The sequence below is a fragment of the Paraburkholderia sp. UYCP14C genome, assembly GCF_004197395.1.
In the GTDB taxonomy this organism is placed as follows: Bacteria; Pseudomonadota; Gammaproteobacteria; order Burkholderiales; family Burkholderiaceae; genus Paraburkholderia.
Genome location: NZ_SELS01000022.1, coordinates 1 through 113848, shown reverse-complemented (window position 1 = coordinate 113848; position 113848 = coordinate 1). Strand labels below are relative to the sequence as shown.

Genomic DNA, 113848 nt, shown 5'->3' with positions numbered 1-113848 from the left:
GCTATTTTAGCGTCTTTTGCACACACAACGGGCATTTGGGCGCACCCCGGACGCTATAATCCAGCGCACGCATAAATCAAATCCGGATGCGCCAGCGGGTGGTTTTACAGCCTGGCGCCGACCTGGCCTTCTTGACGGGGCTTCTTGCACCCGCACCTTTCGCCCGATGCTCGCTCGACTGTCCGATACCGATCGCCGCGCTTTCCGTGAAGGCGCGCGTGCCTATGCGCCCACGCTGATGGCGATTTTTTCCTGGGGCCTCGTGACCGGCATCGCGATGAGCAAGTCCGTGCTGACGCTGCCGCAGGCGCTGACGATGTCGCTGCTGTGCTACGCCGGTTCGTCCCAGCTCGCGGTGCTGCCGCTGCTCGCCGCCAAGCTGCCGGTGTGGACCGTGCTGCTGACCGCGGCGATGGTCAACACCCGCTTCGTGATCTTCAGCGTAGGCCTCGCGCCGCACTTCTCGTATCTGTCGATGTGGCGGCGCATCGTGCTCGGCTATTTCAACGGCGACGTGATCTATCTGCTGTTCGTCAAGAAGAACTTTCCGACCGGCTACGTGCCGGGCAAGGAGGCGTATTTCTGGGGCATGGCGGTGTCGAGCTGGCTGTCGTGGCAGGTGTCGTCGATCATCGGCATCCTGCTCGCGAGCCTGATTCCCGACAACTGGGGGCTCGCGCTCGCCGGCACGCTCGCGCTGTTGCCCATCATGGTGTCGGCGGTCGCGACGCGCTCCACGCTGGCCGCGGTCAGCGTGGCCGCCGTCGTGGCGCTGCTCGCGCTGGATCTGCCGTACCGTCTCGCGCTGCCGCTCGCGGTGATCGCGGCGATCGTCGCCGGCAGCGCGGCCGACCTGATGATCGAGCGCGCCGATCTGCGCCGCATCCGTGGCGTGAACGATCGCGCCGGAGATTCCCGATGACTTCCACGCAAATCTGGCTCGCCATCTTCGGCATGACCTTCGTCACCGCGCTCACGCGCGCGATGTTCCTGATCGGCGGCGAGCGCACGGTGGTGCCGGCGCGCGTGCAGAAGATGCTGCGCTACGCGCCGGCAGCCGCGCTCGCCGCCGTGGTGGTGCCCGACGTGCTGACGACGCCCGACGGGCTGTCGTTCGCGGCGTCCAATCATGAGCTTTATGCGACGCTCGCCGGCCTCGGCTGGTTTATGTGGCGCCGCACCATGCTCGGCACGATCGTGACCGGAATGGTCGTGTTTACACTGATGCGCGTGTTCCTGTGACGGTCTGGCGCGGGTCTGACAGTCAATGCTGCGCCGCAGTATCGGTGGCCTCGCGGTCAAATACGTGACATTCGCGCCGTCGCGGGTCAGTAGGCCGTTGGGATCAGTTAAAATGCCTTTTTCCGGGTTGAGCGCGCCGCAGCATGGCGCCTAGTGCCGCGGCCGGCCGCCGGCGCCCGATCCCGCGGAGCCGTTGGGCCGAAGCGCTGGAGTTCGCTGCGCGTCGTCCCCGCGCGCAGTCCGCCACCGCCTTCTCATCAACTCGCATACTCAAGCCCATGAACAAGGTATTGCGTCTCTCCGACCTGATCACCGAAGGCAAGCTGTCCGGCAAACGCGTGTTCATCCGCGCCGATCTGAACGTGCCGCAGGACGATCAAGGCAACATCACCGAAGACACCCGCATCCGCGCCTCCGTGCCGGCCATCAAGGCCGCGCTCGACGCCGGCGCCGCCGTGATGGTCACGTCGCACCTTGGCCGTCCGACCGAAGGCGACTTCAAGCCGGAAGACTCGCTCGCGCCGGTGGCCAAGCGTCTTGCGGAGCTGCTCGGCCGCGACGTGCCGCTCGTCGCGAACTGGGTCGAAAACGGCGTGAACGTCGCGCCGGGCTCGGTCGTGCTGCTCGAAAACTGCCGGGTCAACAAGGGCGAAAAGAAAGATTCCGACGAGCTCGCGCAGAAAATGGCCAAGCTCTGCGACGTCTACGTGAACGACGCGTTCGGCACCGCGCACCGCGCCGAAGCGACCACCCACGGCATCGCGAAGTACGCGCCGGTGGCCTGCGCGGGACCGCTGCTCGCCGCCGAGCTCGAAGCGCTCGGCAAGGCGCTCGGCGCGCCGAAGCGTCCGCTCGTGGCGATCGTCGCGGGCTCGAAGGTGTCGACCAAGCTGACCATCCTGAAGTCGCTCGCCGAGAAGGTCGACCAGTTGATCGTCGGCGGCGGCATCGCCAATACGTTCATGCTCGCGGCCGGCCTGAAGATCGGCAAGTCGCTCGCCGAAGCCGATCTCGTCGCCGAAGCGAAGGCGATCATCGACGCGGCCAAGGCTCGAGGCGCTTCGGTGCCGATCCCGACCGACGTGGTCACGGCCAAGGAGTTCTCGCCGAGCGCGAAGGCCGAAGTGAAGGCCGTCGCCGACGTGCAGGACGACGACATGATCCTCGACATCGGCCCGGAAACGGCGAAGGTGCTCGCCGCTCAGCTCGAGAAGGCCGGCACGGTCGTGTGGAACGGCCCGGTCGGCGTGTTCGAGTTCGACCAGTTCGGCAACGGCACGAAGACGCTCGCGGACGCGATCGCGCGCTCGGCGGCGTTCTCGATCGCAGGCGGGGGCGACACGCTCGCGGCAATCGCCAAGTACGGCATCCACGACCAGGTCAGCTACATTTCGACGGGCGGCGGCGCGTTCCTCGAGTTCCTCGAGGGCAAGAAGCTGCCGGCGGTCGAAGTTCTGGAATCGCGGGCTTAACGTGGCGACGCGCTCCCTAGCGGCGAAGTCGACCAAGGCGCGTGGCGCGAAAGCGCCGCGCGGTAACGCGGCAACGCCGGCAGAGGAGCGCGCGACAGGCGCGGCCGCTGCGTCGGCAACGGCCGAACAGGACGTGGCTGCCGAGGCGCTGGTAGTGCCCGCGGCAGCCGACCCGGCGCCAGCCGCCGGAGCGCCCGCGGAGCCGGTTGCGGAGCATGCTCCGAGCGGTGACGCACAGCAGCCGCCAACGACACATAACGAATCCGCCGAAGCCGATTCGGCGCAGCCGGAACAGCCTTCCGGCAAGCAGGACAGCAACTCTCCGGCGCACGCGGCGCCGGTCTCGAATACCGCATCACTCCACAAAGCGACACCGGCCACAACCGGCGCGCGACCCCAGCCAGCATCCTTCGATGCGCAGACTCCGCAGCAGCCCCGCAGCGCTCTTTCCAGCGATCCTATCCAGACGAGGAGACTCATGCATCGCGCCACCAAGATTGTCGCTACTATCGGTCCGGCTTCCAGCACGCCGGAAATCCTGCTGCAAATGATTCAGGCGGGATTGGATGTGGTGCGGCTCAATTTCTCACACGGCACCGCCGACGATCATCGTCAGCGCGCCGAATTCGTACGCGAGGCGGCCCGCCAGGCCGGCCGCGAAGTCGCCATCATGGCCGATCTGCAAGGCCCGAAGATTCGCGTCGGCAAGTTCGAGAACGGCCGCACGACGCTCGTCGTCGGCAATCCGTTCATCCTCGATGCGGAATGCGAGCTCGGCAACGACGAGCGCGTCGGCCTCGACTACAAGGATCTGCCGCGCGACCTGAAGCCGGGCGACGTGCTGTTGCTCAACGACGGCCTGATCGTGCTGAGCGTACAGCGCGTGATCGGCCACGAGATCCACACGGTCGTGAAGATCGGCGGCGAGCTGTCGAACAACAAGGGCATCAACCGCCAGGGCGGCGGTCTGTCGGCGCCCGCGCTGACCGCGAAGGACATGGAGGACATCCGCACGGCGATGTCGCTCAGCGTCGATTTCATCGCGGTGTCGTTCCCGAAGAACGCGACCGACATGGAAATGGCCCGCCAGCTCGCGAACATCGCCGGCGCGCCGTACGGCATCAAGCCGAAGATGATCGCGAAGATCGAGCGTGCGGAAGCGATTCCGGCGCTGCAGGGCATCCTCGACGCATCGGACGGCATCATGGTCGCGCGTGGCGACCTGGCCGTGGAAGTGGGCAACGCCGCGGTGCCGGCGCTGCAAAAGCGCATGATCCGCATGGCGCGCGAATCGAACAAGTTCGTGATCACCGCGACCCAGATGATGGAGTCGATGATCCACGCGCCGGTGCCGACCCGCGCGGAAGTGTCGGACGTTGCGAACGCGGTGCTCGACGGCACGGACGCGGTGATGCTGTCGGCGGAATCGGCGGCGGGCAAGTACCCGGTGCAAACCATCGAGACGATGGCCGCGATCTGCGTCGAAGCGGAAAAATCCGAGCAGTCGGAGCTCGACAAGGACTTCCTCGACCGCACCTTCACGCGGATCGACCAGTCGATCGCGATGGGGGCGCTCTTCACCGCTTATCACCTCGGCGCGAAGGCGATCGTCGCGCTGACCGAATCGGGCTCGACCGCGCTGTGGATGTCGCGTCACTGGACCCACGTGCCGATCTTCGCGCTGACGCCGCGTGTCGGCAGCGAGCGGGCGATGGCGCTGTATCGCAACGTGACGTCGCTGCATCTGGACACCAACACCGACCGTGACACCGCGCTTCAGCATGCGCTCGAAGCCGTGGTCGGCAAGGGCTATGCGTCGCACGGCGACATGGTCGTGCTGACGGTCGGCGAGCCGATGGGTCAGGCAGGCGGCACCAACACGTTGAAGATCGTGCGGGTCGGTGAACCGTACTGATCAGGCGGCACTGCTCGATCGGCACAGGCTCGATTGAGCGAAGCAGGGCGGCGCGCCCGCACGGTCCATGTGCGTCGGCGCACCAAAGCGCCCGTGTCACGGCGGGAGCGCCGCCTGCTTCGCGATAGAATCGCCGCAAAAGATGCCGACGGCAAAAGAATTCGTTTCAATCTAAGGAGTTTCAGCATGCCTCTCGTATCAATGCGTCAACTGCTGGACCATGCCGCGGAAAACGGCTACGGCCTTCCGGCATTCAACGTGAACAACCTGGAGCAGGTGCAGGCGATCATGGCCGCGGCCGACAAGGTCAATGCCCCGGTCATCATGCAGGCGTCGGCCGGTGCGCGTAAGTACGCGGGCGAAGCGTTCCTGCGTCATCTGATCGAAGCGGCGGTCGAGTCGTATCCGCATATTCCGGTCGTGATGCACCAGGATCACGGCCAGTCGCCGGCAGTGTGTATGGCGGCGATTCGCAGCGGCTTCACGAGCGTGATGATGGACGGTTCGCTCGAAGCCGACGGCAAGTCGGTCGCATCGTACGAGTACAACGTCGAAGTGTCGCGCAAGGTCGTCGAAGCGGCGCACTCGATCGGCGTCACGGTCGAAGCGGAGCTGGGCGTGCTCGGTTCGCTCGAAACGATGAAGGGCGACAAGGAAGACGGCCACGGCGCCGAAGGCACGATGACGCGCGAGCAGCTGCTGACCGATCCGGAGCAGGCCGCCGACTTCGTCAAGCTGACCCAGTGCGACGCGCTGGCCATCGCGATCGGCACCTCGCACGGCGCCTACAAGTTCAGCAAGAAGCCCACGGGCGACATTCTGTCGATCCAGCGCATCAAGGAAATCCATCAACGCATTCCGAACACGCACCTGGTGATGCACGGTTCGTCGTCGGTGCCGCAGGAGCTGCTCGCGGAAATCCGCGAATTCGGCGGCGACATGAAGGAAACCTACGGCGTGCCGGTCGAGGAAATCCAGGAAGGCATCCGTCACGGCGTGCGCAAGGTCAACATCGACACCGACCTGCGTCTGGCGATCACGGGCGCGATCCGCCGCTACATGGCGACCAACCCGGGCAAGTTCGATCCGCGCGATTACCTGAAGCCGGCGCGCGAAGCGGCGATGAAGATCTGTATCGATCGTTACACGCAATTCGGCTGCGAAGGCCAGGCTGGCAAGATCAAGCCGGTTTCGCTTGATAAAATTGCGGAGAAGTACAAGTCGGGCGAGCTCGCGCAAGTCGTCCGCTAAGCTGTAGTTTTGGCTCCGCGCCTGGCCGTTTGGCCAGGTTGTCGTCCGATCGCCGTTCCCGCATCATCGGGGGAACGGCGTTTCCCTTTTGTTCCGGTCACATTTTTTGCCCCATTTTTAGCGAACCACGACGATGTCTACCCTCTACGAATCCACGCTCCGCTCGCTGCCGCTGCTCGGCCGCGGTAAAGTCCGCGACAACTATGCGGTGGGCAACGACCAGTTGCTGATCGTCACGACCGACCGTCTGTCGGCGTTCGACGTGATCATGGGCGAGCCGATTCCGAACAAGGGCCGCGTGCTCAACGCGATGGCGAACTTCTGGTTCGAGAAGCTGCAGCACGTGGTGCCGAACCACCTGACGGGCGTCGCGCCCGAGTCGGTGGTCGCGGCTGACGAAGTCGAGCAGGTGAAGGGGCGTGCGGTGGTCGTCAAGCGCCTCGAGCCGATCCTCGTCGAAGCGGTGGTGCGCGGCTATCTGGCCGGCAGCGGCTGGAAGGATTACCAGGCCACCGGTTCGGTCTGCGGCGTGCAATTGCCGGCGGGTCTGCAGAACGCGCAGAAGCTGCCCGAGCCGATCTTCACGCCGGCCGCTAAGGCCGAGATGGGCCACCACGACGAAAACATCACCTACGACGAGATGGAGCGCCGCATCGGCACCGAGCTGTCGGCCACGATCCGCGACATCTCGATCCGCCTGTACAAGGAAGCCGCAGATTACGCGGCGACGCGCGGCATCATCATCGCGGACACGAAGTTCGAATTCGGTCTGGACAACCACGGCAAGCTGTACCTGATGGACGAGGCGCTCACGGCGGATTCGTCGCGCTTCTGGCCGGCGGACCAGTACCAGGTCGGCACCAACCCGCCGTCGTTCGACAAGCAGTTCGTGCGCGACTGGCTCGAAACCCAGCCGTGGAAGAAAGAGCCGCCCGCACCGAAGCTGCCGGACGACGTGGTCGTGAAGACGGGCGAGAAGTACCAGGAAGCGCTCGAGCGCCTGACCGGGCACAAGCTCGACTGATCTGATCGCGCGCGCCGTGTCAGGCGCGCATCGCCCGGGAAACAAGGAAGCCGTAAAGATGAGTGAAGCACAAACCGCCCATATGCATGATGCGCCGGTCGTCGGCGTATTGATGGGCTCCAGTTCCGACTGGGAAGTGATGAAAAACGCCGTCGCAGTTCTGCAGGAATTCGGCGTGCCGTACGAAGCGAAGGTCGTGTCCGCGCACCGCATGCCCGACGAAATGTTCGCCTATGCTGAAAGCGCGCGCGAGCGCGGCATTCGCGCGATCATCGCGGGCGCCGGCGGCGCCGCGCATCTGCCTGGCATGCTGGCCGCGAAGACCACGGTGCCGGTGCTCGGCGTGCCGGTCGCGAGCAAGTATCTGAAGGGCGTCGATTCGCTGCATTCGATCGTGCAGATGCCCAAGGGCGTGCCGGTCGCGACGTTTGCGATCGGCGAGGCGGGCGCCGCGAACGCGGCGCTGTTCGCGGTGTCGCTGCTGTCCGGCACCAGCGCCGAATACGCGGACAAGCTCGCAGCATTCCGCGTGCGCCAGAACGAAGCGGCTCACGCGATGGTATTGCCGGCGCTGTAAGCGCGCCGGTCGCTTTTTTAAAGACGTCTCCTGTCCGACCCCCGGCCGGATGCCCGCCGCTCTGTATGCGAGCGCGACGCGTATCCGGCCGCGACCGACCACCAAGATGAACCCTGACAACACACCGGTTTCACCGATTCTGCCCGGCGCATGGCTTGGCATGGTCGGTGGCGGCCAGCTCGGCCGCATGTTCTGCTTTGCCGCCCAGGCGATGGGCTATCGCGTCGCCGTGCTCGACCCGGACGAAACCAGCCCGGCCGGCGCGGTCGCCGACCGCCACCTGCGCGCGGCCTACGACGACGAAGCGGCGTTGACCGAACTCGCCCGTCTGTGCGCGGCGGTGTCGACCGAATTCGAGAACGTGCCGGCCGCGAGCCTCGACTTTCTCGGCAAAACCACGTTCGTGAGCCCGGCGGGGCGGTGTGTCGCCGTCGCGCAGGACCGGATCGCCGAGAAGCGCTTTATCGCGTCGTCGGGCGTGACGGTTGCGCCGCACGTCGTGATTGAGTCGTCGGATGCGCTTGCGGCGCTTGGCGATGCCGAGCTCGAAGGGGTGCTGCCCGGCATCCTGAAAACGGCGCGCATGGGTTACGACGGCAAAGGCCAGGTTCGCGTGCGCAATGCCGAGGAAGTGCGCGAAGCGCATGCGTCGCTCGGCGGCGTGCCGTGCGTGCTCGAGAAGCGCCTGCCGCTGAAGTTCGAGGTGTCGGCGTTGATCGCGCGTGCGGCGAGCGGGGCGTCGGTTGTCTATCCCCTCGCGCAGAACACCCATCGCGACGGCGTGCTGTCGCACACCATCGTCCCCGCGCCGGATGCGTCGCCCACGCTCGTGCAGCAGGCTCAACAGGCCGCGTTGCAGATCGCCGAGAAGCTCGGCTATGTCGGCGTGCTGTGCGTCGAGTTCTTCATTCTCGAAGACGGCTCGCTCGTCGCCAACGAAATGGCGCCGCGCCCGCACAACTCCGGCCACTACACGGTCGACGCGTGCGCGACGAGTCAGTTCGAGCAGCAGGTGCGCGCGATGACCAGCATGCCGCTCGGCGACACGCGTCAGCATTCGCCGGCGGTGATGCTGAACATCCTCGGCGACGTGTGGTTCCCGGACGGTTCCAAGCGCCCGGCGGTCACGCCGCCGTGGCAGGAGGTCGCCGCGATGCCGGCTGCGCGCCTGCATCTGTACGGCAAGGAAGAGGCGCGTTGCGGCCGCAAGATGGGTCACGTGAACTTCACCGCACCGACGCTCGAAGAAGCCCGCACCGCGGCGCGCGATTGCGCGCGGCTGCTGCACATCGCTACCAGCTGACGCGCGCGCCATGCCGGATCAACAGAAACCCGCCGAGGACGCGACCGATGCGTTGCCGGTCAGCGCCGCGCAGATCGAGCACGCGGCGGCCTTGCTGGACGCGGGCGGGCTGGTCGCGTTTCCGACGGAGACCGTCTACGGCCTTGGCGGCGATGCCGAGAACCCTGACGCGGTCGCGCGCATTTACGCGGCCAAGGGGCGGCCGGCCAATCATCCGGTGATCGTGCATCTCGCGCCGCATGGCGATCCGCACTACTGGGTCGAGCATTTACCCGCGGACGCGCAGCGCCTGATCGACGCGTTCTGGCCGGGGCCGCTCACGCTGATTCTCAAGCGCGCCGCGCGCATTCCCGCGGCGGTCAGCGGCGGGCAGGATTCGGTGGGGCTGCGCTGCCCCTCGCATCCGGTTGCGCAGGCGTTGCTCGAAGCGTTCAGCGCGTTGCGCGGCGGGCATGGCGGCGTCGCCGCGCCGTCGGCGAACCGTTTCGGGCATGTGAGTCCGACCACCGCGCAGCATGTGCGCGACGAGTTCGGCAGCGCGATTCATGTGCTCGATGGCGGGGCATCGGATGTCGGCATCGAATCGACGATTCTGGATCTGTCGCGCGGCTTTCCGGCGTTGCTGCGGCCCGGTCGCGTGACGCCGCAGGATATCGCCGACGTGCTCGGCGAGGCGCCGCGTTTGCCCGATGGGTCGGATGCGACCGCGCCGCGCGCGTCGGGCACGTTGAAGGCACATTACGCGCCGCGCACGCCGCTCGCGCTGCTGCCGTTCGGCGAGCTCGAGCCGCTGCTCGCGGTGCGCGAGCCGGGCGAGCGCGTCGCGCTGGTCGCGCGTGCGTCGCGTGCGGGACAGTGGGCCGATGCCGACGGCGTGCATTTCGTCGCCGCGCCGGAAGATCCGCACGTCTATGCACGCGAGCTTTACGGCTTGCTGCGCGCGCTCGATCGCGCGAACGTCACGCGGATTCTGATCGAGAAGCTGCCGGACACGATCGAATGGATCGCGGTCAACGATCGGCTCGGACGCGCGGCGGCGGCATTCGAGGCGCAGCACTGACGCAAGCGGCTCGCCGCGCTGCATCGCGTGGCCAGCGGAAATGACAAAGGCCCGGCTCGTTCAACGAGCCGGGCCTTTTGCCATTCAAGCACCCTTGACGCGTTGTTACTTCCCAAGCCCGCTAGCGGCGATCTGCTTCTCGACCTGCTGCGCGATCAGCGCGCCCGTATGCGTGCTCGGATGCACGAGGTCGGCGAAGACGTAGGTCTGATCCGCGCCGGCCACCGTGTAGGTCTGCGGCGAGCAGAACAGCGACGACGCGAGCGCGGTGCCGAAGTCCGCCGCCGTCTGGCCGGGTGCGAGCGCGCTCGGGTTCTTCGTCGCATATGCGGTCGCGGATGCGGCCATTGCCGTCAGGTTACACGCGGTGCCCGTATTCGACACGGTGAAGCCGAGCGCCTGGTAGTTGGCCAAGGTCTGGTCCAGCAACGCGAACGCATCCAGGTAGATGACCTGCGAAGTCGACGCGAGCCCTTGCTTCAGCACGCCGTTGTAGGTCTGAACCAGTGCGTTGATGAGTGCCTGGCCTTGTGCGCCCGCGGCGAGACCTTGCGGCGTCTGCGCGATGTCCGGCACGTTGGACACGACAACATGCGTCGCGCCCGAGGCGACGATCTTTTGCACCGTGCCGACGAACGTGATCGCTGCGGTCTGGATTGCCTGCAATTCGGTCAGCGTGGCCGCCTGCGATGCGGCGGCGGCCGCCGCCTGCGCGGCGGCCGCGGTGCCGCCGTTCAGGAGCGTCTGCGTCGCCGCTGCGGTGCCGGCGGCCGAGACCGCTTGCACCGCCATGAAGATGTCGTTCGCGCCGCCGTTGATCAGCACGAGCTGGTTCGAATTGAAGCTGTTGTGTGCGGAGAGATACTCGCTGACCTGCGTCGTGACCGGCACCGTCGTCGCGGCCATGTTGTTCGGCGCGAAGCCTTCGCCCGGTTGCAGATCGACACGCGCGCCGCCCTGCCCATAACCGAGACCGCCCGCTGCGGTAAGCGGGTTGCCGAAGCCGCCGACGAATGCGGGGGTGAGCGTGCCGCCGTAGTACTCGGCGACCTTCTGCGTCCAGATTTCGCCCGGGTTGGTCGTGAAGCGGCCGCCGCCCGTGCCGACGTTTGCCTGAACCGCCGCCTGGTACGTGCCGACATCCGACAGGCTGTCGCCGAACGACACGACCTGCAGCGTGACGCCCCCCGGCGGCGTGTTGCTGCTGCTCGAACTATTGTTGTCGCTGCCACCGCCGCACGCCGCCAACGCGGCGAACGCTGCGCTCGCCACGGCGATCTGCGTGACGCGCAACCATTGCTGTTTTTTCGAAGCGGTTTGATTCATGTTGACTGCATCTCCTCGTTTGTATGGCCCTTGATGCCATGTGTTGCAGACGGCGTCCACCGCGTCGGCGGCGTGACGACAGCTTACAGAATCTTCTACGGTCTGCGGGACGTCCGCAGCGCGACCGTATGGTTCGGGTTCAAGCCGGGCAACTCGGCGGTGGTGGGTTTGCTCACGGTGTCGTTGGTACTCGAATGCGGATGCGCGTTCGATCCCGCGTCGAGGCCGCTATCGCCGCGAAACTCTGCCGCGCGCTGCGCGTGATAAGCAGCGGCCCATGCGGGCGGCGCGAACAGCGCGCGCCATTTGTTGCGCCAGCCGTGCACGCTCGCGAAGTCCGCGGCCATCGACGCCCATTCGTGAAACGTCGCCTTCAGCGGGTTGTACGTATGCAGCGGCTCGACGATGCCGTATTGCGGCGCCTCTTGCGGATCTTCGTCGACATAGCTGCCGAACAGGCGATCCCAGATCACCAGTACACCTGCGTAATTGCGATCGATGTAGCGATCGTTGCGCGCGTGATGCACGCGATGGATCGACGGCGTATTGAACACGTACTCGAGCCAGCCGAGCTTGCCGATCACCTGCGTATGCACGAAGAACTGGAAGCCGAGATTGATCAGCACGATCGCGACGATCTGCTTCGGAGCAAAGCCGAGGATCGCGAGCGGAATCCAGAACACCCACATGCCGGCGATCGGGTACATCAGACTCTGGCGGAACGCGGTCGAAAAATTCATCCGCTCCGACGAGTGATGCACGACGTGCGCGGCCCACAGCCAGCGCACGCGATGACTGCAGCGATGAAACACGTAGTAGAGCAGGTCCTGCGCGACGAACAGCACGACGAACGACAGCCACGTCGCCGGCCATGTATGGATGCGGTAGTGCTCGTAGAAAAACGCGTAGACAGGAATGATCGCGAGCCACGCGAGCTTGTCGGCGGCCTGCTGCATTAGCGCGAGCGCGGCGTTGCACAGCGTGTCGCGCCAGCTGTAGAGCTGCTCGGCCGGGCGCGTGCGGCTCACGTGCCACGCCTCCCAGCCGATGCAGGCAAGAAAGACGGGCCCCATCGCGAGCAGCAGCAATTCGGCATCGAATTGCATCGTGTCTCCCTTCCTGGTCCCTGACCGCCGCGCGGTACGCGGCGGGTGGTGTCGTTATCGTTCGTGAGGGTCGCGCGGTCTGACCGATCGGGCGCCCTGCGCGGCAAGCGCGTGATGTCGCGCACCGCATGCTGCCCGACAGCGTACACGGTTAGGCGCTTGCCGCGCGCGGCATCGCTAGAAGGAATACTCAGTGGGCGCCGCGCTTGCGCGGGTTTTTCCTGGGCTTCTCGCGCGCTTCCTCGATGGGCGCGGAGACCTTCGTGAAGCCTTGCGACGGGCCTTCGTACACCCATTCGAGCAGCGCATCGTGCGCGGCGCGCGCCGCTTCCGAATGCGGATCGTTGATCAGGCTGACGACGATGTAGCTGTTGCCATCTGCCGACGCCACATAGCCGGCGATCGCGCGCACGTCGCGCAGCGTGCCGGTCTTGATGTGCGCGTTGCCGCCCGCGCCCTGGCTGGTTAGGCGGTTGCGCATCGTGCCGTCGACACCCGCGATCGGCAGCGAGTCGACGAACACCTGCGCGACCGGGCTCGCGTTCGCGCGCTGCAGGACGTCGGCGAGCGCGAGCGCGGTGATGTGCTCGTCGCGCGACAGGCCCGAGCCGTTTTCGAGCGACAGGTACTCGGTGTTCAGGCTGTCGCGCGTCAGGAACGCTTCGACCGCGCGCGCGGCTTTCGCGGGTGTGGCGGGCGCCCGTTCCTCGGCGGCGCCGATCGTCAGGAACAGGTTGCGCGCCATCGTGTTGTTGCTGTACTTGTTGATGTCGCGAACGATGTCCGACAGCATCGGCCCCTCGTGCGTCGCAACCAGCTTCGCGCCGGCCGGCACCGCGCCTTCGCGGGTCGCGCCGGTGAAGGTGCCGCGGGTTTGCTGCCACAGCGCGAGGAAGCCGCGCGCGAAGAACGACGAGTGATCGAGCACGGCGATGTTGACCGTGTGCTCGTCGCAGCGCATCGAATAGTCGCCGGTGAACGATGCGACGATCGTGCCGTCGGGCTGCGGCGTGACGGTCGGCGTCGGCGCTTCGCCGCGGCACGGGCCGTTGGTCGCGCGCAGCTGGTTGTCGATGCGCAGGTGCGCGAGCGCGGGCAGCACGTCGATCGCGACCGTGCCGTCCGGCGCTGGCGTCAGCGTAAACGACAGCGATTTGAACGCGTACAGCAGCGGATCGGGGCCGACGTTGTACGGCGCGCTCACGTCGTCGTCGAACGCGGGCAGGTCACGCGTAGACGGATCGAAGTAGCGCTTGTCGAGCACCAGCGCGCCGTCGATGCCGTTGATGCCCGCCTTGTGAATCTTCTGCACGAGGTCGATCAGTTCTTCGGGCACGAGCTTCGGGTCGCCGGTGCCCTGGATGTACAGATTGCCGTGCAGCACGCCGTTCGCGTCGAGCGGGCCGTCCGCGTATGCGCTGGTGCGCCAGCGGTAGCCGGGGCCGAGGATCGACAGACCCGAATAGGTGGTGACGAGCTTCATCGTCGAGGCGGGCATCATCGGCTTGCCGGCGTTCAGCGCGAGGATCGGCGTGCGATCGCCGACCTTTTCGACCACCACGCTGATCGACGACAACGGCACGTGGGCGCGCTGCAAGCCGACCATCACCGGCTGCGGCAGCACCGTCGTGACATTGACGCTCGGATGCGCGGCCTTGATGCGTGCCTGCGCGGCCAGCGGCAGCAGCGTGCCTGCGCCGAGCGCGGCGGCGCAGAGCCAGACGGCCGCGCGCGGCATGACGCGAGGTGGCATGGAGGCTGCGCGATTGAACATACGGCGCGAGCGCAGCGCCAGACGGCGTGCGACGGAAGACAGGAAAGCGTGCGTCATGAACGGGTGAACGGGCAAACGGACCAGCAGGATTTCAAGGTGCGCGGCGTGCGGTGTGCGCGGGACGACGGAACGGCAAGCTGGGCGGTTCGACGGCGCGATAACGCGCTGTGGTGCTGCCCGACGGACGTCGCGCGACGCAAAGCGCCCATTGTAGTGACATGCCGCGACACTGCGGTGAAAAAAGCGCCACACGCCGCGCAGGGCGGAGGCGGGCGCTAGAATGCGGCATCATCGAACGTTTTGGAACGGACAACCATGCGCATCCTGCTAGTCGAAGATGACCGGATGATCGCCGAAGGCGTGCGCAAGGCGCTGCGCGGCGAAGGCTTTGCCGTCGATTGGGTCGAGGACGGCGAAGCGGCGCTGCGCGCGGCGGCCGCCCAGCCTTACGATCTCGCGTTGCTCGACCTCGGGCTGCCCAAGCGCGACGGTCTCGAGGTGCTGCGCGCTCTGCGCACGCGCGGCCATGCGCTGCCGGTGCTGATCGTCACCGCGCGCGACGCGGTCGCCGATCGGGTCAAGGGCCTCGACGCCGGCGCTGACGATTACCTTGTCAAACCTTTCGATCTCGACGAACTCGGTGCACGGATGCGCGCGCTGATCCGGCGCCAGTCCGGTCGCAGCGATTCGACGATCCGCCACGGCAACGTGACCCTCGATCCCGCGTCGCATCAGGTGACGCTCGATGGCGCGCCGGTCGCGCTATCCGCGCGCGAATTCGCGCTGCTCGAAGCGCTGATTGCGCGGCCTGGCGCGGTGCTGTCCAAGAGCCAGCTCGAGGAGAAGATGTATGGCTGGGGCGAGGAGATCGGCAGTAATACCGTCGAGGTCTATATTCACGCGCTGCGCAAGAAGCTCGGCGCCGATCTGATCCGCAACGTGCGCGGGCTGGGCTACATGATCGCGAAGGACGCCTGAGCCGATGCGCTCGATTCGCCGACAACTGTTGTTCTGGCTGCTGGCGCTCGTTCTGCTCGGCGTCGGCATCGCGGGCTGGCTGATCTACCGGCAGGCGCTCGCCGAAGCGAACGAACTGTTCGACTACCAGCTCGAGCAGATCGCCGCCGCGCTGCCGGCGGAACCGTTCTCACAGGTGCTCGGCCGCGATACCGGCGACGAGGGCATCGTGCTGCAGATCTGGAACCGCAACGGCATGCTGATGTACTACTCGCGGCCGCGCGCGCCGCTCGCACCGCGTGCCGAACTCGGTTTTTCGACCGAGCATACCGACCGCGGCGAGTGGCGCGTGTATGGCGCGATCGTCGGTGATAACGTCGTGCAGCTCGCGCAGCCGCTGTCGGTGCGCAACCGGCTTGCGGCCAACGTCGCGTTGCGCACGCTGTGGCCGCTGATCGTGCTGCTGCCGCTGCTCGGGCTCGCTGTGTGGGTCATCGTCGGCCGCGGGCTGCAGCCGCTGCGACGCGTGACGAGCGCGCTCGACGCGCGTCATCCCGAGGCGCTCGATCCGTTGCCTGATCAGCGCTTGCCGCTCGAAGTCCGGCCGCTCGTGCGCGCGCTGAACGGGCTGCTGCAGCGGCTCGCGACCGCGCTCGATATCCAGAAAGCGTTCGTCGCCGATGCCGCGCACGAATTGCGCACGCCGCTTGCCGCGGTACAGATTCAGGCGCAACTGGTCGCCCGCGCGCAGGACGACGCGGCCCGCAGCGAAGCGCTCGCCGATCTGCAGGCGGGTGTCACGCGCGCGACGCGCCTCGCCGAGCAACTGCTCGCGCTCGCGCGCGCCGAGCCGGACAGCGCCGGCGTCGCCGGGACGCTGGATCTGCGCGAGCTACTGCGGGAGTGCGTTGCAACCTACGCGCCGCTCGCGGTGAATCGCGGCGTCGACCTCGGCATCGAGGCGAGTGAGGCCGCCAGCGTGACCGGCGACGCCGAAGCGTTGCGCGTGATGTTCAACAACCTCGTCGATAACGCGACCAAGTACACGCCGCATGGCGGCCGCGTCGACGTGAGCCTGCGCGTCGAGGACGGCCATCCGGTCGTGCGGATCGCCGATAGCGGTCCGGGAATCGACCCGGCCGATCGCGAACGCGTGTTCGACCGCTTCTATCGCGCGGGTGCGGGCGCGACTCGCGCGCGCACCGACGTGGCGGGCAGCGGCCTCGGTCTCGCGATTGTGCGCCGGATTGCCATGCAACATCATGCGCAAGTGTCGCTCGACGAGTCGCCGGCCGGTGGTTTGCAGGTCATCGTTCGCTTCTGAGCATGGGTGGTTTGCGCGTCGGCCAGACCCGGCGTTCATGCTGGCGCGAGGGCCTCGTAACTGCCTGGCCGAGAAGGTTCCCATGATCTGGCGCTGCTTAAGACTCTTTTAAGTGACGCCCCTTACGCTCCTCGACATCCAAAGTCACTTTCTCCAGTCAGGAGCTCATGATGAACGCGAAAACCTTGTCCCGCGGCGCCGTTGCGGTAGCTGTCGCCGCTGCGCTTTCAGCCGGCTATGTGGCGGGCCATCGCGATGTGCCCGCACCGCAGATCATCTCGCCGGCGGAAGCCGCCGCGATGATGCCAGCCGAAGCAGCCGCTAAAACCGGTATTCCCGATTTCTCCGGTCTCGTCGAGACCTACGGGCCGGCCGTCGTGAACATCAGCGCGAAGCACGTGGTCAAGCAGACCGCGATGCGCGGTAATGGCGGCAACCTCAACGGCAACCAGCTGCCGATCGATCCGAACGATCCGTTCTATCAGTTCTACAAACGTTTCTTCGGCGGCGTGCCGGGCATGCAAGGCGGCGGCGATGGCGGTGACGCGCCCGACCAGCCGAGCGCGAGCCTCGGCTCCGGCTTCATCATCAGCAATGACGGCTACATTCTGACGAACGCGCACGTGGTCGATGGCGCGAACGTCGTCACCGTGAAGCTCACCGACAAGCGAGAGTTCAAGGCGAAGGTGGTCGGCGCCGACAAGCAGTCCGACGTCGCCGTGCTGAAGATCAACGCGAGCGATCTGCCGACTGTGAAGATCGGTGATCCGCGCCAGAGCAAGGTGGGTCAGTGGGTCGTCGCGATCGGCTCGCCGTACGGCTTCGACAACACCGTGACCTCGGGCATCATCAGCGCGAAGTCGCGTTCGCTGCCCAACGAAAACTACACGCCGTTCATCCAGACCGACGTGCCGGTGAATCCGGGCAACTCGGGCGGTCCGCTCTTTAATCTGCAAGGCGAAGTGATCGGCATCAACTCGATGATCTACTCGCAGACGGGCGGCTTCCAGGGCCTGTCGTTCGCGATCCCCATCAGTGAGGCGATCAAGGTCAAGGACGATCTCGTCAAGACCGGTCACGTGAGCCGTGGCCGCCTCGGCGTCGCGGTGCAGGGCTTGAACCAGACGCTCGCCGATTCGTTCGGCATGCAGAAGCCGCAAGGCGCGCTGGTCAGCTCGGTCGACGCCAGCGGTCCGGCGGCCAAGGCTGGCTTGCAGCCGGGTGACGTGATCCTGTCGGTGAATGGCGACGAAGTCAGCGATTCGACCGATCTGCCGGCAAAGATCGCAGGTCTCGCGCCGGGCAGCTCGGCGACGCTGAAGGTGTGGCGCGATAAGACCAGCAAGGACGTGAAGGTGACGATCGGCTCGTTCTCGGACGTGAAGGTCACGTCGGCGAACAAGACCGATCAACAGACCCAGTTGCAGGGCCGTCTCGGCGTCGCGGTGCGGCCGCTGACGCCGGAAGAGAAGAGCGGGGCGTCGGTGTCGCACGGTCTGCTGGTGCAGCAGGCGGGCGGCGCGGCGGCGAGCGCCGGGATCCAGCCGGGCGACGTGATTCTCGCGGTCAACGGCCGTCCGGTCACGAACATCGATCAATTGAAGCAGATGATTTCGGGCGCAGGCAACAGCATTGCGCTGCTGATCCAGCGGGACAACGCGCAGATTTTTGTGCCCGTTGATCTCGGCTGATCCAGTATCCGGGCGGTTCGAAAGGATCGCCCAACCCGGTTTGAGCTGTAGTAGCGATTGCCGGTCCTTTGCATTTACTGCAAGGACCGGCTTTTTTTCGCCTGTCCGAACCGTGCTGCTGCGAGCAGCGCCGACAGGCGGAAGCGCGCCACGCGGATTGGTGCCGCGAAGGTCGCGCGTGTTCCGTCGACGCAACCGGGCGGTTGGCACACAGGTTGCTTCGTCCTTGATTCGGGCCCGTTCGGGGACTGGCCAAGGACTTCAACAAGGAGAGCGAACCGATGAAGACCCAACGCAATCAGCAAAGGATCGTAGCCGCCGCGCTGTGCGCGGCGCTCACGCTCGGACTGGCGGGCGGCGCAAACGCGCAGCAGGCGGGCGTGACCGGCGGCTCGACCACCGACAACACCAGCGCGGGCAACACCAACGGCGGCGGTCTGCCGCAAGTCCAGCAGCAGGGCGACGTTTCGTATGTGTCAGGTGGTGTCGGCCTTGACGAATCGCGGGCGCTGCAACAAGCGCAAAGCCAGTGGCCATTGACGCTGCGCTTCACCGGACCCAATGCCGAGTTTCTCGCCGACGTGCACGTGCGCATCGTCGATGCCCATAACGGCGAAGTGCTGAACACGACGTCGCGCGGACCGTTCATGCTGGTACGCCTGAGCCCCGGCCGTTACATGGTGCACGCGAAATACAACGACAGCGAGCAAACCCGCTCGGTGAGCGTGCCGGCACACGGCAACGTCAAATCCGCATTCATCTGGAGCGTGAAGTAACGGGTCGAGCCGCCCGCGGCCGCGCAGGAAGCTCGCGCAATCGGCCGAAGTTTGGCCGATAATGAAGCCACGGGCGTGTCCCGTGGCTTTGCCGTTCCTGCGGCAACAGCCGGCAGTGCAGCGCCCACCCCATCATGGAGCCTGGACATGAGCGATGCGTCGACATCTGCGGGACGGCCGGACGGCCATACCATCGTGATCCGCGACAACGGCCACCGTGTGCGCGTGATTCACGGCGGCGTGACGATGGCCGACACCCAGGCCGCGCTGACGCTCTCGGAGACCGGCCTCGCCGACGTGTTCTATTTCCCGCGCGAGCACGTGAACATGGCCCGGCTCGAACGCTCGGCGCACACCTCGCATTGCCCGTTCAAGGGCGACGCGTCGTACTTCCATCTGCACACCGAAGATGGCGTGATCGAGAACGCGGTGTGGAGCTACGAAGCCCCGTTCGAGCAGGCCAGTCGCATCAAGGGCTATCTCGCTTTTTACGCATCGCGGGTCGACCGCATCGATCAGACGTCCTGATCCCGCAGTCGGCGCGCTCAATCGGGGAGGTTGTCATGGAACTGAACGACGCGTTACGGATTCCGCTGGCGCCGTCCGAGGTCTGGGACGCGTTGCAGGATCTCGCGCTGTTGCGTGCCAGCCTCGACAACTGCGAGTCTTTCGAGCGTCTCGCCCACGGCGAATACGCGCTGACGATGACCGTGCCGCTCGGCCCGTTGCGTGCGCATTATCATGCGCGCGCGCACGTCGCCGGCCAGGATTCCGGCCCGGCGGACGCGCAGCGCCGTACCATCAACTTCAAGGCACGGGCCGAGGGCATCGGTGCGTTGCGCGGGCAGATCGAAGTCCGGCTGCGCGCGGACGAGGGGCGCGAGCGCGGCACGCGCATCGACTACACGTTGTGGGCGACGTCGTCGGGACCGCTCGCCGAGTTGCCGACGCGCCAGCTCGAGAACGCCCTGCGTCAGATCGCCGACGACTTTTTCGCCGAGTTCGACGCCGTCGTGCGCGCCAAGCACGGCAAAGGGCCGAACCGCGCGCGTGGCACAGCGCCGCGTCGTCAGTACGTGTTCTTGCGGCCGATCACGCTCGGCGGCATCACGCGGCGCGCGCGCGACGAGCACAACCATGCGCTGCCGGGGCGCGCGGCAAGCGCGTCGCATAGCTGGTCGCATGGCGTGACGCATCACGAACCCGGGCATCATGTCGTGCCGTACTGGGCGTGGGCCGGGATGATCTTTCTGGTCGCGCTGTTGTTGTATGTCGCGCGCTGGTTCAGCGACCATTGATGCCGAGGGTTGCGCGCAACCCCTGATGAAACGCGTGCCGGACATCCTCGCGCGACTACGAAATCCCGGTGACGCACTACGAAATAGCGGTGCTCCCACCGCCTTCATCTAATCCCCTCGAAACTCCCGCCGCCACGCGGTCGGCGACGTCCGGAACGCGTCCGCGAAATGCTGCCGCAGCGATGCGGCCGAGCCGAACCCGGCGCTCGCCGCGATCGCTTCGACCGACTCGTCGGTGCTTTCCAACAGCTGTTGCGCACGCGCAAGCCGCTGCGCGAGCAGCCACGCGCCGACGGTGCTCCCGGTCGCGAGCCGGAAGCGTCGCGTGAAGGTGCGGCGGCTCATCAACGCGCGCGCGGCGAGCGTGTCGAGCGTATGCGGCGCGGCCAGGTTGCCGCTCACCCAGTCGAGCAGGCCGGACAGCCGATCGCCGCGCGGCTTCGGCGGCATCGGCTGCTGCACGTATTGCGCCTGGCCGCCCTGGCGGTGCGGCGACACGACGAGCCGGCGCGCGACGTGGTTCGCGACCTGCGCGCCGCAGATCTTGCGCAGTACGTGCAGGCAGCAGTCGAGGCCGGCGGCTGTGCCGGCCGAGGTCAGCACGTTGCCGTCGTCGACGTACAGCACGTCGGGGTCGAGCCGCACGCGCGGGTAGCGTCGCGCGAAGTCGTCGGCCCACGCCCAGTGCGTCGAAGCGGGCCGCCCGTCGAGGATGCCCGCCGCCGCCAGCACGAAAGCGCCAAGGCACAGGCCTACCAGCAGCGCGCCGCGCGCATGCGCGGCCCTCAGCGCGTCGAGAAGCGCGGCGGGCGGCATTTCGTCGGGGTCGCGCCAGCTCGGCACGATGATCGTCTGCGCGTCGGCAAGCGCTTCGAGTCCGTGCGTGACCGCGATCGAGAAGCCCGCGGTCGTCGCGAGCGCGCCCGTCTCCGCGGCGCACACGCGGAAGTCGAAGGCGGGAACGCCGCCGCCGCGACGGTCCTCGCCGAACACGACGCACGGCACCGACAGGTGGAACGGGCTGATGCGGTCGAACGCGACGACGGCGACCACATGGCGTGGCGACTGACCGGAGACTTCATCGGACGATGCGAAGGTGGTCATGGCGGGTCCCTTGTGAATGCCTGAAGTATGGCCCGATTCTAGCGAAGCTTGTCATTCGGGCCGCTATCGGCGGCCGGGCGGCAGAGCAACAATGCCGTCATTGCCGTCATTGCCGTCATTGCCGTCGCGCCGCGGCCGTCGCGCCGGGCGCGCGCCAGCGATCGTTTTCACTGACAAGGAGCCTTCCCATGAGCACAACCGCGCCGCGCCGTGCGCTGATCGTCATCGACGTGCAGAACGAATACGTGAGCGGCGATCTGCCGATCGAATTTCCGGACGTGCGCACGTCGCTCGCCAACATCGGTCGCGCGATCGATGCGGCGCGCGCCGCCGACGTGCCGGTCGTGGTCGTGCAGAACGTCGCGCCCGCCACCTCGCCGCTGTTCGCGCGCGGCAGCGCGGGCGCGGAATTGCACACAGTGGTCAGCTCGCGCGCGCATGACCATTTCGTCGAGAAGTCGCTGCCGAGCGCTTTTGCCGGCACCGACCTGGCCGACTGGCTCGCCGCCCGGCAGATCGATACGCTGAGCGTCACCGGTTACATGACCCACAACTGCGATGCGTCGACGATCAACCACGCGGTGCATGCCGGCCTCGCCGTCGAGTTCCTGCACGACGCGACCGGCTCGGTGCCGTATGAAAACAGCGCGGGCTTCGCGAGCGCGGAGGAGATTCATCGCGTCTTCAGCGTGGTCTTGCAGTCGCGCTTCGCGGCGGTCGCGAGCACCGATCAGTGGATCGCGGCGCTAAAGAGCGGCGCGCCGCTCGAGCGCGGCAACATCTATGCGTCGAATCAGGCGGCGCGAGCGCGCCGGGCAGTGGCCTGAACCCGGCGCGGGGACGGGCGGTCCGCTCCGCCAATAGAAACGGGCGGTTCATCGAACCGCCCGCCTTCCCAACCGCAACCCCTGCGCGCCTTCTACTGCGCCTTCCTGCGCAATGCCGGACTCAGGCGCAAGGCGTCGAACATCCCTTCCACCATCTGCTGCGCGTGCGCGCCGAAGTCGGTCGCATCGGGCAAAAACAGCATGTCGCGCAACGAGCCGCCGACGAACGCGTGCACCATCGCCGCGGCGAGCTTCGTGTCGAGGTCGGCGGGCATCTGGCCTTTGGAGATCGCGTTGCGCAGACCGCCCTCAATCTTCGCGAGCCCTTCGCGCATATTGGTTTGATACCGTTCCATCACCGGCCCCATCTCTTCGACCAGTTCGCACTTCAGGAACAGGATGTCGAACACGCGGCGGCGGCGGGGATCGGTGGCGGTGTCGCGCAGGCAGACCATGCAGACTTCCATGATGCGCCCGAGCGGATCGATTTCGTTGGGATCGAGCGATGCCGCCTTCAGTTCGTCGAGCGGCAGCAGCACACGGTCGAACATTTCGGTGAAGAGCTCGCTCTTGTGCGCGAAGTGCCAATAAATGGCGCCGCGCGTGACGCCGGCGGCCTGGGCGATATCGGCCAGCGACGTGCGCGATACGCCTTTCTCGTAGAAGACCTGTTCGGCTGCATCCAGAATCCGGTTGCGCGTCTCCAGCGCCTCTTCTTTGGTTCTTCTGACCATATTGGTATGACCTGCGCTGATCCTGGGGTTTCTGCGAGCGGTTTTAAGTCGGCCTGATGACAATTTGACTATTTCCGGAGCGAATTGCGACGCGAACTTGCGAGCCGCGACCCCAGAAAGATATAAATGCACTTTTACATGCATTCGTGAATGTATATATAATAGCATCCCACGATCGGATAGCCCAAGCCGTGACGACCGGTTAATATCCGTCACTGTTGCCTTTCAAAAACGCTATTGCAGCCGCCAAACGGCGGCGCCATGCGGCATTCCCCGGTATGGCGCATTCGTAGCAGGGTGCCCTGCAGGCGCAGGCATGCATCCGCGGGCTTCCGATTGGTTGAGCGTCGAGAGACGCCTGTGTGCGCTGTCGTCCCCGGGGTAGGGATGCGCGCACTTTTTCATTCTCAGTCTTTGACAGAGGTCGCTCCATGCGCGTCGAACGGGTTCCATTCCGCTTAATTAGTGCCGCGACGGCTGCCATCTTGCTGGCGGCGTGCGGACCAAAACAATCTGCCCCGCCGCCACAGACGCCCGAAGTCGGCGTCGTCACCCTCCAGCCGACGACGGTGCCCGTGGTCACCGAACTGCCCGGCCGTACCAACGCTTTCCTCGTCGCGCAGGTGCGCGCGCGGGTCGACGGCATCGTGCTGCGCCGCGAGTTCACCGAGGGTAGCGAGGTCAAGGCCGGCCAGCGTCTGTACAAGATCGATCCGGCGCCGTACATCGCGTCGTTGAACAACGCAAAGGCAGCGCTCGCGAAGGCCCAGGCGAACCTCGTCACGACCACCGCGCAAGCCAGTCGCTACAAGGTGCTGGTCGCGGCGAACGCGGTCAGCAAGCAGGACTACGACAACGCGGTCGCCGCCGAAGGCCAGGCCGCCGCCGACGTCGCCGCGGGCAAAGCCGCGGTCGATACCGCGCAGATCAACCTCGGCTATACCGACGTGACCTCGCCCGTGACCGGCCAGATCGGCGTGTCGCAGGTGACGCCGGGCGCCTTCGTGCAGCAGAGCGCGGCCACGCTGATGGCCACGGTCCAGCAGCTCGATCCGGTCTACGTCGACCTCACGCAATCGAGCCTCGATGGTCTGAAGCTGCGCCGCGACATGCAGGAAGGGCGTCTGAAGACGACCGGCCCGGGCGCCGCGCAGGTCACGCTGGTGCTGGAGGACGGCCGCGTCTACGACGAGAAGGGCAAGCTGCAGTTCACCGACGTCACCGTCGACCAGGGCACCGGCTCGGTCACGGTGCGCGCGATCTTCAAGAACCCGAACCACGTGCTGCTGCCGGGCATGTTCGTGCGCGCGAAGATCGACGAGGGCGTCAACCAGAACGCGCTGATCGTGCCGCAAGTCGGCGTCACGCACGACCAGAAGGGCACGCCCACCGCGCTCGTCGTCGGCAACGACAACAAGGTCGAACTGCGTCAGCTCGTCACCACGGGCACCTTCGGTTCGTACTGGGTGGTATCGAACGGCCTGAAGCCGGGTGACCGCGTGATCGTCCAGGGCACCGACAAGGGGCGTCCCGGCCAGCAGGTCAAGCCCGTGCCGGCGCAGCTGCCCGGCATGGCGGCTTCCGACGCGGCCGCGGGCGGCGCCCCGACAGGTCAACCCGCGGCTCAACCCGCGGCGCAGCCTGCCTCCGCTGCCTCGGGCGCGTAATAACAGGGAGCCCGCCTCATGGCAAAGTTCTTTATTGATCGCCCGATTTTTGCATGGGTGATCGCCATCATCCTGATGCTCGCGGGTCTTGCGTCGGTGTTCACGCTGCCGATCGCGCAATACCCGACCATCGCGCCGCCGTCCATCCAGATCAGCGCAACGTATCCGGGTGCTTCGGCGAAGACGGTGGAAAACACCGTCACGCAGGTGATCGAGCAACAGATGAGTGGTCTCGACCACCTGCTGTACCTCGCGTCGACCTCGGACGACTCGGGCACGGCCACCATCACGCTGACGTTCGCGGCCGGCACCAACCCCGACATCGCGCAGGTGCAGGTGCAGAACAAGCTGCAGCTCGCCACGCCGCTGCTTCCGCAGGCGGTGCAGCAGCTCGGCACCAAGGTCACGAAGTCGAGCAGCAGCTTCCTGCTGGTGATGGCGTTCGTGTCGACCGACGGCAGCATGAGCAAGTACGACCTGGCGAACTACGTCGCGTCGAACATTCAGGATCCGATCAGCCGTATCGACGGCGTGGGCACGGTGACGTTGTTCGGCTCGCAGTACGCGATGCGGATCTGGCTCGACGCGAACAAGCTGAATAACTTCGGCCTCACGCCGCTCGACGTCGAAACCGCGCTGCAGGCGCAGAACGTGCAGGTCGCGGGCGGCTCGCTCGGCGGCACGCCGTCGGTGCCGGGCCAGGTGCTGCAGGCCACGATCACGCAGGCCACGCTGCTCAACACGCCCGAGCAGTTCGGCAGCATCCTGCTGAAGGTGAACCAGGACGGCTCGCAGGTGCGTCTGCGCGACGTGTCGCGCATCGAGCTCGGCGGCGAAAACTACAACTTCGACACCAAGTACAACGGCCAGCCGACGGCAGGCTTCGGTATCCAGCTTGCCACCGGCGCGAACGCGCTCGCCACCGCGAAGGCGGTGCGCACGAAGATCGCCGAACTGTCGAAGTACTTCCCGCACGGTCTGGTGGTGCAGTACCCGTACGACACGACGCCGTTCGTGCGCCTGTCGATCGAGGAAGTGGTCAAGACGCTGCTCGAAGGTATTGTGCTGGTGTTCCTCGTCATGTACCTGTTCCTGCAGAACCTGCGCGCCACGCTGATCCCGACGATCGCGGTGCCGGTGGTGCTGCTCGGTACGTTCGCGATCATGAGCGTGGTCGGCTTCTCGATCAACGTGCTGTCGATGTTCGGTCTCGTGCTCGCTATCGGCCTGCTGGTGGACGACGCGATCGTGGTGGTGGAAAACGTCGAGCGGGTGATGCAGGAAGAGGGTTTGTCGCCTCGCGAGGCAACCCGCAAGGCGATGGACCAGATCACCGGTGCGCTCGTCGGCGTGGCGCTCGTGCTGTCGGCGGTGTTCGTGCCGGTGGCGTTCTCGGGCGGCTCGGTCGGGGCGATTTACCGGCAGTTCTCGCTGACCATCGTCGCGGCGATGGTGCTGTCCGTGCTCGTCGCGTTGATTCTGACGCCGGCGCTGTGCGCGACGATCCTCAAGCCGATTCCGAAGGGTCATCACGAAAAGGCCACCGGTTTCTTCGGCTGGTTCAACCGCACCTTCAACACGAGCCGCGACAAATATCACTCGGGCGTGCACCACGTGATCAAGCGCTCGGGCCGCTGGCTCATCATCTACATGGTGGTGATCTTCGCGGTGGGGCTGCTGTTCGTGCGTCTGCCGAAGTCGTTCCTACCTGATGAAGACCAGGGCACGATGTTCGTGCTGGTACAAACGCCGTCGGGCTCCACGCAGGAAACCACCGCGCGCGCGCTGAAGGACGTGTCGGACTACCTGCTGAACGATGAGAAGGCGATCGTCGAATCGACCTTCACGGTGAACGGCTTCAGCTTCGCGGGTCGTGGCCAGAACGCGGGTCTCGTGTTCGTGCGGATGAAGGACTACGCGCAGCGTCAGCATGCGGACCAGAAGGTGCAGGCACTGGTCGGGCGTCTGTTCATGCACTTCAGCGGCTACAAGAACGCGCTCGTGTATCCGGTCAATCCGCCGTCGATCCCTGAGCTCGGCACCGCGGCGGGCTTCGACTTCCAGCTGCAGGACCGCGCGGGTATCGGTCACGCGAAGCTGATGGAAGCGCGCAACATGCTGCTCGGTCTGGCGGCGAAAGATCCGACCCTCGCGCAGGTGCGTCCGAACGGCCTGAACGATACGCCGCAGTTCAAGGTGAGCATCGACCACGAGAAGGCTTCGGCGCTCGGCGTGTCGCTCGCCTCGATCGACCAGACGTTCTCGATCGCGTGGGCTTCGGCGTATGTGAACAACTTCCTCGACACCGACGGCCGGATCAAGAAGGTGTACCTGCAGGGCGACGCGCCGTTCCGGATGAAGCCGGAAGACGTGAATGCCTGGTTCGTGCGCAACAGCGCGGGCGCGATGGTGCCGTTCTCGGCCTTCGCCAGCACCGAGTGGACGTACGGTTCGCCGAAGCTCGAGCGCTACAACGGTATCTCGTCGGTGGAAATCCAGGGGGCGGCCGCACCGGGCAAGTCGACCGGTCAGGCGATGGCGGCGATGGAACAGATCGTCACGAAGCTGCCGGCAGGTGTCGGCTACGAGTGGACGGGTCTGTCGCTGCAGGAGCGTCAGTCGGGTTCGCAGGCGCCGATTCTGTACGGCATCTCGATCCTCGTGGTGTTCCTGTGTCTCGCGGCGCTGTATGAAAGCTGGTCGATCCCGTTCTCGGTGATCATGGTGGTGCCGCTCGGCGTGATCGGCGCACTGCTGGCCGCAACGCTGCGCGGCCTCGAGAACGACGTATTCTTCCAGGTGGGTCTGCTGACCACGGTCGGTCTGTCGGCGAAGAACGCGATTCTGATCGTGGAATTCGCGCGCGAACTGCAGCAGGGTCAAGGCATGGGGCCGATCGAGGCCGCGCTCGAAGCGGCGCGTCTGCGCTTGCGTCCTATTCTGATGACCTCGCTCGCGTTCATTCTCGGCGTGTTGCCGCTCGCGATCAGTAACGGCGCGGGCTCGGCCAGCCAGCACGCGATCGGTACCGGCGTGATCGGCGGCATGTTGACGGCGACCTTCCTCGCGATCTTCATGATCCCGATGTTCTTCGTGGTGATTCGCGCGAAGTTCGGCGGTGAGAAGGAAGACCCGGATGAGGCGCTGCGCCACTACGAACAGCACCATCCGCACGATCCGCAAGGCGGCGCGGCGGGTGGCACGACCGACGGGTCCGCCGGTGGGTCGAATGGCAATGGCTCGGGCAAGGATGGGCATTGAGATGCAAAAACACTCTTTGATTGCAGTGGCGGTCGCGCTGCTCGCCACGGGTTGCACGCTGGCGCCGCACTACCAGCGGCCCGCGGCGCCCGTGACGGCGACCTTCCCGACGGGCGGCGTGTACGACCAGCAGCCGGGCGCGCAAGGCGCGCGCAGCGCGAACGGCCAGGCCGCCGTCGACATCGGCTGGCGCAACTTCTTCGTCGATCCGCGTCTGCAGCAGCTGATCGAAATCGCGCTGAAGAACAACCGCGATCTGCGCGTGTCGGTGCTGAACATGCAGGCGTCGGCGGCGCAGTACCGCATCGTGCGTGCGGGTCTGTTCCCGACGCTCGATGCCGCGGCCTCGCAAAGCAAATCGCGCACGCCGAAAGACCTGACGTTCACCGGCGTGACGATTTCCAACACGTATTCGGTGGGCTTGAACGCGTCGTGGGAAATCGACTTCTTCGGGCGCGTGCAGAGCCTGAAGGATCAGGCGTTGGCCACGTACCTCGGCACCGCGCAGGCGCGCAAGGCGGCGGAAATCTCGCTGGTGTCGCAGGTGGCGAACCAGTACATGACGGTGCTCGAACTGGACGATCTGCTGAAGGTCACAGAGAACACGCTGAAGACGGCGCAGGAGTCGTATCGGATCACCAAGCTGCAGTTCGACAACGGCACCGGTTCGGAACTCGATCTGCGCCAGGCGCAAACGGTCGTCGAGACCGCGAGCGCGGACCTGCAGGCGCAGACGCGTTTGCGGGCCCAGGCTGACAATGCGCTGGTGCTGCTGATCGGCGAGCCCTTGCCGGCCGATCTGCCGAACGGGCTGCCGCTGAACGACCAGAGCCTGCTGACGGATATTCCGGCGGGTCTGCCGGCCGATCTGCTGACACGCCGTCCCGACATCATGGAGGCCGAGGAGAATCTGCTCGCGGCCAACGCGAACATCGGCGCGGCGCGCGCGGCATTCTTCCCGAAAGTCACGCTGACCGGCAGCGCCGGCACGCTGAGCCCAACGCTCGGTGGGCTGTTCAAACCGGGGTCGGCGGCGTGGAGCTTTGCGCCGTCGATCACGCTGCCGATCTTCGAGGGCGGCCAGAACATGGCCAACCTCGATCTCGCCAACATCGAGAAGAACGTGCAGATCGCCACGTATGAAAAGGCGATCCAGACGGCCTTCCGTGAAGTGGCGGACGGCCTGGCCGCGCGCGGCACGTACGACGAGCAGATCGCGGCGCTCGAGCGGGACGTCGCGGCCGAGCAACGCCGGCTGGATCTGTCGACCCTCCGTTATACGCACGGTGTCGACAGCTACCTGTCGGTGCTGACCGCGCAGACCGCGTTGTACGTGGCCCAGCAGGCGCTGGTCACCGCGCGCATGGAGCGTCTGCAGAACCTGGTCACGCTGTACCAGGCGCTCGGCGGCGGCTGGATCGAGCACAACGGCGACCAGCCGCGTCCCGCCGATGCGCCGGTCGACTACGGTGCGGCGAGCGCACCGGTCGCGGCTTCGGCGGCGACGGCAGGGTGAGCTGAGCGCTTCGGCTTGAAGAAGCGCCGAAGCAAACGAAACGCCACGGCATGCCGTGGCGTTCTTTTTTGAAGCGCGGCATTCGGTGCCGCGCGCCGCGTCAGCAATGCATCGACAAGCTCAATGCAGGTCCGCCGCCCGCAACATCTCGTTGCTCTGCGGCTCGCTGCCCGCGCTCTTGTCGAGATCGTGCCCGGCGCGGCGAAGCTCGCTCTTGGCCTTCTTCTCGCTCTTCACGCCGTTGAAGATCAGGTTCAGCACGACCGCCGACACCGATGCGAGCAGAATCCCGCTATGCAACAGCGGCGACAGCGCCGGCGGCAGTTGCGAGAAGAAATGCGGCGACACCACCGGCACGAGGCCGAGCCCGATGCTGACCGCGACGATGAACAGGTTGTGCTGATTCTTCACGAAGTCGACGCGCGACAGCACCTTGATGCCGTTCGCCGCAACCATCCCGAACATCACGATGCCCGCGCCGCCGAGCACGAACGCCGGCACCGACGCCACCACCTGGGCCATCTTCGGAAACAGGCCGAGCAGCACGAGAATCACGCCGCCCATCGCGCAGACGAAGCGGCTCTTCACGCCGGTCACGCCGATCAGCCCGACGTTCTGCGAGAACGACGTATGCGGGAACGAGTTGAAGATGCCGCCGATCAGCGTGCCGAGACCGTCGACGCGCAAGCCGCGCACCAGCGTCTTCTGATCGACCGGACGATCGACCATGTCGCCGACCGCGAGGAACATGCCGGTCGATTCGATGAAGGTGACGAACATCACGGTGACCATCGTCGCGATCGACAGCGGATCGAAGTGCGGCAAACCGAAGTGGAACGGCATCACGATGCCGACCCACGGCGCGTGCGTCACGCCGTCCATGTTGACGCGGCCGAGCATCAGTGCGATCGCGAAGCCCGCGACGATGCCGAGCAGCACCGAGATATTGGCGACGAAACCCTTGGCAAACTTGTTGATGAGCAGGATCAGCGTCAGCACGAGCATCGACAGGCCGAGGTAGACCGGATTGCCGTAGTCGGGATTGCCGACGCCGCCGGCCGCCCAGTTGATGCCGACTTCCATCAGCGACAAACCGATCACCGAGATCACCACGCCGATCACGACCGGCGGGAAGAAGCGCAACAGCTTGCCGACCGCCGGCGCGAGCAGAATGCCGATCACGCCGGCCGCGATCGTCGAGCCGAAAATATCGAGGATGCCGAGCGAGGGATTGGTGCCGATCGCGACCATCGGGCCGACGGCCGCGAACGTGCAGCCCATGATGACGGGCAGACGGATGCCGAAGATCCACAGTCCGAGCGTCTGGATCAGCGTGGCGATGCCGCAGGAAAACAGATCGGCGCTGATCAGGAAGGCGACCTGATCTTTCGGCAGCTTCAGCGCCGCGCCGATGATCAGCGGTACCGCAACCGCGCCGGCGTACATGACCAGCACGTGCTGAATGCCGAGGGTAAGCAACTGGCCCGCGGGTAGGCGCTCGTCGCACGGGTGAACCGTGTTCGCTTGCATATCGTCTGTCTCCACCATCTCGTTTTGGGATGACTCCAAGGTATCGGGGACGAAAAGCCGCAACAAGACCATACGCGGCTATTCCGGCATTCCCGGCGACGATATGCGCAGCCCTATTTTGAAAGGCAATTTAAAGCCACACGTGGGACGGATCGGCCGCGCAGCGGCGGCGAGCCCTATGCGGCGGCGTTTGCGGGCGGTGCGTCGCGCGCGCGGCGCGGCTTCGTCGCCGGCGGAGATATGTGTGAGAATCAATGACGTGTATCAGGCTTCGCGCATAGTCCTGTTTTGGCGCCGCTCACCGCACGGCGGGGTTAACCCGCGAATGGGCTTTTTTTCGCGCGTTTTCCGAGGTGCTTGACGAAGGTTCCCGACGTCTGCGCAGCTTCGCTTTTTAGCTTCGCTTGTTGCCTCGCTTACCAGTCTCGTCGCCGGCTTCACTGGCTCCTTATTCATCCTCATTTCAACGTCCCTGCGCTCATGAGTTTTCTCGGCATCGATCTCGGCACCGGCTCCCTGAAAGCGGCAATCGTCGACGAACATGGCCGCGAGCAGGCGGTATCGAGCGTCGCTTATGCGCTCGTTACGCCGCACGCGGGTTGGGCCGAAATCGACGTCGAGACCTGGTGGAACGCGCTCGTCGATGCGATGGCGGGCCTGCCTCCCGAGTTGCGTGACGGCGTGCGCGCGATCGGTTTTTCCGGGCAGATGCACGGCGTCGTGCTGCTCGATGCGAACGGCGCGGCGGTGCGTCGCGCGATGCTGTGGCCCGACTCGCGCGCGCTCGACGTGCTCGACGCATGGCCCGAGCCGCAACCGAATCCGGTCGCGCCCGGCATGGCCGGTCCGCTGCTGCGCTGGCTCGTGCTGCATGAACCCAAAGCCGCGCGCCGCACGCGCTGGGCGTTGCAGCCGAAGGACTGGCTGCGCGTCGCGCTCGGCGGCGCGTGTGTGACCGATGCGTCCGATGCGTGCGCGACCGCGCTGGCCGATCCCGCCGGCGCGTGGGACGCGGCGCTGCTGGCGCGCCTCGAGATTCCGCGCGAGTGGTTCGCGCCGCTGGCGCCGTCGTATGCGGCGTCGGGCGCGCTGTCGCCGCAGGCCGCGCAGGCACTCGGTTTGCGGGCCGGTATCGTGCTCGCGACCGGTGCCGCGGACACGCCGTGTGCGGCGCTTGGCAGCGGCCTCGCGCGTGACGGCGACGCGCTGCTGACGACCGGCACCGGCGGACAGATCGTCGTGCTCGCGAACGACGAGCCGGCACCGCTGAAGGGTTTGCATCGCTATCGCGCGGCGAGCGAGCACTGGTATCGGATGGCGGCGATGCAGAACGTCGGCATCGCGTTGGAGCGGGTGCGCGGGTGGCTGTCGTTTGGGTGGGCCGAGGCGTACCGCGAGGCATTCGGCGATGCGGACGATGCGGCCGCTCATGCAGGCGCTCATGCCGGGTCGACGCTGACCTTCCTGCCGTACCTGACCGGCGAGCGCACGCCGTGGCTGAATCCGCAGGCGCGCGGCGGCTGGCTCGGGTTGTCGCTCGAGCATACTCGCGGCGCGATGATGCGCGCCGCGTTCGAAGGCGTCGCGTTCTCGTTGCGCGCCGGGCTCGACGCGATCCGCGCGAGCGGCGCATCGGTGACGGCGCTCAAGCTCGCGGGCGGCGGTTCCGTCGATGCGCGCTGGCGACAGCTGCTCGCCGATGCGCTCGATGTCGAGCTGTACGCGGTCGATTGTCCGAACGCGGCGCCGCGCGGCGCGGCGATCCTCGGCGGTCTCGCATGCGGCCACTGGCAGACGGGCGATCTCGCCGCGCTCGCGCCGGGCGCGACGCGCGTTGCGGGTCCGCGAGGCGATGCGGCGCTCGCCGAACGTTATGGGCGCTTCGTCGATCTATATGGCCGTGTCGAGCCGTGGTTCGGTGGTACGACACAGCGCGAAGCGAACTAGCGGGGCGATGCTGAACGTGGTGCCGAGCGCAGCCATCGGCAACGCGGCCGTCACGCACTTTGCAATACCATGACGCTTTTCGTGCGCCACGCGCTCACCCGATGCCATTTCGCATTCACGACAATCATGTCGGATGGGACCAGATTCAGCGCTAACGTGCCAACTCTGGTCGACACAGGAGCATTGACGATGAAGACCAAAGCAGCAATCGCATGGAAAGCCGGCGCCCCGTTGACGATCGAGGAAGTCGATCTCGAAGGTCCGCGCGCCGGTGAAGTCCTGATCGAAGTGAAGGCGACGGGCATCTGCCACACCGACTACTACACGCTGTCGGGCGCCGATCCCGAAGGCATCTTCCCGGCGAGTCTCGGCCACGAAGGCGCGGGCGTGATCGTCGATGTCGGGCCGGGCGTCGGCACGCTGAAGAAGGGCGAGTCGATCCGCTCGGTCGTACTGTATTGAACGAGGAGCGTCGCAATGCTCGAACTACTTTCGTCGCACGCCTGTCATGGCGGCGAGCAGCGCTTTTACCGGCACGAGTCGCGCACCATCGGTCTGCCGATGCGCTTCTCGGTCTATTTGCCGCCGCAGGCGTTGCATGAGAACGCGGGACGTGTGCCGGCTTTGTTCTATCTGGCCGGACTGACCTGCACGGAAGAAACCTTTCCGATCAAGGCCGGCGCGCAGCGTTTCGCGGCCCAGCACGGCATCGTGCTGATCGCGCCCGATACGAGTCCGCGCGGCGCGGGCGTGCCGGGCGAAGGCGATGCGTGGGACTTCGGCGTCGGCGCGGGCTTTTACGTCGACGCGACCGAGGAGCCGTGGGCGCGCCACTACCGGATGTACTCGTACGTGCGGGATGAACTGCGCGAGACGGTCGTGAGCGAATTGCCGGTCGATGGCGCGCGCCTCGGCATCTTCGGTCATTCGATGGGCGGTCACGGCGCGCTGATGCTTGCGCTGCGCAACCCGGACATCTATCGGTCGGTGTCGGCGTTCGCGCCGATTGCGGCGCCGATGCGTTGTCCATGGGGCGAGAAGGCGTTCGGCGGCTATCTGGGCGAGAACCGCGAAGCGTGGAAGCAGTACGACGCGAGCGAGCTGGTCGCGCATGCGACGCGCAAGTTCGCGGAAGGAATTCTCATCGATCAGGGGCTCGCGGATCAGTTCCTGCCCACGCAGCTGAATCCCGACGTGTTCGAAGCGGCGTGCAAGGCCGCGGGTCAGCCACTGACGTTGCATCGTCATGCGGGCTACGACCACGGCTACTACTTCATCTCGACCTTCATTGAGGATCATCTCGCGCATCACGCGAAGGTGTTGGTCGGCTGAAAAACGTCGTAAAACGCGGCGCAAAAGAAACGGCGGCACCTCTCAGGTGCCGCCGTTTCTTCATCTGATCGACGTAAGCGCCGCTCAGTGCCGCTTCAGCAGACTCCCGCCATACACCACCGCCGACAGCACGGTGATCCAGAAGCTCGTCGGCCAATCGGTGTAGAACGCGAGCGTCAGCCCGAGCCACGCCTGCGCGAGCGCGAACACGGCCGCGAGCACGAGACCGGTGGACAGCCGCGTGCTGAGGTTCTGCGCGGCGGCGGCGGGGCCGACCATCAGCGTGAACACGAGCAGCACGCCGACGATCTGCGTGCAGGCGGCGACGGCCAGCGCGGCGATCGCGAGAAACAGCACCGACACGCGGCGCAACGACACGCCCTTCGCTTCGGCCAGCTCCGGCTGCAGCGACGCGAACAGCAGCGGCCGCATGATGGCCGCGAGCGCGACGAGACTGACGACGCCCAACGCCGCGAGCACGCCGAGCGTCGATGCATTGACGCCGAGCACGTTGCCGAACAGCAGCGCCGTGACCTGTGTCGCGTACGCGGTGAAGAAGTGCAGAAACAGCAGCCCGAAGCCGAGCGACAAGGAAAGGATCACGCCGATCGCGACGTCGCGTCCGGCAAGGCGCTCGCCGAGCGCGCCCATGCCGACACCGGCCGCGAGCGTGAAGCCGATCATCCCCCAGATCGGCGAGATGCCGATCAGCACCGCGCCGGTCGCGCCGGTGAAGCCGACATGCGACAGCGCGTGGCCCGCGAACGTCTGTCCGCGCATCACCAGAAAATAGCCGACCACGCCGGCCAGCACCGCGACGATTCCCGACGCCGCGAATGCGTTCACCATGAAATCGTATTCAAACATCGTGCTTGTGTCCGTCGCGTGAGTCGTGCGGGTTCGAGTGACTGTGTGAGTGGCCGTGTGAATGACCGTGGCCATGCTCATGCGAGTGACCGTGCGAATGCGTATGGCCGCCGTCCTCGTCTTCATGCTCGTGATCGTGCTTCTCGACTTCGACGCCGCCCGACATCACGAAGATGCGGCCGTTCACGCGCATCACGTCGATCGGCGAGCCGTACAGACGCGACAGCACCGGCCGCGTAATCACTTCGTCGACGGTGCCGAGCGCCGCGACGCCGCTGCCGAGATACAGCACGCGATCGATCGAGTTCAGCAGCGGATTGAGTTCATGCGCGGAGAACAGCACCGCGATGCCGAGCTCCTGTTGCACGCGCCGCACGAGTTCGACGACGCTCTTCTGATGATGCGGATCGAGACTGATCAACGGCTCATCGAGCAGCAGCAGTTTCGGATTGCCGAGCAGGCATTGCGCGAGCAGGAGCCGCTGCCGTTCGCCGCCCGACAGCTCCGACAGCGGTCGCTTCGACAGATTCGTCCCGCCGACGAGTTCGAGCACCCGATCGACGTCCGCGCGCGTTTTTGCATCCGCATGCGGCAAGCCCCAGCGATGGCCATCGGCGGCCATCGCAACGAAATCGCGGCCGCGCACGCGACGGCCGGCGAGTGCGGTGCGCGTCTGCGGCATATAGCCGATCGACGCATTGCCGCGCTCGACCGGCTGCCCGAGCACGCGAATCGCGCCGCCGGCGGCCGGCACGAGGCCGAGCACCGCGCGCATCAGCGTCGTCTTGCCCGCGCCGTTCGGCCCGAGCACGCCGATGAACTCGCCCTGGTTCACGACGAAGCTGGTGTCGCGCAGGATCGTGCGGCCGCCCAGATCGAGCGTCACGTTGTCGAGTTCGAGCACGGGCGTGTCGCCGCGCGCGCTGCGGGCGCCCGGCGGCGCACCTGCTGGCGTTTGATGGCCAGTCGGAATCATGGAGTCTTTCCTTTCGCGTTTGCGTTGGTCGCGCCGTTCGCGCCGTTCGTGTCGCCTGCCGCGAGCGCCTTCTGCAGCGCGTCGAGCTGCGTCAGCATCCACGTCTGATAGGTCTTGCCGGCCGGCAGGGTTTCGGTGACGCTCATCGTCGGTACCTTCGATTGTTGCGCGAGCTTCAGCATGCGTTGGGTCAGCGCCTCGGTGGCCTGGCTGTTATAGATCAGCACCCGTACGCGGCGCTCGCGCAGATCGCGTTCGAACGCGGCGATATCGGCCGCGCTCGCTTCGGTGTCGTTCATTGCGGCGAGCTGGAAGCGCTGGTTGCGCATGCCAAGACCAATCGCGTCGGACATATAGCCGAACACCGGCTCGGTCGCCGTGACCGGCAGGCCCGCATAGCGGCCGTGCAGTTCGGCGACCTTCGCGTCGATCGGCTTCAGCGAATCGAGAAACTTCGCGAGGTTCGCATCGTACGCCGACTTGTGCGCCGGGTCAGCAGCGGCGAGCGCGTCGCTGACCGCGCGCGCGACTTTCGGCATCGTCGCCGGGTCGTACCACAGGTGCGGATTGTCGCCGCCTTTTTTGCCGACGAGGTCGGCCGCTACGATCACGGCGCGCTGCGAACCTTTCGACGCGGCCAGCAGCTTCGCCATCCACGGATCGTAGTCGGCGCCGTTGTAGACGACGAGGTTCGCATGCTGCAACGCTCGTGCGGTGGCCGGGCTCGCTTCGAACAGATGCGGGTCCTGGTCCGGATTGCTGAGGATGCTGGTCACGTCGACGCGATCGCCGCCGAGTTGCCGCACCACGTCGCCATAGAAGTTCTCCGCGGCGACGACCGGAATTTTCGCATCGGCGGCGAACGCCCCGTGGCCGAAGCAGAGCGCCGCCGCAGCGAGCAGCCAGGTGCACAGGTGGGGGCGCGCAGAGGTCGAGCGCTTCAGCGCGCGGTGCGCTGTGGACAACATCGAGCCGATCGTTTTCATCGTTGTTACCTGCTGCGTGAAAGTTTGAATGAGCCACTCCGGGTGGCAAGGCCAGATACCGGGCCGCGCTCAGCGGGGCGCCGCACGCCTGATCACGACGAAGCGCCTGCTGCGCCGCTGCCGCCGCCAGGCCTCGCCGCTCGCGCACATAGCGCGCACAGGCCGCTCAGCTCGATCACCTGACGATGCACCTCGAAGCCATGTGCGGGCGCGCTGTGCGACAGGCGCTCGGCGAGTTCGTCGCCGGGAATTTCGACGGTCGCGCCGCAGCCGTCGCACATCAGGAACTGGCTGCGATGCGGCACGCCGATCTCGCAGCAGGCGACGAACGCGTTCTTCGATTCGATCCGGTGCACGAAGCCATGCGCGACGAGGAAGTCGAGCGCGCGATAGACGGTGGTCGGCGGCATGCGACCGCGCTCGGGCGCGAGCGCATCGAGCAACTCGTACGCGCCGACCGGCCGCTCGCTCGCGACGATCGCCGCGTACACCTGGCGGCGCAGCGGCGTCAGCGCGAGCCCCTGCGCTGAGGCGTGCGCGTCCGCATGCGCCAGTCGCATGGCGTGATGTTCGGCGAGCGAGGTGCTCATCGGCGTGAATCTCCTGACGTGGCGGCACCCGGGCGGGCGGCGAGGTCGAAATGATATAACGTATCGCGATTCTTTGTCAGCGGCGCGAGTCTTCGCGTGGCGGGAAGCACCGGACGCGTCGTGGCGACCCTTGCAGCGATGCGCTTGCTCCTGCCGCGCTGCACCATCGAAATTCGTCCGCGTGCCTTGACATGACCCGGTCCGTATCCGATCATTCGATCACCAACCGAGCAATTGATCACGCGATGAGCGTTCGCTCACTGCGTGCCAGAAATCAAAAACGAACCGGAGACAGGCAGTGGCACGATTGCAGGACAAGGTCGCCATTCTGACGGGCGCGGCCAGCGGTATCGGTGAAGCGGTGGCGCTGCGCTACCTCGACGAAGGCGCGCGCTGCGTGCTGGTCGACGTGAAGCCGACCGACAGCATCGGCGGCGCGCTGCGCGGCACCTACGGCGAGCGCGTGCTGAGCGTCAGCGCCGATGTCCGGCGCCGCGAGGACATCGAGCGCATCGTCACGAGCACGCTCGGCTGCTTCGGCCAGATCGACATCCTCTTCAACAACGCGGCGCTGTTCGACATGCGCCCGCTTCTCGACGAATCCTGGGACGTGTTCGACCGCCTGTACGCGGTCAATGTAAAAGGCATGTTCTTTCTGATGCAGGCGGTCGCGCGGCAGATGGTCGAGCAGGGCCGCGGCGGCAAGATCATCAACATGTCGTCGCAGGCCGGCCGGCGCGGCGAGGCGCTCGTTTCGCACTACTGCGCGACCAAGGCGGCGGTGCTGAGCTATACGCAGTCCGCGGCGCTCGCGCTCGCGCCGCACAAGATCAACGTGAACGGTATCGCGCCGGGCGTCGTCGACACCCCGATGTGGAACGAGGTCGACGCGCTGTTCGCGCGCTACGAGAACCGGCCGCTCGGCGAGAAGAAGCGCCTCGTCGGCGAGGCCGTGCCGCTTGGCCGCATGGGCGTGCCGGACGATCTGACCGGCGCCGCGCTGTTCCTCGCGTCGGCCGACGCCGACTACATCACCGCGCAGACGCTGAACGTCGACGGCGGCAACTGGATGAGCTGAACGAAGAGCAGGGAGCGGGCACGTCGAGTGCTCTGAGCGACGCGTGAAGTCGTCAAACGAACGCAGCATCACATAACGCATGAGAAAGGAGACAACCATGAAACCAGCTTTCAAATTCGCGCTGAAGGCGGCCGGTGCCGGCGCGGCCACCTGCTTCGCGCTGAGCGCATCGGCGGCGACTGTGACCATCGCGACGCTGAACAATCCGGACATGATCGAGTTGAAGAAGCTGTCGCCCGCGTTCGAAAAAGCGAATCCGGACATCAAGCTGAACTGGGTCATCCTCGAGGAAAACGTTCTGCGTCAGCGCGCGACGACCGACATCACGACCGGCAGCGGCCAGTTCGACGTGATGACGATCGGCGCGTACGAAACGCCGCAATGGGGCAAGCGCGGCTGGCTCACACCGATCACCAATCTGCCGGCGAGCTACGACCTGAACGACGTAGTCAAGACGGCCCGTGACGGCCTGTCGGCGAACGGCCAGCTGTACGCGCTGCCGTTCTACGTCGAAAGCTCGATGACCTATTACCGCAAGGACCTGTTCGACAAGGCAGGCCTGAAGATGCCCGACCAGCCGACCTACGACCAGATCGCGCAATTCGCCGACAAGCTCACCGACAAGTCCAAGGAGCAGTACGGCATCTGCCTGCGCGGCAAGGCCGGCTGGGGCGAGAACATGGCGTACGGCACGACGGTCGTGAACACGTTCGGTGGTCGCTGGTTCGACGAGAAGTGGAACGCGCAGTTGACCTCGCCGGAATGGAAGAAGGCGATGACGTTCTACGTCGATCTGCTGAAGAAGGACGGCCCTCCGGGAGCCAGCTCGAACGGCTTCAACGAAAACCTGACGCTGATGTCGTCCGGCAAGTGCGCGATGTGGATCGACGCGACGGTCGCGGCCGGCATGTTGTACAACAAGCAGCAGTCGCAGATTGCCGACAAGGTCGGCTTCGCCGCGGCACCGGTCGCGGTCACGCCGAAGGGTTCGCACTGGCTGTGGGCCTGGGCGCTGGCGATTCCGAAGTCGTCGAAGCAGGCCGATTCGGCGAAGAAGTTCATCGAGTGGGCGACCTCGAAGGAGTACATCGAAATGGTCGCGAAGGACGAGGGCTGGGCCTCGGTGCCTCCGGGCACGCGCCAGTCCACCTATGCGCGCCCCGAGTACAAGCAGGCCGCGCCGTTCGGCGACTTCGTGCTGAAGGCGATCCAGACCGCCGACCCGGATCATCCGACCTTGAAGCCGGTCCCGTACACCGGCGTGCAGTTCGTCGGGATACCTGAGTTCCAGTCGTTCGGCACGGTGGTCGGACAGAGCATCTCCGGCGCGATCGCCGGTCAGATGACCGTCGACCAGGCGCTCGCGGCCGGCAACGCGGCCGCGGATCGAGCGGTCAAGCAGGCGGGTTATCAGAAGTAACCCGGCAGGCCCACCGCATCGACCGATGCGGCTCATGCAGCAAGGGCGGCCGTTCGCCTGCGTCGTATGCGATGCGGCGCGTGTCGTGCGTGGTTCAGCACGGCACGCAGCATCGCTCGCACGCGGCCTGGGCGAACGCGCCGCGCATTACCGAACAGGTGGTCCATCATGCGTCCTTTGCGCCTACCTCTGATGCAAACCCATCCCCAGACAGAAAAAGAACGCGAGGAGCGTAAGGCCAATTCGGCCCGCTGGCTCGTGGCGCCATCGGTCGGCGTGCTCGTGTTGTGGATGGTGATTCCGCTCGCGATGACGATCTGGTTCTCGTTCTCGCACTACAACCTGCTCAATCCCGATCTGCGCGGCTTCGCCGGTTTGGACAACTACCGTTATCTCGCGACCGATCCGTCGTTCGGCCCGTCGATCGCGCATACGATCGAGCTGATCGTGTGGGTGCTCGTGATCACCGTGGTCGGCGGCGTGCTGATGGCGATCCTGTTCGATCGCAAGTTCTACGGCCAGGGCATTGCTCGCCTGCTCGCGATCGGGCCGTTCTTCGTGATGCCGACGGTGAGCGCGCTGATCTGGAAGAACATGATCCTGCACCCGGTGTACGGCCTCGTCGCGCAGGGCATGCGTGCGCTCGGCATGCAGCCGATCGACTGGTTCGCCGACTATCCGTTGACCGCGGTGATCATGATCGTCGCGTGGCAATGGCTGCCGTTCGCGTTCCTGATCCTGTTCACGGCGATCCAGTCGCTCGACCAGGAGCAGAAGGAAGCTGCGAAGATCGACGGTGCGGGGCCGTTCTCGATGTTCTTCTACATCACGCTGCCGCACCTGAAACGCGCGATCGCGGTCGTCGTGATGATGGAAACGATTTTCCTGCTGTCGATCTTCGCCGAGATCTATACGACCACCGGCGGCGGTCCGGGCAACGCGACCACCACGCTGTCGTACCTGATCTTCTCGCTCGGCCTGCAGCAGTTCGACGTCGGTCTCGCGTCGGCGGGCGGGATTCTCGCGGTCGTGCTGGCCAACATCGTGTCGTTCTTCCTCGTGCGGATGCTTGCGAAGAACCTGAAAGGGGAGTACGAAAAATGAGCCACGTTGCCTCCACTTCGGCATCGACGACGCAGCCGGTCGCGGTGCCGGCCAAGTCGCCGTTCGACACGATTCGCCGCGGCATTCCCGGCGTGCTCGCGTGGCTCGTCGCGCTGCTGCTGTTCTTCCCGATTTTCTGGATGACGATCACCGCGTTCAAGACCGAGCAGCAGGCCTACGCGTCGTCGCTGTTTTTCATGCCGACGCTCGACAGCTTCCGCGAGGTGTTCGCGCGCAGCAACTACTTCGCGTTCGCGTGGAACTCGATCCTGATCTCGGTCGGCGTCACGCTGCTGTGCCTGATCCTCGCGGTGCCGGCCGCGTACGCGATGGCGTTTTTCCCGACGCGCCGCACGCAGAAAGTGCTGCTGTGGATGCTGTCGACGAAGATGATGCCGTCGGTCGGCGTGCTGGTGCCGATCTATCTGCTGTGGAAAAACAGCGGCCTGCTGGATTCCGTGTCGGGCCTGATCATCGTCTACACGCTGATCAATCTGCCGATCGCGGTGTGGATGGCGTTCACGTACTTCGCCGAAATACCGCGCGACATTCTCGAAGCCGGCCGTATCGACGGCGCGGCGACGTGGCAGGAGATCGTCTATCTGCTGATGCCGATGGCGCTGCCCGGGCTTGCGTCGACCGCGCTGCTGCTCGTGATCCTCGCGTGGAACGAGGCATTCTGGAGCATCAACCTGTCGAGCTCGAACGCCGCGCCGCTGACCGTGTTCATCGCGTCGTATTCGAGTCCTGAAGGTTTGTTCTGGGCCAAGCTGTCGGCCGCTTCGCTGCTGGCGGTCGCGCCGATCCTGATCGTCGGCTGGCTGTCGCAGAAGCAACTGGTGCGCGGGCTCACGTTCGGGGCGGTCAAGTGATGACGGACCCGACGGCAGGCCCGGGCATCGCGCGATACGCGTTGATCTGCGATTGCGACGGCGTGCTGATCGACAGCGAAGCGGTGGCCGCGCGCATGCTGGTGCGCGAACTCGAAGCGCGCTGGCCCGGCATCGACATCGAGCCGGTCGTGCTGCCGCTGCTCGGGCTGCGCATCGAGCGCGTGTTGCAGGACACCGCGACGCAGCTCCGCAAACAGCTCGGCGCCGACGATATCGATGCGATCCGCCGCGCGGTCGAAGCGGCGGCGATCGATGCGCCCGCGGTCGACGGCATCGAGATGGCGCTGACCCAGGTGCCGCTCGTCAAAGGCTGCGCGAGCAATAGCTTCCGGCCGTACGTCGAGACGGTGCTGGCGCGCACGGGCCTGAAGCGCTTCTTCGGCGAGCGGCTGTTCTGCGCCGACGCGGTGCCGAATCCGAAGCCGGCGCCGGACGTGTATCTGGCGGCGGCACAGGGCTTCGGGCTCGCACCCGCCGCGTGCCTCGTGGTCGAGGACAGCGTGACCGGCGTCACGGCGGCGGCCACGGCGGGCATGGCGGTGCTGGGGTTTATCGGCGGCGGTCATGCGAGCGATGCGCAGATCGATCGCCTGCACGCGGCGGGCGCGCGTCATGTGTTCGACGATATGCGGCAGTTGCCGGAGCTCGTCGCGCAATGGATGCTGTCCGCGACGGCCGCGTCACCCTGAGCAGACGAACGCACGCGACACTACACTTCAATCAGCAGCGGCACGAAGTATCGAACAGCATTACACGGAGACACATCATGGCAAGCGTAACCTTGCGCAACATCAGAAAGGCCTACGACGACAACGAAGTGATGCGCGACATCAATCTCGACATCGCCGATGGCGAGTTCGTCGTGTTCGTCGGGCCGAGCGGTTGCGGCAAATCGACCCTGATGCGGATGATCGCGGGCCTCGAGGACATCACGGCCGGCGATCTGAACATCGACGCCGTGCGCATGAACGACGTGCCGCCGGCCAAGCGCGGCATCGCGATGGTGTTCCAGTCGTACGCGCTGTATCCGCACATGACGCTGTACGACAACATGGCGTTCGGCCTGAAGCTCGCCGGCGCGAAGAAGCCGGAGATCGACGCGGCCGTGCGCAACGCGGCGAAGATCCTGCACATCGATCACCTGCTCGATCGCAAGCCCAAGCAGTTATCGGGCGGGCAGCGGCAGCGCGTCGCGATCGGCCGCGCGATTACGCGCAAGCCGAAGGTGTTTCTGTTCGACGAGCCGCTGTCGAATCTCGACGCCGCGCTGCGCGTGAAGATGCGCCTCGAATTTGCACGCCTACACGACGAGCTGAAGACGACGATGATCTACGTGACGCACGACCAGGTCGAGGCGATGACATTGGCCGACAAGATCGTCGTGTTGTCGGCGGGCAATCTGGAGCAGGTCGGCAGCCCGACGATGCTGTATCACGCACCGGCGAACCGCTTCGTCGCTGGCTTCATCGGTTCGCCGAAGATGAACTTCATGGAGGGTGTCGTGCAGTCGGTGTCGCGCGACGGCGTCTCGGTGCGTTACGAGACCGGCGAGACGCAGCGCGTGTCGGTCGAGCCGGGCGCGGCGAAGCAGGGCGACAAGGTGACGGTCGGCATCCGCCCGGAGCATCTGCACGTCAGCACGACCGAAGACGGCATCGAGGCCCGCACGATGACGGTCGAATCGCTCGGCGATGCCGCGTATCTGTACGCGGAGTCGAGTGTTGCGCCGGACGGTTTGATCGCGCGGATTCCGCCGCTCGAGCGGCATGCGAAGGGTAATACGCAGAAGCTTGGCGCGACGCCGGAGCATTGTCATCTGTTCGATAGCGATGGGAAGGCGTTCCAGCGCAAGATCGTCGAGGTGCTGGCGGCTTGAGGAAGTGGGAAGCGGCGCGTGGGCGCCGCTTTATGTGCATCCGAGGCGATGCGTGTGTCATGCGCACCGTCCGGGTCGTCGCATGCTCTTCCCTGCATTTTTTCGCTTTGTCGCATTGGGGTTCCTTATGTTGTCCCAGCCGGACCGCGAATCCACCGGTGCGTAGCCATTTCTTTCGAGCCAAACTCAATCAACAGTGTGACCTTTTCAGGAAAGCAATCGCACGGGTCTTGAATGCTACATACAGGGAACACCTGTATGTGTGCGCATGAAAGGATGTTGTCTGAGATGGAGCGATTCAAGAGCGAACGCCCTGACCTGAACAGGCGTTTGAGGTGAAGAATCTCAGGCGGATTTCAGTATCTGACGATTGTTTGCAAAATTCAGAGCGCGACGTATTGATGTCGACTTCGGGCTCGTCATAAGGTGGTGCGACCTCTTCTACACGGGAGTGCACCGAATTCATGACGAGCAAACCGGCACCGCATCACCCGCAGACGTCGCAACCACCCGCCCTCAAGCAACTGGCCTTTGCCTTTCCCTTTCTCCGCAAGACGCAAGGCGATGCCGGTGCATCCACTCGGTTCACAGATGAGCATGACATCTACCGGCTTCTCGCCGCGAACGAGGCGTCCGGTGCGTATCTCGTCAGCCGCAAGGGCATGTGGCACGGTGGGGTTCACATCACGGAGGCGGGCGCGGGAAAGGCGCTCGACCTCGACGCGGGACTACGCTGCATTGCGGACGGCGTGCTGATCGCGTATCGCGCCAACCAGAACTATCCGGTGAGCGAGGTGAGTGTGGACGGCAGTAGCGTGCCGTTGCAGGCACCCTACAGCACGGGCTTCGCCCTGGTGCGGCACGAGATGGAGTTTCCGCGCGGCACGAAGCTGACGTTCTACAGCCTGTATATGCACCTGATGTCCAATGCCGACTACGACAACTTCCCGAAGCGGCAGAAACCGGCGTACTGGTCGCGGCAGTGGCAGGTGACGCAGTTTGCGCGGGACAGGCCGCGGCCCGGTCGCAGTGGGCAGGTCGCGAATCCATCACAGCTGGGCTTGCACGTGTGCAGGACGCCGAGTGGCGCCATTGTTGGCATCCTGCCGCAGGGTGCAAGCGTCAGCATCTGCAAGACCGAAACGATGCATGGTGCAACCTGGGGCCAGCTAACGGACCTGAACGGAGCAATGCTGTATGCGCCCGAGGCGGGCGGCTATGTCGCGCCCTCTGTGGGTGTGGGCGGATGGATTTACCTCGGCGCGCAGAATGGCGGGCCGGTCGCGAAAGAGAGCATCCCCGATTCCATGTTCGACCGGGTGATCGTCACGGCGAACCAGACGTGCATCGAGGGCGATCCCCATGGGACAGGTGGTGGCTTTCCCGTCAAGGCAGGCGTTCTGATCGGCCACCCTGGCCGCTATGACTCACTCAATGAGTGTTCGGGCGGAACCCGGATGGCGCACATCGAGGTGTTCTGCGACGGGAATATCAAGCATTTCATCAACTCCGGGCGCGACTGGGTTCGGACCAACTGTGGGTGGGAGGACCAGTGGAGCGAGCTTGGCCTGTCACCGGAGCCCACGATATTGCGCGTTGACCGTAGAACGACCCTCTACCATGACCATGAGAATGGGCGACGCGGCAAGGATTCGAATCAGACAGATGTGATCCAGGTTTATCCATTTGCCACGCTGCCGCAGGATGACGGTCACATGTTCAAGGAACAGGATCCGGGCAACGACGGGGCGAAACGACGCTGGTGGAAGGTAGACAGTGCGGACGCGCTCCGCAATCCCGTCAACGGATGGGTACGTGAGCAGAGCTTCGAGGGCGGTCGCGTAACCCGGGAGTTTTCGCAAAGCTGGATCGACTTCGAATATCACGACGAGGACCACGATCCGACGCACACGATTTTCGCGAGCGCAGGCGACTATGTGGACTATGCGTTCAGTAGTGATGCGCCCGGGGCGGGTTTCCTTGGCAAGCTAAGCCCACTCATGGCCGCCATCTACCGCGTGCTCTATCCGACCGGCGACGGCCAGCACGCAGCGGACGAACTTTGCAGCATGGGACAGAGCGCGCCGAGTTTAGGATTTCCGTGGGCCGCGTTTCGCGCGTCGCGTCTCATCGCGAGACACGAAAGCGAATGGGCCAACCCGGCAAAATGGCAAGCGCTTGTCAGTGCAATCGAAGAGCGAACCGGGCCGAAGGCCGAGCATGAAGAGGAGAAAAGGCGTATCGCGAAGCTCGTGTGGTGGGACGAGGTGGCGGCTGGCGTCCCTGGCTTCCCCGGTCCCGATGTGTATCACATCAATCCGATTGGATTGGTGGGCAACTTTGCCCGTGCGAAATCATGCAACTGCATCACCTATGATGCGATTTGGGTATCTGAGCCGGCACCAGCCTATCGGGAAAGTCAGATTGCGAACTGGAGTCATTACCGACTCCCAATTGATACTTCATCGGGCCGAGTTGCAGGTAACAGTAGAAGAGGCGGCGACGCTCCAAAAGATGCACAAATCAAGGTTATCGATTTCTTGGTCCAGAAAGGCCGCCAATATCATCTGGGACGGGAGGATATTGCGATGGTTTTGGCAATGACGCGTCACGAATCCGGATTTAATCCCGACGCTGCGGCGGGCACCACTTCGGCCTCTGGTTTAGGGCAGTTTGTTGACCAAACAGCCGCCGCGTATGGAATCAATACAAACAGCCAACGATTTGATGCCGAACAAGGTGCTGATGCGATGGTAAGGCACTATCTGGAAAATAAGCGGCTCGCAACTGCAGGTGGCGCAACCGGAAGAAAAATTTTTGTGATGACGTATGCGTACCACCATGATGGGCCGAGTCTGGCATACGGTGGAAGGGAGATATCGGAATCGAAAGTGATGCCGGTATTTGATCTTGTTTTGAACAACATTTGCTCAAACGTTGCGGACTGAGGGTGGGCATGAAATCAATATTGGTATTTTTGTTAGCCGCATGCGTAAGCTTCTTCGCAGATGCCTCAGAACCTCTTGCATCTGTGGAAAGTTCAGACCTTGGGCCGGTTCCGCAGACGATTCGCACAGCCGTAGAATCGGACACGTCCTTTAAACCTTATGCTTCACTGAATTGCAAGATACAGGGGAAAAGAATCCCTTTATCAACGAACGATCTAGTGACTACATGGTTCGTTACCACCACCGAAGCATGCGGATGGGGGGCGGCGTTAGGACCAATATGGTTGGTGGAGAATTCATCAACAGGCGAGCCATCACTATCGCTTGCAACCGGCGGATATAGCGTGGCGATCGCAGGGAAAACACGCGGTGGTTTCGCCAGCATTGTCATCCTGTCAGGAACGGCTGAGGAGAGCGTTCGTAAGCGGTACTTCTTTGATGGTCGAAAGTATAGGCCGAGTACTCGATGACTTGCGTTCCGGCGGCAACGCTGCTCAGCGCGTCCGGGGCGACGATCAATCGGCATTGACGCTCACATGCGCCGCACACGCCGTCATCTGGCGGCGCTGTTGTAGCAAAATGCTGTAGCCATGCCACCTTCTGCAATCGTTCTATCCTTCTTCCGTACGCCAAGGCTGCGACATCTAAGAGGTGCGGCTATCTACGACCAAGGCGGGGTATATGCCACGCGAGAAGTCCTTTTTCTGGCACTACACTGTGCAAGGCGTATTGCGGTTTACGGGCTCGCGGGCAGTTAAAGGGTTATGTGCGTGGTGGCCGCCCACTACAGGCCGTCAAGCGTGAGAGGTGCCCTCGGGTGTTGACGCGACAGAACGCGACCTGCACGCCACCGAAGCTCACGCCTCCAACGCCGCCCGCGCACACAACTCATCCGTCACGAGCCCCGACAACCACCCGCCCTTGAGCACAGCGATCAACGCCTCGCGCTTGCGCTGCCCACCCGCAAACCCAATGGTCGGCCGCCGCGGCGGCGCGTCAAGCGCAATGCTCGTCACGCGCCGGCCGGTCGGCGATTCGACATGCGCACCGGCCGCATCGATCGGCAGGCCCAGCATTTCGGCGACCGCGCCGTTGTGCATCAACTCCTTCACCTCGGCTTCCGTGATGAAGCCGTCCTCGTGCAACGGACAGGCCATGCCGATATTGCCGATACCGACGAACGCGACATCGGCCTGCGCCGACAGCGACTCGACGATCCGATACAGTCGGTGATTGCACCACTGCGCGCGCTCGGCCTCGCTGTCGGCGAGCAGCGGCGCGGGCAGCAGAAAATGCTTGCCGCCGGTTTTCTCCGAAATGTGCAGCGCGACGTCGTAGCGGTTCGAGGAGCCGTCCTGCGCGATCGCGCCGACCATCGATACCAACCGATGCTGCGGACGGTCCAGCTGCGCGATCTGATCGACCGCGGCCTTCAAGGTGCGGCCGCTGCTGACCGCGACGACCATCGGCTTTTCCGCGTTCAGATAGCGCTCCATCACCTGCGCGCCGGCTACCGCGAGCTTTCGGTCGACCTCCTCGGCGGTATCGCCGTCGATCGGCACGATCTCGCACATGCTGAGGCCGTAGCGCTTCGACAGCTGATCGGCGAGCGTCAGGCAATCGGCGAGCTTGTGATCGACGCGCACGCGGATCAGGTTCTTTTCGACCGCGAATGCGACGAGCCGCTGCGCGACCGGCCGCGACACCTGCAGCTTCTCGGCGATTTCGTTCTGGGTATTGCCCGCGACGTAATAAAGCCACGCGGCGCGCGTGGCGAGATCGAGTTTTTCTGTGGACCTGGGCACGATGAGGTTTCGGTTAATGTGTGCCGACGAAAGCGGCCGGCGGCGCGTCTGTCGCGCAGGCCGGCCACGGTTGACGCTCAGGCGAGCGGTGCGCGCGCGGGATCGAACAGCGGCCGTACGTGGCGATACAGCGCGCGATACGCTTCGAGGCGGGTGCGCAATTCCGCGTGGCGGCGCGGATTCGGCGTGAACTCCTTTTCGACGGGCGGCTTGGTCAGCACGGTGGCCGGATCGCCACCCGCCGCGAGCCAGCCGAGACGTGCCGCGCCGAGCGCCGCACCGGTTTCGCCGCCGCCGTGCTTGACGGTCACGGTGTCGAGCGCATCGGCGAGCAACTGGGCCCAGTAATCGCTGCGTGCGCCGCCGCCGAGCAGCGACAGCACCTTCGCTTCGGTGCCGGCCGCGCGCAGCGCGTCGAGGCCGTCGGTCAGCGCGAGCGTCACGCCTTCGAGCACCGCGTAGCCGAGCAGCGCGCGATCGGTCGCGTGAGTCATGCCGAAGAACACGCCTTGCGCGTACGGGTCGTTATGCGGCGTGCGCTCGCCCGACAGATACGGCAGAAAGAGCGGCGCGGTGGTCAAGGCCTCGGTGGGCAGCGCCTCGATTTCGGCGAGCAGCGTCGGCTCGTCGGTCGACGTGAGCTTGCAGACCCAGCGCAAACAGCTCGCCGCCGACAGCACCACGCTCATCTGATGCCAGCGGTCCGGGATCGCATGACAGAACGCGTGCACGGCGGAGGCCGGGTTCGGCCGGAAGCTGTCGCCGACCACGCACAGCACGCCCGACGTACCCAACGACACGAAGCCGTCGCCCGGTTGCGTCGCGCCGATGCCGATCGCGCTCGTCGCGTTGTCGCCGCCGCCGGCCGCGACGATCACGTCGTCGCGCAGGCCGAATTCGCGTGCGAGCTCCGGCAGCAGCGTGCCCGCCGGCGCGCTGCCTTCACGCAGCGCCGGCATCTGCGCGCGCGTCATGTTGCACGCGGCCAGCAGCGAATCCGACCAGTCGCGTTTCGCGACGTCGAGCCACAACGTGCCGGCCGCATCCGATGGATCGGACACCTTGCCGCCCGTCAGTTGCAGACGCAGATAGTCTTTTGGCAGCAGCACGCAGGCGGTTTTCGCGAAAATCTCCGGCTCGTGACGCGCGACCCACAGCAACTTCGGCGCCGTGAAACCGGGCATCGCCAGATTGCCCGCGACGCTGTGCAATTCCGGCGCGCGCTCGGTCAGCTCCGCGCATTCCTTGTCGCTGCGCATGTCGTTCCACAGGATCGCGGGCCGCAGCACGCGGTTCTCCGCGTCGAGCAGTACCGCGCCGTGCATCTGCCCCGACAGGCCGATGCCGCGAATCTGCGCGAACTCGTCGGGATGACGCGCGCGCAACGCGGCGAGCGCCGTGCGCGTGCCCGCCCACCAGTCTTCCGGATTCTGCTCGGCCCAGCGCTGGTGCGGACGCGATACGGTGAACGGCGAGCCCGCGGTGCCGATCACGCGGCCATCGGAGGCGAGCAGCAGAACTTTCACTTCGGACGTGCCGAGGTCGATGCCTAGGTACATGGGAGCGAAACCTTCGTCGTTGGGGATGCGCTACTTTAGCCGTACATCGCGCGGGCCGTCATGCGCATTAAGCCTGGCTCGATGCGCGTCAGGTGGTCGAGCGGTCAAGCCGCTCCGCGTTTCGCGAGCCATGCGTCGACACGCGCGAGCGCGCCCGCGAGCACCGCTTCGAGCTCGGCCGTCTGCGCCATGCCGCCCCACAGCAGCCGGTCGGCCGCGAATGCGCGCAGCGGCTCGGGCGCCGTGAAAAAGCCGTGCGCGACGCGCTCGTCCATCACGCCGTCCTGATACGCGTAGGGCAGCTTGCCCATGTGCCAGCGTTCCAGAAAGCGGAAGAACAACGCGGGCAACATCGCGGTCGCGGCCGGCGCGACGCCGCGCTCGAAGCATTCGGCGAGCGTCGGCGCGATGAAGCCGGGCAGCTTCGAGAAGCCATCGGCGGCGACGCGCTGGTTCGTGTCGAGAATATGCGGGTTGCTGAAGCGCTCGAGCACGACGTCGCGATAGCGTTCGAGATCGAGCGGGCTCGGTGTCAGACACGGGATCACGTCCTCGGTCACGTAGTCGTACGCGAACTGGCGGATGTCGGCGTCGAGCGTGCCTTCGTGAATGTAGTTCAGGCCGACCAGCGTGCCCGCCCACGCAATGCAGCTATGCGTTGCGTTGAGAATGCGGATCTTCGCTTCCTCGTACGGCAGCACCGAATCGACGAGTTCCGCGCCGACTTTCTCCCAGGCCGGCCGTCCCGCGATGAAGCGGTCTTCGATCACCCACTGGATGAACGCCTCGCCCATCACGGGGCTGGCATCGTCGACACCGGTCGCGGCCTTCACGCGCTCGCGCACGTCGGGCGTCGGACGCGGCGTGATGCGATCGACCATCGAGCACGGGCACGACGTGTGGTCGTCGAACCATTGCGCGAGTTCGTTCGCGCCGCGTCGTTCGAGAAACTCGCTCATGCCCGCATGAAAGCGCTCGCCGTTGCTGCGCAGGTTATCGCAGGTCTGCAGCGTGACGGGTCCCGCGCCGCGCTTCACGCGCGCGTCGAGAATCGCCGCGAGCGCGCCGTAGATGGTCGTGTGGCCGCCGGCGAGGTCGGCGGCGAGATCGGGGTTCGCGGTGTCGAGCCGGTCGTGTTCGTCGAGGTAATAGCCGCCCTCGGTCACGGTGAACGCGATGATCTTGCAGGCCGGATCGGCACCGACTTCGATCAGTCCGTCGAGGCTTTCGCTCCACGGCAGCACGCGCCCGATCGAGCGGATCGTCTCGTAGGCGCGCTCGCCTTGCGGCGTGACGGTTTCGAGCGTGTAGACGCCGTTCTGCGCGGCAAGCGCTTCGAGCACCGGGTTCATGTCGCCGCGGATATTGCCGACGGTCAGCGACCAGCGCGGCTCGCTGGCCGCGCTCGCTTCGTTCAGCCGGTGCAGATACCACGCTTGATGCGCGCGATGAAACGATCCCGCGCCGATGTGCAGGATTACGTTTGCGGCCGCGCCGCTGCCTTGCCCGCTGTTCATGTTCTGTCTCCTGTGTCGGCCAGCGTCGGCGCCTAATGGCCCACTCTGGTCCCGTACAACGTAGTTGCACTTGTTCGCGGCGCGCGAGGCGCACGTCTTCTGTGAGCAGAGCATTTGCTCTGTGTGTGAGCGAATGATCGTACCCGGACAAACGAAAGTCAAGGCAAGGGCGCGGAGTTTTCGTGGCGCAGTGCGGCATGCGGTCCGGTCGTAGTGACGAGTCTCGGCGGCCGAAAATCAAGCTGCGCTACTCATATTGCATTGCATCAAATTTGACCTCGCGTGCGTCGGGGCTAACCCGAATGCAAAAAAGTATCGGTCCGCGGGTTCTTTTTAAGTGGCCGCCGACGCGTTTGGCGGTTACTTTTCGCTTTACAAGATCAAGATCGGCGGCGCCTCGCACGTGCCGCTTCATGGAGGCAGACAGTGCAACCTGATCTCGAAATCGTGGCCGTGCGCCACGACGAGTCGTTCAAAGTGTGGTCGCATGGCTATCCGTATCGCACGGTGCGCTGGCACTTTCACCCGGAGTACGAGATCCATCTGATCGTCGCGACGACCGGCAAGATGTTCGTCGGCGATCACATCGGCAGCTTCGCGCCCGGCAATCTCGTGCTGATGGGGCCGAACCTGCCGCACAACTGGGTCAGCGACGTGCCCGAAGGCGAGAGCGTCGCGCAGCGCAACCTGGTCGTGCAGTTCGGCCAGGAGTTCGTATCGAACTGTCTCGAGAGTTTTCCGGAGTGGCGTCAGGTCGAGGCGATGCTCGCCGATGCGCGTCGCGGCCTGTCGTTCGGTCACGAGACCTCGGCGCAGATCAAGCCGCTCTTTCTGGAACTGCTCGCGGCGCGCGGGTTGCGTCGGCTCGTGCTGTTCATGTCGATGCTGGAGATCCTGATGAACGCGCCGGATCGCGACACGCTCGCGAGTCCCGCGTATCAGGCCGATCCGACCAGCTTCGCGGCGACCCGCATCAATCACGTGCTCGCGTATATCGGCAAGAACCTCGCGAACGAGTTGCGCGAGTCGGAGCTTGCGCAGCTTGCCGGGCAGAGCGTCAGCGCGTTTTCGCGTTATTTCCGCCGCCATACCGGGCTGCCGTTCGTGCAGTACGTGAACCGTATGCGCATCAATCTCGCGTGCCAGTTGCTGACCGATGGCGAACTGAGCGTGACCGACATCTGCTTCAAGGCGGGCTTCAACAACCTGTCGAATTTCAACCGGCAGTTTCTCGCGATGAAGGGCATGGCGCCGTCGACGTTCCGTCGTTATCAGCAACTGAACGATGCGAGCCGCGATGCTTCCGAGCAGGCGGCCGCGCACGGCAGAGGCATCGATAACGCACCGGCGATCGTGCTCGCGCCGGGCTTGCCGCGCAGCGGCGTCGCGTACCCCGTCACATAGTGCCCGCCCGGTAGTTCGCTGCTTTAGTCCACTCGCGTTTCAACACGCATCGATCGCGCTGTGCGCATACAGCGCGAGGGGCGTGCTCACTTCAAAAAATGGAGACAACCATGAAGCCGTCTGCTTTTCCGCTTAGCTCATCGAACCGCTCAACGACATTGACCCGCCGTGTCGCCGCGCTCGCGTTCGGTATGTCGCTCATCGCGATGTCCACAACGCAAACCGCGCAGGCCGCGCCGCTGAAAATCGGCATGACGTTCCAGGAACTGAACAACCCGTACTTCGTGACGATGCAAAAAGCGCTGAACGACGCGGCCGCGTCGACCGGCGCGACGGTCGTCGTCACCGACGCGCATCACGACGTCAGCAAGCAGGTCAGCGACGTCGAAGACATGCTGCAAAAGAAGATCGACATCCTGCTCGTCAATCCCACCGATTCCACCGGCATTCAGTCGGCGGTCATGTCGGCGAAGAAGGCGGGCGTCGTGGTGGTCGCGGTCGATGCGAACGCGAACGGTCCGGTCGATTCGTTCGTCGGCTCGAAGAACTACGACGCGGGCGTGATGGCTTGCGACTACCTCGCGAAGTCGATCGGCGGCAGCGGCGAGGTGGCGATTCTCGACGGCATTCCGGTCGTGCCGATTCTCGAACGCGTGCGCGGCTGCAAGGCGGCGCTCGCGAAAGCGCCGGGCGTGAAGCTCGTCGATACGCAGAACGGCAAGCAGGAACGCGCGACCGCGCTGTCCGTCACCGAGAACATGATCCAGGCGCATCCGAATCTGAAGGGCGTGTTCAGCGTGAACGACGGCGGCTCGATGGGCGCGCTGTCGGCGATCGAATCGTCGGGCAAAGACATCAAGCTGACGAGCGTCGACGGTGCACCTGAAGCGATCGCCGCGATCCAGAAGCCGAATTCGAAATTCGTCGAGACCTCCGCGCAGTTCCCGGCCGACCAGGTGCGTATCGCGCTCGGCATCGCGCTCGCGAAGAAGTGGGGCGCCAATGTGCCGAAGGCGATTCCGGTCGACGTGAAGATGATCGACAAGAGCAACGCGAAGGGCTTCAGCTGGTAACGCAAACACAGGCCGCCGCGCGTGGCGATCATGCGCGGCGGCCGGCGGCAGAGGAACACGCGATGGACACGATTCTGAAGCTCGACAACATCAGCAAGAGCTTTCCCGGCGTGAAGGCGCTGCAAGGCATTCACCTCGAGATCGCGCGCGGCGAGATTCACGCGCTGCTCGGCGAGAACGGCGCGGGCAAGTCGACGCTGATGAAGATTCTGTGCGGCATCTATCAGCCGGACGAAGGCACGATCACGCTCGACGGCGAGCAACGCCACTTCGCGAACTATCACGACGCGGTGGCCGCGGGCGTCGGTATCGTGTTTCAGGAGTTCAGCCTGATTCCGTATCTGAACGCGGTGGAGAACATGTTTCTCGGCCGCGAATTGCGCAACCGCTTCGGCATGCTCGAACGCGGCAGGATGCGGCGCGCGGCGGCGGAGATTTTCGAGCGGCTCGGCGTCGCGATCGATCTGTCGGTGCCGATCCGGGAACTGTCGGTTGCGCAGCAGCAGTTCGTCGAAATCGGCAAGGCGTTGTCGCTCGATGCGCGCGTGCTGATTCTCGACGAACCGACCGCGACGCTGACGCCTGCCGAAGCCGCGCATCTGTTCACGATCATGCGCGAGCTGAAGCAGCAGGGCGTTGCGATGATCTTTATCTCGCACCACCTGGAAGAAATCTTCGAAGTGTGCGACCGCATCACGGTGCTGCGCGACGGACAGTACGTCGGCATGACCGAGGTCGCGCAATCCGACGTGAGCCGGCTCGTGCAGATGATGGTCGGACGACGCATCGAAAGCAGCTTTCCGCCGAAGCCGGCGGCGCGCGCCGACGCGAAGATCGTGCTCGACGTGGTGCGCCTTCAGTTGTTAAAGGACAGCCCCGAACTGAGCTTCACGCTGCGCGAAGGCGAGATACTCGGCTTCGCGGGACTCGTCGGTTCGGGGCGCACCGAGACCGCGCTCGCGGTGATCGGCGCGGACCGTGCGCACGTGAAGGAAATTCGCGTCAACGGCACCGCCGCGAAACTCGCCGATCCCGCCGATGCGTTGCGCGCGGGCGTCGGCATTCTGCCCGAGAGCCGCAAGACCGAAGGGCTCATCACCGACTTCTCGATCAAGCAGAACATCTCGATCAACAACCTCGGCAAGTACCGCTCGCTGCGCTTTTTCATCGACCAGCGCAGCGAAGCGCGCGCGACCGCCGACATCATGAAACGCGTAGGCGTGAAGGCGCCGACGATGCACACCGAAGTCGCGACGCTCTCGGGCGGCAATCAGCAGAAGGTCGTGATCGCGCGTTGGCTCAATCACCACACCAACATCCTGATCTTCGACGAACCGACGCGCGGCATCGACGTCGGCGCGAAGGCCGAAATCTATCTGCTGATGCGCGAACTGACCGCGCGCGGCTACTCGATCATCATGATCTCGTCCGAGTTGCCGGAGATCGTCGGTATGTGCGACCGCGTCGCCGTCTTCCGGCAGGGCCGCATCGAAGCGCTGCTCGAAGGCGACGCGATCGAGTCGAACGCCGTGATGACCTATGCGACCGCCGGTGCGTCTGGAGCCTCTCATGAACATGCCTAATCCTTCTTCCTCTCCGAAAACGTCGGGCGTCAGCAGCGACACGCCGGGCGCGCCGGTGCGCTTCACGTGGGCCGCGCTGAAACGCTCGACGCTGTTCTATCCGTTCATCGGCCTGCTGGTGGTCTGCATCGTGATGGTGTTCGCGAGCGACAGCTTTCTGTCGGCCGCGAACATCGAGAACGTGCTGCGCCAGGTGTCGATCAACGCGATCATCGCGGTCGGCATGACCTGCGTGATCCTGACGGGCGGCATCGATCTGTCGGTCGGCTCGGTGATGGCGCTCGCCGGCACGCTGTCGGCCGGGCTGATGGTCGCCGGAATGAACGGGGTGGCGGCGCTGGCGGTCGGCATCGCGGTCGGTCTCGGCTTCGGCGCGGCCAACGGCTTCTTCGTCGCGTTCGCCGGCATGCCGCCGATCATCGTCACGCTCGCGACGATGGGCATCGCGCGCGGCCTCGCGCTGATTTACACGGGTGGCTATCCGATCGACGGTCTGCCCGACTGGGTCAGCTTCTTCGGCAGCGGCAAGATCCTCGGCATCCAGGCGCCGGTCGTGATCATGGCGGTGATCTACGTGATCGCGTGGGTGCTGCTCGAACGCATGCCGTTTGGGCGCTACGTGTATGCGATCGGCGGCAACGAACAGGCGACGCGCTTGTCCGGCGTGCGTGTCGCGCGCGTGAAGCTGATCGTCTACACGATCGCCGGTTTGACGTCCGCGTTCGCGGCGATCGTGCTGACCGCGCGTCTGATGAGCGGCCAGCCGAACGCGGGCATCGGTTTCGAACTCGATGCGATCGCCGCTGTCGTGATGGGCGGCACGTCGATCTCCGGGGGACGCGGCTCGATCATCGGCACGCTGATCGGCGCGCTGCTGCTCGGCGTCCTGAATAACGGCCTGAACATGGTCGGCGTCAATCCATACGTGCAGAACGTGATCAAGGGCGGAATCATTCTGCTCGCGATCTATATCAGCCGCGACCGCAGAAAGTAACGCTCACTTCCCCACCTCCTTCTTATCGCAGGACCATGCAATGACGACTCAATCCGACCAGCAGAACATGACCGCCATCGTCTGTCATGCACCGAAAGACTATCGCGTCGAGCAGGTTCAGAAGCCGCGCGCCCGTGCGCACGAACTGGTGATCCGCATCGCCGCGTGCGGCATCTGCGCGAGCGATTGCAAATGCCATTCGGGCGCGAAGATGTTCTGGGGCGGCCCGAGCCCGTGGGTCAAGGCGCCGGTGATCCCGGGCCATGAGTTCTTCGGCTACGTCGAGGAACTGGGCGAGGGCGCGGCCGAGCATTTTGGTGTGCGCAAGGGCGAGCGCGTGATCGCCGAGCAGATCGTGCCGTGCGGCAAGTGCCGCTACTGCAAATCCGGCCAGTACTGGATGTGCGAAGTGCACAACATCTTCGGCTTTCAGCGCGAGGTCGCGGACGGCGGCATGGCCGAATACATGCGCATTCCGCCGACCGCGATCGTCCATAAGATTCCCGACGGTATCTCACTCGAAGACGCCGCGATCATCGAGCCGCTGGCGTGCGCGATTCACACGGTCAATCGCGGCGATCTGCAACTGGACGACGTCGTCGTGATCGCGGGCGCGGGTCCGCTCGGTTTGATGATGACGCAGGTCGCGCATCTGAAGACGCCGAAGAAGCTCGTCGTGATCGACCTGGTCGAAGAGCGGCTGGCACTCGCGCGCGAATACGGCGCGGACGTGACGATCAATCCGCAGCAGCAGGATGCGCTCGCGATCATCCATTCGCTGACTGACGGATACGGTTGCGACGTCTATATTGAAACGACCGGGGCGCCGATCGGCGTGAACCAGGGGATGGACCTGATCCGCAAGCTCGGGCGCTTCGTCGAGTTCTCGGTGTTCGGCGCCGATACGACGCTCGACTGGTCGGTGATCGGAGACCGCAAGGAGCTCGACGTGCGCGGCGCGCATCTCGGACCCTATTGCTATCCGATCGCAATCGATCTGCTCGCGCGCGGGCTCGTCACGTCGAAGGGCATTGTCACGCACGGCTTTTCGTTGGAAGAATGGGACGAAGCGATCCGGATCGCAAACTCGCTCGACTCGATCAAGGTGCTGATGAAGCCGCGCGCGTGAAAACGCTGCGTGGCCATTCAACGGAGACTCTATGAACTACGTGATCGGCGTCGATATCGGCACGCAGAGCACCAAGGCGCTGCTGGTCGACGAGCACGGTGCGATCGTCGCGCAGCATGCGTCGGGCTATCAACCCGATACGCCGAAGCCGTTGTGGGCCGAGCAGTGGCCCGCGGTGTGGCTGAAGGCGGTGGTCGAATGCGTGGCCGCGTGCGTCGGCGACGCGCAGGCGGCCGGCATCGCGCCGGGCGCGATCAAGGCGCTGTGCGTGAGCAGCCTGTACGGCGGCTCCGGCATCCCGGTCGACACCGACATGCGGCCGCTCGCGCCGTGCCTGATCTGGATGGACCGGCGCGCGACCGCGCAGGTCGACTGGGTGCGCGAGAACGTCGATCTCGAACGGCTCCTCACGATCACCGGCAACGGCGTGGACAGCTACTATGGCTACACGAAGATGCTGTGGCTGCGCGAGAACGAGCCGGACGTGTGGGCGCATACGCGCTATTTCCTGCCGCCGAACGCGTACGTGATCTATATGCTGACGGGCGAAATCGCCGTCGATCACAGCTCGGCCGGCAATCTCGGCGGCGTCTACGATATCGCGCGGCGCGACTGGTCGGACGAAGCGCTCGACATGCTCGGCATTCCCGCGACGATGATGCCGGAGCGGCTCGTCGAATCGTCCGAGGTAGTGGGCGGGCTGTTGTCGCAATGGACCGCGCAACTCGGTCTCGACGCGGGCACCCCGATCGTCGCGGGCGGCGTCGATGCGGCGATGGCGACGTTCGCGGCCGGCGTCACACGCGCGGGGCAGCACGTCGCGATGATCGGCACCAGCATGTGCTGGGGTTACATCAATCAGCGCGTCGACGCGCGGCATGGCTTGATCAGCATGCCGCACGTTTTCAACGGGCAGCACGACCTCTACGTATTCGGCGGCGCGATTACCGCGGGCGCGTCGGTCACGTGGTATCGCGAGCAGTTCTGCCATGCGGAGATCGAGGCCGCGCGCGCGACCCCGCATGGCGATCCGCATCGGCTGCTCGAAGAAGCGGCCGCGCAAGTGCCGGCCGGCGCCGATGGCGTGCTGTTCCTGCCGTATCTGATGGGCGAGCGCAGTCCGGTGTGGGATGCGAAGGCGAGCGGCGCGTTCGTCGGGCTATCGCTGTTTCACACGCGCGCGCATCTGTATCGCGCGGTGCTCGAAGGCGTGTCGTTCGCACTGAAGCACAACATCGAGGCCGGGCGCCAGGGCGCGCAATCGCTCGACGACAAGCTGATCGTCGTGGGCGGCGCCGCGCATTCGGACCTGTGGATGCAGATCATCGCCGACGTCACCGGCTATCCGGTCTACACGATCGAGCAGGACGTCGAAGCTGCGATGGGCGCCGCGTTGCTCGCTGCGCTCGGCGTTGGCCTCGTGTCGAGCGAAGCGGCGCAAGGCGGCTGGGTCACGCTGATCGAGCGCGCGCAGCCCGACGCCCGGCGCATGGCGTTATACGAGCAGCGCTTCGGCGTGTACGTGGATCTCTATCCGGCGTTGAAGCCGGTCATGCATCGCTTGCACTCATCATGAACGCTACCTTCGATTTTTCCGGCCGCTCGATCCTGGTGACGGGCGCCTCCAGCGGCATCGGCCGCGCGACGGTCGAGGCGCTGTGCGCGAGCGGCGCGTCGGTCGTCGCGGCCGCGCGCAACGTGAACGAGCTCGCGCGGCTCGCCGAGGAAACCGGCTGCGAGCCGTTGCGGCTCGACGTCGGCGACGAAGCCGCGATCGACGAAGCATTCGCGTCGCTCGAACCGTTCGACGGTCTCGTCAACTGCGCGGGCATCGCGTTGCTCGAACGCGCGGTGGATACGACGGCCGCGAGCTTCGATCGCGTGATGGCGGTGAATACGCGCGGCGCGGTGCTGGTCGCGAAGCACGTCGCGCGGGGCATGCTCGATGCGGGGCGCGCGGGCAGCATCGTCAACGTGTCGAGTCAGGCCGCGCTCGTCGCGCTCGACGATCATCTGAGCTATTCGGCGTCGAAGGCGGCGCTCGATGCGGTCACGCGCGCGTTGTGCATCGAGCTGGGGCCGCACGGGATTCGCGTGAACAGCGTGAACCCGACGGTCACGCTGACGCCGATGGCGGCGCTGGCCTGGAGCGATCCCGTCAAACGCGATCCCGCGTTACAGGCGATTCCGCTCAGGCGCTTCGCCGAATCCGCCGAAGTCGCCGCGCCGATCCTGTTTCTGTTGAGCGACGCGGCGTCGATGATCAGCGGCGTGTGTCTGCCGATCGATGGCGGCTATACCGCGCGTTGACGAGTCGGGATGAAAGTCAGAGCAGCGTGCGCACGTGCCACAGCTCGGGGAACAGCACGACGTCGAGCATCTTGCGCAGATAGGGCGCGCCGCTGGTGCCGCCGGTGCCCTGCTTGAAACCGATGATGCGTTCGACCGTCGTCACATGCCGGAAGCGCCATTGACGAAATGCGTCTTCGAGATCGACGAGTTCCTCGGCCATCTCGTACAGCTCCCAATGCTCGGACGGATTGCGATACACCTCGAGCCATGCCGCTTCGACCGATGCATCATGCTCGGTCGGCTGCGTCCAGTCGCGCTTGAGCCGCGCGGGCGAGATGCTGAAGCCGCGGCGCGCGAGCAGCCGCACCACTTCGTCGTAGAACGACGGCGCTTCGAGCGATGCTTTCACTTGCTGGTACACGTCGGCGCGATGCGCGTGGGGCTTCAGCATCTGCTCGTTCTTGTTGCCGAGCAGGAATTCGATCTGCCGGTATTGATACGACTGGAAACCCGACGAGCTGCCCAGGTACGGCCGCATCGCCGTGTATTCGGACGGCGTCATCGTCGCGAGCACGCTCCACGCCTGCACCAGCTGCTCCATGATCCGCGACACGCGCGCGAGCATCTTGAAGGCGGGCGGCAACTCGTCGCGATGCACGGCCGCGAGCGCCGCGCGCAGCTCGTACAGCGCGAGCTTCATCCACAGCTCGCTGGTCTGATGCTGGATGATGAACAGCATTTCGTTGTGATCCGGCGACATCGGATGCTGCGCGTCGAGCAGCGTGCCGAGCGACAGATAATCGCCGTAGCTCATCGACTCCGAGAAGTCGAGCTGCGCGTCGTGCCAGCCGCTGTCGGCCATGCTCGCCGAGGCGGTCGCAGCGCTCGCGTGCGGCGCCGTGGCCGTGCGGCCATGCCCGAACGGGCAGCCTTGTGCCGCCGGTTCTTCTGGCAAGCCCGGCGTTTGCATATGATCGGTCATTCTCGAATCCTCAGGTAACGGCGCCGCGCTGGGCGAATTCAGGAGCCCGCCAGGCCTCGCGGGCGAGCACGTCGCGCAAGGTTTCGACGGCGTCCCAGACGTCGACGAAGCGCGTGTACAACGGCGTGAAGCCAAAACGCAGCACGTGCGGTTCGCGATAGTCGCCGATCACGCCGTGCGCGATCAGCGCCTGCATTACTTCGTAGCCGTGCGGATGTTCGAAGCTCGCATGCGAGCCGCGCTGCGCATGCTCGCGCGGCGTCACGAGCTGCAGTGGAAATTCGCTGCAACGCGTCTCGACCAGTTCGATGAACAGGTCGGTCAGCGCAAGCGACTTCTCGCGCACCGCCTGCATGTTCGTTTGCAGGAACACGTCGAGTCCGCATTCGACGAGCGCCATCGACACCATCGGCTGCGTGCCGCACAGGTAGCGACCCACGCCGTCGTCGGGCCGATACGTCGGGCTCATCTCGAATGGCGCGCGATGCCCCCACCAGCCCGACAGCGGCTGCGAAAACTCGTTCTGGTGGCGCTTGGGCACCCATACGAACGCGGGCGAGCCGGGGCCGCCGTTCAGATACTTGTACGTGCAGCCGACCGCGTAGTCGGCACCGACGCCGTTCAGATCGACCGGCACCGCGCCCGCCGAATGCGCGAGATCCCACACCGCGAGCGCGCCCCTGTCGTGGATCAGCTTCGTCAGCGCCGCCATGTCGTGCATGTAGCCGGTGCGGTAGTTCACGTGCGTGATCATCGCGATCGCGGTGTCCTCGCCGATCGCGTCGGGCAACTCCGACGGATCGTCGACGAGGCGCAGTTCGTAGCCGCGATCGAGCTGCTCGATCAGGCCCTGCGCGATATACAGATCGCTCGGGAAATTCGAGCGCTCGGACACGATCACGCGACGCTTCGGATCGCGCGCATTGGCGAGCCGCACCGCGGCCGACAGCAGCTTGAACAGGTTGATCGAGATCGTGTCGGTGATCACGACCTCGTCTTCGGCCGCGCCGATCAGCGGCGCGAGCTTGTTGCCGAGCCGGCGCGGCAGCGCGAACCAGCCGGCGTTGTTCCAGCTGCGGATCAGTCCTTCGCCCCATTCGGCGGCGATCACGGTCTGCGCGCGCTGCGCGGCGGCGGCCGGCGGCACGCCGAGCGAGTTGCCGTCGAGATAGATGGTGGTCGGCGACAGCGCGAACTGGTCGCGCAACGCTGCGAGCGGGTCGGCGCTGTCGAGCGCCACGGCTTCGTCACGATGGTTCATGGTGGTTCGATGGGTTGGGTTGTCGGGTTGTTGGTTCGCCGAGTCGCGTGACTTAGCGAGTGCCTTGCAGTGCGCGCAGCACCGCGCGTACCGGGCTCGCGTCGAGGGTGGTCAGCTTCAGCGGCAGTGCGATCAGCTCGTAGTCGCCGGGCTCGACCGCGTCGAGCACGATGCCTTCGAGAATCGCCATCCGGTGCACGCGAATGCGGTGATGCGCGTCCATCGTCTTCGATTCCTGCGGATCGAGCGACGGCGTGTCGATGCCGATCAGCTTCACGCCGCGCGCGGCGAGCAGGTCGACGGTCTCGGGCGCGACCGCGCAGAACGCGCTGTCCCACTCGCGCGTCGGCGCCTTTCTGTAAGTGCGCAGTAAGACTCGCGGCGGCAGCTCGTCGAGCGAGCCGGCCAGGTGTTGTGGCGTCACAACAGGCGACGCGCCGATACAGTCAATCACTCTGCATAAACCGAGGTACGCGTCGAGCGGCACGTCGCCGATCGCGGCGCCGTCGGCGTCGTAGTGCAGCGGCGCATCCGTATGCGCGCCGGTGTGCGGCGAGATCGTCAGACGCGCGACATTGACCGGCGAGCCAGCCTCCATGCGCCAGACACGCTCGATCCCGACCGGCGTGTCGCCCGGCCAGACGGGCGTGGCGGTATCGACAGCGGGGGTGATGTCCCAGAGTGCTTGCATGACAGTTTCGACGGTTGGTAACTATCTATAAATGATAGAGGTCAAGCCGCGAAATGTGATTGCGAAAAAATCTCCTTACCAGCCGTGTCTTGGAACATAATTTGATTCAAACAGGAAAGGGAGACCGAATATGAACGCGATCTCGCTCGACGCCACCGATTGCCGTATCTTGACGGTGCTACAGCAGGAAGGACGAATCAGCAATCTCGACCTGGCGGAGCGCATCTCGCTGTCGCCGTCGGCGTGTCTGCGACGGCTGCGTCTGCTGGAGGAGCAGGGCGTCATCGAACACTACCGGGCGTGTCTGAACCGCGAAGTTTTGGGGTTCGAGCTCGAAGCGTTCGTGCAGGTATCGATGCGCAACGATCAGCAGAACTGGCATGAGCGCTTTGCCGAAGCATTGCGCGACTGGCCCGAAGTGGTCGGCGCGTTCGTCGTGACCGGCGAAACCCACTATCTGCTACGCGTGCTCGCGCACAACCTCAAACATTATTCCGATTTCGTGCTCAATCGCCTGTACAAGGCGCCGGGCGTGATGGACATCCGTTCGAACATCGTGCTCGAAACGCTGAAGGAAGATTCGGGCGTGCCGGTGTCGCTCGTGAAGAAGAGCAGCGGGCACGGAGCCACGCATAACGAGCGCTGAGGGTGGTGAGGGCGGGGGCGCGCCGGTTTCGACGCGTCTGACCGGTGGGCGCTATCGGCGCCAAGGCAGCGCCGCGCCGCTCAAAGCGGCTTCAGGCCGTGGAACTGGCCGCCCTGGAACACGAGCGGCTGCATGTCGGCGGCATTTTCATGCACGCCGCAGCGCTCCACTTCGCCGACGAAAATGACGTGGTCGCCTTCGTCGTAGCGGCTGCGGTTGTGGCATTCGAACCACGCGAGCGCGCCGTCGAGCACCGGCATGCCGGTGTCACCCGCCGCGTGTGACACGCCCTCGAAGCGGTCGCCCTTCACGGTCGCGAAGCGCTTGCACAGATCGAGCTGCGTCGAGGCCAGCACGTTGATCACGTAGTGACTGTTGGCGCGGAACACCGGCATCGACGCGGAGCGCGTCGCGAGACTCCACAGCACGAGCGGCGGAGTCAGCGACACCGAGTTGAACGAGCTGGCCGTGATGCCGATCAGCTGGCCGGACGCGGCGCGCGTCGTGATCACGGTGACGCCGGTCGCGAACTGGCTGAGCGCCTGTTTGAACGCGGACTGGTCGAAATTGGGTGGGCTCGCGCGCTTCATCGGGGCGAGGTCCCCGAAGCGCGCAGTGTGAAAGACGGACTAAAGCGCGAATCCAGGCGCGAATAAAAGCGCGGACATGCGTGGCTGGCAGCGGATGTTTCGAAAGTCATGGTGAAAATCGTCGATTTCCGCCAATTTTAACTGCAATCGCCGCGCGCGCCGCACGCATGATGCATGCGGTGCGCGGTCCGGCGCCAGCGTGTTCACAGGTCGAGCACGAGCCGGCCGCCGGGTTTCGCGCCGGACACGCAGATCATTATGCTTCGGCCCGCCGCTTTTTCCGCTTCGCTCAGCACGCAATCGCGATGCTCGGGCTCGCCGTCGAGCACGGTGGTCTCGCATGCGCCGCAGATGCCTTCGCCGCAGCTGTAGTCGCAGCTGACGCCGGCCGCGAGCAGCGTGTCGAGCAGGCGCTGGTCGTCCGGCACCTCGATCGTGCGCTCGCTGCGTTTCAGATAGACGACGTAGCTGCTCGTCGGCACGAGTGTCGCGGCCGGATCGGCGGCGAAGCGCTCGACATGCGCGTTCGCGATGCCGCTCGCCGCGCAGGCGGCCTCGAATGCGGCGAGCATCGGCAATGGGCCGCAGCAGTATGCGTGCACGTGCTTCGGCTGCGCGGCGAGAAACGCTGCGAGATCGAACGGCTGGCCGCCGTGCTCGTCGTCGAACCACAACTCGACGGCGCCGCCGAGCGCCGCGAACTCGTCGAGAAACGCGGCCTGCTTGCGCGAGCGCGCGCAATAGACGACGCGCGCGGTCTTGCCCTGCGCGCGCAACTGCCGGTACATGCAAAGGATCGGCGTCACGCCGATACCGCCCGCGATCAGCACGCTCGAGTCGGCATCCGGCGCGAGCGCGAAGTTGTTGCGCGGCGCGCTGATCGGCAGGACCGTCGCGCAGCGCAGGCTGTCGTGCACGAAGCGCGAGCCGCCGCGGCTGTCGGGGTCGCACAGTACGCCGAGCACGTAGCGGTCGACGTCGTCAGTCGAATTGAGCAGCGAATAGCTGCGCGTGACGCCGTTCGGCAGATGCAGATTGACGTGCGAGCCCGCGCTGAACGCGGGGAAATGCGCTCCGTCGGCGGGCACCAGTTCGACGCTCAGCACGCCTTCGGCTTCGTGACGCAGCGTGCGCACGCGGGCTTGCAGCAGAGGGGAATGCGTCATGGCGGTTTAACGGCTCGCCGGTTGTTGAATGGATTCGGCGCGGCCTGGGCTGGTCGTTGCCGCGCTTGCCGACGAGCTTGCGACGCCATCATGCGTCTGCGCTTCCTGCGGCGCCGACGCGCCATGCACGATAAAGAGCTTCGCGCGCTGCGTTTTCTGCCCGATCGCCTGTTCGTAAGCGAGCCGCACCTGCTCCGGTTGCCCCGCCTGACCGATGAAGTCGCGCAGATATGGTCCGAGCAGCTGATGCCGATCGAGCTCCGCGCGCGGCAGGCCGTCGATCATCTCGTCGCGGCACGCGGATGGCAGCGGCATGTCTCGGTTGGCGTCCGGGTCGCGAATCAGGCCCTTCGGCTCGGCGCCGGCCGCGACCGCGTCGAGTTCATCGAAGAAGCGCTTGCGCAGCATCACGATGCCGCGATCGCTCGCGCCGAGCGTTTCCCTCGTGCGATCGGTGATGCGCCCCTGGCCGACCCACGCGGCAAAATCCTGATTCGCGACGTGGCTCGTGATCCATGCGCCATGCTCGTCGTACAGCGGCCCGTACCAGGACGGAATGCGCTGCTGCACGTACGGCTCCTGCTCGCGCGGCACGCGGCTGAACACCCATAGCACGCTCAGCGTGTTTTCGTCGTCGATCGGTACGCGCCATTCGAAGTGGTGACCGAGATAGAACGCGTTCGGCCACAGCGTGACGCGACCGACGGTCCACATCGGATTCTCCTCGGTCTCCGATGCGCGCAGCCGCTTGTAGACGAAGCCGTGGTCGAATTCCTCGTACTGCGTCTTCAGATGCGTGGGCACGTACTCGGCCTGGCTATCGTGCAAACGCGCGGTCCAGTTGTTGTGCGTCCACTCGAAGTGAATCGGATCGATCGAATTTTCCTGGCACTGGAACCAGTTGCACGGCAGTTCGGCAAAAACTGCCTGCGCGAAGCCGTTCTTGAAATTGAAGAGCTCCCAGTCGGGCAGCTCGGGTGCCGGCGCCGGACCCATGTATGCCCACAGCATGCCGGCCTTCTCGCGCACTTCGTAGGCCTTGACCGTGGTCTTTTTGCGCAGGCGAGCGTCGGCATCGACGATCTCCTCGAAGGGCTGATGCAGGCACTGTCCGGTCGAGCCGAACTCCCAGCCGTGATACGCGCAACGCAGACCGTCCTGTTCGACGAAGCCGAACGCGAGATCGGCGTTGCGATGCGGACAGCGCCGCTGGATCAAGCCGTACTGGCCCGACAGGCTCCTGAACAGCACGAGGTCTTCGCCGAACAGCCGGATCGGCCGCACTGCCTTGTCGTCGAACTCGCTCGCGCCGGCAACCGGGTGCCAGTAACGGCGTAGATATTCGCCCATCGGCGTGCTGGGTCCCACCTGAGTCAGTAACTGATTATTTTCCGCGCTCAACACCTCCGTTCTCCTCCTTGCATCGGTCTGATACGTGCAATCCCTGACCTGAATTCTCGGCCGAAGCCGCTGGCCGGACAACTTCCATGGCCACCATAAAAGTTGCCGATCGTCCCGAATTGACGCGCGGGCGCGGCGCTTGCTGATGTGCTGCAGGGTTATTCACCCATCGCGCGCCGGCGTTTCTATACTCGATATCTGCACGGCGGATTCGCGGGTATTTGCGCGGCGGGTTGCGAGGCGGCTTCGCGCGACGGGTGCCTGACCAGGTACCGGGCCAGGGCCTTTTGACACGCGTTTTCGGCCATATATTCGGAAGCGGTGGCAGACCCGGCGGCGCGACGCAGGCCGGCTGCCGATCATTGTGTGAATCTGATTCTGGGGTGAAGCTTATGAACGAGACGGCAACGCTCGGCGGTGGATGTTTCTGGTGCCTCGAGGCGGTCTATCTGGGCGTCGAGGGCGTCAATGCGGTGGAGTCGGGTTATGCGGGCGGTCACACGCGCCATCCGAGCTACGAGCAGGTCTGCGATGGCGACACCGGTCACGCGGAAGTAGTCAAGGTCGACTTCGATCCGGCGAAGATCAGCTATCGCGAGATTCTCGACATCTTTTTCGCGATCCACGATCCGGCCCAGTTGAACCGGCAGGGCAACGACGTCGGCACGCAATACCGCTCGGCGATCTTCACGCATTCCGATGCGCAGCGTGAAACCGCGCTGCAGGCGATTCGCGAGATCGGCGAGGAGCGCATTTACGACGGCAAGATCGTGACCGAGGTGCTGCCGCTCGACGGCAACTACTGGCCCGCCGAGGCCTACCATCAGAACTATTTCGCGCAGCACCCGAATCAGGGCTACTGCTCGTTCGTGGTCGCGCCGAAGGTCGCGAAATTCCGCCAGAAGTTCGCGCATCGGATCAAGGCGGGTTAAGAGGGCAGCGCAGGAATCGGAGTCGGCAACGGGCGGGTGCGCGAGGCCGCCCGTTGGTGTTCGTCAGTGTAGTTCCTGTGCTTGCGACGGCACGTCATCGGCGTCGACGCCGCCATCGCCAACTTCTTCGCTTGCCTGCGTGATACGCACGCAGGCTTCGACGATCTCTTCGGCCAGCTTCACGCAGCTGAGCGGCGCCGATCCTTCCGCCTTGTTGTTGACCGCGATCACGACCGGCTGGCCGGCGAGCGCGTAGCGCGCGGCCAGCTCGGCAAGCGACGCGCGAGTCGCCGGATCTTCGTCGACGAGCCGGTTGAACGGCTCGTACTTCGCCTTCGCCTGTTCGTACTTGAAGCCGCCGTGCAGGCTCCAGCGCACGATCAGCGGGCCGGCCGGCTCGCCGTCGAGCAGTGCGAGCGCGGCGGCCTGGCGCAGCGGATCGGGCATCCGCGCATGAATGCCGACGCAGTAGCGCACGCCCGCCGTTTTCAGCATGCGAATGAAGCGCGGCGTGAGCAGGCTCGCGTCGCGAATCTCGACCGCGTAGCAACTACCGTCGGGCAGCCTGGGCAGCGCGTTGAAAAACTCCGCCAGACGCTCGATGAACACCGCCGGCTGCGCGAGCATCTGATCCGGCAGCGGCGAGAACTGGAACATCAGCGCGCCGGCCTTCGCGCCGAGGCCTTCGAGACAGGGCGTGACGAAATCGTCGATCGCCATCTGCGCGTTCAGGAAGCACGGGTTCAGCGACACCGGCTCACCGCGCTCGGCACGCACGGTGGCGTCGGTGATCGTCATCGGCGCTTTGACGATGAAGCGGAAGTGCTCGGGCACCTGCTGCGCGTAGCGCAGGTATTCGGTGACCGTCAGCGCCTGGTAGAACGAGCGGTCGATGCTGACCGTCTTCAGCAGCGGATGCGCGCCGTACGCGCTCAAGCCTTCGCGCGACAGCTTGCTGTTGCTGTAGTCGTCGCCGTAGACGATGCCGCTCCAGCCCGGGAACGACCATGTCGATGTGCCGAGGTGGATCTGCGGCGGCAATTGTGCGGCGAGCGCGAGCAGTTCCGGCGACGGCGGTGCGGCGAGCACGTCGCGGCCGCGGCGTTTTTTCGGGGCGGCGGGGGAGGCGGTTGAGGAGTCCGGCTCAGGAGCCAGTCCGTCGGGCGTGGTTTCGCCTTCGAATAGCGACGCGGCGGCCTTGGCTTTCGTAGTCTTCGGCGTGCGCTTGCGTTCTGGCGGCGCGGTAGCGCCGCCCGTGGAATCAGCTTCGCTCGTGGACACGGCCGGTGAGTCCACCGCCGTCTCCACCGGCATTCCGAACAGATCGAACTGCTGCGTGGCTTCATGCTCCGCGCCGTCCGGGGCGCCGACTTCGGCGTCTTCGCCAGCTTTGCCGTTCAACGGCTCTTCAACGTCACGCGTGCTGCTTGGGTCCATCGATGTCCGGCCTGCTGTTCATCAGAGTTGCGCCGCGGCGCGCGCTTCATGCACGCCGCCGCGGCGCGACCGGTCGCAGCCGGGTCACAGCGGTTTTTCGTACATGTAGCGGCGCGACCACGGCAGGGTTTTCGCGCTGCGGCCGGCTTTGCGGCACACCACCTGGAAGATCGACACGTCGTCGTTTTCGAACGCATACGCGCAGCCGGCCAGATACACGCGCCAGATGCGGAATTTTTCGTCGTCGACCAGCTTGCGCGCTTCGTCCGCATGGGCTTCGAAATTTTCCGCCCAGAGGTCGAGCGTGTGCGCATAGTGACGGCGCAGGCTTTCGACGTCAACCGGTTCGAGCCCGCCGCGCTGCATCGATTCGAGCGCGAGGCCGATATGCGGCAACTCGCCGTCCGGGAATACGAAGCGGTCGATGAACTCGCCGCCGCCGAGCGCGGTTTCGCCGCTGTCGGCGTCGCTCGACGTGATGCCGTGGTTCATCGCGATGCCGTCGTCGGCGAGCAGGTCGTGCATCTTCTGGAAATAGCCGTGCAGGTTCTTGCGACCAACGTGCTCGAACATGCCGACGCTCGTGATGCGATCGAACTGCCCCTGGATGTCGCGATAGTCCTGCAGGCGGATTTCGATCTGATTATCGAGGCCCGCCGCCTTCACGCGCGCGGTGGCGAGATCGAACTGGTTCTGCGACAGCGTGACGCCGACGCATTTCGCGCCGAACTTCTGCGCGGCGCGCAGCACGAGCGCGCCCCAGCCGCAGCCGATGTCGAGCAGACGCTGCCCCGGCTGCACCTGGATTTTGGTCAGAATGTGATCGATTTTCTTCAGCTGCGCGGTTGCGAGGTCTTCGGTGCCGGTCTCGAAGTACGCACACGAGTAGACCATGTTCTCGTCGAGCCACAGCTTGTAGAACTCGTTCGACACGTCGTAGTGATACTGGATTGCCTTCTTGTCCGAGGTCTTCGAATGATTGAAATAGCGACGCACGCGCGCGAGCTTGCCGGCGCTCGTGACGGTGCTGCGCGCAAGCTGGTAGCTGACATTGATGATGTCCGACAGCTTGCCCTCGATGTCGATCTTGCCTTTGACATAGGCTTCGCCGAGATTGTCGAGGCTCGGTTCGAGCAGATAGGGCAGCGCGGTTGCGCTTTTCACGTGTAGCGTGACCCGGGGCGCGGCGAACTGCCCGAAGTCGTGTTGCTGACCGTCCCACAGCACGAGGCGTGCGGGCAGGTTAGCGGTGGTTTTGACATCTTCAACCCACTGCGCCAGCTTTTTCTCCCAGAACATGTGATCTCTCCGTGTTCGTTGATTTAAAGCAAAGCCATGTGGATCGCGACAGGGCGCGGCGCATTGCGCGGGCCGCGCGAACGCAATCCCGCCGACGCGCGCCGCTACGTTTGGCGGCGCCGCCGGCGTCATTCGTCGATCATCGTCCGGTCAGGGCGACAGGCGTGCGATCAGCCAGTTGGCGCTTTCTTCCGCGCGCGTGTAAAGCAGACGATCGTGCAGCCGCGATGGCCGCCCCTGCCAGAATTCGATCGCGTCGGGCACCAGACGGTAGCCACCCCAGTGCGGCGGACGCGGAGGATTGTCGCCGTATTGCAGGCTGATTTCGCGTTCGCGTACTTCGAGCTGCGAACGGCTTTCAATCACCTGACTCTGATTCGATGCCCATGCGCCGATGCGCGAGCCGAGCGGACGCGACGTGAAATAGGCATCGCTGTCTTCAGCGCTAGTTTTAACGACGCGGCCCTCGATACGGACCTGGCGTTCGAGCTCGATCCAGTAAAACAGCAGGCTCGCATACGGGTTCGCGGCCAGTTCGCGGCCCTTGCGGCTCTCGTAATTGGTGAAGAACACGAAACCGCGCTGGTCGACGCCCTTGATGAGCACGATGCGTGCCGAAGGCCGGCCGCGCGCGTCGACCGTGGCCAGCGTCATTGCATTCGGCTCGGGCAGCTTGGCGTCGATTGCCTGCTGAAACCACGTGCCGAATTGACGGAACGGATCGTGGTTGACGTGGGCAACGTCCAGTGAGCCCAGCGAATAGTTTTTTCGAAGCTCGGCGAGTGAGATCATGTTCTTATGCGACCGCTACAGTTAGCCAAGTATAGCTAAGGAGCCAGTTTTTTGCGCGCGAGCGGATCAACGTAACGCGGCGCCAGTTGCGAGCGCCAGGCCTGCAACGTTGCGCCGTTGCTCGTGGTCCTGCGCGGCTGCTTTCACGCGTTCAGGCAAAATACGGGCTGCGCGCTTATTTGCCAAAGCGATTTGCCAAGGTGAATTGCCAAAGCGCCGCCGCCTGTTCCGTTCCGCCTGTGTTTTCGAGTCCCGTCATCATGTCTAGCACCACCGCGCAATCCGATCTTACTACCAGCCTCGACGCGAATGAAACCGCCGACCGCGCGCGCCGTTTCGGCGGTATCGCACGCCTGTATGGCGCGCCCGCGCTCGCCGCGTTCGAGGGCGCGCACGTCGCGGTGATCGGCATCGGCGGCGTGGGGTCGTGGGTCGCGGAGGCGCTTGCGCGCAGCGCGCTCGGCACGCTGACGCTGATCGATCTCGACAACGTCGCCGAAAGCAACACTAACCGGCAGATTCACGCGCTCGACGGCAACTACGGAAAACCGAAGGTCGAGGCAATGGCCGAGCGCATCAAGGCGATCAATCCGTACTGCGACGTGCGGCTGATCGAAGACTTCGTTGAGCCGGACAATTTCGTGGCGACGCTCGGCGGCGGCTTCGACTACGTGATCGACGCCATCGACAGCGTGCGCACCAAGACCGCGCTGATCGCATGGTGCGTCGAGCGTAAGCAGCCGCTGATCACGGTCGGCGGCGCGGGCGGTCAGCTCGACCCGACGCGTATCCGCATCGACGATCTCGCGCTGACGATCCAGGACCCGCTGCTGTCGAAGGTGCGCGGGCAGTTGCGCAAGCAGCATGGTTTTCCGCGCGGGCCGAAAGCGAAGTTCAAGGTGAGCGCCGTGTATTCGGACGAACCGCTGATCTACCCGGAAGCGGCCGTCTGCGATATCGACGAGCAGGCCGAGCACGTCAGCACGTCGCCGGGACACACGGGGCCGGTCGGCTTGAACTGCGCGGGGTTCGGGTCGAGCGTGTGCGTGACCGCGAGCTTTGGTTTCGCGGCTGCGGCGTTCGTGTTGCGGGAGTTGGCGAAACGGGCGGTGGCCTAGTGGGCGGCTGAGGTGCCGGCTTAGGTCACCGCTTAGGTGACCGCTTAGGTGACCGCTTACGTGGTTGCGTGGGCGCGGATTCTTCCACCCGCACCCAACCCGCCGCCACGCGAGCGGCTTCAAACGATCAATACAACGACGCGCTCAGCCTGCGCCGCCACTGCGACACCAGCTCCGGCTGGTGCCCGGCCAGATCGAACACCGACAACATCGTCTTACGGCCGATATCGTCGCGGAACGCGCGGTCGCGCTGCACGATCGCGAGCAGATGTTCGAGCGCCTGCGCGTATTTGCGTCGCGCGATAAACGCATTCGCGAGATCGTAGCGCGCTTCCAGATCGTCGGGATTGCCCGCGACGCGCGCTTCGAGCGCATCGGTGGGCGGCAGGTCCGCGGCGGCGTCCACCGCGTCGAGCCGCGTCTTGATCGCGTTGAAACGCGCGTCGATGCCCTGCGTGGTCTTCGGCGACAGCAGATCGACTTCGTTGCGGGCCTCGTCGATGCGGTTGTCTTCGAGCAGCAACTCGATGCGGTCCATGCGCGCGTCGTCGAAACCCGGGTCGTAAGCGAGCGCGGCTTGCAGCAAGTCATACGCTTCGTCGCGGCGGCCTTCGGCGAGCGCGGTCTGCGCTTCGATGCGCGCGGCCGGCGCGCCCTGCGGCACGAGCCGCTCGAGGAATTCGCGCAGCTGACCTTCGGTCAGCACGCCGATGAACTGATCGATGGCCTGGCCATCGGCGAACGCGATCACGTGCGGAATGCTGCGCACCTGGAAGTGCGCGGCCAGTTCGTGGTTCTCGTCCACGTTGACCTTCACGAGCTTCCATTTGCCGGCGGCTTCCGCTTCGAGCTTTTCGAGCATCGGGCCGAGACTCTTGCAGGGGCCGCACCATGGCGCCCAGAAATCGACCAGCACGGGGGCCAGCATCGACGCCTTGATGACGTCCTGTTCGAAAGTGGCCAGAGTGGTGTCCATTGCGTCCTCGTCGATAAAAACGGTTTGTGGCTACATGGGGCCGAATCGCGCGATTTCAATGCGGTCCTGCGCGTGCGGGGCCCGGCGCCGTCACTTGCGCGGCGGCAGCGGAATCCATTCGGTTTCGCCGGGCACGTGGCCCATTTCCTGATTGGTCCATGCGAGCTTCGCGGCTTCGATCTTCTCGCGCGAGCTCGCGACGAAATTCCATTCGATGAAGCGCTCGCCGTCGAGCTTCTCGCCGCCGAGCAGCATCACGCGCGCGCCGTGGGTGCTCGCGAGCGTGACGGTTTCGTCGAGCGCGAGCACGGCCATCTGGCCGGCTTCGAGCGGCGTGCCGTCGATTTCCAGATCGCCTTCCACCAGATACACGCCGCGTTCCTCGTGCTCCGGTTCGAGCGCGAACGCGCTGCCCGGCGTGAAGTCGGCGGCGACGTACAGCGTGCCCGAGAACGTCGCGACCGGCGACACCGCGCCGAACGCGGTGCCCGCGATCACGCGCAGCGTCACGCCGTTGCGCTCGACGACCGGCAGGGTCGCCGCCGCATGATGCGCGAACGACGGCTCGGCGTCTTCATCGGCGAGCGGCAGCGCGACCCAGGTCTGGATGCCGTGAATCTTCTGGCCGCGCGCGCGGTCTTCCGGCGGCGTGCGCTCCGAATGGACGATGCCGCGCCCGGCCGTCATCCAGTTGACGTCGCCGGGGACGATCTTCTGCTCGGAGCCGAGGCTGTCGCGATGCATGATCGCGCCGTCGAACAGATAGGTGACGGTCGCGAGCCCGATATGCGGGTGCGGGCGCACGTCGAGGCCGGTGCCGGGTTCGAGGGTTGCCGGGCCCATGTGGTCGAAGAAGATGAACGGGCCGACGAGGCGCGCCGCCAGCGCCGGCAGCACGCGCCGCACGGTCAGATTGCCGATGTCGCGTAAGTGCGGTTTGAGGACGGCTTTGATCGAGGAAGTCATGGGCAGGCTCGGCGGGAAAGTGGAAGGAGAAGGCTCGAATGGTCGATTCTACTGCGCGCCGCGTGCGTCCGACGGCGACGGCGCACGCTGACCATGAGCGGGCGCAATGAACCGGGTTCGCAGCCTCCGCTACACTGCCGGATTGAACCATCACATTGGAGAGGCGAATGTCGCCCAGGGACTTGCTGCTCGCGCTGATCGTCGTGGTCGCGTGGGGCGTCAACTTCGTCGTGATCAAGGTCGGCCTGCACGGCGTGCCGCCGATGCTGCTCGGCGCGCTGCGCTTCACGCTCGCCGCGGTGCCGGCGGTGTTTTTCGTCAAGCGGCCGCAAATGCCGTGGCGGTGGCTGTTCGCCTACGGCGCGACGATTTCGTTCGGGCAATTCGCGTTCCTGTTCTCGGCGATGTACGTCGGCATGCCGGCGGGGCTCGCGTCGCTGGTGCTGCAGGCGCAGGCGTTTTTCACGCTGATCTTCGCGGCGCTGTTTCTGCACGAGCGCTTCCGTTTGCCGAACGTCGCGGGTCTGCTGATCGCGGCGGCGGGGCTCGCGGTGATCGGACTGCAAGGCGGCCACACGATGTCGCTCGCCGGTTTCCTGCTGACGCTGTGCGCCGCGTGCATGTGGGCGCTCGGCAATATCGTCACGAAGAAAGTCGGCAACGTCGATCTGGTCGGACTGGTCGTGTGGGGCAGCCTGATTCCGCCGTTGCCGTTCTTCGCCGCGTCGTTCGTGTTCGAAGGGCCGCACGAGATCGCCGCCGCGCTGACCGGTATCAGCGCGCTGTCGATCTTCGCGATCGTCTATCTGGCGTTTATCGCGACATTGGTCGGCTACGGCTTGTGGAGCCGTCTGCTGTCGCGCTATCCGGCGAGCCAGGTCGCGCCGTTCTCTCTGCTGGTGCCGATCGTCGGGCTTGCGTCGGCATCGCTGCTGCTCGGCGAGCAATTGTCCGCGGTCCAGGTGGCGGGCGCGTTGCTCGTGATGGCGGGGCTCGCGGTCAACGTGTTCGGCGGCTGGGTCGTGCAGCGCCTGATGCCGGCGCGCTGAGCAACCGTTGCGGCGCGCGTGCATAAAAAACGGCCGTGAGGCCGTTTTTTTATTGCTCCATGCCCGACGACATCCGCACGGACATCACGTCATGCGGCTCTTCGCGAGCGGCGGATTCGCCGCGAAATAGCGCTTGATGCCGGTCAGAATCGCATTGGCCATCTTCTCGCGATACGCGTCGTCGTTCAGGCGCCGCTCTTCGTCCGGATTGCTGATGAACGCGGTCTCGACGAGGATCGACGGAATGTCCGGCGCCTTCAGCACCGCGAAGCCGGCCTGTTCGACCGAGCCCTTGTGCAGCTTGTTGATGTCGCCGATCTCCTTGAGCACGAAGTTGCCGTAGCGCATCGAGTCGCGAATCTGCGCGGTGGTCGACATGTCGAACAGCGCGCGGTTCACGGTGGCGTCGTCGGACTTGATGTTGATGCCGCCGATCAGGTCCGACGAGTTCTCCTTGTTCGCCATCCAGCGCGCGGCCGCGCTCGACGCGCCGTGCTCCGACAGCGCGAACACCGACGAGCCCTTCGCCTCGGGCGTGGTGAACGCGTCCGCGTGGATCGACACGAACAGGTCCGCGCCGACGCGGCGCGCCTTCTGCACGCGCACGTTCAGCGGCACGAAGAAGTCGGCGTCACGCGTCATCATCGCGCGCATGTTCGGCTGCGCGTCGATCTTCGCGCGCAGCTTCTTCGCGATGTCGAGCGCGACGTGCTTCTCGTAGGTGCCGCCCCCGCCGATCGCGCCCGGATCCTCGCCGCCATGACCCGGGTCGATCGTGACGGTGAGCAGTCGCACGGTATTGCTGCGGCTCGACTTCGGCGTGGTGAATGCGTAGGTGTCGTCGCCTTCGCCCAGGTTGTCGTTGTTGCTGTCGAGCCCGCGCGCGGTGCTGTTGCCGTTGGCGTTGCCACCCTTGTTGCGGGCGATCACGCTGGGCGGCGCGGACGGGGTCGTCTGCCTGCCGGCAATGACCGGCGCGGACGGCGCCGTCGTGCCATGCATGGGCGGATGCGGCACACCCGCGGCGCCATTGCCGGCGCCACTGCCGCCACCATTACCCGCGCTACCGTTTTGCGCGTAATGCTCGAAGAACGCGTCGCTGTTGTCGGTGGGCGGCGTCGTGCCGGGGCCGGCGAGCGTCGCGGGCGGCGCGCTGTTTTCTTCGTTGAGCGCCTGCTGCTTGCGCTCGGACTGCGCGAGCAGATCCATCAGCGGATCGGGCGCGACAGCCGGATACAGGTCGAACACGAGGCGGTACCTGTAGGCGCCGACCGGCGGCAGCGCGAACACCTGCGGCTTCACCGAGCCCTTCAGGTCGAACACCATGCGCACCACGTGCGGCTGATACTGCCCGACCCGCACCGACGAAATCTGCGGATCGTTCGGCGTGATCTTCGACACCAGATCCTTCAGCGCCTGATCGAGATCGAGGCCGTTCAGATCGACCACGAGCCGGTCCGGTCCCTGCAGCAGTTGCTGCGTGTTCTGCAGCGGCTGATCCGATTCGATCGTCACGCGCGTGTAGTCGCGCGCGGGCCACACACGCACGCCGAGCACCGAGCTCGCAAAAGCGAGACGCGGCGCGACGAGGCCGAGCACCAGCGTCGACGCTCCCGCGCGCAGGATCTGCCGGCGCCGCCAGTTATGCGTTGCGCCCGCCGCGGATTCGATCGAGTGGAACGGTTTGATTAACATCTTTCGAGACATGCCTTTCCTGATTCGCTATAAGCGCGTGCGACGAGTATGCGTGCGTCCGTGCTTGCGTCCGCATTCGCGTCCGCGTTTGCGTCCGTGGTGCCGACGAGCCCCAGCGAGAAGACGAGATCCGGCACGCCGAGCAGCGCTCCCGCGCGTTGCGGCCATTCGACGAGGCAGACCGCGCCGCTATCGAAATATTCGCGAAAGCCCGCGTCGGCCCATTCGGCCGGATCGGTGAATCTGTACAGATCGAAGTGATAGAGCGCGAGTTCCCCGGCAGGCCGCTCGAGCACATACGGTTCGACGAGCGTGTAGGTCGGACTGCGCACGCGGCCGGTGTGGCCGAGGCCGCGCAAGGTCGCGCGCACGAGGGTGGTTTTGCCGGCGCCGAGATCGCCGACGAGTTGCACTTGCAGGCCGTGGAACGGGAGGCCGTTGGCGACGCCAGGCTGTGCCCGCAATGCCGCGCGCACGCTTTCGATCGCCTGCGCGAAGCGCGCGCCGAACGCCTGCGTGGCGGCTTCGTCCGCGAGCGCGAAAGAGCGTTCGAGCAGCACGGGAGCGGACGGGAGGGTCGCGTGATCGGAAGTGACAGGCATTCTCGTAAAATGGCGTGATGAACCGAAGTCCGAAGTCCCCTGTTTCCTGCACGCCCGCGTCGGCCGATGATGCCGCGCGAGCTTCCGGTGCAACGTCCTGTTTCGACGAGGCGACGCTTCGTGCGCTCGCGCTCGACATCAAGACGTGGGGCCGTGAACTCGGTTTCGGGGCGATCGGCATTAGCGATACCGATCTGTCGGCCGCCGAAGCGCCGCTTGCAGCGTGGCTCGAAGCGGGTTGCCACGGCGAGATGGATTATATGGCCAAACACGGCATGAAACGCGCGCGGCCGGCCGAGCTTGTGGCCGGCACGCGACGCGTGATCACCGTGCGCATCGCCTATTTGCCTGCGCAGACGCCGGGGGGAGCGGCGTCGGAACAGGCGCATGGGCAGTCGCATCGAAGCGCATCTGAAAGCGCGTCGCAAGATGTGCCGCAAGCCATCCCACAACACACGCCACACTCGACACCCCACACGCGCGACTGGCGCGCGGCCGAGCAGGCACGGCTCGCGGACCCGTCGGCGGCGGTCGTGTCGATCTATGCGCGCGGCCGCGACTATCACAAGGTGATGCGTCAGCGCCTGCAACACCTGGCCGAGCGGATCGAAGCGGCGATCGGGCCGTTCGGCTATCGCGTGTTCACCGATTCGGCGCCGGTGCTCGAAGTCGAGCTCGCGCAGAAGGCTGGCATCGGCTGGCGCGGCAAGCACACGTTGCTGCTGCAGCGCGACGCCGGCTCGCTGTTTTTTCTCGGCGAGATCTACGTCGACATCCCGCTGCCGACCGACGCCGAAACCTCGCCGCAGGCCGCGCCCGAAACGCCAGGCTCGCATTGCGGCAGCTGCACGCGCTGCATCGGCGCCTGTCCGACCGGCGCGATCGTCGCGCCGTACAAGGTCGACGCGCGGCGCTGCATCTCGTATCTGACGATCGAACTGAAGGGCAGTATTCCGCTCGACCTGCGCCCGCTGATCGGCAACCGCGTGTACGGCTGCGACGACTGCCAGCTCGTGTGTCCGTGGAACAAGTTCGCGCAGGCCGCGCCGGTCGCCGATTTCGACGTGCGGCACGGGCTCGATCGCGCGTCGCTGGTCGAACTGTTCGGGTGGAGCGCCGAGGACTTCGATACGCGCATGCAGGGCAGCGCGATTCGCCGCATCGGTTACGAGTGCTGGCTGCGCAATCTCGCGGTCGGCATGGGTAACGCGTTGCGCGCGGCGCCCGCGAGTCTTAAGGCCGACGCGCGAGCGGCGATCGTGCGAGCGTTGAGGCAGCGTGTCGATGATCCGTCGGCGCTCGTGCGCGAGCACGTGGAGTGGGCGCTCGAAGCAGCGTAAAGTGGGCGCAAATCGTGCCGGCAATCCGGCACGCTAGAGGAGCAGGCAATCATGTTCAACGCAGTGATCGATGCGCCGTTCGGCAAGGTCGGCATCCGGCTCGAAGGCGAGGCCGTGCGCGAGATCGTCTATCTGCCCGAGTCGACACCCAACGTCGCACCCGAGACGCCGCTCGCACGCGAAGCGGCCGAACAGATCGAGCGTTACTTCGAGCGCGCCTCCGCGAAGTTCGAGTTGCCGCTCGCCGAGTGCGGCACCGCATTCCAGCGGCGTGTGTGGCAGGCGATTTGCGAGATCCCGCCGGGCGCCGTGCTGACATATGGACAACTCGCGAAGCAGCTCGGCAGCGTGCCGCGCGCGGTCGGTCAGGCGTGCGGCGCGAATTTCTTGCCGATCGTGATTCCGTGTCACCGCGTGGTGAGTTCGAGCGGCATCGGCGGCTTCGCGCACGATGGCGGCGACGGCTTCTTTCGCAACGTGAAGCGCTGGCTGCTCGCGCACGAAGGTGTGCCCTACGCATGAGCATGCCCCCTGATACCGCTGTAGACGTCGAAGACACGTCCGCCGAATCGCCGCTGCTGCTGACCAGCTCCGCATCGATCGATGCCTTCTGCGACGCGCTGTGGCTCGAACACGGCCTGTCGCGCAACACGCTCGACGCGTATCGCCGCGACTTGCGGCTCTTCTGCGAATGGCTCGCGCACACCCGCAATGCGTCGCTCGACATCGCGAGCGAAGCCGACCTGAGCGCTTACAGCGCGGCGCGGCAAAAGGACAAGGCGACCTCGGCGAACCGCCGGTTGTCGGTGTTTCGCCGCTATTACGCGTGGGCGGTACGTGAGCATCGCGCGGCCGCCGACCCGACCGTCCGCCTGCGCTCCGCGAAGCAGCCGCCGCGATTTCCGTCGACGTTGAGCGAAGCGCAGGTCGAAGCGCTGCTTGGCGCGCCCGACCTCGACACGCCGCTCGGCTTGCGCGATCGCACGATGCTCGAGCTGATGTATGCGAGCGGTTTGCGCGTGACCGAACTGGTCACGCTGAAAACCGTCGAGGTGGGGCTCAACGAAGGCGTCGTGCGGGTGACCGGCAAGGGTTCGAAGGAGCGGCTGGTGCCGTTCGGCGAAGAGGCGCACGCGTGGATCGAGCGCTATCTGCGCGAGGCGCGCCCGGCGCTGCTCGGCCCGCGCGCGGCCGATGCGCTATTCGTGACGGCACGCGCCGAAGGCATGACGCGCCAGCAGTTCTGGAACATCATCAAGCGACACGCGCAGGCGGCGGGCGTGCATGCGCCGTTGTCGCCGCATACGTTGCGGCACGCGTTCGCGACGCATCTGCTCAATCACGGCGCGGATCTGCGGGTCGTGCAGTTGTTGCTCGGCCACACCGATATTTCGACCACGCAGATCTACACGCACGTCGCGCGAGAGCGTCTGAAATCGCTGCATGCGCAGCATCATCCGCGCGGATGAGCACGACGTGCAGCGCACGGGGGCCCGCGCGCTTCACACGAACTCACGCAAGCGGTGCTTGAGAATCTTGCCGGTGGACGCGGCTGGCAGTGCCGCGAGCACCTTCAGCTCAGCCGGCCGCTTGTAAGGCGCGAGCCGCTCGCCGCACCACGCGATCAACTCGGCGGGCGTGACCGTCGCGCCGGCAATCAGCTCGACGAACGCGATCACTTCCTCATTGCCCTCGACCGCGCGTCCGATCACCGCCGACTGCACGACCTGCGGATGCGCATTCAACACATGCTCGACCTCGGCCGGATACACGTTGAAACCCGAGCGGATGATCAGCTCCTTGCTGCGCCCGACGATATGCAACGCGCCATCCGCGTCCTGCCTCGCGAGGTCGCCGGTCTTCAGCCAGCCGTCCTCGGTGACGCTCGCGCGGGTCTGCTCGGGATTGCGGTAATAGCCGAGCATCACGTTCGGGCCGCGCACCCACAGCTCGCCGATGTCACCCGCCGCAGTTGTGACGCCGTCGAGTCCGACGAACTTCACTTCGACGCCCGGAATCACCTCGCCGACCGAGCAATCGGCGCGCGGGGCGTCGACCATCGTCTGCGATACGGTCGGGCTGCTTTCGGTCATGCCGTAGCCGTTGTGCAGCGGCAGACCGTACACGGCTTCGACCTGCGCCTTCAGCGCGGCGTCGAGCGGCGAGCCGCCCGAGTACGCGAAGCGCAGTCGCGGCGCGGACCACGCGTGGCCGTGCGTGTGCAGATGTTCGAGCAGCTTCGCGTGCATCGCCGGCACGCCCTGGAAGATCGACACGTGCTCGTCGGCGAGGGCGCGTCGCACCGCTTCCGGCACGAAGCGCGGCGCGAGCCGCAACGTCGCGCCCGCATGCAGGCTGCCGAGGCACACCGACGCGAAGCCGTACACATGCGAGATCGGCAGCACCGCATAGACGACGTCGTCGGGCCCGACCCGGCGCAGCCGGCTCGACACGGCCGCGATGTACAGCAGATTGCGATGCGACAGCATCACGCCCTTCGGCGCGCCGGTGGTGCCGGTCGTGTAGATCAGCGCCGCGCATTGGCGCTCGCTGGAGGCTTCGACCGCTTCGGCCTGAACGCTGTCGTCCACCGCATACGACCATGCACCGATGTCGGGCGACTGCGTGGATGCCTCTGTTGCCTGATACCGCTCTGCATGCTGGCGCGCATCGGACGAGCTTTCGACTGCATAGGCGACGACGCGCGGTTGCGCGTGCGCGCGGATCGAATCGAGCTCGGCGGCCGACAGCCGCGCGTTCGACACGAGCGCCCACGCATCGAGCTTCGCGGTCGCGAACAGCAGAACGATCTGCGCGATGCTGTTTTCCGCGACGATCATCACGCGATCGCCGCCGCGCACGCCCCAGTCGCGCAGCTGCGCGGCGACGGTGTCGACGGCATCGCGCAGTTGCACGTTGGTCAGGCGGCGCGCGTCTTCGATCAGCGCGACATGCCGCGGATCGCGGGCGGCGGCAAGCGCAGGAATGTCGCTGATGCGCGCGGGCAGGGCGGCGAGCAGCGCGGGGATGTCGATCGTGGCACGGATGGATGAAGCCTGGTTCAACGCTGTCTCCTGTGTCGAGCCGAACTAGCGCTTGAGCGCTTACTCGGGTCCCATCCAAAGTCTTTCACAAGCAATTTGCCCGGCAAGCAGTATCTCGCACCGCGCCGGCCTATTTTCGAACGATCGTGCCACAAGCGTCGAAGCCGCACAATTGCTCGTCCGGCAAATAGCCGTTGTGCAAACTCGCCATTACAATGCGCCGATGAGCAAATCCAGACACGTGTCCGAAACACCCGCCACGCAGTTGCTGCGCCGACACGGCGTCACGTTCGGCGAGCATCCTTACGACTACGTCGAGCATGGCGGCACCGAGGAGTCCGCGCGCCAGCTCGGCGTCGACGAGCATCACGTCGTGAAGACGCTGGTGATGGAGGACGAGCACGCGAAGCCGCTGATCGTGCTGATGCACGGCGATCGCACCGTCAGCACCAAGAACCTCGCGCGGCAGATCGGCGCGAAGCGCGTCGAGCCGTGCAAGCCCGAGGTCGCGAACCGGCATTCGGGATATCTGATCGGCGGCACGTCGCCGTTCGGTACGCGCAAGCAGATGCCGGTGTATGTCGAGTCGACCATTCTCGAGATGGACAAGATCTGGTTGAACGGCGGACGGCGCGGCTTTCTCGTCAGCATCGAGCCGAAGGTGCTCACGGATCTGCTCGCGGCCAGGCCGGTGCAATGCGCGAGCGTGGACTGATGCCGATGCGCGAATTGACGTTTGCCTGAATGTTTTTCGCGCGGACGCGTTCGGTAAAATGTGCGCCGCCCTGTTTCGACGGGCATGCCCTGTTGCGGTTGGGGCGTCGAATGTCAGACCGCGATCCTTATAAGAGTCCCAGATGCAAAACCTGATCGTCGCTGTCGTTGCCTATCTGATCGGTTCGTTGTCGTTTGCCGTGATCGTGAGCGCCGCGATGGGTCTCGACGACCCGCGCTCGTACGGCTCGGGCAACCCGGGCGCCACCAACGTGCTGCGCAGCGGCAGCAAGAAGGCCGCGATTCTGACGTTGATCGGCGACGCCTTCAAGGGTTGGCTGCCGGTGTGGCTGGTCGTGCATTTCGGCGCGCGTTACGGGCTCGACGAGCGCTCGATCGCGATTGCGTCGCTCGCGGTGTTTCTCGGCCACCTGTATCCGATTTTCTTCCGCTTCAAGGGCGGCAAGGGTGTCGCGACCGCCGCGGGCGTGTTGCTCGCGATCAACCCGACGCTTGGCGTCGCGACCTTGCTGACCTGGATCATCGTCGCGTTCTTCACGCGCTACTCGTCGCTGGCGGCGCTGTGCTCGGCGCTGTTCGCGCCGCTCTTCTACGTGTTTCTGTTCGGGCCGCGCATCGTCGCGCTCGCGGTGCTGGTGATGAGCCTGCTGCTCGTGTGGCGGCATCGCGGCAATATCGCGAAGCTGATGCGGGGGCAGGAGAGCCGTATCGGCGACAAGAAGAAGGCCGCCAGTCCGGCGGCGGGCAACGATCTGTGATGTGGACTGAGCCGCGTCGCCAGGCTTGATCGAGGCGAGGCGCCAGCGGTTCGGACTTCGCGCGAGGCTCGTTGCAAGCCTCGCGCGGCGTGCCGCTTAATCGCGGAAGTTGTTGAAGTCGAGCGGTGTGTCGGTCACGTCCTTGCGCAGCATCGCGATCACGCTTTGCAGATCGTCGCGCTTCGCGCCGGTGATGCGCACCGCATCGCCCTGAATGCTCGCCTGCACCTTGATCTTGCTGTCCTTGACCAGACGCACGATCTTCTTCGACAGATCGCCCGACACACCCTTCTTGATCTTGATTACCTGCTTGACCTTGTCGCCGCCGATCTTCTCGATCTTGCCGTAGTCGAGGAAGCGCACGTCGACGTTGCGCTTGGCCATTTTCGACAGCAGCACGTCCTTCACCTGGCCGAGCTTGAAGTCGTCGTCGGCGTACGCGGTGATTTCGTTTTCCTTGTGTTCGACGCGCGCGTCGGACCCCTTGAAGTCGAAACGCGTCGAGATTTCCTTGTTGGATTGCTCGATCGCGTTCTTGACTTCGATCATGTTCGCTTCGCAGACGACGTCAAACGATGGCATTGCATTCTCCCAATAGTGCGGCAGTGCGCGGCGCGGCCGGTCGGCTGCGCGCGGGGCACTCGCTATAATCACGGACCGGACGTCATTTTACCGACGCCGCTCCCTTTTGCCCAAGGCTGCCGCGCAGCGTCGCGACGGCGGGCGATGCCGGGTCGGGCGGCGCCGTTGCTGCCGTCCTACCCGTCATGCGGCGCTTTTCGTGGCTTCCCGTAGTCGCCCGGTCGTTGCCCGTTGTTCGTTGTCCGTTGCCCAGTTCCCCTGTTGCCATTCCGATGTCCCAATCCGATCTTGCCGCTCCTGCTGTCGCGCCCCTCATCGCCGGCTATCCGCTGAAGGCCCACAACACGTTCGGCTTCGACGTGCGCGCGCAGTTCGCGTGCCTGATCGAGCGTGAGGAGCAGTTGCTCGCCGCGGTGCGCGATCCGCGCGTCGCGAGCCTGCCGCGCCTCGTGCTCGGCGGTGGCAGCAACGTCGTGCTGACCGGCGACTTCGCCGGGCTCGTGCTGCTGGTGGCGCTGCGCGGCCGCCGCGTGGTGCGCGAGGATCAAGACGCGTGGTATGTGGAGGCGGCCGGTGGCGAGCCGTGGCACGAGTTCGTCGCGTGGACGTTGGCGCAGGGCTTGCCCGGCCTCGAGAATCTCGCGCTGATTCCCGGCACCGTCGGCGCAGCGCCGATCCAGAATATCGGCGCGTATGGGCTCGAGATGTGCGAGCGTTTTGCGTCGCTGCGGGCGATCGAGCTCGCGACCGGCAAAGCGGTCGAACTCGACGCCGATGCGTGCCGGTTCGGCTATCGCGATAGCTTCTTCAAGCGGGAAGGGCGCGAGCGCTTCGTGATTACGTCGGTGACGTTCCGTTTGCCGAAGGCGTGGCGGCCGCGCGCGGGCTACGCGGATCTCGCGCGCGAACTGGCGGCGCGTGGTCCTGCGGCGAGCAGCGGGGAAGTCGATAGCGCGGCCCTGCAGCCGACCGCGCAGGCCATTTTCGATGCGGTCGTCGCCGTGCGACGGGCGAAGCTGCCCGATCCGCTCGAACTGGGCAACGCGGGGAGCTTCTTCAAGAATCCGGTGATCGACGCCGCGCAGTTCGAGGCGCTCGAGCGCCGCGAGCCGGAAATCGTGTCGTATGCGCAAGCGGACGGCCGGGTCAAGCTGGCGGCCGGGTGGTTGATCGACCGCTGCGGCTGGAAGGGGCGCGCGATGGGCGCGGCGGCCGTGCACGAGCGGCAGGCGCTGGTGCTGGTCAATCGCGGCGGCGCGAGCGGCGCGGAAGTGCTGGCGCTGGCGCGGGCGATCCAGCGCGACGTGTTCGAGCGATTTGGTGTGGAGCTGGAGGCGGAGCCGGTTTGTCTGTGAGCGGCAGATCGATCTGTTCGCGCTGAGTATGCGCGCGAAGCTTCGCTGCCGATGAATGCAAAAAGGCGCCGGGAGGAAACTCCCGGCGCCTTTTTTGTACTGCGGTGCGGTTGCCGCGGGGGCTATACGGGCGGCTCGCTCAGTGATTGAGCTTGCCGAGCAGCAGGTATTCCATCAACGCTTTCTGCACGTGCAGACGATTTTCCGCTTCATCCCACACGACGCTTTGCGGTCCGTCGATCACTTCCGCGCTGACTTCCTCACCGCGATGCGCAGGCAGGCAGTGCATGAAGAGCGCATCGGGATTCGCGCGCGCCATCATGTCGGCGTCGACGCACCAGTCCGCGAAAGCTTTCTTGCGCGCTTCGTTCTCGGCCTCGAAGCCCATGCTGGTCCACACGTCGGTGGTGACGAGATCGGCGCCCGCGCAGGCTTCGTTCGGATCGTCGAACTCCTCGTAGAACGGTGCGCTGTCCGCCGCGACGAGCGCGCGGTCGAGCTTGTAGCCCGGCGGCGTGGACAGGCGCAGCTTGAAGCCGAGAATCTGCGCGGCTTCGATCCACGTGTACAGCATGTTGTTGGCGTCGCCGACCCACGCGACCGTCTTGTCGCGGATCGGACCGCGATGCTCGAAGTACGTGAAGATGTCCGCGAGCACCTGACACGGGTGGTATTCGTTCGTGAGCCCGTTGATCACCGGCACGCGCGAATTCTCGGCGAAGCGCTGGATGATGTCCTGGCCGAACGTGCGGATCATGATGATGTCGACCATGCGCGAGATCACCTGCGCGGCATCTTCGATCGGCTCGCCGCGGCCGAGTTGCGTGTCGCGCGTGCTCATGAACACCGCGTGGCCGCCGAGCTGGAAGATGCCGGCTTCGAACGACAGGCGCGTGCGCGTCGAATTCTTTTCGAAGATCATCGCCAGCGTGCGGTCATGCAGCGGGTGATAGGTCTCGTAGTTCTTGAATTTGCGTTTCAGGATGCGCGCGCGTTCCAGCACGTACTCGTAGTCTTCCAGCGAGAAGTCCTTGAACTGCAGGTAGTGGCGAATTTTCTTGGCGTTCATGAAACAAATACGGCGGTCTCACCCGGCAGGATTGCCGGACTGCGCCGCCGTCGGATTGGTGGTAACTCTATGCAGCATAAAGGATTTCGCCCCGTTTGACGAGTCGGCCGGAAGCTGGCGAAAGCGCTCCGAAAGCGTGGCGTCGGGCTTGGCAAGGCCATCGAAGAGCGCTTGTGTGCGCTGCGGAAAAGGGCCTGCTGCGCTATAATCTACAGGTTATCCCAAAGCCCAGCAGGCCGGTGTTTCGCATGAAGAAACGCGGCTCGCGTGGCGCGGAAAGCCTGTCACGGCGTGGCCGTCATGACAGGCGCCAGAGCGGTTCAGCCGGTTCGCCGCAGCGGTTCTCGTGGTGCGGCTCGTCATTGTTGCGTTAGTGCCAGGTCCCACGTACGTCGCAGGTGGCTGCAAGCGCTTGCCGTGCACGTCGCTTGCGGCGAATTCGGACGTGCATCTGGCGTCGCCGGTTGGCCGTCATTCCGCTGGGCAGTCACACAGGTATTTCTACATGGCCGAAGCAGCTCCAATCGAGTATTTCATTCAGGGCATTACGTCGACCGGAAAAAAGTTTCGGCCGAGCGACTGGTCGGAGCGGCTCGCGGGCGTCATGTCGTCGTTCGGGCCCGGCACGAGGAAGGGGCCGAATGCGTATATGCAGTACTCGCTGTACGTGCGGCCGACTATGATCGGCGACCTCAAGTGTGTGATCCTCGATTCGCGGCTGCGCGACATCGAGCCGATGGCCTTCGATTTCGTGCTGAACTTCGCGAAAGACAACGACCTTCTCGTCACCGAGGCGTGTGAACTGGAGCTCGAGCATGCGCCTGCGCCGCAAGCCAAGCGGCACGTGATCTGACGCAAGCTGGCCGGTTCGGCGATAAGCAAAAGCAAAAACCCGCGAGCAGCGGGTTTTTTTGTGGCTGGTCATCCAGCGTGCGCAGCGGCGTGAGCGAGCGCATACGGCCGGCGAAAACAAAAAAGCCCGCCAAAGCGGGCTTCTTGTGCAGCGGAAACAGGAGGTAGCCCGCCGGAGCGGGCCGACCGGAATTACTGCGCTGCGGGCGCTTGCAGACCCTTGATGGCTGCAGCGAGGCGGCTCTTGTGGCGAGCTGCCTTGTTCTTGTGAATGATGTTCTTGTCGGCGATGATGTCGATGGTCTTCGACGATGCCTTGAAGATTTCGGCGGCCTTAGCCTGGTCGCCTGCGTCGATTGCCTTGCGGACAGCCTTGATAGCCGTGCGGAACTTCGAGCGCAGTGCCGAGTTGTGCGAGTTTGCCTTCGCGGCCTGGCGGGCGCGCTTGCGTGCTTGTGCGGAGTTAGCCATGACGGTTCCTTATCCTGTTCCTGTTTCCAGTACCCGACCTTGATTGAATAGGCGAGGTGCTGCTTCTCGATCCGAACCCTTGGAAGCGATTGCCCAAGGGCGCAAAAGTGTCGAAAAAATCGATCGAACTACGCGAAGGCGGGCCCGTGTTTTCAGGTATCCGGATGCATTGACAGGCGGCGTTGCGCCAACCTGAGAATCCCGTCCGAAGACCATTCGAAAACTGAGCAAGCTTCGAAACCGACGATTATAGCAACAAAATCAGGCACGTGACAACGGAAAACGCGCGACGGCACCACAGTGACCGGAGCAGCGTGATGTTGGCGCTTATGCGCTGCCCCTCCTGCGAGGGCGCCGCTGGAAGACGCAGGCGCCGCCGGGACGACCGCGGAAAACACAAAAAATCACGCTTTTCCGCCGATCGCGGCGAACGTCCGCGTGGCAAATCGGTCCGAATCGCGTTCCGGCTCGTCGCCCGCATTGGCGGGACCCGTATAATAAGCGCCCCATGAATCTATTCCGAGCCCTGCTGACGGTCAGCGGCTTCACGCTGCTGTCGCGCGTGACCGGACTGGCCCGTGAAACGCTGATCGCCCGTGCGTTCGGCGCCAGTCAATACACTGACGCTTTCTACGTCGCCTTTCGCATTCCGAACCTGCTGCGCCGCATTTCCGCCGAAGGTGCGTTTTCGCAGGCCTTCGTGCCGATCCTCGCCGAGTTCAAGAACCAGCAAGGCCACGATGCCACCAAGGCCCTCGTCGACGCGACCTCGACCGTGCTCGCGTGGGCGCTCGCCGTGCTGTCGGTGATCGGCGTGGTCGGCGCGTCGGGCGTCGTGTTCGTGGTCGCGTCGGGCCTCGCGCACGAGGGCCACGCGTACCAGCTCGCGGTCGCGATGACGCGCATCATGTTCCCGTACATCATTTTCATTTCGCTGACGTCGCTGGCGTCGGGCGTGCTGAACACGTACAAGAACTTTTCGTTACCCGCGTTCGCGCCGGTGCTGTTGAACGTCGCGTTCATCGTCTCGGCGGTGTTTCTCGCTCCGCGCCTGCAAACGCCGGTCTATGCGCTCGCGTGGGCGGTGATCGTCGGTGGCGTGCTGCAATTCATCGTGCAGCTGCCGGGCCTCAAGAAGATCGACATGGTGCCGCGCATCGGCCTGAACCCGCTGCGCGCGCTCGCGCATCGTGGCGTCAAGCGGGTGCTCGCGAAGATGGTGCCGGCGATGTTCGCAGTGTCGGTCGCGCAGATCAGCCTGATCATCAACACCAACATCGCGTCGCACATCGGCCCGGGCGCGGTGTCCTGGATCAACTACGCCGACCGGCTGATGGAGTTTCCGACCGCGCTGCTCGGCGTCGCGCTGGGCACGATCCTGCTGCCGAGCCTGTCGAAGGCGCACGTCGATGCCGATTCGCACGAGTATTCGTCGCTGCTCGACTGGGGGCTGCGCGTGACGTTCCTGCTCGCCGCGCCGAGCGCGATCGCGCTGTTCTTCTTCGCGCAGCCGTTGACTGCCGTGCTGTTCAACTACGGCAAGTTCGACGGCAACTCGGTCGTGATGGTGAGCCGCGCACTTGCCGCCTACGGCATCGGCCTGATCGGTCTGATCCTGATCAAGATCCTCGCGCCGGGCTTCTACGCGAAGCAGGACATCAAGACGCCGGTGAAGATCGGCATTGGCGTGCTGGTCGTCACGCAGCTGAGCAACTATGCGTTCGTGCCGGTGTTCGCGCACGCAGGTCTCACGCTGAGCGTCGGGCTTGGCGCTTGCGTCAACGCGTTGCTGCTGTTCATTGGTCTGCGCAAACGCGGCATCTATATGCCGTCGAGCGGTTGGCTCAAGTTTTTCGTGCAGTTGCTCGGCGCGTGCCTCGTGCTCGCCGGCGTGATGCGCTGGCTCGCGATCAGCTTCGACTGGATCGGCATGCGTAGCCAGCCGGTCAGTCGCATGGCGTTGCTCGGTGCGTGTCTCGTGCTGTTCGCCGCGCTATATTTCGGTATGCTTTGGCTGATGGGCTTCAAGTACGCGTATTTCAAAAGGCGAGTGAAGTGATCACCATGTCGCGGGTTCTCGATTATTTCAGTACGCTCGTCGCCGAAGACGAGAGTCTGCCGCTGACCGAGACGGCGCTCTCGCTCGCGCAGGACGCCTATCCCGACCTCGATCTGCAGTCGGTGCTCGCCGAGATCGACGAGCTGGTGTTGCGGCTGCGCCGCCGCATGCCCGACGATGCCGACATCCGCCAGAAAGTTGGCATCCTCAATCGTTTCTTTTTCCGCGAACTCGGTTTCGCGAGCAATCTGAACGACTACTACGACCCCGACAACAGTCATCTGAACGTCGTGCTGAAGCGTCGCCGCGGCATTCCGATTTCGCTCGCGGTGCTCTATCTGGAGATGGCCGAGCAATTCGGCGTTCCGGTGCGCGGGGTGTCGTTCCCGGGCCACTTCCTGCTGCGCGTGACCACGCCCGACGGCGACGTGATGCTCGACCCGACCACCGGTCACTCGCTGTCCGAGTCGCAGATGGTCGAGATGCTCGAGCCGTACGTCGCATCGGCCGGCGATTCGGTCGGGCGCGCGCTGCGCATGCTGCTGCAACCGGCCACGCGTCGCGAGATCGTCGCGCGGATGTTGCGCAACCTGAAGGCGATCTATCTGCAGACCGAGCGCTGGCAACGTCTGCTCGCGGTGCAACAGCGGCTCGTCATTCTGCTGCCGGACAATATCGAGGAAGTGCGCGATCGGGGCTTCGCGTATGCGCGGCTCGATTATCTGCGGCCCGCGCTAGAAGACCTTGAAAGCTACCTCGGGGATCGTCCCGATGCGGAAGACGCCACTGTGGTCGAATCGCAGCTGCATGAATTGCGGCAGCGCACGCGGCACGACGGCGGCGAGTAGCGCCGCGCGGTTTCGCGCTGCATAAAACACAAACGCCTGCACATGTCACACATGTGCAGGCGTTTCTTTATCGCCGTATGCGGGCCCTGGCCGCGCATACGGCGATCAGACCGATCGCCAGTCGATCCTCACTTCGGCTGCATACGGATCGCGCCGTCCAGCCGGATCACCTCGCCGTTCAGCATCGGATTGTCGAAGATCTGCTTGGCGAGCATCGCGTATTCGGCCGGTTTGCCCAGACGCGGCGGGAACGGCACCATCGCGCCGAGCGCGTCCTGCACTTCCTGCGGCATGCCGAGCAGCATTGGCGTTTCGAAGATGCCGGGGGCGATCGTCATCACGCGGATCGCGTTGCGCGACAGGTCGCGCGCGATCGGCAGCGTCATGCCGACCACGCCACTCTTCGACGCGGAGTAGGCCGCCTGGCCGATCTGGCCGTCGAACGCGGCGACCGACGCTGTGTTGATGATTACGCCGCGCTCGCCGTTGGCATTCGGCTCGTTCTTCGACATCTGCACCGCGGCGAGCCGGATCATGTTGAACGTGCCGATCAGGTTGATCGAGATCGTGCGCGTGAACAGATCGAGCGAATGGGGGCCATCCTTGCCGACGGTCTTCGCGGCCGGTGCGACGCCCGCGCAGTTGACTAGACCGCGCAGCGTGCCGAGCTTCGTCGCGGCTTCGACGGCCTGTTGCGCGTCCTCCTCCCGGCTCACGTCGCATTTGACAAATACGCCGCCGAGCTCCTTCGCGAGCGCCTCGCCCGCATCCAGATTCAGGTCAGCGAGCACGACCTTGCCGCCGTTCTCGACGAGCAGGCGCGCGGTGGCGGCGCCGAGCCCTGATGCACCGCCGGTGATCAGGAACACGTTGTCTCGAATCTCCATGTTTTCTCCTTTGCTACGATTATTCAGTGCTGTCTCGATCGAAACATTTATCGACGGTCGATTGTAGCGGCTGTGTTGCGATGCGGAAAGCGAACGGGGCGGCGGCATTCGAGCGCCAGGGAAAACTAACTATTCGGCTGAGCCATCCGCACGCTTGTCGCTTCGGGTTTGAGGACCCGTCAATAAAAAACCCGCCCAAAGTGGGCGGGTTTTTCGTCAGACGCGAACAGCAGTAATGTTTAGACCAATCCGGCTTACTTCAGCGCGTCGAACGCGCGGGCACGAATTTCCTCGACACTGCCGAGGCCCGAAATGCGGCGATATTGGGGCGCCTTCACCGAGCTCGACGCATCGCCGTTCTTCGCCCAGCCGTTGTAATACTCGATCAGCGGCTTGGTTTGCGATTCATACACTTCCAGACGCTTCTTGACCGTTTCTTCCTTGTCGTCGTCGCGCTGGATCAGCGGCTCGCCGGTCACGTCGTCGATACCTTCGACCTTCGGCGGATTGAACGTCACGTGATACGTGCGGCCCGAAGCCGGATGCGACCGGCGGCCGCTCATACGCGCGATGATCTCGTCGAACGGCACGTCGATTTCGAGCACGTAGTCGATCGCGACGCCTGCCTGCTTCATTGCTTCGGCTTGCGGAATCGTGCGCGGGAAGCCGTCGAACAGATAGCCGTTCGCGCAGTCCGGCTGCTGTAGACGTTCCTTGACGAGGTTAATGATCAGCTCATCCGTGACGAGCTCGCCGGCGTCCATGAAGCGCTTCGCTTCGAGGCCGAGCGGCGTGCCAGCCTTGACGGCCGCGCGCAGCATGTCGCCGGTCGAAATTTGCGGGATGCCGAACTTTTCCTTGATGAAGTTGGCCTGAGTGCCTTTGCCAGCACCCGGTGCACCCAACAGGATCAAACGCATGGATATCTCCAGATCTATGTGAATTCTTTGTTGACGCGGCATGCTTCCCGGCGATTCTCGCAGGACCCGCATCGGACCGTTGGCTAGCTCGCGCTGCACGTCGAACAGGACGGCGCTGCAAGATCCGAACGGCGCGCGACCGGGATAACCCGAGTGCCGCCTGCGCTGGGAGGCGCGCATAACCGTTCGATTATGCCACGGCTTTCCCGCGCTCAAGACCCGAATAAAGCCCGTACGCGCGCGAGATCGGCGGGGGTATCGACGCCCGGCAACGGCACGTCATGCGTGACGAGTACCGCGATACGCTCGCCATGCCACATCGCGCGCAGCTGTTCGAGTGCTTCGACCTGCTCGATGGGCGAGATCGCGAGACTGGGGTACGTGCGCAGGAATTTCGCGCGATACGCGTACAGGCCGATGTGCCGGTACACGACGGCGGGCGCGGGCGGCGTCGGCATCGACGCGACGTTGGGCCAGTGCGGTTGCCACGCGTCGCGCGCCCACGGGATCGGCGCGCGCGAGAAATACAGCGCGACGCCGCGCGCATCGGGCACGACCTTGACGACGTTCGGATTGAAAATTTCGGCGGGATCGGCGATCGGATGTGCCGCCGTGGCGATCGCGCAGTCGCCGGTCGTCGCCAGGTGCGCGGCCACGCCGCGCACGAGCGCCGGGTCGATCAGCGGCTCGTCGCCCTGCACGTTGACGACGAGCGTGTCGTCGCTCCAGCCGAAGCGCGTCGCTACTTCCGCGAGACGGTCGGTACCCGACGGATGATCGGCGCGTGTGAGTACCGCGTCGAAGCCGTGATCGTGCGCCGCGTCGAGCACTTCCTGCGCGTCCGACGCGACCAGCACCTGCTGCGCGCCCGATTCGCGCGCACGCTCCGCGACACGCACGACCATCGGCTTGCCGCCGATGTCCGCGAGCGGCTTGTTGGGCAGACGCGTCGACGCGAGACGGGCCGGCACGACGGCGATAAACGGATGATGGGCGGTGTGGGTCATCGGATCAGAGACGGGAGGCGATCAGGCCGGAGGAAGAGGCTGCGCGCGCGACGCGCACGCAGAGTCGGACATAAGCCGGAAGGGCGAAAACGGCTGCGGATCGATTGCGGAGCACCTGTGGGGCGAGCGGGGGCGTCGAATTGCCGCGGCCCGCGCGCGAGCGAGACGGTACGCCGCCTCGATGCAGCGGCGCGCCGCTTCAGGCGACCGAGCCGGGATTCAGGTCGACCGGCGTGCCTTCGACGGTCTGCCGCGCTTCGTCGACGAGCATCACGGGAATGCCGTCGCGGATCGGATAGGCGAGCTTGTCCGCGTTGCAGATCAGTTCCTGCGCGGCGCGATCGTAGCTGAGCGGGCCCTTGCAGATCGGGCAGACGAGGATTTCAAGCAGGCGAGCGTCCACGGACTTTCTCCACAACTAATGCAGTGAGGCGGTGATCAAGCGCGGCTTCGACCGGGACTACCCAGATGCGCGCGTCGTGCCAGGCCCCCAATTTTACCGCATCCTTTTCCGTAATCAGGATCGCGTCGGCGTCGACGTCGGTGAATGGATTGCGCTCGAACGCGTAGTGGTCGGGCAGTGCGCGGGTCGTGGGCGCGAGGCCGGCCGCGCGCACTGTCGCGAAAAAGCGTTCCGGCGCGCCGATGCCGGCCGCGGCCAGCACGCGCTGACCGGCGAATTGCGCGAGCGGGCGGCGCAGCGCGGGATTGTCGAGATGCCACGCATCGGCGGGCGCGAGCTGCAGCGCGAACGTGTTCGGCCACGCGGGCAGCGTGCGCACATACGGATCGTTGATCAGCGTCGCGTCGCGACGGCGCGACAGCGGCTCGCGCAGCGGCCCGGCCGGCAGCAGGAAGCCGTTGCCGCCGAGCCGGTGATCGAACACGACGAGTTCGACGTCGCGCGCGAGGCGATAGTGCTGCAAGCCGTCGTCGCTGACGATCACGTCGACGTCGCGATGCGCGGCGCACAGCGCCTGCGCGGCGGCGACGCGATCGGGACAGACCCACACGGGGGCACCGGTGCGGCGCGCAATCAGCAACGGCTCGTCGCCGCCGACGCGTGCCGACGAACCGGGCGTCACTTGGGTGGGCGTGCGCACGCGCGCACCATAGCCGCGCGACACGATGCCAGGCGTAAAGCCCGCGGCGCGCAACGCTTCGACGAGCGCGATGACGGTCGGTGTCTTGCCGGTACCGCCGACCGTCACGTTGCCGACCACCACCACCGGCACGCCGACGCGCACCGACTGCAGCCAGCCGAGCGAAAACGCGGCGCGGCGCGCGGCCGCGATCGCACCGAACACGCAGGCGAGCGGCGTCAACGCCCATGCGAACGGTCCACGTTGCTGCCATTCGCGCGCGAAGCGCGCTTCGAGGCGGTCGCCGAGTTCGCTCATGGGCGGGTTGCGGGCAAGAACTGCATGCCGTGCGCATTACGCGGGGTCAACATCAACGCGGTTCTCCGGGCAATCAATCGAATGCAAATACGGTCGAAAAATGAGGTGCAAACGGCGCGGCAAAGGGTTCGCGCCTATCGGCCTCAGGCCGGCAAGCTCCGCGGCGCGCCGCACGATCGGCATGCCGTCGAACCCGCCACTCTAGCGCGCGGGCGTCCCGCCCGGCAAGTCGCGCGGGGCTCGACGCAGGCCGGTCGACGCTATGTGGGGTCGCCCACAGTCTGTGGATAACTTTGTGGAGAACCTGCCATCCGATCGTCCAGGATGGCCATTCCGTGCACTTTGGATCGGAGCGCTCGCTCGTTGCTGAGATGTAAATGCCATATAAATCAAGGGTCTGCCAGGCATTTATTAGCGCTGGCGGGCGTTCTGGCGGAATTCGTCAGGCGGTTCCCGCCATGTGGACACTTTTAACAATCCTGCGATTCCGGCTGGACGCCGCTCGTCGCACGGTCTATCGTCTGTGCGGCCAGCCTATTTATTCCTCGCATGAATCCCGAAAATCCTTTTGCTTCCGCGGCCACACCCGGCGGTGAGGTCGTCGTACCCGTCTCCGCACTCAATCGCGCGATCGGCACGATGCTCGAACGCTCGTTTCCACTCGTTTGGGTCGCCGGTGAAGTGTCGAACTTCACGCGCGCCGCGAGTGGCCACTGGTATTTCTCGATCAAGGACGCGCAAGCGCAGATGCGCTGCGTGATGTTCCGCGGTCGCGCGCAATACGCCGAATTCACGCCGCGCGAAGGCGATCGCATCGAAGTGCGCGCGCTCGTCACGATGTACGAGCCGCGCGGCGAGCTGCAGTTGAATGTCGAAGCGGTGCGCCGCACCGGTCAGGGGCGTCTGTATGAAGCGTTTTTGCGGTTGAAGGCGCAACTCGAGGCCGAGGGGCTGTTCGCCGCCGAGCGCAAGCGCGCGCTGCCGACGCATCCGCGCGCGATCGGGATCGTCACGTCGTTGCAGGCAGCCGCATTGCGCGACGTGCTGACGACGCTGTCGCGCCGCGCCCCACATATTCCGGTGATCGTTTATCCGGCGCCGGTGCAGGGCGCGGGCGTCAGCGCGAAGCTCGCGGCGATGGTCGAGGCGGCCGGCGCGCGCCGCGAGGTCGACGTGCTGATCGTGTGTCGCGGCGGCGGCTCGATCGAAGACCTGTGGGCATTCAACGAAGAAGTGCTCGCGCGCGCGATCGCGGAAAGCGTGATACCCGTGGTGAGCGGTGTCGGTCACGAGACCGATTTCACGATCGCCGATTTTGCCGCGGACGTACGCGCGCCCACGCCGACCGGTGCCGCTGAACTCGTGAGTCCGCAGCGCGTCATGCTGCTGCGCGAACTCGATCATCGGCACGCGACACTCGCGCGCGCGTTCGGCCGCATGATGGAGCGGCGTGCGCAGCAGCTCGACTGGCTGGCGCGCCGACTCGTCTCGCCGGCCGAGCGGCTCGCACGGCAGCGCACGCATCTGCAGCAGTTGCGCGTGCGGCTCGCGTCGGCGGGCGCGCGGCCGGTGCGCGACGCTCGTGCGCGATTTTCGCTGCTGCAGATGCGCTGGCAACGCTGGCGTCCGGATCTCGCGGCCGAGCGCACGCGCGTCGACACGCTGGCGCAGCGTCTGAATGCGGCGCTATCGCGCCAGCATGAACGTCAGGTCGCGCGCGTCGACATGCTCGGCGCGCGACTCGAAGTGCTGAGTCCGCAGCGCACGCTCGAGCGCGGTTATGCGGCCGTGCTCGATGCGCAAAACGGACGGGCGATTCGCTCGCCGTCGGCGCTAAAACCCGGACGTCGTTTGACGATGCATCTCGCCGAAGGCTCGGCCGACGTCGCGCTCGCCGACGTGCAGGCGCGTCTGACCGACGGTTTCTGACGTTTCGCCGATGGGCGCGGGGCGCCCATTTCCTGTTTTCCGACGACCCGGGCACGCGCGATGCGCGCCCTTCTCAAAGGCCTTGCGCACGGCGTGTTCGACATGCCAAACATAAAGGCCGCTGGTTTGCGGGGTTATTCCAAGTCGCCTACAATCGAGTGCTCGATAGCGTCATCCGCAGACTCCCCACAACAGATACAGAGAAGGAAAGCACCATGGAACATACGCTCCCGCCGCTGCCGTTTGCGAAAAACGCGCTCGCTCCGCACATGTCGGAAGAGACGCTCGAGTTTCACTACGGCAAGCATCACCAGACCTATGTGACCAACCTGAACAATCTGATCAAGGGCACGGAGTTCGAGAACCTGTCGCTGGAAGAGATCGTCAAGAAGTCGTCGGGCGGTGTCTTCAACAATTCGGCTCAGGTGTGGAATCACACGTTCTTCTGGAACAGCCTGTCGCCGCAAGGTGGCGGCGCACCGACCGGCGCGCTGGCTGACGCGATCAACGCGAAGTGGGGTTCGTTCGACAAGTTCAAGGAAGAGTTTGCGAAGACCGCAGTCGGCACGTTCGGCTCGGGGTGGGCATGGCTCGTGAAGAAGGCTGATGGTTCGCTCGACCTCGTGTCGACGAGCAACGCCGCCACGCCGCTCACCACCGACGCCAAGGCACTGCTGACGATCGACGTGTGGGAGCACGCTTACTACATCGACTATCGCAATGCGCGTCCGAAGTTCGTCGAAGCGTACTGGAACATCGTCAACTGGGACTTCGCAGCGAAGAACTTCGCCTGAGATTGCCGGTTGCAGCTTGCCGTCTGATGTCGCGATCCTTGCGGTCGCGATTGAAGATGGTAGCGACAGACGAAAGCCCTCCATTGCGAGGGCTTTTTCTTTTTTGAGGTGATTGCAAGGCGACGGACGCGTGTTGCGCCCGCTTAGCACCGGCGGGTGTTCCCTCTCTTGTATGCTTTTGTGCTTCTGAAACAACTTTGTCACAGTTGGTAACTGTGGTTTTGCGAGGCGCCAAACGGAGTGACCTGCGGCTAACTATCCGAGTCGGAACTCGCGGACATCTGTCGATGCCGATGACCCCTGCCACCGCCTGCCGGCTTCGATGAGCTGGCGGGGGAGGGCGCCGGCGGCGGATGGTTCATGTACTGAAAGTTCTGCACGATTGCGGCGCTCGGAAAGGTCGTCGTGCCCGGTTGCTGGAGTACGACGCTCGGCGCGGCAGGGGTGGATTGCGCGAATGCGGGCGCGCTGCCCGCGACGCAAGCTGCTGCGGCGGCGAGAATGAGCCGGTTCATCGAGGCGTCCTTCGGGTGGTCGATTGGGTTGGGCAGGGATCGTTCGACGCGAGTGTAGGCCGGGCTCGTTGTGAATTCATCGCCCGCTCATTAACAAGCATTACCTGATATAACGTGCCCAACCGCCGCGGCTACGTGCAGTCGGGGCGACGCAAGCCGGCCGCGCGAAAAACTTTCTGTAACTAAGGCGTAACCACGGAATTTTGCGATTAGCCTAACGTTTGAATTCCAATCCTCCGAAGTGCACCACCATGATTTCCAGCAATAAAACGATCAGCCTGGCGATTTCCGCCGCCGTCATCGCACTCGCGTTGGGCGGTTGCGCGGTGGCGCCGCCGAGCGGCCCGAGCATCGCCGCGATGCCGCGCAGCGGCGAGACGCTCGCCGAGTTCCAGGCGAACGACTACGCGTGCCGCGATTACGCGAATCATTCGACGAATCCGGCCGGCGCGGCGCAGGCGGCCAACACGAATAGCGTGAACAGCGCGGCGCTCGGCACGCTGGGCGGCGCGGCGATCGGCGCGCTGTTCGGTGCGGCGGCGGGCAACGCCGGCGCGGGCGCGGCGATCGGGGCGGGCAGCGGCCTGCTGATCGGTGGCGCGAACAGCGCGAATGGCGCCCAGTATTCGGCGGCCGCCATGCAGGCACACTACGACACCGCCTACGCGCAGTGCATGGTGTCGAAGGGCGAGACGATCGTTCAGCCGCAGCCTTACTATTCGACGCAGCCGGTGTATGTTGCGCCCCGTCCTTATTACGCGCCGCCTCCGCCCGTGATGTATGCGCCTTATCCAGCTTATTGAGCGGTGATAGTTGGGCGCCGGCCGACTTGCTTGTCAGGCATTGTCGGCCAGTACTGCGTTTCAAGTGCGTAGCACGATTGGGCGGTAGCTTTTGGCGACGATCGTCAAATATGTGCCGCTGCTTACTCTGCGGTGTCCGTAGACGCCGTTTTGCGCGGACGACGGCTCCGGGGGGCGGTTTTACGGGCCGCCTTCCTGGCTGCCGCAGGCGCTTCTTCCGGATTGACTGCCGGTGCAGAGGCCTCGGCCGGCGCTGCGATCTCAGGGACTTCATCGATCGTGCGAGGCGTGCTTTTCTTCACTTTCTTCGCGGCCGTTTTGCGCGTTGCGCGCTTTTTGGCGCTTTGATACTGCGCGGGTTGGTCGCTGTCGGCGGTCTGGTCGGCTTCGTGGCCGAAGACGACTTCTTCAGCGGTTGTATCCACTTGTGCTGTTGCAGCGCGAGCTTCGGACTCTTCCGCTATCGGCTCAGTGACGAACTCATGTGACAGGGGAGTGTGTTCACGCGGTTCCTGCTGCTGGGTCGGCTCGGCGGGTTCGACGTGTTCGGCGGGAACCGGCGCGGCAACCACAGATTCTTCCTCAGCCGTCTCGTGGTGACCGCGCTTGCCGTGGGCGCCTTCCTGCTGAGCGCGTCCCGCCTTGCGATTGGTGCGATCCTTGCGCCGCGACTTGTGCTTGCCGCCCGACTCGGAAGCAGCCGCTTGCGCCGCCTGCGCTTGATACGAAGGTTCGGCCGCCCGTTCAGCCGAAACCGCTTCAGCCGATCTCGTGTCCGCAGATTCCGCTGCGGCGTCGCCGATGGATTCACTTGCCGCTTCACCCGCGACGTTCACAGCCGTGCTTCGATAAACGTATGCGCCTGACTTTTCATCGCGGCCGAATTCGAGCAGCCCGCGCGCCTGCGCTTCTTCCAGCAGATTGCCGAAAGCGCGAAAACCATAATACGTTTCGTTGAAATCCGGTTTGCGCCGCTTGATCGCGTTCTTCAGTACCGACGCCCAGATCTTGCCGCTGTCGCCTCGTTCTGAAGCGAGCGCATCGAACGTCTGCACCGCAATTTCAACGGCCTTGCTGCGGCGCTTCTCCAGATCTTCCTTGGGCGGGGCCTTCTCTTCATCAGGCGCACGTTTGGCTGCCTGCTGCGCGCTCTGCGGCTGACGTGACGATTCGCGCCTCGCGACTGCGCGCTGACTTTCGCGTACGAGATCGTCGTAAAAAAAGAACTCGTCGCAATTCGCGATCAGCAAATCCGAGGTGGACTGTTGCACGCCGACACCGATGACCTGTTTGGCGTTCTCGCGCAGCTTCGACACGAGCGGCGAGAAATCCGAATCACCACTGATGATGACGAACGTATTGACGTGCGATTTCGTATAGCAAAGATCGAGCGCATCGACGACGAGCCGGATGTCGGCGGAATTCTTGCCCGATTGGCGCACATGGGGAATTTCGATCAGCTCGAAATTGGCCTCGTGCATGGCCCCTTTGAAACTCTTGTAGCGATCCCAGTCGCAATATGCTTTCTTGACCACGATGCTGCCCTTCAGCAGCAGTCGCTCGAGCACCAGCTTGATGTCGAACTTGTCGTACTTCGCGTCGCGCACGCCAAGCGCGACGTTCTCGAAGTCGCAGAATAGCGCCATGCTGACGTTTTCGTTGGATGACGCCATGTGTATCTCCATTGAGGCGGTCGTCGAAGTCGACGAATCGCGACATGATAGCGATTCCAGCGAAGGTGAGCAGCTTTTGTGGTGCGCTCGCACCGATAGGTGGATGGGGGCGGCAAGCGGTCTAACCGGCGGTGCCGCGAGCGGCTGCATGTCAGCTCGGTTACAGGGTGTCGCGACGGCCTGCGTTATTCCACGTCGCGCGAGCTTCCAGCACGTCGTCGATCAATCCATATTCCTTCGCTTCAAGCGCCGACATGAAGTTGTCGCGGTCGGTATCGCGCGCGATCTCTTCGGTGCTGCGTCCGGTGCGCTCGGCCATCATCGCATTGAGGCGCGCTCGCACGTAAAGCACCTCTTTCGCCTGGATTTCGATGTCCGCCGCGGTGCCCTGACCGCCGCCGGACGGCTGGTGAATCATGATGCGCGCATTGGGTAGCGCGTACCGTTTGCCGCGTTGACCCGCGGTGAGCAGGAAGGTGCCCATGCTCGCGGCAAACCCCGTGCACAAGGTCGAGACCTCCGGCTTGATGAACTGCATGGTGTCGTAAATCGCGAGGCCGTCATACACCGAGCCGCCGGGCGAGTTGATGTAAAAAGAAATATCCTTGTCGGGGTTCTCCGATTCGAGAAACAGCAATTGCGCGACGATCAGACTGGCAGACTGTTCGTTCACGGGCCCGACGAGAAACACGATGCGCTCGCGCAGCAGGCGGGAGTAAATGTCATAGGCGCGCTCGCCCCGGCCGGATTGTTCGATGACCGTGGGCACAAGGCCGAGGCCGGAGACAGACGGGTAACTGGCAGGCATGGATTCCTCGTTCAGAATGGACGGCATGGGCATTCCGGGATGCACGGGCGGCCGCGGGACAAAAGCCGCGTGCCAAGCGCCGGTTGTTGCTCATTTGACGAAGCAGCAACCGGCGTCGTGACAGAAAATTTTTTTGCGCCGCGCTGTCACATCCTCCGTCGCCCGAGCGTCAAGCTGAGGAATACCGAACATGACGCGCGCTGAGCCATGCCACCGGCACGCAGCCGCTTTTTCACCAGGCACCATCGGGAGGTCGACGCATGACGGAACACGGAATCGACAAAGCATCCAGTTTCGAGGCCGCGCGCGCCCGTCTGCTGGCACTCGCATACCGGATGCTCGGCAGTCGCGCGGAGGCCGAAGACGTGGTGCAGGACGTCTGGCTCAAATGGCATCTGGCCGATACGCAGGCGGTGCAAACGCCGGTCGCGTGGCTCACCACGCTGACCACGCGCACGGCGATCGATCGTCTGCGGCACGCGCAGCGCGAGCGCGCGTCGCAGGCTAGCGGCTGGTTGCCGGAGCCGTGGCTCGACGAGGTCGCACCTTCGGCGGAGGAGTTGGCATTGCGCGCGGCCGATATGTCATATGGCGTGATGCTGCTACTCGAACATTTGAAGCCAGACGAACGTGCGGCGTTCGTGCTGCATGAAGCGTTCGAGTGCGATTATGCGGAAATCGGCTCGATTCTCGAGCGCACCCCTGCCGCGTGCCGGCAAATGGTTCATCGCGCCAAGGAGCGTCTGAAACGTGCGGGCGCGCCGTTGGAGCGGCCCGATCCAGCGGTGCATGGGCGAATCGTCGAGCGTTTGCGCGCGGCGCTCGAAGCGCAAGATCGGGCGGGCCTGCTACAGCTCTTCAGCGACGCGCCGCAACTGATCAGCGACATACCTTTGTACGCGCCACCCACTTCGTTCTCCGCGGGCGACCCCGCCCTTCGAGCACATGGGCCGACGCCCAACACCGAAGCGCAACGCGCCCGCGAGCCGGGTTCAGGTCCGAAGTGGATGGGCGTGATCACATCCCTCGCGCAACAGGCGAGCCATGCCGAGGTGGTGTCGATGGCGGGTGCTGTGTGCATCGCGCTGTTCTGCGACGGCGACATCGTCGGGTTGATCGACGTGGTGACGGATGGCGTTACGGACCGTTCCGCGAGAATCGTCTCGCTTCGCATCCTCACCAGCGCCGCGCATTTGCAGGCGGCCAACCAGATGCTGGGCCGTGACGCGGTCAACGACCTGCTTGCCCGCATCAAGGGCCTTCCGCAGATGTCAGTTACGGTGAGCCGCGACTTCCCAGTTGATGTCGACGCATAGCACTTGCGTACCGTGCGACGTGTGTGCGGCGATCGAGGCCGTGACGCACAGGTGCGCTTCGTTGATCGACAGATACGGCGGCGTCAGATGAACCCGGCCCGGTTGACGCATCGCCTGAATGAAGTACGGGCGGCGTTCCCAACTCGCGCCTTCGGAATGCAGCAGCGGGCTGAAGCGCTTTGCTCGTTGCGATGTGCGACCCGGCGGCAGCACGTTGTCGCCGATCTGCCGGCCCGAACCGTCCAGCACGAAGCAGCGCGCCGTTTCTCCGAGCGCGAGCAGAGGTGCGGTCGCCTGCGAGATCGATTCCCCGGCGATCAACTGCGCGGCGGCTGCCTCGAGACCGGTGACATAGGGCGCGAGCCGTGCGGATTGTGCTTTCTCGCGAGCGGCAACGCGTTCGCGCAGCGAGGCCGACAGCGAATCCATCAGGCCAGCGGCAACTTGCGGCTTGACCGGATCGACGCTCGGGCCCGCGAAAAAAGCGCCCTGAACGAAGTCCACGTTGCATTCGAGCGCGATCAGCGCATCACGCTCGGTGCTCAGACCGCCCATCAGCACCAGTTGGCCGGACTCGTGCAACAGAGAGACGAGGCCCGGCAACACGCGCTCGATGTGCGAGTGTTCACTCGCTTGCGCGAGGATGATGCGGTCGAGCGTGACGATGTCCGGCCGCAGATTCCACACCCGGTCGATGTTCGAATGCTTGGCGCCGAAGCCGTCGAGTGCGATCAGGAAACCGGACTTGCGCAGCGCATCGACGATCTCTGCGAAGCGCGTGGTCTCGCCGCCAGCCTGTTCGGATACTTCGAGCACCACGCGTTGCGGCGGCAGGCCGAGCGTCTTCAGGCTGGCAAGCAGCGCGTCGCCGTAGCTGGTGTCCATCAGCGCGGCCGGATGGAGGCTGAGGAAGAGCCATTCGTCATGGCTGTCGAACGCGTTGAAGTTGCCGAGGTGCAGCGATTCGGCCAGCCGTCCAAGTTCCAGCAGGTCGCCGCGTCGCGCGGCCTGCGTAAACACTTCGTGCGAGGGCGCTTGCCGCTCGTGCTCGTCGTGGACGCGCAGCGACGCGTGATACCCGATCGCTCGCCGGTGCGATACCGAGAAGACCGGCTGAAACACGCTGAAAACGGTGTAGCCGCCATACAGCACGGTACGCCGGGAGCCTTCGTCGCCGGCCATCGGGCGTGGCGGCTGGAAGCCGGGAGGATCGAGTTCGATCATGCTCATCATGTCAGTCGTGTGGAAATGGCGGCGCTTGCAGGGCCAGGCAGGCGTTCGCGCGCCCAGACCAAGAGTTTACAGGATAGACGAGCAAGAACTATGCGCGTGTACGAACAGAGCTTGGGCGTCCACCAGCAATGCTCGGAGGAAATCATTGTGCGCTCGCCGCGGTACGAAGGCGATCTCACGCACTTCGCTGGTGCGGGGCGCGCCCTGTTGCAGGTCGGCGGCGCTGTTCAAGGGTGCCACGTGCCGCGCGCTCGGAGTGATGCCCCAAAATCCGTTCGGGCGTGCGGGAGGTTGCGTTGTCCTGGCTCGTGCGGCTCTCAGGTTCGCTCCGAAGGATCGGTCTTTTTCGCGGGCGTGCGGATCTCTGGCGACAACTGCGCAAAGATCCACGACGAACACGCGGTGATGATGCCGACACACAGGAAGGTCGCATGAAACGCGGGCAGCGAATTGGCGGCGGTCACGCGTTGCATGATGCCGGTAAAGGTCGTCAGCAACGCACCGGCCACGGTCACGCCGAGACTCATCGAAAGCATCTGCACGAGCGAAAACAGGCTATTGCCGCTGCTCGCGCCGCCGGTGCCGAGGTCCTTCAGCGTCAACGTGTTCATCGCGGTGAATTGCATCGAGTTCACGCCGCCGAAGATCGCCAGTTGCACGAGCCGCAGCCACAGCGGCTGATTCGTGCTCGTGAGCGCAAAACTCGCCATCATCAGGCCGACCAGAATCGTGTTCGCCATCAGCACGCGTCGATAGCTGTACTTGAGAATCAGCTTCGTCACGAGACGCTTCGTCGCCATGCCCGCGGCCGCTACGGGCAGCATCATCAGGCCGGCTTCGAATGCGCTATAGCCGAGGCTCACCTGCAACAGCAGAGGAATCAGGTAGGGCATCGAGCCGCTGCCGATCCGCGCGAACAGATTGCCGAGCAGCCCGACGCTGAAAGTGTGGATCTTGAACAGATCGAGCGGGAAGATCGGCGCGGGCTCGCGCACCGCGTGCAAACCATAGGCAACGAAGCACGCCATGCTCAGGATCAGCAATACCAGCACCGTCGCATGTTGAATGCCGAACTCGGTGCGGCCATCGAGCGCGAACGAAATTGCCACCATCCCCACCACCAGCAGCAGGTAGCCGCCAAGGTCGAATTTGCCGGTGGATTCGTTGCGGCTGTCCGGCATGAAGACAAACGTCGCGATGCAGCCCACGATGCCCACCGGCACGTTGATCAGAAAGATCCAATGCCACGACGCGATCTTGACGAGCCAGCCGCCGAGCGTCGGTCCGATCAGCGGTCCGATCAGTCCCGGGATCGCCACGAACGACAACGCCGGCAGATAGCGCTCCGCCGGAAAGGTGCGCAGCACCGCGAGCCGCCCGACCGGCAGCAGCATCGCGCCGCCCACGCCTTGCAGAATGCGGAACAGCACCAGCTGATTCAGCGTATGCGCGTTCGCGCACAGCAACGAGCCCACCGCGAACACGAGGATCGCACTGAAGAACACGCGCCGCGTGCCGAGTTTGTCGGCGAGCCAGCCGGACACGGGGATCATCACCGCCATCGTCAGCGAGTAGGCGATCACCACCGATTGCATGCGCAGCGGCAGCTCGCCGAGGCTTGTCGCCATCGCGGGCAGCGCGGTGTTGACGATCGTCGAATCGAGCGTCTGCATGAAGAAGCCGGTGGCGACCAGCCACAGCATCACGGTCAGCGAGCGGGGCGAAGGGCCCGAAGGGATGTCGGGAGCGAGGGCGGGCGGAGTCGGCGTCGTGGACATAAAAGGCGGCTGGGCGCGCTCGGTCGGGCGTGGACTCGCTATTCTAGGGAAAAGCGAGTCCCGGCGCAGCGGACGGCGGCGTGTTGCGCACCTGCCGATGCTGCGTCACGGCCCCACTTCACGCGGTGTTCACGCATCAGGCGGCAACTGCGCCGCCGCATGAAAAAACGCCTGCGCCCGTGGCTCGTTGCCAAACGCCACATGAATCCGGATCCACGGGCTCGCCTCCCGATTCGGCCTGAAGTGTTGTCCGGGCAGCACCGTCACACCGAGCGGCACGCCGCATTCAACCAGCCGTTCGGCATCCGCGACATGGGGCACGCGCGCCCACACGAACTTGCCGCCTGCTGGCTCTTCGAAAATCTCCCAGCCGGCATCTTCGAGTGTCTGGACGGTCGAGCCGAGCGCGCCGCGCATCTGCCGGCGCAATCGCTCCAGATATTTGCGATATGCGCCGCGCTCCAGCATCGACACCGCCACCGCCTCGGCAAAGCGCGAGCCGCCGATGCTCGTCAGCATCTTGATGTCGACCAGATCCTTGATGATCGCGTGATTCGCTACCACGCAGCCGATCCGTAGCGACGACGACAGCGTCTTCGACAATCCGCCGATGTAGATCACCTGCTCGAGTTGGTCGAGGGTGGCGAGGCGGTCGGTGATCTCGGTCTGAAAGTCCGCGTAGATATCGTCTTCGATGATCTGGAAGCCATGCTCACGCGCCATTTGCAGCAAACGGAACGCGACCTGCGGTGCGACCGTGGTGCCGGTCGGGTTGTGAAACACGGTGTTGATGAGCAGCAATCTGGGCCGGTGCAGCTTCAGTTGCGCCTGCATCACGTCGAGGTCGGGACCATTGCCGGTGCGCGGAATGCCGATCAGCTTCATGCCGTGCAGTCGCAGCAGCCCGTACAGGTTGTAGTAGCCAGGATCCTCGACAAAGATCGTGTCACCTGGCTTGAGCATGTAGCGCACAAGCAGATCGAATGCCTGACTCGCGCCATTGGTGATCAGAATTTGCGACGCGTCCGCCTGGATGCCCAACTGGCCAATGCGGCCGCGCAACTGCTCGCGCAGGACCGGGTTGCCGAGCGGCGTCGCGTACTCGACCATGCTCGCCGGGTCGGTTCGCGACACGTGGCGGATCGCCTGCGCAATGCCATCGATGTCGCGCCAGCTTTCGGGAATGAAACCGGTGCTGAGCTTCAGCGTCTCGCCCGGAAAGTTGAACTGCTCCAGCAAATGGTCCGACTCGACATCGGCACGGCGCGGGTCCGAAGTGCCCTGGCAGCGCATGTCCGTCGGCTGACGGTCCGAGACGTAGAAGCCGGAGCCGTGGCGCGAGTCGACATAGCCGAGCGACACCAGCCGATCGTATGCCTCGATCACCGGAAAGCGGCTTACGCTGAAGTCGGCGGCGAACTGGCGGATCGACGGCAGCTTCGAGCCGGGATGCGCATTGCGCGAGCGGATCCATGCCGAGACGCCCGCGACGATCTGCTCCGTCAGCGGCACGCCGTTGTCCCGATCGAGTTCGATTTCGAGTTTCATACCTGCCTTCTTGCGCCGACTGGCGAACGCGAAAGCTCTTGACCAGCGTCGCGCGAGCCATGCCAACTGTTCGGTTTTTCGACTGAACAGTTCCGATGAAAGTGTTCGGAACTGTGCATGGGACTTCGATCATCGCACGTCAATAATCGGTACAACAGAAAGTTCTTCGAGGAGAACGGCGATGCGAGAAGTTCGAGTTTTCGAGTTGGAACATAGCGAGCCCGCCGCGGCTTGGCAGGTCGCGCGTCCGACGATTTTCAAGGTGATCAGCGGCAACATCTGGCTGACCGTCGAGGGCGAGCATGAGGATCACTGGCTGGCGGCGGGGGAGTCCATCGAGTTGGCGCGTGGATCGGTGGCATGGATCAGCGCGGGGCAGGCGGGGGCGCGTTTCGCGCTGGCGAGCGGCTCGGAGCGCAAGTTGCCGACACTGCTACTCGGCTGGGCGATGCCGGCCTGGCTGGCGCGTCGGCCAGGCGCGGTCTGAGGCGGGGGTGAATCGCGGGCCGCCGCGTTGCAAACCCGGCGCGGCACCCAAGCAGCCCTTGAGCAGCCCCTGGGCAGCCCCTAAGCTCCCCCTCCCGCCTCGTACTCCCCGATATACCGCGCCCGCGGCCGGATCAACCGGCCATCGCGCGTCTGCTCCATCGCGTGCGCGATCCAGCCGACCACCCGCCCGAGCGCGAACAGCGTGAACGCGGCCCCCGTCGGCAGGCCGAGCACGCGCTCGATCGCCGCCAGCGCGAAGTCCACCGTCGGCTCCGCGCCGGTCGTTTCGCGCACGGCTCGCGCAAGCTGCAGTACCTCGTCGAGCGGCGAGCGGGCCGGCGCACAGTCGGCGAGCATCGTCAGCAACAAGCGCGCGCGCGGATCGCCGTCCGGATAGAGCGGATGACCGAAGCCCGACAGCACCGGACCTTGCGCGCCGTGCTCGTGGTGCGCGAGACGGGTCGCCAGGTAGCGGTCCAGCTCGGGCGAGCGCGACGCCTCATCGAGCAGCGCGGCGATGCGCACGGTTTCGCCGCCGTGACGCGGCCCGGCGAGCGCCGCGAGGCCGCCCGCGACCGCGCCGAACAGATGCGTGCCCGTCGACGTGATGCAGCGGACCGTGAAAGTCGACGCGTTCAGCTCGTGATCCGCGCAGGCGACCAGCGCCGCGCGCAGCAGCCCGCTTTGCTGCCGGCTGCGCACCCGCCAGGCCGTCGCGATCTGCCGATGCAGCGGTTCGTTCGACGGCGCCGCCGGCAGCATCGCGGCGGCAAGCAGCCGCATCACGGCGCACGCGGTGTCGAGCTGTGCATCGCGGCCGAGCGCCCACACCCGCGGCATCTGCGCGGCTGCGGCCGGCAGCAGCACCAGCGCACGGTCGAGCGGCGTGCTGTCACTCCACAGCTTGAGCCACGCGGCCCATTGCGCGGGGGCGAGCGGCACGGCGGGCGCATCGGCGATGCGCCGCGCGCTGCATTCCCACAGCAGCGCCGCGACGTCTTCGAGTGACGCGCTGCACGCGAGCTCGATCGCATCGTGCCCGCGATACAGCAGCCGACCGTCTGCGACCAGCGTGATCGACGATTCGAGCACCGGCACGCCCCAGTCGAGCACCTTCTGCGCGACTTTGCCGGCGCGCTTGCCGTCCGCCTTGCGACGCGCGAGACGGCGCACCTCGGCGGCATCGTAGAGCCGATGCCTGCCTTGCGCATCCGGTGATGAGCCGAGCATGCCGCGGCTCACGTATGCATACAGCGTCGGCAAGCTGACGCCGAGCGTCGCGGCCGCTTCGGCGGCGGTCAGGTAAATCGGGGTTGGCATGAAATCGTGCGGAAACCGAAGAAATCAATATATGTTGATTATCATAATCAAGATTGATTGCAGCAACGCGCAAATTTAGACTCGGTGCACCTGCTTCCAGTCCGCGCGGCCACCGCGCCTCGATGCCATGACGCCCGAACTCGCCCTCAAGCACATCTGGACCCTCGCCGGCTGCGATCCGGTCGCGCTGCACGCCGTGTCGCTCACCGGCGCGGACCCCGGCTTGCCGTCGGTCTACCGCGTCGGCAGCCTCGCGTCGTCGACCATCGCCGCGACGGGCCTCGCCGCCGCCGAATACTGGCGCTTGCGCAGCGGACGCAGGCAGCAGGTGTCGGTGCAGATGCGTCGCGCGCTGGCGGCGTTTCGCAGCGAACGCTATCTGCGCATCGACGATGGGCCGCCGCCCGCGCTGCGCGATCCGGTCACCGGCTTCTACGAAACGGGCGACGGCCGCTGGATTCAGCTGCATACGAATTTCGCGCATCACCTGAAGGGGGTGCTCGAGGTGCTCGGCTGCGACAACGGGCGCGAGTCGGTGGCGGCAGCGATTCGCGGCTGGGAGGGCGCGACGCTCGATCGCACGCTCGCCGACGCGGGCCTGTGCGCGGCGTTGATTCGCACGCCCGACGAATGGGCCGCGCTCGAGCAGGCCAAAGCGATCGCGCGCTTGCCGCTGTTCGAGATCGAGCGTATCGGCGACGCGCCGGCCGAGCCGCCGCGCCACGCCGACGCCGACGCTGAACCCGGCATCGACCGTCCGCTCGCGGGTGTACGGGTGCTGGATCTGTCGCGGATCATCGCCGGACCGGTGGCCGGCCGTGCGCTCGCGCATCATGGCGCCGACGTGCTGACGATCAACGGACCGCATCTGCCGAACATCGCACCGCTCGTGATCGACAACGGCCGCGGCAAGCGTTCGGCCCTCGTCGATCTGCGCGACGCGGCCGGCTGCGACACGTTGCGCGGACTCGCGCGCGATGCCGACGTGTTCCTGCAGGCGTATCGTCCAGGCGCGCTCGCGGCGCGCGGCTTCGGGCCGGACGAACTGGCGCGGCTGCGGCCCGGCATCGTCTATGTGTCGGTGTGCGCATACGGGCACACGGGGCCGTGGGCGCAGCGACGCGGCTTCGATAGTCTGGTGCAATCGGCAAGCGGCATCGCGTGGACGGAGCGCGCGGCGGCGGGGGCGGCCGCGCCGCGGCATCTGCCGTGCCAGGCGCTCGATCACGCGACCGGCTATCTGGCCGCGTTCGGCGCGATGGTCGCGCTCGCGCGGAGGGCACGCGAGGGCGGGAGCTGGCATGTGAAGGTGTCGCTGGCGCAGACCGGGCGCTGGCTGCAGTCGTTCGGGCTGCTGGCCGATGGGCAGCAGGCGCCGGAGGTGTCGCTCGACGACGTACGCGATTGCGTCGCGAGTGTGCAATCGGAGTTCGGGCGCGTGCTCGGTGTGCTACCCGCAGAGGAACTGGCGCAGACGCCCGCGTTCTATGCGCTGCCGCCGGCGCGCATCGGCGCGCATGAAGCCCGGTGGACGTAACGAGGTTGCAGGGGTGGCGTGCGGAGCGTCGCGTTTAGGAGCGAAGCGAGCTCGACCGCCCATCCACCGTGTCTACTTCCGCAACTCCGCCACGAAGTCGTAGTAATCGTTGCGGCAGTACGTATCGGTCAACTCAATGGCCCGCTGATCCGCCGTATAGCCAACGCGCGTGATCAACAGCAGCGCCTCGTTCGGCGCGATGCTCATCTGCTGCGCGATCTCATCGCTCGCGTTCACCGCGCGGAAGTGCTGCAACGCTCGCACGATCGTCAGGCCGCGATTCTCCAGATACGTGTACAGCGAGTCGCCGATTGCCTGCGGATCGGGAATCACCGCGGCCGGGAACGTCGAATTCTCGACCGCCATCACGATGCCGTCGGCGAGCCGCAGCCGCCGCAGCCGCGTGACCGCTGCGGCCGGCGACAGCCCCAGCTGGATCACCTCGTCGCGATTGGCCGGCGAGATTTCGCGCGACAGCCATTTCGAACTCGGCGTGAAGCCGCGCCGCCGCAGCATTTCGCTGAAGCTCGACAGCCGTGACAACGGATCTTCATAGCGCGGCGTGATGAAGCTGCCCGCGCCCTGGGTGCGGCGGATCAAACCCTGCTCGACGAGCAGCGCGATCGCCTTGCGCGACGTGATGCGCGACACGCCGAGCGCCTCCGACAGCACGCGCTCCGAGGGCAATGCCTCGCCGGCGTTCCAGCGGTTTTCGTGGATCGCGCTGCCGAGCTTGCGGGCAAGTTGCAGATAGAGCGGTGTGTCGTTTTCCGGGTCCGGGCGCAGGTCGCGCCAGCGGTCTTCCGAGGCAGAGGTCATGGGGCTCACGCAAGATGGGCAAGCGGCAATTTTAAAACATCGGCGCGTCCCGTTATAGCGGGCTTTTGCCAGGCGCGCCACGGTGAGGCCGCGGAGCCGCTAAACTCGTCGCGATGTTTTTCGTAGCATGCGTTGCGTGATGAGGCGGCATGCCGTCGCATCGCATCCGGATCGAACCACTTTCGAGGAGTCAGCATGACGAGCGAGATCGCGAGCGTGAGCCTGCCGGGCGGCGAGCGCATTCCGGCGCTGGGGCAGGGCACGTGGGAGATGGGCGAGCAGCGGGCACGACGCGCGGCGGAAATCGATGCGCTGCGTTGCGGCGTCGAACTCGGCATGACGCTGATCGACACCGCCGAAATGTACGGCGACGGCGCGACCGAATCGCTGCTGGGCGAAGCGCTCGCCGGTTTGCGCGACAAGGTGTTTCTGGTGAGCAAGGTGTATCCGCACAACGCCAGCCGGCGCGGCGTGATCGCCGCGTGCGAGCAGAGCCTGAAGCGTTTGAAGACGGACCGGCTCGATCTGTATCTGCTGCACTGGCCCGGCTCGGTGCCGCTCGCGGAGACCGTCGACGGCTTCGAGGCGCTGCGGCGCGCGGGCAAGATCCGGTACTGGGGCGTGAGCAACTTCGATACCGACGACATGGAAGAACTCGTCGCGACACCGGGCGGCGATGCGTGCGCGACCAATCAGATTCTGTACAACGTGGCGCGGCGCGGGCCGGAGTTCGATCTGCTGCCCTGGCTCGCCGCGCGCGGCATGCCGGCGATGGCATACAGCCCGATCGATCATGCGCGGCTGCCCAAACGCTCGCCGCTCGACGACATCGCCGACGCGCGCGGCGTCTCCGTGTTTCAGGTGGCGCTCGCGTGGGTGCTGGGCAAGCCCAACGTGTGCGCGATTCCGAAGGCGGCGCGCGTCGAGCATGTGCGCGACAACCATCGCGCGTCGCAACTGGTGCTGGAAGCCGGCGAACTCGCCGCGCTCGACGCGTACTTCAAGCCGCCGCGCGGCAAGCGTGCGCTGGAGATGTTGTAAGCCCTGGCGCGACCGCCGCCCGTTGCGGAGCGGCGGCGCGCGAGGCTCGAAGCGCTGTGGGCGGCGCTCACGCCGCTCGCGCCGGCGCGGCGCTCAGGTGCAGGCGTGGTGCTGATGCACGGAGCCGAGCACGGCGACTTCGGCGGGGGTGTGCTGCAGCGCGTCGTCCGGCACCTGGGCGGCGTCGGCGAGGAAGTCGTCGACGATCGACGACACCGGCACGTCGCGCAGGCAGAGCGACACGCGCTGGGTTTCGTTGGCGGGGAGTGTGGCGCGTTGGGCGAGGAACAGCACGCCGTACTGATAACCGTGGATGATGCCGCGGATCGCGCCGACGCATTGCCCTTGCGCGACGTTGTCGTGACGCTGTTTGCAGCTCTGTACGAGCGAGTAGGCGGAGAAGCTCGGGTCGACCGGCGGCGCCGCTTGCGACAGGGTTTGCGCCATTGGCTGCGCGGGTGTTTGCGCATTGGCGAGCGATGCGAGGCCCAAGGCGGTAACCATTAGCACGGCGGCTGCCGTGCGGGTCGCGGAGGGGGGGACGCTTCTATGCATGTTGTGGGCCCTCATATCGAACGATGAATCTGATATGAGGCGGTCGTCTCGGATTGGTTCCATAACACTCGCACGCAATGGAGGTTGGGTTCCCGCCGCTCACGGTGCGGTTCGCGCGACGGCGCGCGGCGCGGGTCGCGCGCTCGGCGAGCCACGCCGTCAGCGCGCGCCGAAGGCGGGGCGGGCCGCTCCGACCGGCCTCGGGCGGTGACGCCCGACCGGGGGATCGGGACGCCACCGCCGTTGCCAGCGGATAGCGGACAGTATGCCGGGACATGTCGCCGGCGGGTAGGGCGCGGGGGCCCCCTACCTGAGGAAGCGGGCCACGCCTAGTGCCCGTTCCCGCCACCGTTGCCACTGCCGCCGCTGCCGCCACCCTTGCCTCCGTGACCGCCGCCGAAGCCTCCGCCAAGGCCTCCGCCGAACCCGCCACCGAAGCCACCACCAAAGCCACCACCATTCGCACCGCCGAAACCACCGCTGGGTCCACCGCCAAAGCCACCACCGGGGCCGCCGCTGGAGCCTCCACAACCGCAGCCGCCGCTCCCGCTCCCGCTGCCGCCGCTGCCGCCGCTGCTTCCGCCACCGCCACCGCCACCGCCACCGCCACCGCCACCGCCACCGCCACCGCCACCGCCACCACCGCCGCCAC

101 protein-coding genes and 1 pseudogene are annotated in these 113848 nt (G+C 65.3%); 57 read left to right on the top strand and 45 right to left on the bottom strand.

Annotated features, from left to right (window positions below; all coding sequences use genetic code 11):
- Nucleotides 1–166: 166 nt before the first annotated feature.
- The 9 genes from EVC45_RS21360 to EVC45_RS21320 all read left to right on the top strand — a co-directional run bounded on the left by EVC45_RS21360 (nucleotide 167) and on the right by EVC45_RS21320 (nucleotide 9844).
- Nucleotides 167–922: an AzlC family ABC transporter permease gene (locus EVC45_RS21360; RefSeq protein WP_129960228.1), complete on the top strand. Its 756-nt coding sequence runs from the start codon at nucleotides 167–169 to the stop codon at nucleotides 920–922.
- A complete protein-coding gene (locus tag EVC45_RS21355; protein ID WP_129960227.1) occupies nucleotides 919–1242 on the top strand; it encodes an AzlD domain-containing protein in 324 nt (107 codons plus the stop codon). Before EVC45_RS21360 ends, EVC45_RS21355 begins: the two co-directional genes overlap by 4 nt.
- A gap of 278 nt (nucleotides 1243–1520) precedes the next feature.
- Nucleotides 1521–2714, top strand: coding sequence for a phosphoglycerate kinase (locus tag EVC45_RS21350; protein WP_129960226.1), 1194 nt, complete (start codon nucleotides 1521–1523; stop codon nucleotides 2712–2714).
- Nucleotides 2715–3192: 478 nt separating this feature from the next.
- Nucleotides 3193–4629 carry a pyruvate kinase gene (gene pyk / locus EVC45_RS21345; protein WP_129960225.1) on the top strand — a complete coding sequence of 479 codons (1437 nt, stop codon included), beginning with the start codon at nucleotides 3193–3195 and terminating at the stop codon, nucleotides 4627–4629.
- A gap of 186 nt (nucleotides 4630–4815) precedes the next feature.
- The gene (gene fba, locus EVC45_RS21340) at nucleotides 4816–5880 is read left to right on the top strand and encodes a class II fructose-bisphosphate aldolase (protein WP_129960224.1); all 1065 of its coding nucleotides are present in this window, start codon (nucleotides 4816–4818) and stop codon (nucleotides 5878–5880) included.
- A gap of 133 nt (nucleotides 5881–6013) precedes the next feature.
- Nucleotides 6014–6904: a phosphoribosylaminoimidazolesuccinocarboxamide synthase gene (locus tag EVC45_RS21335; RefSeq protein WP_129960223.1), complete on the top strand. Its 891-nt coding sequence runs from the start codon at nucleotides 6014–6016 to the stop codon at nucleotides 6902–6904.
- Nucleotides 6905–6962: 58 nt separating this feature from the next.
- Nucleotides 6963–7481, top strand: coding sequence for a 5-(carboxyamino)imidazole ribonucleotide mutase (gene purE / locus EVC45_RS21330; RefSeq protein WP_129960222.1), 519 nt, complete (start codon nucleotides 6963–6965; stop codon nucleotides 7479–7481).
- Between the two features lie 106 nt (nucleotides 7482–7587).
- Nucleotides 7588–8784, top strand: a complete 1197-nt coding sequence (locus EVC45_RS21325; RefSeq protein WP_129960221.1) for a 5-(carboxyamino)imidazole ribonucleotide synthase — start codon at nucleotides 7588–7590, stop codon at nucleotides 8782–8784.
- Nucleotides 8785–8794: 10 nt separating this feature from the next.
- Nucleotides 8795–9844: an L-threonylcarbamoyladenylate synthase gene (locus EVC45_RS21320; protein ID WP_129960220.1), complete on the top strand. Its 1050-nt coding sequence runs from the start codon at nucleotides 8795–8797 to the stop codon at nucleotides 9842–9844.
- A 105-nt stretch (nucleotides 9845–9949) separates the two neighbouring features.
- Here the strand turns inward: EVC45_RS21320 and EVC45_RS21315 are convergent, their stop codons facing one another.
- The 3 genes from EVC45_RS21315 to dacB form a co-directional block, all read right to left on the bottom strand.
- Nucleotides 9950–11170, bottom strand: coding sequence for an SGNH/GDSL hydrolase family protein (locus EVC45_RS21315; RefSeq protein WP_129960219.1), 1221 nt, complete (start codon nucleotides 11168–11170; stop codon nucleotides 9950–9952).
- 95 nt (nucleotides 11171–11265) lie between these two features.
- Nucleotides 11266–12276: a sterol desaturase family protein gene (locus EVC45_RS21310; protein ID WP_129960218.1), complete on the bottom strand. Its 1011-nt coding sequence runs from the start codon at nucleotides 12274–12276 to the stop codon at nucleotides 11266–11268.
- 190 nt (nucleotides 12277–12466) lie between these two features.
- Entirely contained in the window at nucleotides 12467–14107 is a 1641-nt protein-coding gene (gene dacB / locus EVC45_RS21305; protein WP_129960217.1) for a D-alanyl-D-alanine carboxypeptidase/D-alanyl-D-alanine-endopeptidase, read from the bottom strand.
- 258 nt (nucleotides 14108–14365) lie between these two features.
- Between dacB and EVC45_RS21300 the strand changes: the two genes are divergently transcribed.
- The 6 genes from EVC45_RS21300 to EVC45_RS21275 all read left to right on the top strand — a co-directional run bounded on the left by EVC45_RS21300 (nucleotide 14366) and on the right by EVC45_RS21275 (nucleotide 20096).
- A complete protein-coding gene (locus EVC45_RS21300; protein ID WP_129960216.1) occupies nucleotides 14366–15028 on the top strand; it encodes a response regulator in 663 nt (220 codons plus the stop codon).
- A gap of 4 nt (nucleotides 15029–15032) precedes the next feature.
- Nucleotides 15033–16331, top strand: a complete 1299-nt coding sequence (locus tag EVC45_RS21295) for an ATP-binding protein (protein ID WP_129960215.1) — start codon at nucleotides 15033–15035, stop codon at nucleotides 16329–16331.
- 170 nt (nucleotides 16332–16501) lie between these two features.
- Nucleotides 16502–18022, top strand: coding sequence for a DegQ family serine endoprotease (locus EVC45_RS21290; protein ID WP_129960214.1), 1521 nt, complete (start codon nucleotides 16502–16504; stop codon nucleotides 18020–18022).
- 281 nt (nucleotides 18023–18303) lie between these two features.
- On the top strand, nucleotides 18304–18798 hold the full coding sequence (locus EVC45_RS21285) for a carboxypeptidase regulatory-like domain-containing protein (RefSeq protein WP_129960213.1): 495 nt from the start codon (nucleotides 18304–18306) through the stop codon (nucleotides 18796–18798).
- A 147-nt stretch (nucleotides 18799–18945) separates the two neighbouring features.
- A complete protein-coding gene (locus EVC45_RS21280) occupies nucleotides 18946–19326 on the top strand; it encodes a DUF427 domain-containing protein (RefSeq protein ID WP_129960212.1) in 381 nt (126 codons plus the stop codon).
- A gap of 35 nt (nucleotides 19327–19361) precedes the next feature.
- Nucleotides 19362–20096 (top strand): CoxG family protein, encoded by a 735-nt coding sequence (locus EVC45_RS21275; RefSeq protein ID WP_129960211.1) that lies wholly within the window; start codon nucleotides 19362–19364, stop codon nucleotides 20094–20096.
- A 108-nt stretch (nucleotides 20097–20204) separates the two neighbouring features.
- Here EVC45_RS21275 and EVC45_RS21270 read toward each other — a convergent pair whose 3' ends face one another.
- The gene (locus EVC45_RS21270) at nucleotides 20205–21200 is read right to left on the bottom strand and encodes a helix-turn-helix domain-containing protein (RefSeq protein WP_129960210.1); all 996 of its coding nucleotides are present in this window, start codon (nucleotides 21198–21200) and stop codon (nucleotides 20205–20207) included.
- 188 nt (nucleotides 21201–21388) lie between these two features.
- On the opposite strand from EVC45_RS21270, the gene EVC45_RS21265 reads away from it, so the two are divergent.
- Nucleotides 21389–22027, top strand: coding sequence for an isochorismatase family protein (locus tag EVC45_RS21265; protein WP_129960209.1), 639 nt, complete (start codon nucleotides 21389–21391; stop codon nucleotides 22025–22027).
- Between the two features lie 92 nt (nucleotides 22028–22119).
- Here the strand turns inward: EVC45_RS21265 and EVC45_RS21260 are convergent, their stop codons facing one another.
- Nucleotides 22120–22761 carry a TetR family transcriptional regulator gene (locus EVC45_RS21260; RefSeq protein ID WP_129960208.1) on the bottom strand — a complete coding sequence of 214 codons (642 nt, stop codon included), beginning with the start codon at nucleotides 22759–22761 and terminating at the stop codon, nucleotides 22120–22122.
- A 431-nt stretch (nucleotides 22762–23192) separates the two neighbouring features.
- On the opposite strand from EVC45_RS21260, the gene EVC45_RS21255 reads away from it, so the two are divergent.
- From EVC45_RS21255 to EVC45_RS21245, 3 genes are read left to right on the top strand one after another with little or no spacing between them, the layout of a single operon-like run.
- The gene (locus EVC45_RS21255) at nucleotides 23193–24428 is read left to right on the top strand and encodes an efflux RND transporter periplasmic adaptor subunit (RefSeq protein WP_129960207.1); all 1236 of its coding nucleotides are present in this window, start codon (nucleotides 23193–23195) and stop codon (nucleotides 24426–24428) included.
- 18 nt (nucleotides 24429–24446) lie between these two features.
- The gene (locus EVC45_RS21250; RefSeq protein WP_129960206.1) at nucleotides 24447–27689 is read left to right on the top strand and encodes an efflux RND transporter permease subunit; all 3243 of its coding nucleotides are present in this window, start codon (nucleotides 24447–24449) and stop codon (nucleotides 27687–27689) included.
- A gap of 1 nt (nucleotide 27690) precedes the next feature.
- Nucleotides 27691–29205: an efflux transporter outer membrane subunit gene (locus tag EVC45_RS21245; RefSeq protein WP_129960205.1), complete on the top strand. Its 1515-nt coding sequence runs from the start codon at nucleotides 27691–27693 to the stop codon at nucleotides 29203–29205.
- A 120-nt stretch (nucleotides 29206–29325) separates the two neighbouring features.
- Here EVC45_RS21245 and EVC45_RS21240 read toward each other — a convergent pair whose 3' ends face one another.
- On the bottom strand, nucleotides 29326–30735 hold the full coding sequence (locus EVC45_RS21240; protein ID WP_129960204.1) for a nucleobase:cation symporter-2 family protein: 1410 nt from the start codon (nucleotides 30733–30735) through the stop codon (nucleotides 29326–29328).
- Between the two features lie 480 nt (nucleotides 30736–31215).
- Here EVC45_RS21240 and EVC45_RS21230 point away from each other — a divergent pair, with 480 nt between their 5' ends.
- From EVC45_RS21230 to fghA, 3 genes and pseudogenes are all read left to right on the top strand, one after another.
- A complete protein-coding gene (locus EVC45_RS21230; protein ID WP_129960202.1) occupies nucleotides 31216–32682 on the top strand; it encodes a xylulokinase in 1467 nt (488 codons plus the stop codon).
- Nucleotides 32683–32871: 189 nt separating this feature from the next.
- A pseudogene (locus EVC45_RS21225) lies at nucleotides 32872–33123 on the top strand (alcohol dehydrogenase catalytic domain-containing protein); the annotation flags it as partial.
- 36 nt (nucleotides 33124–33159) lie between these two features.
- On the top strand, nucleotides 33160–34014 hold the full coding sequence (fghA, locus tag EVC45_RS21220) for an S-formylglutathione hydrolase (protein WP_129960201.1): 855 nt from the start codon (nucleotides 33160–33162) through the stop codon (nucleotides 34012–34014).
- 84 nt (nucleotides 34015–34098) lie between these two features.
- On the opposite strand, the gene EVC45_RS21215 is transcribed toward fghA, so the two are convergent.
- From EVC45_RS21215 to EVC45_RS21200, 4 genes are all read right to left on the bottom strand, one after another.
- Nucleotides 34099–34881, bottom strand: coding sequence for a metal ABC transporter permease (locus EVC45_RS21215; RefSeq protein WP_129960200.1), 783 nt, complete (start codon nucleotides 34879–34881; stop codon nucleotides 34099–34101).
- A complete protein-coding gene (locus EVC45_RS21210) occupies nucleotides 34874–35857 on the bottom strand; it encodes an ABC transporter ATP-binding protein (protein WP_129960199.1) in 984 nt (327 codons plus the stop codon). Before EVC45_RS21210 ends, EVC45_RS21215 begins: the two co-directional genes overlap by 8 nt.
- Nucleotides 35854–36843: a metal ABC transporter solute-binding protein gene (locus EVC45_RS21205; protein WP_129960198.1), complete on the bottom strand. Its 990-nt coding sequence runs from the start codon at nucleotides 36841–36843 to the stop codon at nucleotides 35854–35856. The genes EVC45_RS21210 and EVC45_RS21205 overlap by 4 nt, the downstream gene beginning before the upstream one ends.
- 92 nt (nucleotides 36844–36935) lie before the next feature.
- Nucleotides 36936–37433, bottom strand: a complete 498-nt coding sequence (locus EVC45_RS21200; protein ID WP_129960197.1) for a Fur family transcriptional regulator — start codon at nucleotides 37431–37433, stop codon at nucleotides 36936–36938.
- A 298-nt stretch (nucleotides 37434–37731) separates the two neighbouring features.
- Here EVC45_RS21200 and EVC45_RS21195 point away from each other — a divergent pair, with 298 nt between their 5' ends.
- The 7 genes from EVC45_RS21195 to EVC45_RS21165 all read left to right on the top strand — a co-directional run bounded on the left by EVC45_RS21195 (nucleotide 37732) and on the right by EVC45_RS21165 (nucleotide 46752).
- Entirely contained in the window at nucleotides 37732–38511 is a 780-nt protein-coding gene (locus EVC45_RS21195) for an L-iditol 2-dehydrogenase (RefSeq protein WP_129960196.1), read from the top strand.
- A gap of 97 nt (nucleotides 38512–38608) precedes the next feature.
- On the top strand, nucleotides 38609–39931 hold the full coding sequence (locus EVC45_RS21190) for a sugar ABC transporter substrate-binding protein (RefSeq protein WP_129960195.1): 1323 nt from the start codon (nucleotides 38609–38611) through the stop codon (nucleotides 39929–39931).
- Nucleotides 39932–40099: 168 nt separating this feature from the next.
- Nucleotides 40100–41035 (top strand): carbohydrate ABC transporter permease, encoded by a 936-nt coding sequence (locus EVC45_RS21185; RefSeq protein WP_129960194.1) that lies wholly within the window; start codon nucleotides 40100–40102, stop codon nucleotides 41033–41035.
- Nucleotides 41032–41907: a carbohydrate ABC transporter permease gene (locus EVC45_RS21180; RefSeq protein ID WP_129960193.1), complete on the top strand. Its 876-nt coding sequence runs from the start codon at nucleotides 41032–41034 to the stop codon at nucleotides 41905–41907. The genes EVC45_RS21185 and EVC45_RS21180 overlap by 4 nt, the downstream gene beginning before the upstream one ends.
- On the top strand, nucleotides 41907–42617 hold the full coding sequence (locus EVC45_RS21175; RefSeq protein WP_129960192.1) for an HAD family phosphatase: 711 nt from the start codon (nucleotides 41907–41909) through the stop codon (nucleotides 42615–42617). The genes EVC45_RS21180 and EVC45_RS21175 overlap by 1 nt, the downstream gene beginning before the upstream one ends.
- A gap of 77 nt (nucleotides 42618–42694) precedes the next feature.
- Complete coding sequence (locus EVC45_RS21170) at nucleotides 42695–43804, top strand: ABC transporter ATP-binding protein (RefSeq protein WP_129960191.1); 1110 nt, start codon at nucleotides 42695–42697, stop codon at nucleotides 43802–43804.
- 464 nt (nucleotides 43805–44268) lie between these two features.
- Nucleotides 44269–46752 (top strand): transglycosylase SLT domain-containing protein, encoded by a 2484-nt coding sequence (locus EVC45_RS21165; RefSeq protein ID WP_129960190.1) that lies wholly within the window; start codon nucleotides 44269–44271, stop codon nucleotides 46750–46752.
- A 387-nt stretch (nucleotides 46753–47139) separates the two neighbouring features.
- Here the strand turns inward: EVC45_RS21165 and EVC45_RS21160 are convergent, their stop codons facing one another.
- The 4 genes from EVC45_RS21160 to dalD all read right to left on the bottom strand — a co-directional run bounded on the left by EVC45_RS21160 (nucleotide 47140) and on the right by dalD (nucleotide 51633).
- Nucleotides 47140–47358, bottom strand: coding sequence for a hypothetical protein (locus EVC45_RS21160; protein ID WP_129960189.1), 219 nt, complete (start codon nucleotides 47356–47358; stop codon nucleotides 47140–47142).
- Nucleotides 47359–47609: 251 nt separating this feature from the next.
- A complete protein-coding gene (locus tag EVC45_RS21155; protein WP_129960188.1) occupies nucleotides 47610–48557 on the bottom strand; it encodes a sugar-binding transcriptional regulator in 948 nt (315 codons plus the stop codon).
- 77 nt (nucleotides 48558–48634) lie between these two features.
- On the bottom strand, nucleotides 48635–50116 hold the full coding sequence (gene xylB / locus EVC45_RS21150) for a xylulokinase (RefSeq protein ID WP_129960187.1): 1482 nt from the start codon (nucleotides 50114–50116) through the stop codon (nucleotides 48635–48637).
- A gap of 104 nt (nucleotides 50117–50220) precedes the next feature.
- Entirely contained in the window at nucleotides 50221–51633 is a 1413-nt protein-coding gene (gene dalD / locus EVC45_RS21145; protein WP_129960186.1) for a D-arabinitol 4-dehydrogenase, read from the bottom strand.
- A 426-nt stretch (nucleotides 51634–52059) separates the two neighbouring features.
- Between dalD and EVC45_RS21140 the strand changes: the two genes are divergently transcribed.
- The 7 genes from EVC45_RS21140 (at nucleotide 52060) to EVC45_RS21110 (ending at nucleotide 60126) form a co-directional block, all read left to right on the top strand.
- A complete protein-coding gene (locus tag EVC45_RS21140; RefSeq protein WP_129960185.1) occupies nucleotides 52060–53037 on the top strand; it encodes an AraC family transcriptional regulator in 978 nt (325 codons plus the stop codon).
- Between the two features lie 110 nt (nucleotides 53038–53147).
- The gene (locus EVC45_RS21135) at nucleotides 53148–54110 is read left to right on the top strand and encodes a substrate-binding domain-containing protein (RefSeq protein ID WP_129960184.1); all 963 of its coding nucleotides are present in this window, start codon (nucleotides 53148–53150) and stop codon (nucleotides 54108–54110) included.
- 62 nt (nucleotides 54111–54172) lie between these two features.
- A complete protein-coding gene (locus EVC45_RS21130) occupies nucleotides 54173–55693 on the top strand; it encodes a sugar ABC transporter ATP-binding protein (RefSeq protein ID WP_129960183.1) in 1521 nt (506 codons plus the stop codon).
- Nucleotides 55680–56687 carry an ABC transporter permease gene (locus tag EVC45_RS21125; protein WP_129960182.1) on the top strand — a complete coding sequence of 336 codons (1008 nt, stop codon included), beginning with the start codon at nucleotides 55680–55682 and terminating at the stop codon, nucleotides 56685–56687. The genes EVC45_RS21130 and EVC45_RS21125 overlap by 14 nt, the downstream gene beginning before the upstream one ends.
- A 40-nt stretch (nucleotides 56688–56727) precedes the next feature.
- Nucleotides 56728–57816: an alcohol dehydrogenase catalytic domain-containing protein gene (locus EVC45_RS21120; protein WP_129960181.1), complete on the top strand. Its 1089-nt coding sequence runs from the start codon at nucleotides 56728–56730 to the stop codon at nucleotides 57814–57816.
- Between the two features lie 31 nt (nucleotides 57817–57847).
- Entirely contained in the window at nucleotides 57848–59392 is a 1545-nt protein-coding gene (locus EVC45_RS21115) for an FGGY-family carbohydrate kinase (RefSeq protein WP_129960180.1), read from the top strand.
- Nucleotides 59389–60126 carry an SDR family oxidoreductase gene (locus EVC45_RS21110; protein WP_129960179.1) on the top strand — a complete coding sequence of 246 codons (738 nt, stop codon included), beginning with the start codon at nucleotides 59389–59391 and terminating at the stop codon, nucleotides 60124–60126. Before EVC45_RS21115 ends, EVC45_RS21110 begins: the two co-directional genes overlap by 4 nt.
- 16 nt (nucleotides 60127–60142) lie before the next feature.
- On the opposite strand, the gene kynA is transcribed toward EVC45_RS21110, so the two are convergent.
- The 3 genes from kynA to kynB are packed head-to-tail and all read right to left on the bottom strand — an operon-like array spanning nucleotide 60143 to nucleotide 63042.
- The gene (gene kynA, locus EVC45_RS21105; protein ID WP_129960178.1) at nucleotides 60143–61090 is read right to left on the bottom strand and encodes a tryptophan 2,3-dioxygenase; all 948 of its coding nucleotides are present in this window, start codon (nucleotides 61088–61090) and stop codon (nucleotides 60143–60145) included.
- A gap of 10 nt (nucleotides 61091–61100) precedes the next feature.
- Nucleotides 61101–62351 carry a kynureninase gene (gene kynU, locus EVC45_RS21100; protein ID WP_129960177.1) on the bottom strand — a complete coding sequence of 417 codons (1251 nt, stop codon included), beginning with the start codon at nucleotides 62349–62351 and terminating at the stop codon, nucleotides 61101–61103.
- 52 nt (nucleotides 62352–62403) lie between these two features.
- On the bottom strand, nucleotides 62404–63042 hold the full coding sequence (kynB, locus tag EVC45_RS21095; RefSeq protein WP_129960176.1) for an arylformamidase: 639 nt from the start codon (nucleotides 63040–63042) through the stop codon (nucleotides 62404–62406).
- Between the two features lie 130 nt (nucleotides 63043–63172).
- Here kynB and EVC45_RS21090 point away from each other — a divergent pair, with 130 nt between their 5' ends.
- On the top strand, nucleotides 63173–63688 hold the full coding sequence (locus EVC45_RS21090; RefSeq protein ID WP_129960175.1) for an Lrp/AsnC family transcriptional regulator: 516 nt from the start codon (nucleotides 63173–63175) through the stop codon (nucleotides 63686–63688).
- Nucleotides 63689–63768: 80 nt separating this feature from the next.
- Here EVC45_RS21090 and EVC45_RS21085 read toward each other — a convergent pair whose 3' ends face one another.
- From EVC45_RS21085 to EVC45_RS21075, 3 genes are all read right to left on the bottom strand, one after another.
- Nucleotides 63769–64278 (bottom strand): flavin reductase family protein, encoded by a 510-nt coding sequence (locus EVC45_RS21085; RefSeq protein ID WP_129960174.1) that lies wholly within the window; start codon nucleotides 64276–64278, stop codon nucleotides 63769–63771.
- 203 nt (nucleotides 64279–64481) lie between these two features.
- Entirely contained in the window at nucleotides 64482–65444 is a 963-nt protein-coding gene (locus EVC45_RS21080; RefSeq protein ID WP_129960173.1) for a PDR/VanB family oxidoreductase, read from the bottom strand.
- A gap of 6 nt (nucleotides 65445–65450) precedes the next feature.
- On the bottom strand, nucleotides 65451–66848 hold the full coding sequence (locus EVC45_RS21075; RefSeq protein ID WP_129960172.1) for an aromatic ring-hydroxylating dioxygenase subunit alpha: 1398 nt from the start codon (nucleotides 66846–66848) through the stop codon (nucleotides 65451–65453).
- 389 nt (nucleotides 66849–67237) lie between these two features.
- Between EVC45_RS21075 and msrA the strand changes: the two genes are divergently transcribed.
- Nucleotides 67238–67777, top strand: coding sequence for a peptide-methionine (S)-S-oxide reductase MsrA (gene msrA, locus EVC45_RS21070; protein ID WP_129960171.1), 540 nt, complete (start codon nucleotides 67238–67240; stop codon nucleotides 67775–67777).
- 63 nt (nucleotides 67778–67840) lie between these two features.
- On the opposite strand, the gene EVC45_RS21065 is transcribed toward msrA, so the two are convergent.
- The 3 genes from EVC45_RS21065 to pdxH form a co-directional block, all read right to left on the bottom strand.
- A complete protein-coding gene (locus tag EVC45_RS21065; RefSeq protein WP_129960170.1) occupies nucleotides 67841–69214 on the bottom strand; it encodes a DUF72 domain-containing protein in 1374 nt (457 codons plus the stop codon).
- Nucleotides 69215–69298: 84 nt separating this feature from the next.
- A complete protein-coding gene (locus EVC45_RS21060; RefSeq protein WP_129960169.1) occupies nucleotides 69299–70513 on the bottom strand; it encodes a cyclopropane-fatty-acyl-phospholipid synthase family protein in 1215 nt (404 codons plus the stop codon).
- A 150-nt stretch (nucleotides 70514–70663) separates the two neighbouring features.
- The gene (pdxH, locus tag EVC45_RS21055; protein WP_129960168.1) at nucleotides 70664–71305 is read right to left on the bottom strand and encodes a pyridoxamine 5'-phosphate oxidase; all 642 of its coding nucleotides are present in this window, start codon (nucleotides 71303–71305) and stop codon (nucleotides 70664–70666) included.
- A 260-nt stretch (nucleotides 71306–71565) separates the two neighbouring features.
- Between pdxH and tcdA the strand changes: the two genes are divergently transcribed.
- Nucleotides 71566–72423, top strand: coding sequence for a tRNA cyclic N6-threonylcarbamoyladenosine(37) synthase TcdA (gene tcdA, locus EVC45_RS21050; RefSeq protein ID WP_129960167.1), 858 nt, complete (start codon nucleotides 71566–71568; stop codon nucleotides 72421–72423).
- A gap of 127 nt (nucleotides 72424–72550) precedes the next feature.
- On the opposite strand, the gene trxA is transcribed toward tcdA, so the two are convergent.
- A complete protein-coding gene (trxA, locus tag EVC45_RS21045) occupies nucleotides 72551–73399 on the bottom strand; it encodes a thioredoxin (protein ID WP_129960166.1) in 849 nt (282 codons plus the stop codon).
- Between the two features lie 90 nt (nucleotides 73400–73489).
- On the bottom strand, nucleotides 73490–74365 hold the full coding sequence (locus EVC45_RS21040; protein ID WP_129960165.1) for a pirin family protein: 876 nt from the start codon (nucleotides 74363–74365) through the stop codon (nucleotides 73490–73492).
- A 167-nt stretch (nucleotides 74366–74532) separates the two neighbouring features.
- Between EVC45_RS21040 and EVC45_RS21035 the strand changes: the two genes are divergently transcribed.
- Complete coding sequence (locus tag EVC45_RS21035; RefSeq protein WP_129960164.1) at nucleotides 74533–75414, top strand: EamA family transporter; 882 nt, start codon at nucleotides 74533–74535, stop codon at nucleotides 75412–75414.
- An 84-nt stretch (nucleotides 75415–75498) separates the two neighbouring features.
- Here EVC45_RS21035 and EVC45_RS21030 read toward each other — a convergent pair whose 3' ends face one another.
- Both EVC45_RS21030 and tsaE read right to left on the bottom strand, forming a co-directional pair.
- The gene (locus EVC45_RS21030) at nucleotides 75499–77121 is read right to left on the bottom strand and encodes an N-acetylmuramoyl-L-alanine amidase (protein WP_129960163.1); all 1623 of its coding nucleotides are present in this window, start codon (nucleotides 77119–77121) and stop codon (nucleotides 75499–75501) included.
- Nucleotides 77103–77711, bottom strand: coding sequence for a tRNA (adenosine(37)-N6)-threonylcarbamoyltransferase complex ATPase subunit type 1 TsaE (gene tsaE, locus EVC45_RS21025; protein WP_129960162.1), 609 nt, complete (start codon nucleotides 77709–77711; stop codon nucleotides 77103–77105). Before tsaE ends, EVC45_RS21030 begins: the two co-directional genes overlap by 19 nt.
- 17 nt (nucleotides 77712–77728) lie before the next feature.
- Here tsaE and queG point away from each other — a divergent pair, with 17 nt between their 5' ends.
- Genes queG through xerD form a run of 3 tightly spaced genes read left to right on the top strand, consistent with a single transcriptional unit; the run spans nucleotide 77729 to nucleotide 80520 of the window.
- On the top strand, nucleotides 77729–79051 hold the full coding sequence (gene queG, locus EVC45_RS21020) for a tRNA epoxyqueuosine(34) reductase QueG (protein WP_129960161.1): 1323 nt from the start codon (nucleotides 77729–77731) through the stop codon (nucleotides 79049–79051).
- Nucleotides 79052–79102: 51 nt separating this feature from the next.
- Nucleotides 79103–79573 carry a methylated-DNA--[protein]-cysteine S-methyltransferase gene (locus EVC45_RS21015; RefSeq protein ID WP_129960160.1) on the top strand — a complete coding sequence of 157 codons (471 nt, stop codon included), beginning with the start codon at nucleotides 79103–79105 and terminating at the stop codon, nucleotides 79571–79573.
- Nucleotides 79570–80520, top strand: coding sequence for a site-specific tyrosine recombinase XerD (xerD, locus tag EVC45_RS21010; protein ID WP_129960159.1), 951 nt, complete (start codon nucleotides 79570–79572; stop codon nucleotides 80518–80520). Before EVC45_RS21015 ends, xerD begins: the two co-directional genes overlap by 4 nt.
- Before the next feature lie 33 nt (nucleotides 80521–80553).
- Here xerD and EVC45_RS21005 read toward each other — a convergent pair whose 3' ends face one another.
- Complete coding sequence (locus EVC45_RS21005) at nucleotides 80554–82116, bottom strand: class I adenylate-forming enzyme family protein (RefSeq protein ID WP_129960158.1); 1563 nt, start codon at nucleotides 82114–82116, stop codon at nucleotides 80554–80556.
- Nucleotides 82117–82318: 202 nt separating this feature from the next.
- On the opposite strand from EVC45_RS21005, the gene ybaK reads away from it, so the two are divergent.
- Entirely contained in the window at nucleotides 82319–82810 is a 492-nt protein-coding gene (gene ybaK / locus EVC45_RS21000; RefSeq protein ID WP_129960157.1) for a Cys-tRNA(Pro) deacylase, read from the top strand.
- Between the two features lie 142 nt (nucleotides 82811–82952).
- Nucleotides 82953–83588 carry a glycerol-3-phosphate 1-O-acyltransferase PlsY gene (gene plsY, locus EVC45_RS20995; RefSeq protein ID WP_129960156.1) on the top strand — a complete coding sequence of 212 codons (636 nt, stop codon included), beginning with the start codon at nucleotides 82953–82955 and terminating at the stop codon, nucleotides 83586–83588.
- Nucleotides 83589–83684: 96 nt separating this feature from the next.
- Here plsY and EVC45_RS20990 read toward each other — a convergent pair whose 3' ends face one another.
- Complete coding sequence (locus EVC45_RS20990; protein ID WP_018421633.1) at nucleotides 83685–84170, bottom strand: YajQ family cyclic di-GMP-binding protein; 486 nt, start codon at nucleotides 84168–84170, stop codon at nucleotides 83685–83687.
- Between the two features lie 272 nt (nucleotides 84171–84442).
- Here EVC45_RS20990 and murB point away from each other — a divergent pair, with 272 nt between their 5' ends.
- Nucleotides 84443–85525, top strand: coding sequence for a UDP-N-acetylmuramate dehydrogenase (gene murB, locus EVC45_RS20985; RefSeq protein ID WP_129960155.1), 1083 nt, complete (start codon nucleotides 84443–84445; stop codon nucleotides 85523–85525).
- A 139-nt stretch (nucleotides 85526–85664) separates the two neighbouring features.
- Here the strand turns inward: murB and argF are convergent, their stop codons facing one another.
- The gene (gene argF, locus EVC45_RS20980; protein WP_129960154.1) at nucleotides 85665–86594 is read right to left on the bottom strand and encodes an ornithine carbamoyltransferase; all 930 of its coding nucleotides are present in this window, start codon (nucleotides 86592–86594) and stop codon (nucleotides 85665–85667) included.
- 505 nt (nucleotides 86595–87099) lie between these two features.
- Here argF and EVC45_RS20975 point away from each other — a divergent pair.
- Nucleotides 87100–87447, top strand: a complete 348-nt coding sequence (locus tag EVC45_RS20975) for a DUF3579 domain-containing protein (protein ID WP_129960153.1) — start codon at nucleotides 87100–87102, stop codon at nucleotides 87445–87447.
- 191 nt (nucleotides 87448–87638) lie between these two features.
- On the opposite strand, the gene rpsT is transcribed toward EVC45_RS20975, so the two are convergent.
- Nucleotides 87639–87917 (bottom strand): 30S ribosomal protein S20, encoded by a 279-nt coding sequence (rpsT, locus tag EVC45_RS20970; protein WP_013090353.1) that lies wholly within the window; start codon nucleotides 87915–87917, stop codon nucleotides 87639–87641.
- 508 nt (nucleotides 87918–88425) lie between these two features.
- Between rpsT and murJ the strand changes: the two genes are divergently transcribed.
- Nucleotides 88426–89976, top strand: coding sequence for a murein biosynthesis integral membrane protein MurJ (gene murJ / locus EVC45_RS20965; protein ID WP_129960152.1), 1551 nt, complete (start codon nucleotides 88426–88428; stop codon nucleotides 89974–89976).
- A 5-nt stretch (nucleotides 89977–89981) separates the two neighbouring features.
- On the top strand, nucleotides 89982–90824 hold the full coding sequence (locus tag EVC45_RS20960; RefSeq protein ID WP_129960252.1) for a SirB1 family protein: 843 nt from the start codon (nucleotides 89982–89984) through the stop codon (nucleotides 90822–90824).
- A gap of 128 nt (nucleotides 90825–90952) precedes the next feature.
- Here EVC45_RS20960 and EVC45_RS20955 read toward each other — a convergent pair whose 3' ends face one another.
- From EVC45_RS20955 to lpxK, 5 genes are all read right to left on the bottom strand, one after another.
- Nucleotides 90953–91711 carry a 3-hydroxyacyl-CoA dehydrogenase gene (locus EVC45_RS20955; protein ID WP_129960151.1) on the bottom strand — a complete coding sequence of 253 codons (759 nt, stop codon included), beginning with the start codon at nucleotides 91709–91711 and terminating at the stop codon, nucleotides 90953–90955.
- A 254-nt stretch (nucleotides 91712–91965) separates the two neighbouring features.
- Entirely contained in the window at nucleotides 91966–92631 is a 666-nt protein-coding gene (gene adk, locus EVC45_RS20950; protein WP_129960150.1) for an adenylate kinase, read from the bottom strand.
- A 212-nt stretch (nucleotides 92632–92843) separates the two neighbouring features.
- Nucleotides 92844–93638 carry a 3-deoxy-manno-octulosonate cytidylyltransferase gene (kdsB, locus tag EVC45_RS20945; RefSeq protein WP_129960149.1) on the bottom strand — a complete coding sequence of 265 codons (795 nt, stop codon included), beginning with the start codon at nucleotides 93636–93638 and terminating at the stop codon, nucleotides 92844–92846.
- Nucleotides 93639–93837: 199 nt separating this feature from the next.
- A complete protein-coding gene (locus tag EVC45_RS20940; protein ID WP_007180583.1) occupies nucleotides 93838–94041 on the bottom strand; it encodes a Trm112 family protein in 204 nt (67 codons plus the stop codon).
- A complete protein-coding gene (gene lpxK, locus EVC45_RS20935; protein WP_129960148.1) occupies nucleotides 94022–95038 on the bottom strand; it encodes a tetraacyldisaccharide 4'-kinase in 1017 nt (338 codons plus the stop codon). The genes EVC45_RS20940 and lpxK overlap by 20 nt, the downstream gene beginning before the upstream one ends.
- A 549-nt stretch (nucleotides 95039–95587) precedes the next feature.
- Here lpxK and xseA point away from each other — a divergent pair.
- Together xseA and sodB are read left to right on the top strand one after the other, a co-directional pair.
- Nucleotides 95588–96967 (top strand): exodeoxyribonuclease VII large subunit, encoded by a 1380-nt coding sequence (xseA, locus tag EVC45_RS20930; protein ID WP_129960147.1) that lies wholly within the window; start codon nucleotides 95588–95590, stop codon nucleotides 96965–96967.
- Between the two features lie 215 nt (nucleotides 96968–97182).
- Nucleotides 97183–97761: a superoxide dismutase [Fe] gene (sodB, locus tag EVC45_RS20925; RefSeq protein WP_129960146.1), complete on the top strand. Its 579-nt coding sequence runs from the start codon at nucleotides 97183–97185 to the stop codon at nucleotides 97759–97761.
- A gap of 251 nt (nucleotides 97762–98012) precedes the next feature.
- Here the strand turns inward: sodB and EVC45_RS20920 are convergent, their stop codons facing one another.
- The gene (locus tag EVC45_RS20920; RefSeq protein WP_129960145.1) at nucleotides 98013–98276 is read right to left on the bottom strand and encodes a hypothetical protein; all 264 of its coding nucleotides are present in this window, start codon (nucleotides 98274–98276) and stop codon (nucleotides 98013–98015) included.
- A 251-nt stretch (nucleotides 98277–98527) separates the two neighbouring features.
- Here EVC45_RS20920 and EVC45_RS20915 point away from each other — a divergent pair, with 251 nt between their 5' ends.
- Nucleotides 98528–99079 (top strand): glycine zipper family protein, encoded by a 552-nt coding sequence (locus tag EVC45_RS20915; RefSeq protein WP_129960144.1) that lies wholly within the window; start codon nucleotides 98528–98530, stop codon nucleotides 99077–99079.
- A gap of 122 nt (nucleotides 99080–99201) precedes the next feature.
- Here EVC45_RS20915 and EVC45_RS20910 read toward each other — a convergent pair whose 3' ends face one another.
- Nucleotides 99202–100752: an NYN domain-containing protein gene (locus EVC45_RS20910; protein WP_129960251.1), complete on the bottom strand. Its 1551-nt coding sequence runs from the start codon at nucleotides 100750–100752 to the stop codon at nucleotides 99202–99204.
- A 160-nt stretch (nucleotides 100753–100912) separates the two neighbouring features.
- A complete protein-coding gene (gene clpP, locus EVC45_RS20905) occupies nucleotides 100913–101560 on the bottom strand; it encodes an ATP-dependent Clp endopeptidase proteolytic subunit ClpP (RefSeq protein WP_129960250.1) in 648 nt (215 codons plus the stop codon).
- Nucleotides 101561–101820: 260 nt separating this feature from the next.
- Here clpP and EVC45_RS20900 point away from each other — a divergent pair, with 260 nt between their 5' ends.
- The gene (locus tag EVC45_RS20900; RefSeq protein ID WP_129960143.1) at nucleotides 101821–102876 is read left to right on the top strand and encodes a sigma-70 family RNA polymerase sigma factor; all 1056 of its coding nucleotides are present in this window, start codon (nucleotides 101821–101823) and stop codon (nucleotides 102874–102876) included.
- On the opposite strand, the gene EVC45_RS20895 is transcribed toward EVC45_RS20900, so the two are convergent.
- The 3 genes from EVC45_RS20895 to EVC45_RS20885 form a co-directional block, all read right to left on the bottom strand.
- Complete coding sequence (locus EVC45_RS20895) at nucleotides 102832–104106, bottom strand: EAL domain-containing protein (RefSeq protein WP_129960249.1); 1275 nt, start codon at nucleotides 104104–104106, stop codon at nucleotides 102832–102834. The genes EVC45_RS20900 and EVC45_RS20895 overlap by 45 nt on opposite strands.
- Before the next feature lie 320 nt (nucleotides 104107–104426).
- Nucleotides 104427–105887 carry a multidrug transporter subunit MdtD gene (gene mdtD / locus EVC45_RS20890; protein ID WP_129960142.1) on the bottom strand — a complete coding sequence of 487 codons (1461 nt, stop codon included), beginning with the start codon at nucleotides 105885–105887 and terminating at the stop codon, nucleotides 104427–104429.
- A gap of 129 nt (nucleotides 105888–106016) precedes the next feature.
- Nucleotides 106017–107435, bottom strand: a complete 1419-nt coding sequence (locus EVC45_RS20885; RefSeq protein ID WP_129960141.1) for a PLP-dependent aminotransferase family protein — start codon at nucleotides 107433–107435, stop codon at nucleotides 106017–106019.
- Nucleotides 107436–107616: 181 nt separating this feature from the next.
- On the opposite strand from EVC45_RS20885, the gene EVC45_RS20880 reads away from it, so the two are divergent.
- On the top strand, nucleotides 107617–107922 hold the full coding sequence (locus tag EVC45_RS20880) for a DUF2917 domain-containing protein (RefSeq protein ID WP_129960140.1): 306 nt from the start codon (nucleotides 107617–107619) through the stop codon (nucleotides 107920–107922).
- A gap of 80 nt (nucleotides 107923–108002) precedes the next feature.
- Here the strand turns inward: EVC45_RS20880 and EVC45_RS20875 are convergent, their stop codons facing one another.
- Nucleotides 108003–109244, bottom strand: coding sequence for a citrate/2-methylcitrate synthase (locus EVC45_RS20875; RefSeq protein WP_129960139.1), 1242 nt, complete (start codon nucleotides 109242–109244; stop codon nucleotides 108003–108005).
- A 127-nt stretch (nucleotides 109245–109371) separates the two neighbouring features.
- Between EVC45_RS20875 and EVC45_RS20870 the strand changes: the two genes are divergently transcribed.
- A complete protein-coding gene (locus EVC45_RS20870; RefSeq protein ID WP_129960138.1) occupies nucleotides 109372–110781 on the top strand; it encodes a CoA transferase in 1410 nt (469 codons plus the stop codon).
- Between the two features lie 72 nt (nucleotides 110782–110853).
- On the opposite strand, the gene EVC45_RS20865 is transcribed toward EVC45_RS20870, so the two are convergent.
- Nucleotides 110854–111600: a GntR family transcriptional regulator gene (locus EVC45_RS20865; protein WP_013090333.1), complete on the bottom strand. Its 747-nt coding sequence runs from the start codon at nucleotides 111598–111600 to the stop codon at nucleotides 110854–110856.
- A gap of 195 nt (nucleotides 111601–111795) precedes the next feature.
- On the opposite strand from EVC45_RS20865, the gene EVC45_RS20860 reads away from it, so the two are divergent.
- The gene (locus tag EVC45_RS20860) at nucleotides 111796–112641 is read left to right on the top strand and encodes an aldo/keto reductase (protein ID WP_129960137.1); all 846 of its coding nucleotides are present in this window, start codon (nucleotides 111796–111798) and stop codon (nucleotides 112639–112641) included.
- 93 nt (nucleotides 112642–112734) lie between these two features.
- Here the strand turns inward: EVC45_RS20860 and EVC45_RS20855 are convergent, their stop codons facing one another.
- Entirely contained in the window at nucleotides 112735–113196 is a 462-nt protein-coding gene (locus tag EVC45_RS20855) for a Rap1a/Tai family immunity protein (protein ID WP_129960136.1), read from the bottom strand.
- Nucleotides 113197–113582: 386 nt separating this feature from the next.
- On the opposite strand from EVC45_RS20855, the gene EVC45_RS46175 reads away from it, so the two are divergent.
- On the top strand, nucleotides 113583–113848 hold a 266-nt coding region (locus tag EVC45_RS46175), incomplete at its 3' end, for a hypothetical protein (protein WP_211193454.1).

Coding starts and splice junctions, on each gene's coding strand:
- EVC45_RS21360 (WP_129960228.1), top strand. CDS start 167: ATGCTCGCTCGACTGTCCGATACCGATCGCCGCGCTTTCCGTGAAGGC.
- EVC45_RS21355 (WP_129960227.1), top strand. CDS start 919: ATGACTTCCACGCAAATCTGGCTCGCCATCTTCGGCATGACCTTCGTC.
- EVC45_RS21350 (WP_129960226.1), top strand. CDS start 1,521: ATGAACAAGGTATTGCGTCTCTCCGACCTGATCACCGAAGGCAAGCTG.
- pyk (WP_129960225.1), top strand. CDS start 3,193: ATGCATCGCGCCACCAAGATTGTCGCTACTATCGGTCCGGCTTCCAGC.
- fba (WP_129960224.1), top strand. CDS start 4,816: ATGCCTCTCGTATCAATGCGTCAACTGCTGGACCATGCCGCGGAAAAC.
- EVC45_RS21335 (WP_129960223.1), top strand. CDS start 6,014: ATGTCTACCCTCTACGAATCCACGCTCCGCTCGCTGCCGCTGCTCGGC.
- purE (WP_129960222.1), top strand. CDS start 6,963: ATGAGTGAAGCACAAACCGCCCATATGCATGATGCGCCGGTCGTCGGC.
- EVC45_RS21325 (WP_129960221.1), top strand. CDS start 7,588: ATGAACCCTGACAACACACCGGTTTCACCGATTCTGCCCGGCGCATGG.
- EVC45_RS21320 (WP_129960220.1), top strand. CDS start 8,795: ATGCCGGATCAACAGAAACCCGCCGAGGACGCGACCGATGCGTTGCCG.
- EVC45_RS21315 (WP_129960219.1), bottom strand. CDS start 11,170: ATGAATCAAACCGCTTCGAAAAAACAGCAATGGTTGCGCGTCACGCAG.
- EVC45_RS21310 (WP_129960218.1), bottom strand. CDS start 12,276: ATGCAATTCGATGCCGAATTGCTGCTGCTCGCGATGGGGCCCGTCTTT.
- dacB (WP_129960217.1), bottom strand. CDS start 14,107: ATGACGCACGCTTTCCTGTCTTCCGTCGCACGCCGTCTGGCGCTGCGC.
- EVC45_RS21300 (WP_129960216.1), top strand. CDS start 14,366: ATGCGCATCCTGCTAGTCGAAGATGACCGGATGATCGCCGAAGGCGTG.
- EVC45_RS21295 (WP_129960215.1), top strand. CDS start 15,033: ATGCGCTCGATTCGCCGACAACTGTTGTTCTGGCTGCTGGCGCTCGTT.
- EVC45_RS21290 (WP_129960214.1), top strand. CDS start 16,502: ATGAACGCGAAAACCTTGTCCCGCGGCGCCGTTGCGGTAGCTGTCGCC.
- EVC45_RS21285 (WP_129960213.1), top strand. CDS start 18,304: ATGAAGACCCAACGCAATCAGCAAAGGATCGTAGCCGCCGCGCTGTGC.
- EVC45_RS21280 (WP_129960212.1), top strand. CDS start 18,946: ATGAGCGATGCGTCGACATCTGCGGGACGGCCGGACGGCCATACCATC.
- EVC45_RS21275 (WP_129960211.1), top strand. CDS start 19,362: ATGGAACTGAACGACGCGTTACGGATTCCGCTGGCGCCGTCCGAGGTC.
- EVC45_RS21270 (WP_129960210.1), bottom strand. CDS start 21,200: ATGACCACCTTCGCATCGTCCGATGAAGTCTCCGGTCAGTCGCCACGC.
- EVC45_RS21265 (WP_129960209.1), top strand. CDS start 21,389: ATGAGCACAACCGCGCCGCGCCGTGCGCTGATCGTCATCGACGTGCAG.
- EVC45_RS21260 (WP_129960208.1), bottom strand. CDS start 22,761: ATGGTCAGAAGAACCAAAGAAGAGGCGCTGGAGACGCGCAACCGGATT.
- EVC45_RS21255 (WP_129960207.1), top strand. CDS start 23,193: ATGCGCGTCGAACGGGTTCCATTCCGCTTAATTAGTGCCGCGACGGCT.
- EVC45_RS21250 (WP_129960206.1), top strand. CDS start 24,447: ATGGCAAAGTTCTTTATTGATCGCCCGATTTTTGCATGGGTGATCGCC.
- EVC45_RS21245 (WP_129960205.1), top strand. CDS start 27,691: ATGCAAAAACACTCTTTGATTGCAGTGGCGGTCGCGCTGCTCGCCACG.
- EVC45_RS21240 (WP_129960204.1), bottom strand. CDS start 30,735: ATGCAAGCGAACACGGTTCACCCGTGCGACGAGCGCCTACCCGCGGGC.
- EVC45_RS21230 (WP_129960202.1), top strand. CDS start 31,216: ATGAGTTTTCTCGGCATCGATCTCGGCACCGGCTCCCTGAAAGCGGCA.
- fghA (WP_129960201.1), top strand. CDS start 33,160: ATGCTCGAACTACTTTCGTCGCACGCCTGTCATGGCGGCGAGCAGCGC.
- EVC45_RS21215 (WP_129960200.1), bottom strand. CDS start 34,881: ATGTTTGAATACGATTTCATGGTGAACGCATTCGCGGCGTCGGGAATC.
- EVC45_RS21210 (WP_129960199.1), bottom strand. CDS start 35,857: ATGATTCCGACTGGCCATCAAACGCCAGCAGGTGCGCCGCCGGGCGCC.
- EVC45_RS21205 (WP_129960198.1), bottom strand. CDS start 36,843: ATGAAAACGATCGGCTCGATGTTGTCCACAGCGCACCGCGCGCTGAAG.
- EVC45_RS21200 (WP_129960197.1), bottom strand. CDS start 37,433: ATGAGCACCTCGCTCGCCGAACATCACGCCATGCGACTGGCGCATGCG.
- EVC45_RS21190 (WP_129960195.1), top strand. CDS start 38,609: ATGAAACCAGCTTTCAAATTCGCGCTGAAGGCGGCCGGTGCCGGCGCG.
- EVC45_RS21185 (WP_129960194.1), top strand. CDS start 40,100: ATGCGTCCTTTGCGCCTACCTCTGATGCAAACCCATCCCCAGACAGAA.
- EVC45_RS21180 (WP_129960193.1), top strand. CDS start 41,032: ATGAGCCACGTTGCCTCCACTTCGGCATCGACGACGCAGCCGGTCGCG.
- EVC45_RS21175 (WP_129960192.1), top strand. CDS start 41,907: ATGACGGACCCGACGGCAGGCCCGGGCATCGCGCGATACGCGTTGATC.
- EVC45_RS21170 (WP_129960191.1), top strand. CDS start 42,695: ATGGCAAGCGTAACCTTGCGCAACATCAGAAAGGCCTACGACGACAAC.
- EVC45_RS21165 (WP_129960190.1), top strand. CDS start 44,269: ATGACGAGCAAACCGGCACCGCATCACCCGCAGACGTCGCAACCACCC.
- xylB (WP_129960187.1), bottom strand. CDS start 50,116: ATGTACCTAGGCATCGACCTCGGCACGTCCGAAGTGAAAGTTCTGCTG.
- dalD (WP_129960186.1), bottom strand. CDS start 51,633: ATGAACAGCGGGCAAGGCAGCGGCGCGGCCGCAAACGTAATCCTGCAC.
- EVC45_RS21135 (WP_129960184.1), top strand. CDS start 53,148: ATGAAGCCGTCTGCTTTTCCGCTTAGCTCATCGAACCGCTCAACGACA.
- EVC45_RS21130 (WP_129960183.1), top strand. CDS start 54,173: ATGGACACGATTCTGAAGCTCGACAACATCAGCAAGAGCTTTCCCGGC.
- EVC45_RS21125 (WP_129960182.1), top strand. CDS start 55,680: ATGAACATGCCTAATCCTTCTTCCTCTCCGAAAACGTCGGGCGTCAGC.
- EVC45_RS21120 (WP_129960181.1), top strand. CDS start 56,728: ATGACGACTCAATCCGACCAGCAGAACATGACCGCCATCGTCTGTCAT.
- EVC45_RS21115 (WP_129960180.1), top strand. CDS start 57,848: ATGAACTACGTGATCGGCGTCGATATCGGCACGCAGAGCACCAAGGCG.
- EVC45_RS21110 (WP_129960179.1), top strand. CDS start 59,389: ATGAACGCTACCTTCGATTTTTCCGGCCGCTCGATCCTGGTGACGGGC.
- kynA (WP_129960178.1), bottom strand. CDS start 61,090: ATGACCGATCATATGCAAACGCCGGGCTTGCCAGAAGAACCGGCGGCA.
- kynU (WP_129960177.1), bottom strand. CDS start 62,351: ATGAACCATCGTGACGAAGCCGTGGCGCTCGACAGCGCCGACCCGCTC.
- kynB (WP_129960176.1), bottom strand. CDS start 63,042: ATGCAAGCACTCTGGGACATCACCCCCGCTGTCGATACCGCCACGCCC.
- EVC45_RS21090 (WP_129960175.1), top strand. CDS start 63,173: ATGAACGCGATCTCGCTCGACGCCACCGATTGCCGTATCTTGACGGTG.
- EVC45_RS21085 (WP_129960174.1), bottom strand. CDS start 64,278: ATGAAGCGCGCGAGCCCACCCAATTTCGACCAGTCCGCGTTCAAACAG.
- EVC45_RS21080 (WP_129960173.1), bottom strand. CDS start 65,444: ATGACGCATTCCCCTCTGCTGCAAGCCCGCGTGCGCACGCTGCGTCAC.
- msrA (WP_129960171.1), top strand. CDS start 67,238: ATGAACGAGACGGCAACGCTCGGCGGTGGATGTTTCTGGTGCCTCGAG.
- EVC45_RS21065 (WP_129960170.1), bottom strand. CDS start 69,214: ATGGACCCAAGCAGCACGCGTGACGTTGAAGAGCCGTTGAACGGCAAA.
- EVC45_RS21060 (WP_129960169.1), bottom strand. CDS start 70,513: ATGTTCTGGGAGAAAAAGCTGGCGCAGTGGGTTGAAGATGTCAAAACC.
- pdxH (WP_129960168.1), bottom strand. CDS start 71,305: ATGATCTCACTCGCCGAGCTTCGAAAAAACTATTCGCTGGGCTCACTG.
- tcdA (WP_129960167.1), top strand. CDS start 71,566: ATGTCTAGCACCACCGCGCAATCCGATCTTACTACCAGCCTCGACGCG.
- trxA (WP_129960166.1), bottom strand. CDS start 73,399: ATGGACACCACTCTGGCCACTTTCGAACAGGACGTCATCAAGGCGTCG.
- EVC45_RS21040 (WP_129960165.1), bottom strand. CDS start 74,365: ATGACTTCCTCGATCAAAGCCGTCCTCAAACCGCACTTACGCGACATC.
- EVC45_RS21035 (WP_129960164.1), top strand. CDS start 74,533: ATGTCGCCCAGGGACTTGCTGCTCGCGCTGATCGTCGTGGTCGCGTGG.
- EVC45_RS21030 (WP_129960163.1), bottom strand. CDS start 77,121: ATGTCTCGAAAGATGTTAATCAAACCGTTCCACTCGATCGAATCCGCG.
- tsaE (WP_129960162.1), bottom strand. CDS start 77,711: ATGCCTGTCACTTCCGATCACGCGACCCTCCCGTCCGCTCCCGTGCTG.
- queG (WP_129960161.1), top strand. CDS start 77,729: ATGAACCGAAGTCCGAAGTCCCCTGTTTCCTGCACGCCCGCGTCGGCC.
- EVC45_RS21015 (WP_129960160.1), top strand. CDS start 79,103: ATGTTCAACGCAGTGATCGATGCGCCGTTCGGCAAGGTCGGCATCCGG.
- xerD (WP_129960159.1), top strand. CDS start 79,570: ATGAGCATGCCCCCTGATACCGCTGTAGACGTCGAAGACACGTCCGCC.
- ybaK (WP_129960157.1), top strand. CDS start 82,319: ATGAGCAAATCCAGACACGTGTCCGAAACACCCGCCACGCAGTTGCTG.
- plsY (WP_129960156.1), top strand. CDS start 82,953: ATGCAAAACCTGATCGTCGCTGTCGTTGCCTATCTGATCGGTTCGTTG.
- EVC45_RS20990 (WP_018421633.1), bottom strand. CDS start 84,170: ATGCCATCGTTTGACGTCGTCTGCGAAGCGAACATGATCGAAGTCAAG.
- murB (WP_129960155.1), top strand. CDS start 84,443: ATGTCCCAATCCGATCTTGCCGCTCCTGCTGTCGCGCCCCTCATCGCC.
- argF (WP_129960154.1), bottom strand. CDS start 86,594: ATGAACGCCAAGAAAATTCGCCACTACCTGCAGTTCAAGGACTTCTCG.
- EVC45_RS20975 (WP_129960153.1), top strand. CDS start 87,100: ATGGCCGAAGCAGCTCCAATCGAGTATTTCATTCAGGGCATTACGTCG.
- rpsT (WP_013090353.1), bottom strand. CDS start 87,917: ATGGCTAACTCCGCACAAGCACGCAAGCGCGCCCGCCAGGCCGCGAAG.
- murJ (WP_129960152.1), top strand. CDS start 88,426: ATGAATCTATTCCGAGCCCTGCTGACGGTCAGCGGCTTCACGCTGCTG.
- EVC45_RS20960 (WP_129960252.1), top strand. CDS start 89,982: ATGTCGCGGGTTCTCGATTATTTCAGTACGCTCGTCGCCGAAGACGAG.
- EVC45_RS20955 (WP_129960151.1), bottom strand. CDS start 91,711: ATGGAGATTCGAGACAACGTGTTCCTGATCACCGGCGGTGCATCAGGG.
- adk (WP_129960150.1), bottom strand. CDS start 92,631: ATGCGTTTGATCCTGTTGGGTGCACCGGGTGCTGGCAAAGGCACTCAG.
- kdsB (WP_129960149.1), bottom strand. CDS start 93,638: ATGACCCACACCGCCCATCATCCGTTTATCGCCGTCGTGCCGGCCCGT.
- lpxK (WP_129960148.1), bottom strand. CDS start 95,038: ATGAGCGAACTCGGCGACCGCCTCGAAGCGCGCTTCGCGCGCGAATGG.
- xseA (WP_129960147.1), top strand. CDS start 95,588: ATGAATCCCGAAAATCCTTTTGCTTCCGCGGCCACACCCGGCGGTGAG.
- sodB (WP_129960146.1), top strand. CDS start 97,183: ATGGAACATACGCTCCCGCCGCTGCCGTTTGCGAAAAACGCGCTCGCT.
- EVC45_RS20920 (WP_129960145.1), bottom strand. CDS start 98,276: ATGAACCGGCTCATTCTCGCCGCCGCAGCAGCTTGCGTCGCGGGCAGC.
- EVC45_RS20915 (WP_129960144.1), top strand. CDS start 98,528: ATGATTTCCAGCAATAAAACGATCAGCCTGGCGATTTCCGCCGCCGTC.
- EVC45_RS20910 (WP_129960251.1), bottom strand. CDS start 100,752: ATGGCGTCATCCAACGAAAACGTCAGCATGGCGCTATTCTGCGACTTC.
- clpP (WP_129960250.1), bottom strand. CDS start 101,560: ATGCCTGCCAGTTACCCGTCTGTCTCCGGCCTCGGCCTTGTGCCCACG.
- EVC45_RS20900 (WP_129960143.1), top strand. CDS start 101,821: ATGACGGAACACGGAATCGACAAAGCATCCAGTTTCGAGGCCGCGCGC.
- EVC45_RS20895 (WP_129960249.1), bottom strand. CDS start 104,106: ATGAGCATGATCGAACTCGATCCTCCCGGCTTCCAGCCGCCACGCCCG.
- mdtD (WP_129960142.1), bottom strand. CDS start 105,887: ATGTCCACGACGCCGACTCCGCCCGCCCTCGCTCCCGACATCCCTTCG.
- EVC45_RS20885 (WP_129960141.1), bottom strand. CDS start 107,435: ATGAAACTCGAAATCGAACTCGATCGGGACAACGGCGTGCCGCTGACG.
- EVC45_RS20880 (WP_129960140.1), top strand. CDS start 107,617: ATGCGAGAAGTTCGAGTTTTCGAGTTGGAACATAGCGAGCCCGCCGCG.
- EVC45_RS20875 (WP_129960139.1), bottom strand. CDS start 109,244: ATGCCAACCCCGATTTACCTGACCGCCGCCGAAGCGGCCGCGACGCTC.
- EVC45_RS20870 (WP_129960138.1), top strand. CDS start 109,372: ATGACGCCCGAACTCGCCCTCAAGCACATCTGGACCCTCGCCGGCTGC.
- EVC45_RS20865 (WP_013090333.1), bottom strand. CDS start 111,600: ATGACCTCTGCCTCGGAAGACCGCTGGCGCGACCTGCGCCCGGACCCG.
- EVC45_RS20860 (WP_129960137.1), top strand. CDS start 111,796: ATGACGAGCGAGATCGCGAGCGTGAGCCTGCCGGGCGGCGAGCGCATT.
- EVC45_RS20855 (WP_129960136.1), bottom strand. CDS start 113,196: ATGCATAGAAGCGTCCCCCCCTCCGCGACCCGCACGGCAGCCGCCGTG.